General features: G+C 37.9%; 89 protein-coding genes, 1 other RNA gene and 10 pseudogenes (1 of these 100 running past the window's edge). 84 read left to right on the forward strand and 16 right to left on the reverse strand.

Annotation, left to right across the window (positions count from 1 at the left end; translation table 11 throughout):
• The 18 genes and pseudogenes from V3595_RS05185 to V3595_RS05270 form a co-directional block, all read left to right on the forward strand.
• Positions 1-1085 (forward strand): annotated as a pseudogene (locus V3595_RS05185) (IS3 family transposase); the annotation flags it as partial.
• Positions 1086-2689: 1604 nt separating this feature from the next.
• On the forward strand, positions 2690-3595 hold the full coding sequence (galU, locus tag V3595_RS05190) for a UTP--glucose-1-phosphate uridylyltransferase GalU (RefSeq protein ID WP_061463341.1): 906 nt from the start codon (positions 2690-2692) through the stop codon (positions 3593-3595).
• A gap of 1 nt (position 3596) precedes the next feature.
• Positions 3597-4916 carry a UDP-glucose dehydrogenase family protein gene (locus V3595_RS05195; RefSeq protein WP_485905764.1) on the forward strand — a complete coding sequence of 440 codons (1320 nt, stop codon included), beginning with the start codon at positions 3597-3599 and terminating at the stop codon, positions 4914-4916.
• Between the two features lie 378 nt (positions 4917-5294).
• On the forward strand, positions 5295-6767 hold the full coding sequence (locus V3595_RS05200) for a glycosyltransferase (protein WP_485905766.1): 1473 nt from the start codon (positions 5295-5297) through the stop codon (positions 6765-6767).
• 9 nt (positions 6768-6776) lie between these two features.
• The gene (locus tag V3595_RS05205) at positions 6777-7958 is read left to right on the forward strand and encodes a hypothetical protein (RefSeq protein WP_485905768.1); all 1182 of its coding nucleotides are present in this window, start codon (positions 6777-6779) and stop codon (positions 7956-7958) included.
• Positions 7959-8052: 94 nt separating this feature from the next.
• The gene (locus V3595_RS05210) at positions 8053-8235 is read left to right on the forward strand and encodes a hypothetical protein (protein ID WP_485905770.1); all 183 of its coding nucleotides are present in this window, start codon (positions 8053-8055) and stop codon (positions 8233-8235) included.
• Between the two features lie 248 nt (positions 8236-8483).
• Positions 8484-9488, forward strand: coding sequence for an NAD-dependent epimerase (locus V3595_RS05215; RefSeq protein ID WP_485905771.1), 1005 nt, complete (start codon positions 8484-8486; stop codon positions 9486-9488).
• A gap of 483 nt (positions 9489-9971) precedes the next feature.
• Positions 9972-10301: a hypothetical protein gene (locus V3595_RS05220; protein WP_485905773.1), complete on the forward strand. Its 330-nt coding sequence runs from the start codon at positions 9972-9974 to the stop codon at positions 10299-10301.
• A complete protein-coding gene (locus V3595_RS05225; RefSeq protein WP_485905775.1) occupies positions 10301-11482 on the forward strand; it encodes a glycosyltransferase in 1182 nt (393 codons plus the stop codon). Before V3595_RS05220 ends, V3595_RS05225 begins: the two co-directional genes overlap by 1 nt.
• Positions 11483-11575: 93 nt before the next feature.
• The gene (locus tag V3595_RS05230) at positions 11576-12031 is read left to right on the forward strand and encodes an NUDIX hydrolase (RefSeq protein ID WP_485905777.1); all 456 of its coding nucleotides are present in this window, start codon (positions 11576-11578) and stop codon (positions 12029-12031) included.
• A gap of 319 nt (positions 12032-12350) precedes the next feature.
• The gene (locus V3595_RS05235) at positions 12351-14081 is read left to right on the forward strand and encodes a phospho-sugar mutase (RefSeq protein ID WP_485905779.1); all 1731 of its coding nucleotides are present in this window, start codon (positions 12351-12353) and stop codon (positions 14079-14081) included.
• A gap of 797 nt (positions 14082-14878) precedes the next feature.
• A pseudogene (locus V3595_RS05240) lies at positions 14879-15137 on the forward strand (transposase); the annotation flags it as partial.
• 505 nt (positions 15138-15642) lie between these two features.
• Positions 15643-16818 (forward strand): acyl-CoA dehydrogenase family protein, encoded by a 1176-nt coding sequence (locus tag V3595_RS05245; protein WP_485905781.1) that lies wholly within the window; start codon positions 15643-15645, stop codon positions 16816-16818.
• A gap of 101 nt (positions 16819-16919) precedes the next feature.
• A pseudogene (locus V3595_RS05250) lies at positions 16920-17556 on the forward strand (ABC transporter permease).
• 52 nt (positions 17557-17608) lie between these two features.
• Positions 17609-18453 (forward strand): annotated as a pseudogene (locus V3595_RS05255) (glycine betaine ABC transporter substrate-binding protein).
• Positions 18454-18541: 88 nt separating this feature from the next.
• Entirely contained in the window at positions 18542-19030 is a 489-nt protein-coding gene (locus V3595_RS05260; RefSeq protein ID WP_485905783.1) for an ABC transporter permease, read from the forward strand.
• Between the two features lie 138 nt (positions 19031-19168).
• Positions 19169-20005 (forward strand): adenosylmethionine decarboxylase, encoded by an 837-nt coding sequence (gene speD / locus V3595_RS05265; RefSeq protein WP_485905784.1) that lies wholly within the window; start codon positions 19169-19171, stop codon positions 20003-20005.
• 112 nt (positions 20006-20117) lie between these two features.
• Positions 20118-20756 (forward strand): spore coat protein, encoded by a 639-nt coding sequence (locus V3595_RS05270; protein ID WP_485906745.1) that lies wholly within the window; start codon positions 20118-20120, stop codon positions 20754-20756.
• A 121-nt stretch (positions 20757-20877) separates the two neighbouring features.
• Here the strand turns inward: V3595_RS05270 and V3595_RS05275 are convergent, their stop codons facing one another.
• Complete coding sequence (locus V3595_RS05275; protein WP_485905786.1) at positions 20878-21522, reverse strand: hypothetical protein; 645 nt, start codon at positions 21520-21522, stop codon at positions 20878-20880.
• Positions 21523-22093: 571 nt separating this feature from the next.
• Here V3595_RS05275 and V3595_RS05280 point away from each other — a divergent pair.
• From V3595_RS05280 to V3595_RS05300, 5 genes and pseudogenes are all read left to right on the forward strand, one after another.
• On the forward strand, positions 22094-23359 hold the full coding sequence (locus tag V3595_RS05280) for a hypothetical protein (protein WP_485905787.1): 1266 nt from the start codon (positions 22094-22096) through the stop codon (positions 23357-23359).
• Positions 23360-23782: 423 nt separating this feature from the next.
• Positions 23783-25471 (forward strand): polysaccharide biosynthesis protein, encoded by a 1689-nt coding sequence (locus V3595_RS05285; protein ID WP_485905789.1) that lies wholly within the window; start codon positions 23783-23785, stop codon positions 25469-25471.
• A 253-nt stretch (positions 25472-25724) separates the two neighbouring features.
• Positions 25725-26960 (forward strand): glycosyltransferase, encoded by a 1236-nt coding sequence (locus tag V3595_RS05290; RefSeq protein WP_485905791.1) that lies wholly within the window; start codon positions 25725-25727, stop codon positions 26958-26960.
• 73 nt (positions 26961-27033) lie between these two features.
• Entirely contained in the window at positions 27034-28044 is a 1011-nt protein-coding gene (gene galE / locus V3595_RS05295; protein WP_485905793.1) for a UDP-glucose 4-epimerase GalE, read from the forward strand.
• Between the two features lie 15 nt (positions 28045-28059).
• Positions 28060-28275: pseudogene (locus tag V3595_RS05300) on the forward strand (hypothetical protein); the annotation flags it as partial.
• A gap of 23 nt (positions 28276-28298) precedes the next feature.
• Here the strand turns inward: V3595_RS05300 and V3595_RS05305 are convergent.
• The gene (locus V3595_RS05305; RefSeq protein WP_485906747.1) at positions 28299-29321 is read right to left on the reverse strand and encodes a YeiH family protein; all 1023 of its coding nucleotides are present in this window, start codon (positions 29319-29321) and stop codon (positions 28299-28301) included.
• A 133-nt stretch (positions 29322-29454) separates the two neighbouring features.
• On the opposite strand from V3595_RS05305, the gene V3595_RS05310 reads away from it, so the two are divergent.
• The 8 genes and pseudogenes from V3595_RS05310 to V3595_RS05345 form a co-directional block, all read left to right on the forward strand.
• On the forward strand, positions 29455-30348 hold the full coding sequence (locus V3595_RS05310) for a selenium metabolism-associated LysR family transcriptional regulator (protein ID WP_485905795.1): 894 nt from the start codon (positions 29455-29457) through the stop codon (positions 30346-30348).
• A 238-nt stretch (positions 30349-30586) separates the two neighbouring features.
• Positions 30587-31492: a hypothetical protein gene (locus V3595_RS05315; protein WP_402905475.1), complete on the forward strand. Its 906-nt coding sequence runs from the start codon at positions 30587-30589 to the stop codon at positions 31490-31492.
• A 499-nt stretch (positions 31493-31991) separates the two neighbouring features.
• On the forward strand, positions 31992-32618 hold the full coding sequence (locus tag V3595_RS05320) for a metal-dependent hydrolase (protein ID WP_485905797.1): 627 nt from the start codon (positions 31992-31994) through the stop codon (positions 32616-32618).
• A 218-nt stretch (positions 32619-32836) separates the two neighbouring features.
• Positions 32837-33280 carry a C40 family peptidase gene (locus V3595_RS05325; protein ID WP_485905798.1) on the forward strand — a complete coding sequence of 148 codons (444 nt, stop codon included), beginning with the start codon at positions 32837-32839 and terminating at the stop codon, positions 33278-33280.
• 760 nt (positions 33281-34040) lie between these two features.
• On the forward strand, positions 34041-36170 hold the full coding sequence (locus V3595_RS05330; RefSeq protein ID WP_485905800.1) for an ATP-dependent Clp protease ATP-binding subunit: 2130 nt from the start codon (positions 34041-34043) through the stop codon (positions 36168-36170).
• Between the two features lie 391 nt (positions 36171-36561).
• Positions 36562-38448 (forward strand): annotated as a pseudogene (pulA, locus tag V3595_RS05335) (type I pullulanase); the annotation flags it as partial.
• A 173-nt stretch (positions 38449-38621) separates the two neighbouring features.
• Entirely contained in the window at positions 38622-41585 is a 2964-nt protein-coding gene (gene fdhF / locus V3595_RS05340) for a formate dehydrogenase subunit alpha (protein WP_485905802.1), read from the forward strand.
• Positions 41578-42099: pseudogene (locus V3595_RS05345) on the forward strand (helical membrane plugin domain-containing protein); the annotation flags it as partial. The gene fdhF and the pseudogene V3595_RS05345, both read left to right, overlap by 8 nt.
• Positions 42100-42441: 342 nt before the next feature.
• Here V3595_RS05345 and V3595_RS05350 read toward each other — a convergent pair.
• Positions 42442-42606 (reverse strand): YczF family membrane protein, encoded by a 165-nt coding sequence (locus tag V3595_RS05350; RefSeq protein ID WP_485905804.1) that lies wholly within the window; start codon positions 42604-42606, stop codon positions 42442-42444.
• Between the two features lie 187 nt (positions 42607-42793).
• On the opposite strand from V3595_RS05350, the gene V3595_RS05355 reads away from it, so the two are divergent.
• The 3 genes from V3595_RS05355 (at position 42794) to V3595_RS05365 (ending at position 45796) form a co-directional block, all read left to right on the forward strand.
• Complete coding sequence (locus tag V3595_RS05355) at positions 42794-43297, forward strand: PCYCGC motif-containing (lipo)protein (RefSeq protein ID WP_485905806.1); 504 nt, start codon at positions 42794-42796, stop codon at positions 43295-43297.
• 186 nt (positions 43298-43483) lie between these two features.
• Positions 43484-44455 (forward strand): UV DNA damage repair endonuclease UvsE, encoded by a 972-nt coding sequence (uvsE, locus tag V3595_RS05360; protein WP_485905808.1) that lies wholly within the window; start codon positions 43484-43486, stop codon positions 44453-44455.
• Positions 44456-45223: 768 nt separating this feature from the next.
• The gene (locus tag V3595_RS05365; RefSeq protein ID WP_194719377.1) at positions 45224-45796 is read left to right on the forward strand and encodes a site-specific integrase; all 573 of its coding nucleotides are present in this window, start codon (positions 45224-45226) and stop codon (positions 45794-45796) included.
• A gap of 579 nt (positions 45797-46375) precedes the next feature.
• Here V3595_RS05365 and V3595_RS05370 read toward each other — a convergent pair.
• Complete coding sequence (locus V3595_RS05370) at positions 46376-47086, reverse strand: Dph6-related ATP pyrophosphatase (protein WP_485905810.1); 711 nt, start codon at positions 47084-47086, stop codon at positions 46376-46378.
• Between the two features lie 332 nt (positions 47087-47418).
• Positions 47419-47814, reverse strand: coding sequence for a GyrI-like domain-containing protein (locus V3595_RS05375; RefSeq protein WP_485905812.1), 396 nt, complete (start codon positions 47812-47814; stop codon positions 47419-47421).
• Between the two features lie 310 nt (positions 47815-48124).
• Here V3595_RS05375 and V3595_RS05380 point away from each other — a divergent pair, with 310 nt between their 5' ends.
• The 5 genes from V3595_RS05380 to V3595_RS05400 all read left to right on the forward strand — a co-directional run bounded on the left by V3595_RS05380 (position 48125) and on the right by V3595_RS05400 (position 52660).
• A complete protein-coding gene (locus tag V3595_RS05380; protein ID WP_485905814.1) occupies positions 48125-48799 on the forward strand; it encodes a GntR family transcriptional regulator in 675 nt (224 codons plus the stop codon).
• Between the two features lie 14 nt (positions 48800-48813).
• Complete coding sequence (gene lhgO, locus V3595_RS05385; protein WP_402905491.1) at positions 48814-50031, forward strand: L-2-hydroxyglutarate oxidase; 1218 nt, start codon at positions 48814-48816, stop codon at positions 50029-50031.
• 27 nt (positions 50032-50058) lie between these two features.
• A complete protein-coding gene (locus V3595_RS05390) occupies positions 50059-50400 on the forward strand; it encodes a DUF3870 domain-containing protein (RefSeq protein WP_251438000.1) in 342 nt (113 codons plus the stop codon).
• A 334-nt stretch (positions 50401-50734) separates the two neighbouring features.
• Positions 50735-51673 carry a glutarate dioxygenase GlaH gene (gene glaH, locus V3595_RS05395; protein WP_485905816.1) on the forward strand — a complete coding sequence of 313 codons (939 nt, stop codon included), beginning with the start codon at positions 50735-50737 and terminating at the stop codon, positions 51671-51673.
• Between the two features lie 225 nt (positions 51674-51898).
• The gene (locus V3595_RS05400) at positions 51899-52660 is read left to right on the forward strand and encodes a uracil-DNA glycosylase family protein (protein WP_485905817.1); all 762 of its coding nucleotides are present in this window, start codon (positions 51899-51901) and stop codon (positions 52658-52660) included.
• An 862-nt stretch (positions 52661-53522) separates the two neighbouring features.
• Here V3595_RS05400 and V3595_RS05405 read toward each other — a convergent pair.
• Positions 53523-54641 (reverse strand): NAD(P)/FAD-dependent oxidoreductase, encoded by a 1119-nt coding sequence (locus V3595_RS05405; RefSeq protein ID WP_485905819.1) that lies wholly within the window; start codon positions 54639-54641, stop codon positions 53523-53525.
• Positions 54642-54814: 173 nt separating this feature from the next.
• Here V3595_RS05405 and V3595_RS05410 point away from each other — a divergent pair, with 173 nt between their 5' ends.
• Both V3595_RS05410 and V3595_RS05415 read left to right on the forward strand, forming a co-directional pair.
• Positions 54815-55408, forward strand: a complete 594-nt coding sequence (locus V3595_RS05410) for a branched-chain amino acid aminotransferase (RefSeq protein WP_485905820.1) — start codon at positions 54815-54817, stop codon at positions 55406-55408.
• A 239-nt stretch (positions 55409-55647) separates the two neighbouring features.
• Positions 55648-56586 carry an MBL fold metallo-hydrolase gene (locus tag V3595_RS05415; RefSeq protein ID WP_485905821.1) on the forward strand — a complete coding sequence of 313 codons (939 nt, stop codon included), beginning with the start codon at positions 55648-55650 and terminating at the stop codon, positions 56584-56586.
• A 225-nt stretch (positions 56587-56811) separates the two neighbouring features.
• Here V3595_RS05415 and V3595_RS05420 read toward each other — a convergent pair whose 3' ends face one another.
• Entirely contained in the window at positions 56812-58419 is a 1608-nt protein-coding gene (locus V3595_RS05420) for an FMN-binding glutamate synthase family protein (RefSeq protein ID WP_485905823.1), read from the reverse strand.
• A gap of 130 nt (positions 58420-58549) precedes the next feature.
• Positions 58550-59644, reverse strand: a complete 1095-nt coding sequence (locus V3595_RS05425) for a CdaR family transcriptional regulator (RefSeq protein WP_485905825.1) — start codon at positions 59642-59644, stop codon at positions 58550-58552.
• Positions 59645-59945: 301 nt separating this feature from the next.
• Between V3595_RS05425 and V3595_RS05430 the strand changes: the two genes are divergently transcribed.
• The 4 genes from V3595_RS05430 (at position 59946) to V3595_RS05445 (ending at position 63929) form a co-directional block, all read left to right on the forward strand.
• Positions 59946-61091 carry a glycerate kinase gene (locus V3595_RS05430; RefSeq protein ID WP_485905827.1) on the forward strand — a complete coding sequence of 382 codons (1146 nt, stop codon included), beginning with the start codon at positions 59946-59948 and terminating at the stop codon, positions 61089-61091.
• A 4-nt stretch (positions 61092-61095) separates the two neighbouring features.
• Positions 61096-62442 (forward strand): GntP family permease, encoded by a 1347-nt coding sequence (locus V3595_RS05435; RefSeq protein ID WP_485905829.1) that lies wholly within the window; start codon positions 61096-61098, stop codon positions 62440-62442.
• Between the two features lie 160 nt (positions 62443-62602).
• On the forward strand, positions 62603-62950 hold the full coding sequence (locus V3595_RS05440; RefSeq protein WP_034306796.1) for a PadR family transcriptional regulator: 348 nt from the start codon (positions 62603-62605) through the stop codon (positions 62948-62950).
• Positions 62937-63929: an HAAS signaling domain-containing protein gene (locus V3595_RS05445; protein ID WP_485905831.1), complete on the forward strand. Its 993-nt coding sequence runs from the start codon at positions 62937-62939 to the stop codon at positions 63927-63929. The genes V3595_RS05440 and V3595_RS05445 overlap by 14 nt, the downstream gene beginning before the upstream one ends.
• A 152-nt stretch (positions 63930-64081) precedes the next feature.
• On the opposite strand, the gene V3595_RS05450 is transcribed toward V3595_RS05445, so the two are convergent.
• Positions 64082-64615, reverse strand: a complete 534-nt coding sequence (locus V3595_RS05450) for an IseA DL-endopeptidase inhibitor family protein (protein ID WP_485905833.1) — start codon at positions 64613-64615, stop codon at positions 64082-64084.
• Between the two features lie 664 nt (positions 64616-65279).
• Here V3595_RS05450 and V3595_RS05455 point away from each other — a divergent pair.
• The 5 genes from V3595_RS05455 to ssrS all read left to right on the forward strand — a co-directional run bounded on the left by V3595_RS05455 (position 65280) and on the right by ssrS (position 70454).
• Positions 65280-65672: a sporulation protein gene (locus V3595_RS05455; RefSeq protein WP_485889867.1), complete on the forward strand. Its 393-nt coding sequence runs from the start codon at positions 65280-65282 to the stop codon at positions 65670-65672.
• A 22-nt stretch (positions 65673-65694) separates the two neighbouring features.
• A complete protein-coding gene (locus V3595_RS05460) occupies positions 65695-66576 on the forward strand; it encodes a mechanosensitive ion channel family protein (RefSeq protein ID WP_485905835.1) in 882 nt (293 codons plus the stop codon).
• A 620-nt stretch (positions 66577-67196) separates the two neighbouring features.
• Complete coding sequence (locus V3595_RS05465) at positions 67197-68450, forward strand: MFS transporter (RefSeq protein WP_485905837.1); 1254 nt, start codon at positions 67197-67199, stop codon at positions 68448-68450.
• Between the two features lie 211 nt (positions 68451-68661).
• Positions 68662-70143, forward strand: a complete 1482-nt coding sequence (locus tag V3595_RS05470; protein WP_485905838.1) for a UDP-N-acetylmuramoyl-L-alanyl-D-glutamate--2,6-diaminopimelate ligase — start codon at positions 68662-68664, stop codon at positions 70141-70143.
• Between the two features lie 124 nt (positions 70144-70267).
• Positions 70268-70454, forward strand: a non-coding RNA gene (gene ssrS / locus V3595_RS05475) — 6S RNA.
• A gap of 151 nt (positions 70455-70605) precedes the next feature.
• Here ssrS and V3595_RS05480 read toward each other — a convergent pair.
• The gene (locus V3595_RS05480) at positions 70606-71148 is read right to left on the reverse strand and encodes a ribonuclease H-like YkuK family protein (protein WP_485905840.1); all 543 of its coding nucleotides are present in this window, start codon (positions 71146-71148) and stop codon (positions 70606-70608) included.
• A 695-nt stretch (positions 71149-71843) separates the two neighbouring features.
• On the opposite strand from V3595_RS05480, the gene V3595_RS05485 reads away from it, so the two are divergent.
• The 4 genes and pseudogenes from V3595_RS05485 (at position 71844) to cobA (ending at position 78546) form a co-directional block, all read left to right on the forward strand.
• Positions 71844-73049, forward strand: a complete 1206-nt coding sequence (locus V3595_RS05485; protein WP_402905527.1) for a nitrate/nitrite transporter — start codon at positions 71844-71846, stop codon at positions 73047-73049.
• Positions 73050-73103: 54 nt separating this feature from the next.
• A complete protein-coding gene (nirB, locus tag V3595_RS05490; RefSeq protein WP_485905843.1) occupies positions 73104-75425 on the forward strand; it encodes a nitrite reductase large subunit NirB in 2322 nt (773 codons plus the stop codon).
• 89 nt (positions 75426-75514) lie between these two features.
• Complete coding sequence (gene nasC / locus V3595_RS05495; RefSeq protein ID WP_485905845.1) at positions 75515-77665, forward strand: assimilatory nitrate reductase catalytic subunit NasC; 2151 nt, start codon at positions 75515-75517, stop codon at positions 77663-77665.
• A 110-nt stretch (positions 77666-77775) separates the two neighbouring features.
• Positions 77776-78546: pseudogene (cobA, locus tag V3595_RS05500) on the forward strand (uroporphyrinogen-III C-methyltransferase).
• Positions 78547-78746: 200 nt separating this feature from the next.
• Here the strand turns inward: cobA and V3595_RS05505 are convergent.
• The gene (locus V3595_RS05505) at positions 78747-79073 is read right to left on the reverse strand and encodes a MerR family transcriptional regulator (RefSeq protein ID WP_137015855.1); all 327 of its coding nucleotides are present in this window, start codon (positions 79071-79073) and stop codon (positions 78747-78749) included.
• Positions 79074-79277: 204 nt separating this feature from the next.
• Here V3595_RS05505 and nirB (V3595_RS05510) point away from each other — a divergent pair, with 204 nt between their 5' ends.
• The 9 genes and pseudogenes from nirB (V3595_RS05510) (at position 79278) to V3595_RS05550 (ending at position 88247) form a co-directional block, all read left to right on the forward strand.
• On the forward strand, positions 79278-81692 hold the full coding sequence (nirB, locus tag V3595_RS05510; protein ID WP_485905846.1) for a nitrite reductase large subunit NirB: 2415 nt from the start codon (positions 79278-79280) through the stop codon (positions 81690-81692).
• A gap of 17 nt (positions 81693-81709) precedes the next feature.
• Positions 81710-82027, forward strand: coding sequence for a nitrite reductase small subunit NirD (gene nirD, locus V3595_RS05515; RefSeq protein ID WP_485905848.1), 318 nt, complete (start codon positions 81710-81712; stop codon positions 82025-82027).
• A 395-nt stretch (positions 82028-82422) separates the two neighbouring features.
• Entirely contained in the window at positions 82423-84042 is a 1620-nt protein-coding gene (locus V3595_RS05520) for a family 14 glycosylhydrolase (RefSeq protein ID WP_485905850.1), read from the forward strand.
• A gap of 248 nt (positions 84043-84290) precedes the next feature.
• A complete protein-coding gene (locus V3595_RS05525; RefSeq protein ID WP_485905851.1) occupies positions 84291-84716 on the forward strand; it encodes an OsmC family protein in 426 nt (141 codons plus the stop codon).
• A gap of 356 nt (positions 84717-85072) precedes the next feature.
• Positions 85073-85393: a hypothetical protein gene (locus V3595_RS05530; protein WP_485905853.1), complete on the forward strand. Its 321-nt coding sequence runs from the start codon at positions 85073-85075 to the stop codon at positions 85391-85393.
• Positions 85394-85704: 311 nt separating this feature from the next.
• On the forward strand, positions 85705-86166 hold the full coding sequence (locus V3595_RS05535) for a hypothetical protein (RefSeq protein ID WP_485905855.1): 462 nt from the start codon (positions 85705-85707) through the stop codon (positions 86164-86166).
• A gap of 680 nt (positions 86167-86846) precedes the next feature.
• Positions 86847-87086 (forward strand): annotated as a pseudogene (locus V3595_RS05540) (ArsR/SmtB family transcription factor); the annotation flags it as partial.
• A gap of 93 nt (positions 87087-87179) precedes the next feature.
• The gene (locus V3595_RS05545; protein WP_485906749.1) at positions 87180-87572 is read left to right on the forward strand and encodes an SRPBCC family protein; all 393 of its coding nucleotides are present in this window, start codon (positions 87180-87182) and stop codon (positions 87570-87572) included.
• Positions 87573-87653: 81 nt separating this feature from the next.
• Entirely contained in the window at positions 87654-88247 is a 594-nt protein-coding gene (locus tag V3595_RS05550; RefSeq protein WP_485905857.1) for a YdeI/OmpD-associated family protein, read from the forward strand.
• A gap of 256 nt (positions 88248-88503) precedes the next feature.
• Here the strand turns inward: V3595_RS05550 and V3595_RS05555 are convergent, their stop codons facing one another.
• Positions 88504-88755 carry a hypothetical protein gene (locus V3595_RS05555; protein ID WP_485905859.1) on the reverse strand — a complete coding sequence of 84 codons (252 nt, stop codon included), beginning with the start codon at positions 88753-88755 and terminating at the stop codon, positions 88504-88506.
• 338 nt (positions 88756-89093) lie between these two features.
• Here V3595_RS05555 and V3595_RS05560 point away from each other — a divergent pair, with 338 nt between their 5' ends.
• The 7 genes from V3595_RS05560 to V3595_RS05590 all read left to right on the forward strand — a co-directional run bounded on the left by V3595_RS05560 (position 89094) and on the right by V3595_RS05590 (position 97621).
• Positions 89094-91037, forward strand: a complete 1944-nt coding sequence (locus tag V3595_RS05560) for a transporter substrate-binding domain-containing protein (RefSeq protein WP_485905861.1) — start codon at positions 89094-89096, stop codon at positions 91035-91037.
• A 24-nt stretch (positions 91038-91061) separates the two neighbouring features.
• Complete coding sequence (locus V3595_RS05565; RefSeq protein ID WP_485905863.1) at positions 91062-92438, forward strand: sigma-54-dependent transcriptional regulator; 1377 nt, start codon at positions 91062-91064, stop codon at positions 92436-92438.
• A 162-nt stretch (positions 92439-92600) separates the two neighbouring features.
• Positions 92601-93608 (forward strand): TAXI family TRAP transporter solute-binding subunit, encoded by a 1008-nt coding sequence (locus tag V3595_RS05570; RefSeq protein ID WP_485905865.1) that lies wholly within the window; start codon positions 92601-92603, stop codon positions 93606-93608.
• A 19-nt stretch (positions 93609-93627) separates the two neighbouring features.
• Positions 93628-94728, forward strand: a complete 1101-nt coding sequence (locus tag V3595_RS05575; protein ID WP_485905867.1) for an ABC transporter substrate-binding protein — start codon at positions 93628-93630, stop codon at positions 94726-94728.
• An 18-nt stretch (positions 94729-94746) separates the two neighbouring features.
• On the forward strand, positions 94747-95907 hold the full coding sequence (locus tag V3595_RS05580; RefSeq protein ID WP_485905869.1) for an ABC transporter ATP-binding protein: 1161 nt from the start codon (positions 94747-94749) through the stop codon (positions 95905-95907).
• A complete protein-coding gene (locus V3595_RS05585; RefSeq protein ID WP_485905870.1) occupies positions 95871-96815 on the forward strand; it encodes an ABC transporter permease in 945 nt (314 codons plus the stop codon). Before V3595_RS05580 ends, V3595_RS05585 begins: the two co-directional genes overlap by 37 nt.
• Positions 96815-97621, forward strand: coding sequence for an ABC transporter permease (locus tag V3595_RS05590; RefSeq protein WP_402905648.1), 807 nt, complete (start codon positions 96815-96817; stop codon positions 97619-97621). The genes V3595_RS05585 and V3595_RS05590 overlap by 1 nt, the downstream gene beginning before the upstream one ends.
• Before the next feature lie 64 nt (positions 97622-97685).
• Here V3595_RS05590 and V3595_RS05595 read toward each other — a convergent pair whose 3' ends face one another.
• Positions 97686-98327: a hypothetical protein gene (locus V3595_RS05595; RefSeq protein ID WP_485905872.1), complete on the reverse strand. Its 642-nt coding sequence runs from the start codon at positions 98325-98327 to the stop codon at positions 97686-97688.
• Positions 98328-98439: 112 nt separating this feature from the next.
• Between V3595_RS05595 and V3595_RS05600 the strand changes: the two genes are divergently transcribed.
• Positions 98440-99846: an FAD-binding oxidoreductase gene (locus V3595_RS05600; RefSeq protein WP_485905874.1), complete on the forward strand. Its 1407-nt coding sequence runs from the start codon at positions 98440-98442 to the stop codon at positions 99844-99846.
• On the forward strand, positions 99843-101174 hold the full coding sequence (locus V3595_RS05605) for a (Fe-S)-binding protein (RefSeq protein WP_485905875.1): 1332 nt from the start codon (positions 99843-99845) through the stop codon (positions 101172-101174). Before V3595_RS05600 ends, V3595_RS05605 begins: the two co-directional genes overlap by 4 nt.
• A 305-nt stretch (positions 101175-101479) precedes the next feature.
• Here the strand turns inward: V3595_RS05605 and V3595_RS05610 are convergent, their stop codons facing one another.
• Entirely contained in the window at positions 101480-102109 is a 630-nt protein-coding gene (locus V3595_RS05610; RefSeq protein WP_214747739.1) for a homoserine/threonine efflux transporter, read from the reverse strand.
• A gap of 140 nt (positions 102110-102249) precedes the next feature.
• Between V3595_RS05610 and V3595_RS05615 the strand changes: the two genes are divergently transcribed.
• The 4 genes from V3595_RS05615 to V3595_RS05630 all read left to right on the forward strand — a co-directional run bounded on the left by V3595_RS05615 (position 102250) and on the right by V3595_RS05630 (position 105641).
• Entirely contained in the window at positions 102250-103077 is an 828-nt protein-coding gene (locus V3595_RS05615) for a TrmB family transcriptional regulator (RefSeq protein WP_137023266.1), read from the forward strand.
• 303 nt (positions 103078-103380) lie between these two features.
• Positions 103381-103836 carry a HEAT repeat domain-containing protein gene (locus V3595_RS05620; RefSeq protein WP_137016812.1) on the forward strand — a complete coding sequence of 152 codons (456 nt, stop codon included), beginning with the start codon at positions 103381-103383 and terminating at the stop codon, positions 103834-103836.
• 458 nt (positions 103837-104294) lie between these two features.
• Positions 104295-104987, forward strand: a complete 693-nt coding sequence (locus tag V3595_RS05625; RefSeq protein ID WP_485905877.1) for a glycosyltransferase family 2 protein — start codon at positions 104295-104297, stop codon at positions 104985-104987.
• A gap of 489 nt (positions 104988-105476) precedes the next feature.
• Positions 105477-105641, forward strand: coding sequence for a YjcZ family sporulation protein (locus V3595_RS05630; protein ID WP_485905878.1), 165 nt, complete (start codon positions 105477-105479; stop codon positions 105639-105641).
• A 218-nt stretch (positions 105642-105859) separates the two neighbouring features.
• On the opposite strand, the gene V3595_RS05635 is transcribed toward V3595_RS05630, so the two are convergent.
• Complete coding sequence (locus V3595_RS05635) at positions 105860-106225, reverse strand: Rossmann-fold NAD(P)-binding domain-containing protein (protein WP_485905879.1); 366 nt, start codon at positions 106223-106225, stop codon at positions 105860-105862.
• Positions 106226-107051: 826 nt separating this feature from the next.
• Between V3595_RS05635 and V3595_RS05640 the strand changes: the two genes are divergently transcribed.
• From V3595_RS05640 to V3595_RS05660, 5 genes are all read left to right on the forward strand, one after another.
• Positions 107052-108254 (forward strand): glycosyltransferase, encoded by a 1203-nt coding sequence (locus tag V3595_RS05640; protein WP_485905880.1) that lies wholly within the window; start codon positions 107052-107054, stop codon positions 108252-108254.
• Positions 108255-108379: 125 nt separating this feature from the next.
• Entirely contained in the window at positions 108380-109168 is a 789-nt protein-coding gene (rfbF, locus tag V3595_RS05645; protein WP_485906751.1) for a glucose-1-phosphate cytidylyltransferase, read from the forward strand.
• A gap of 43 nt (positions 109169-109211) precedes the next feature.
• Positions 109212-110114, forward strand: coding sequence for an NAD-dependent epimerase/dehydratase family protein (locus V3595_RS05650; RefSeq protein ID WP_485905881.1), 903 nt, complete (start codon positions 109212-109214; stop codon positions 110112-110114).
• Between the two features lie 59 nt (positions 110115-110173).
• On the forward strand, positions 110174-111274 hold the full coding sequence (locus V3595_RS05655; protein WP_485905882.1) for an NAD-dependent epimerase/dehydratase family protein: 1101 nt from the start codon (positions 110174-110176) through the stop codon (positions 111272-111274).
• 5 nt (positions 111275-111279) lie between these two features.
• Positions 111280-112524, forward strand: coding sequence for a UDP-glucose dehydrogenase family protein (locus V3595_RS05660; protein ID WP_485906753.1), 1245 nt, complete (start codon positions 111280-111282; stop codon positions 112522-112524).
• A gap of 539 nt (positions 112525-113063) precedes the next feature.
• Here the strand turns inward: V3595_RS05660 and V3595_RS05665 are convergent.
• Positions 113064-113368, reverse strand: a pseudogene (locus tag V3595_RS05665) (collagen-like repeat preface domain-containing protein); the annotation flags it as partial.
• A 12-nt stretch (positions 113369-113380) separates the two neighbouring features.
• Between V3595_RS05665 and V3595_RS05670 the strand changes: the two are divergent.
• From V3595_RS05670 to V3595_RS05680, 3 genes are all read left to right on the forward strand, one after another.
• Positions 113381-113944, forward strand: a complete 564-nt coding sequence (locus V3595_RS05670) for a DUF2326 domain-containing protein (RefSeq protein ID WP_485905883.1) — start codon at positions 113381-113383, stop codon at positions 113942-113944.
• Between the two features lie 86 nt (positions 113945-114030).
• Positions 114031-114576: an XdhC family protein gene (locus V3595_RS05675; RefSeq protein WP_485905884.1), complete on the forward strand. Its 546-nt coding sequence runs from the start codon at positions 114031-114033 to the stop codon at positions 114574-114576.
• Positions 114573-115343, forward strand: partial view of a nucleotidyltransferase family protein gene (locus V3595_RS05680; RefSeq protein WP_485905885.1) — the 5' portion only. 135 nt of this gene lie beyond the right edge of the window; 771 of the gene's 906 nt are visible here — the first part of the coding sequence; the start codon lies at positions 114573-114575; its stop codon lies beyond the right edge, outside the window. Before V3595_RS05675 ends, V3595_RS05680 begins: the two co-directional genes overlap by 4 nt.

The raw sequence follows: 115343 nt of genomic DNA on the forward strand, positions 1-115343 counted from the left end.
CAGCGGCGATTTTTAATATTCCATCTTATGAAACACTTCGAAAATGGAAAATTGCTTATGAAACAGGAGGATTTGATGCCCTACAATCAAAGAAAAGGGGGCGTCCATCCAAGAAAAATAAGACATCAAGTACTCAAGTACCCGATGAGATCAATAGAGGCTTTACAGGCGGAGAATGAACGTTTACGTATGGAGAATGCCTATTTAAAAAAGTCGAATGCCTTAGTTCAAAACAAGGAAAAATCACCAAACAAGACAAAGCACAAGTAGTCTATGAATTAAGGAATGCATTCCCGGTGAAAGCACTTATACAGCTCGCAAACATTTCTCGTAGCATGTATTACTATTGGGTAAAGAACTTCGGTCGTCCTGACCCAGATGCATAACTGAAAGTATTGATTAAATCTGTTTTCGATGAACATGAGGGTCGGTTTGGTTACCGTCGTATTCGTGATGAACTTAAAAATCGCGGACACAAAGTAAACCACAAAAAAAGGTACAGCGTATCATGAAAGAACTAGGGCTAAAATGTCTTGTCCGTATGAAAAAAATATCGCTCTTACAAAGGGACTGTGGGCAAGATTGCACTAAATATTTTAGATCGCAATTTCAAAGCTGAAAAACCAAATGAGAAATGGGTTACGGATATTACAGAGTTTAAATTATTTGGAGAAAAGCTATATTTATCGCCGATATTGGACTTATTTAATGGAGAAATCATTACGAATACAATCGGTTTAAGACCAACACCTACTCACTCATCAAGCTTTTGAACGGTTAACAGACGAGGATACTCTCCTTATTCATTCAAATCAAGGCTGGCATTATCAAATGAAACAATACCGTAATGACCTTAGGGAGCGTGGCATTACGCAAAGTATGTCTCACAAAGGGAATTGTTACGATAACGCTGTTATGGAAAATTTCTTTGGTATCATGAAATCGGAACTTCTTTATCTAAAAGAATTTGAAAGTGTGGAACACTTTAAACAAGAACTAGCAAAATATATAGAATACTATAATCAAAACGAATCAAGGCAAAATTAAAAGACATGAGCCCGGTACAAAACCGAGCTCATGCCTAACAAGCTGTCTAACGAGATAACCTGTTTAACTTTATGGGGTCAGTTCACGTAAAGGAGTTCGACTTTTTAGGTTGGAATTCTCTTAGACTATATAAATTTGCGAAATTTACTCCCGTTCGTAAAAGTACACGTTCGCGAACGGTGGCGTTTTTTCCTGAGACAGCCATTTTTAACGTTCGTAAAACTACGAACTAGTTTCAAGAACTTACATTGTACAAACGTTTTGAATGCGTCATTTTTATTTTTTAATAATGAAAACGCTAAATGTTTTTAGTACATTGTTTGTTTTTTCTTCGGTAATACCCATGTAGCGTAGGGTGACAGAAGGATAGGAATGATGCAGGATATGTTGCAGCATGGTAATATCCTTCGTGGCTTTGTAAAACTAATAGCCAAATGTCTTTCGTAAGGTATGATTTCTGACATACTCCACGCCAGCAAACTCTGCAGCCTAATTTAACTGCCTGTAGGCCTGAGTTAGGTCTCCCTTTCTGGACGGGAATAAATAGAGGGACTCTGGACGTTTTTGGCATAGCAACAGACCTCCTGAAAGCAATTCGCGAAATACATAACGCGGATTTTTTTTGTTTTGCCTTCCTTAACCCGGAGATCTTGTTTTGTTTGCCTTTGAGTTCCAGGATCTGTTGCGTGGTTAGTCGGAGCAGGTCCCCGACACGGAGGCCGATTTCACAGTATTCCCCACTCCTGTCCGACAAATGTGCATCCTTAATTATTTGAGACTCTTCAAAAGGGTATAGAAACCAACTTCAAAGATATCGAATAGTTGGTGTATGGCGTGTTCCTGCAGAAATAGCCCATGGGACCCAGCCGATGGCGGCAAATTGAGTGGAATGATTCATTAGAAATGTATCCAATATGCCAAGTTTTGCTCTTCATGTACGGAGAAAGTAGTAGTGTTGCCTTAACCTCTACAAGGATGATAAGAGTTGCTGCTCTAGGAGCTAGTTAATAATATGCCTAAACAATAACCATTTCAACATAGATCGTACTCTTAATAATCACGCCTGATAACAATTTAATTAAAAATGGAGAGGGTTAATAAACCTCCCCTTTTTATTGTCTTCTCAAATATTAGAATTAAGAATTTATCAGTAAAAATTTCCCCCTCAAAATCATGAATACAGTCCATCATATATTTTGATATAAAGGGGAATGGAAAGGTATTTATGAAAAAACCCCTTATAAATTATTCGTCACTAAAAACGGGACCTGCGATACCCATTATTTTAATCAAAGAAATTGTTGCTCTCATTTCTGACAGCTGGAGTTTTTCAAAGAAAGAAAAAAAGGAAATCGTTTAGGCTACTGAACCGCCAAAAAGCTCACACAGTAGTTTATCCAAACCGTTTATCGACCATTACACCAAAACCATGGTAACTCCATTGCATAAAAAGTGTAATGGAGTTTTTAAATTGGCACGTAACCGACAGGTTGCGAGGCTCGGCCACAGCCAGATTGGGATTCTTACATGTATAGCCTACTAGTCCCTGTTAAATAAAAATGGACTAATTGGGCTACTAACTAGACCGAAAGTTGTCCTATTGCATATAAAGGATTAATGAATGACAAAAGGGAGGCAGCTTATGAAAATCCGAAAGGCTATTATTCCGGCCGCAGGCCTCGGGACCCGATTTTTGCCTGCAACAAAAGCTCAGGCTAAGGAAATGCTGCCGATTGTTGATAAACCAACGATTCAATATATTGTTGAAGAAGCAGTAGCTTCAGGTATAGAGGAAATTATTATCATAATCGGTAGAGGAAAAAGATCAATAGAGGATCATTTTGATAAATCCTATGAGTTGGAAGATGCACTTTTAAGAAAAAATCAGCTCGATATTTTAGAGGAAGTTCAGAAAATATCTAGTTTGGCAAATATCTATTATGTCCGCCAAAAGGAACCGATGGGGCTAGGACATGCAATTCTCTGTGCTAAAAGCTTCATTGGAAATGAACCTTTTGCTGTTTTGTTAGGGGATGACATCGTTATGTCTGAAACACCCTGTCTGAAACAAATCATCAGTGTTTTTGAGTATTGTAACAGTTCCGTCGTAGCTGTTCAGAATGTACCGGAAAAGGATGTCAGTAAATATGGAATTATTAAGCCAAAAGGGACAATGATTGAGCCTAACCTTTTTCATATTGATTCTTTGGTGGAAAAACCGAAAAGGGAAGAGGCTCCTTCCAGATATGCGATAATGGGGCGTTATGTTTTTAGACCTGAGATTTTTGAAACAATGTCAATGCTTCCGGTTGGACATGGTAATGAATTACAACTTACTGATGCCATAAATGAGCTAAATAAGCAGCAGGCCGTATTAGCATATAACTTTGAGGGAAACCGATATGATATTGGTGATAAAGTTGGATTCATTAAGGCAACAATAGACTTTGCTTTACGCAGGGATGATATAAGAGACGAGGTACTTTCCTATTTAAGGGATGTAAATAAGAAAGAAAACCTTCAAATTATAAAGAGAGAGCTTGAATAATATGAAAATAGCTGTTTTGGGTACAGGTTATGTCGGGCTGTCCACGGGTGTTTGTTTGTCAGAAATAGGGCATAGTGTCATTTGTATCGATACAGATGAACAGAAAATTAAAAGTCTACGTCAAGGGATTTCTCCAATATATGAACCGGGTCTGGAGAATTTGCTTGCTCAAAATGCTGCAGCGGGTAGACTGCTATTTACAACATCTCATCGAGAAGCGCTAAATGGTGCTGAGATTATCATCATTGCCGTAGGAACACCGCAAATGGAGGATGGGGGAGCAGATTTATCATATATTGTGCAAGCCGCGAAGGATATTGCTGCGAACCTGGTACAGAGTTCAGTAGTCGTTATAAAGAGTACTGTGCCAGTTGGTACGAATGATTTTATTAAAAGAATTATTGAAGAACTTTGTAACGAAAGTGTCACCTTTAATATGGTTTCAAATCCTGAATTTTTAAGACAAGGGTCAGCCGTTATGGATACGATGCAAGCAGATCGAATCATCATCGGTTCTGAAAATGATGAGGCTGCTAAGAAAGTACAAGAAATGTATCGTCCGTTAAATGTACCATTTATACTAACAAGTATTCGAAGTGCGGAAATGATTAAGTATGCATCTAATGCCTTTTTGGCGACTAAGATTAGCTTTATCAATGAAGTTGCCAATTTATGCGGAGTAGTAGGTGCAGATGTTAAAGATGTAGCAAAGGGAATGGGAAAAGATAAAAGGATTGGAGAAGCTTTTTTACAGCCCGGTATTGGTTATGGAGGATCTTGTTTTCCAAAGGATGTTAAAGCGTTGCTTCATACTGCCAAGTTAAATGGAGTACATTTTTCCCTGTTAAAAGAAACAGTAGCGATTAATGATTTTCAGCAGGAACTCCTTGTAACGAAAGCGATAAATCGCTTGGGGGATTTAAAAGGGAAAAAGGTTGCAATGCTTGGTCTTGCTTTCAAGCCAGAGACAGACGATATGAGGGAAGCACCATCAATAAAAATTGCGCGTTCATTAACCAAACTTGGAGCAGAAGTGGTAGCTTATGATCCGGTTGCAATAGATAATGCGAAGAACATATTAGGGGATACAATTAGATTTGCCAGCTCAGTCCGCGAAGCGACAGTGGATGCGGATGCTGTATTTATTGTTACCGAATGGAATGAGTTTAGACATTTAGATCTGGAGACATTGATGAACACAATGAGACAACCGATTGTTTTTGATGGTAGAAATTGTCTTGAAGAAAATCGAATCAGAGCTTGCAAGAAAATTGAATATTATCCAATAGGAAGACCAGCAATTGTTATTGGTATGACATAAAGCGAAAACATTTTCTAACACTTCATTAACTCGAACATGATTTTATAAAGAATATATTAAGTTCAAACTGGCAATGCAGCACCTTTAATAGTTCTTGGGTGCTTTTTTATATTTCTTAAATAGAAGAAATATCTTCATCGACCATTAGAACCATAGATCAACGTCAACTTTTAACATGTTATATTTATTATCATTTGTTTGCAAATAATCTTGTGTCATGGTACTTACTTCAATCCCCTTTGTATTAGGCAAACGCATACTCTCTGCAATTTAGCTTTACTGTATGTTATTAGTCCATGCGTACCTATAGAGTCCTGCATAATATACTTGAAAAGGTCCAGGAAATTTGCTTACTATGCATGAAAGGAGATCATTTATTTGCACACAGTTATGCATTTGAATTTAAGAGTTGACCCGACCCAATATATCTCACAGATTCGAGAAGTTCCTGATTATGATTATATTCATATGGTACGACAACCTAAGTATATGATAGATCTTTCCCTCTTGAATGAGAAGGTTCATTACCTCAATGAAATTTTTTCACCAAAAGAATATGTGAAAAGAAATAATATCTCCCTCTTACATGCTCACCATGGTCAATTAGGGATGTTATTACTACCTTTTAAAGAGGAAACAAACCTTCCGTTGGTTACAAGTATAAGAGGCAGGGATGCAACCCTAGCTAATCAGCCCATTGGCTATCTAGATAACATGAAAATGCTATTTGATCGAGGTGAGCGTTTTTTTCCAGTTTGTCAGTATTTAGCAGATAGGTTAATAGCTTGGGGTTGTCCTTCAGAAAAAATTAGAGTGCTATATGGGGGCGTTGACCTTAACGAATTCAATTACCGGACTCCACAAAAAGGGGGCGCTCAAAACATTTTATCCATCGGTAGGTTGGTGGAAAAAAAAGGACATCACATCTTAATGCAAGCATTTCAAAAAATCAGAGGTAAATTTCCAAATGCAACCCTGACGATTATCGGAAGAGGGGAGCTTGAAGAATATCTCATTTCATTGGCAAATCAACTTAATTTAGGAGACTCTTTTCGTTTATTAAATCATCTCCCGAAAGATCAAGTACGAGAACAAATGACCAATGCAGATATATTTTGCGCCGCGAGCTTAGAAGCTGCCAATGGAGATGTAGAAGGTATACCTAATACATTAAAAGAAGCCATGGCGATTGGAGTACCAGTGATTTCGACCAATCATGCCGGCATCCCTGAATTAATAACAAATAACAAAGAGGGGGTTTTAGTACAAGAAAACAATGTAGATGAACTGGCAGATGCTCTTGAATTTATGCTAACTAACAGAGAGATTTGGGAAACATATACAGTAGCTGCTCGTCAAAAAGTCGAACAAAACTTTAACCTCGTCAAACAGCTTCAACAACAAGCTGAATTTTATGATGAACTTGTAGCCCTTTATAAAGTAGGTAAACAAAATTCAGTAACACCTCGCCAAATAGATGAAAAAACCCTTAAGGAGACTAAACAGCCTCAACAGCAAGGTAAGTATGATGGCGAAACAATAGGGCCTAGAAAAAAAGCCGATTTAGCCAGAAAAGTCCTTATTTATATGCAACAGCTACAACAGCTACAACAGCTTCCAGAGCGTAAAGAGCTTCCACAGCTACAACAGCTTCAACAGCAGACTAAAGATAAGGTCAAAGATGAACTTGTAGCATCTAATAAAAAAGACAAAAAAGATAAAATTCAACAGAAGGCTAAAGGTAATGATGAAACAATAGCATCTCGTAAAAAAGAAAAAAAGGCTCAAAAAGCCGAAAAAGTCAAAAAAGCCCTTAATAAAATTCAACAGTTTCAAAAGATGAGCACTTAGGAGGAAATCATGGAGAATTTTAAAACCATTACTGTAACCAAAGGTGAAAAATCTTTGGAAATTCACAATCCCACTACCTATTCTCTGATTGGAATGGGTGCTCAAGGTGCAGTTTTTAAACTTTCAGAAGATAAATGTGTAAAAATCTATTCAGACCCAGTACAAGCAAAAATGGAGGAAGAAGCTCTTAAAGCTGGAAAAGATCTACCCTTTATGCCTTTGGTATATGAAACAGGACCAAACTATATAGTCATGGAATATTTTAATGCTCCAACCTTAAAAGAATACCTGAGAAATTGTACGTATATCCCTGATTCTATAGTAAAGAAACTTCTCTATATATTAAGGGAATTAAAACAAGCAAAATTCACCATGATAGATGCCCCCCTACGCCATATTTTTGTCGTTGGTAATGAGGAACTTAAGGTGATTGACCATGTAAATTCCTTTAAAAGAATGCATCCTGTACCATTAAAATTATTAAGGGATTTAAAAATAATCCTTTTAAAGGACTCGTTCTTAGCCCAAGTGAAAAAACTCGAACCGGACACCTTCAATGAGTGGGAGGATTATTTCAATCAAAATAGTTTGGACTTTAGAAACATTCCCGTCCTCTCAGGAGGGTCAGGGAGTGGAGTGAAAGTGGATAGCGCTATTACACAAACACTCATTGGAAAAGGGCATCAAGGTGCTGTTTATCGAGTGTCTGAAGACACATGCGTCAAACTTTACGGAAAAACTGAACATGCAAATCAGGAAAAAATGGTTCTTTTATCAAGTCAAGACTTGCCTTTTATCCCGAAAGTCTTTGAAACAGGACCAAATTATATTTTAATGGAATATCTATTAGGACCAGATTTAAATACGTTTCTTAAAAAACAATCTGTACTTTCTGAGGATATAACAAAACGATTACTCTATATATTAAAAACAATGGAAAAATCAGGTTTCAAACAAATTGATGCCCCATTACGGCATATTATTATAACTAGGAATGGTTTTAAATTAGTCGACCATGTGTACTCGTTTTCACGTGACCAAAAAAGACCTCTCGAGTTATTTAAAGACCTGCGAGAAAGAAATTTTTTAGATTCTTTTCTAGAACAAGTGAAGGCGATAGATCCTGGTACGTATGCTGAATGGACAAAAACACCAATCCCATTAAATGAAAATGATAATACGCTTGTATAATCATAGTTATGTAATTGGAACCTTACGAAAAAATGTAAAAAGATGTTACGCCTATTTGTTGAAGTTTTAGTTATCACAAAAAAGGAGCATTAGTTTGAAGAAATTTGCGACACTCCTGCCGGAAAACTGGCTAGCCGAGACCCCACAGACGTTTGCGGCGAGGAGGCTTGGCAGACAATCGGCGGAAAGGGAGCGATTTCTGAAAACAACCTATGGTGATTTCGCATTCAACGGTTTTCAAGATCGTTTTAGCTTAAACTTCATCCGTAAGTGCTAGTTCACAGCGGGTATAAGAGTGAAAAACTCAAAGGCTTAAAGCGAAAAAGGATAATTGGTGGATTACGAATAAAACGTAAGTCTCTCCCCAATGAAGATTTTGAGTTTGCCTCCTCTTTATATCCGCCATAATGAAATTTGTTCTGTTGTTGTAAAGGATCGGAAGTATCAATGTATTACGAATGCTTACTCAATGTTCCGGAAAGGTGTCAAAACTCTATTGTAATAGAAAGGATTGGAATTAATGCTATGAACATTTTAGTAACGGGGGCTGCAGGATTCATTGGTTTCCATTTAACAAAACGTTTGTTAGCCCTAGATATCAATGTTATAGGAGTAGACAATGTTAATGATTATTATGATGTTTTTTTAAAAAACAATCGACTCAAGATATTAAAAGAAAACCCTGATTTTGAATTCCACAAAATGGATTTGTCAAATAAAGAAAAATTAAATCAATTATTTAAAGACAGAACCATTGATATAGTCATCAACTTAGCAGCTCAGGCTGGAGTACGTTATAGCATAGACAATCCGGATTCTTATGTTAATTCCAACCTAGTTGGGTTTGTAAATATCTTAGAGGTCTGTCGACAAAATAATGTAAAGCACTTAATTTATGCATCCTCCAGTTCTGTATATGGAGCAAATACTAATATCCCCTTCTCAACCAAAGACCCAGTGGATCATCCAGTAAGTTTATATGCTGCCACTAAAAAGTCTAATGAATTAATGGCTCATACTTATAGTCATTTATATAATATTCCAACCACAGGACTCCGTTTCTTTACGGTGTATGGTCCATGGGGGAGACCTGATATGGCTTATTACTCTTTTACTAAAAATATTATTGAAGAGAATACAATAAAGGTTTTTAATAATGGAGATATGAGAAGAGACTTTACTTATATTGATGATATTGTTGAAGGAATAATCCGATTACTTGATAAACCACCGCTTTATAATATTGGATGGGATAGAGCTAATCCTGATTCAAGTTCAAGCTATGCCCCATACAAAATTTATAATATCGGTAACAATAAGCCCATAAAATTAATGGATTTCATTAACACATTAGAGAAACTAATTGGCAAAAAGGCAAAAATAGAATTTTTACCAATGCAACCGGGAGATGTTAAGGAGACCTATGCAGATATTGCCGATTTGCATGCTGATGTGGGGTTCTATCCTTCAACAACAATAGAAGAAGGTTTAACTCATTTTGTAAATTGGTACAAAAAGTACAATAAATAAGGAAAAAAGAAGTAGTGAATTTATATTAGTGGAGAAAAAATAATGATGGAATCTCTGCTTCAGTCAGTAAGATTAAAAAATTTCAATCACCTCAACTTGATAATGATAACAAAAGATGAGGTAATGGCGTCAGGCCTTGAGGAAATATAATTCGGCATAGGTGAAGTTTCAATAACGTTTAAAACCATCAAATGATCCACCGTCAAATTTAGCTGTCATGGACACTTTAGAAAAAATAAATCCTGGAGTTGGTGATGAAAGGTCAAATAACAGATGCCATTAATGAAATGCTGAAAATTATAAAATGTCTATGGGGAAAACGATTGATGGAGACAGATTCGATATTAGTAGATTTGAAGTGTACATGGCAGCAGATCAATATAATTAAAAATAAAATGAGTAAAAGCCTAAAATCAAATAAAAAGAGATAGGTAAATTACATGCAAGCAAAAAATATGTAAGTTAATAAAAGGAGAAAGTAATTTGAACCCTGAAAATATGAAAACTCCATTGGAAGTTCTTAAGGAATATAATTTGTCAGATTTTCTCATGACGTCCCTTACACGTAATTCTGCAAAAGATCTTCTATTCAAATTAAATCCTCTGTTTGAAAACTACCTTAAAGTTTGTTCTGAAGACCTACCATACAAAGACATTTTTTATAAAGCTGATTCTATGTTCCCTCATGAATTTCACAAGCAAGTCAAACAAATTGTAGTACAAGGAAAAATAGGCAATTATCAAGAACTATTAGTTTTAGCAGAACGCGAGAAAAGCAAAAATGAATTTCTTGTTAAAGGGACTGAGGTGTGATGAAAACCATTGCTTATTTTGTAAGTGAAAACATTAAAACACATCAACGTTTTATATATAATCAAATCGTAAATATAAGTAACTATCGCTCAATCGTAATCGGCCCATTCGACAATACCAACCGTACAGAATTTCCCTTTGAAAACTACTATAATTTAAACAAGATTAAAGATCTAGAAAATTTCTTCAAAGAACAAGATATCATAGCCATTCATGCTCATCACGGATCACACGGACAAGAGATTTTGCCTGTATGTGAAAAATATAATATCCCTTTGATTGTTAGCATTAGAGGACGTGATGGTTCTGACAGACCAGAAATTTTCGGAAAAAATGCTAAGCGATATTCATCATTAATTAAACATGGTGCACACTTTTTTCCTGTTTGCCAACATCTTGCAGAAGGATTAAGAAGTTTAGGAATTCCGGATGAAAAAATTCATGTGTTATATGGTGGTATCGAATTAGATCTTTTCCCCTATTCTACCCCCACTCTTCCTACAGAAGGCGAAATAAGAGTTTTATCTGTAGGTAGACTTGTAGACAAAAAAGGGTTTGTTACTCTGATAAAAGCATTTAAACGGATTTATACACAATATCCAAATGCTAGACTGCATATTATTGGAGCAGGTGAAGATGAGAAAAAAATTAAATCGGTTATTGCAGAATATCACCTTAAAGATGTTGTGATTCTTAGAGGAGCTATGGGTTCAAAACAAGTTTCGAACGAATTAAAAAAAGCTCATATCTTTTGTCTTGCAAGTCAGACAGCTAAAAATGGTGATATCGAAGGCATTCCTAATGCCTTAAAAGAAGCAATGGCTAGCGGTTTACCTGTCGTTTCCACTCAACACGCGGGAATTCCTGAATTAATTGAACACCAGAGAACAGGATACCTAGCTCCAGAAAAAAATGATATTGAGTTAGCGAAAGGCATACAATTCTTTTTAGAACATCCAGAGATTTGGAACGACTATACGGAAAAAGCACGGAAAGTCATTGAAGAAAAATTTGATGTTAATAAACAAATTATTGAGCAACAAAGATTATACTTTCTCGTTAATACAATGGAAACGGAAACGGAAAAGAAAAAGAAAAAGAAAACGGAAAAGAAAACGGAAAAGAAAACGAAAACGAAAACGGAAAAGAAAACGAAAAAGAAAAAGAAAAAGAAAAAATAAATCAGGTAAGGAAAATTAAAAAACAAAATTTATCATTACGAAAAAACAAGCAGGATACCCAATAGTTATCATCTAAGTAGAAAGGGGAATGACATGGGCTATATTGAAGATTTACGCAAGCTTGTGGGAAAAAGACCAGTCATTTTAACAGGGGCAAAAGTATTAGTATTTAATCCACTTGGGCAGATTTTATTACAATTTCGAACAGATACAAAAGTATGGGGATTACCAGGGGGACTTATGGAGTTAGGAGAATCATTAGAGGAAACAGCATTGCGTGAAGTAAAAGAAGAAACAGGTTTAACGATTGGTCGATTACAATTTCTAAAAGTTTTATCAGGCATAAACTATTTTATTCACTTACCAAATGGAGATCAATTCTATTCTGTTAACGCTTTTTATACAACAAATGAAATTATCGAAGGAACCTTGAAACCTGATGGTAAAGAAGGAAGTGCTGTACAATTCTTTCCAATCAATCAGCTGCCAAAAGATATGGATCCCGATATCAAAAAAGAAATTTGTAATTATTCAAGATTTCGCAATTGAATTTTTTCGAAACCAGCCGTATTTTCGCTCTTCTTCCAAAGAAGTAATGAAGAATAAATGACGCTCTTTCCAAAGTACTGGTTGGGAATATGAATGAATCAACCTACTTTGGAAGGTACGATATTTGGCGATTCTACAACTCCATTGCATGATTGAGAACTACACAAGGAAGCTAAAAATGATTTCGTATTGGATACTTTAGGAACGATGGCTTTTAGATCGACCCCATACTCAATTGATCGCCACAATGTCTACAAGGTTAAAGAGTAAGACGTGCCAAACAAAGCAAAACATACAGGCTGGAAGGAGCTGTTTTTTCATGGACTGGAAGTCTATATATACTATTTGGACAAGTTACAGAAATTTAGATAATGAAGTGCGTTTAATGCTTGAAGAAATGAAGGATGATGAGATAGCACTTGAAGACGCCTTTTATAAAAATTTGGAATTCGGGACGGGTGGTATGCGAGGGGAAATTGGTCCAGGTACGAATAGGATGAACATATATACCGTGCGAAAAGCGACTGTAGGACTTGCTGAGTATATTCAATCGTTTGGAAACGAGGCAAAATCCAGAGGAGTCGTAATTGCTTACGATTCAAGACATAAGTCTCCAGAATTTGCATTGGAGGCAGCCAAGACTTTGGCAACAATGGGAATTAAAGCTTATGTATTTGATGAATTACGGCCTACCCCACAGCTCTCTTTTTCCGTACGTAAACTGAATGCATTTGCCGGTATCGTCATTACAGCAAGCCATAATCCGCCTGAATATAATGGGTATAAAGTGTACGGATCAGACGGGGCACAGCTACCTCCTGAAGCGGCGGATCAAGTCATTGATTACGTGAACGCGATTGAAAATGAGCTTTCCATTGTAGTGGAGGAAGAAGAAATCCTAAAGGACAGAGGGCTCATTCAAATCATTGGGGAAGAACTGGATACTGCTTATAATGAGCATTTGCTCACTATTCCGGAAGATCCAAAGTTAGCAGATGAACTCGATGTAAAGCTCGTGTTTACACCGCTTCATGGTACAGCCAATAAATCAGTAAAACGTGCTTTGCATGATCTAGGATATCGAAATGTCCATATTGTTAAAGAACAGGAAATGCCCGATGCTAACTTTCCTACTGTTAAATCGCCTAATCCAGAGGAACATGCTGCTTTTGAATTGGCCATCGCGCTTGGAAACCGAGTCGACGCTGATTTATTGATTGCCACCGATCCGGATGCGGATAGGCTCGGAATTAGCGTGAAAAATAATGCTGGAGATTATGTCGTATTAACAGGCAACCAAACAGGTGCTCTCTTTTTGGATTATTTAATTTCACAAAAACAAAAGAAAGGGACCCTTCCAGAAAATGGAGTCGTATTAAAGACCATCGTGACTTCAGAAATAGGACGGGCGATTTCTGAGCAAAATGGTTTAAAAACGGTAGATGTTTTAACTGGATTTAAATTCATTGCTGAAAAAATCAATGAATACCACACAAGTGGAGAACATTCTTTCCTGTTTGGCTATGAAGAAAGCTATGGATATCTAATCAAAGATTTTGCTCGAGATAAGGATGCCATACAGGCGACTATTCTGGCAGTGGAAGTCTGTGCCTATTACAAAAAGCAAGGCAAAACGATGTACGAGGGTTTACTGGATGTTTTTGAGAAATATGGCTATTACTTGGAAGGGTTGCGATCGTTGACTTTAAAAGGAATTGAAGGTTCCAGACAAATTCAAGCGATTCTCAATGAATTCCGTGAAAATCCACCAGATCAAATCTCTGGTCATAAAGTAGTGGTTCAAGAGGATTATCTCAGCAGGAAAAAATACACGTTTGGGACAAATAGGGAAGAGGCCATCAAGCTCCCAAAATCGAACGTATTAAAATACTTTCTTGATGATGGAACATGGGTATGTTTACGACCTTCCGGAACTGAACCTAAAATTAAATTTTATTTCGGTGTTCAAGGAAGCTCGATGAAGGAAGCTAAGGGGAAATTATCCACCATTATGGAAGACTTTATGAGAAGAATCAATAAAATGCTTTAAAGAAGGACTCTCATTTAGAGGATCTTCGTAAAAAAAGGGTCAGCATTTATTATGTGAAGGGATGCTGACCCTTTTTTGTCTATCAATAGATTAGTACTACTTTCTAAATCAAGCACCCAGCCTTTCGGGGCTGAACAGGGTACTTATCCCAACATGGGTTGGGTATGAGGGTGTTTGTGGTAGGGTATCGGGGGCTGATGCTGATATGTATTACTATTCGACACTAATTGGAGTATTGAGCATATAATATAATATACTATTCTAATTCAATTCTCCAAATCCCCCCTATGATAGTAGCCTTGCTGATACCGTATGACGTTACGTAGTACAGTTGTACAGGCCCTAGGATGGGCCTTATGAAAGGTGCTAAATAGGGAGATTTTTTTATAAAGGGTCCGCATTGGCGCTCATGTTGGTCCCTAATGAAAAAAGCCCTATAAGAAAAGTGCCTTAATTTTATTTAATAATATGATTTCGGTATTTTGTGAAAAGGCATTTGGTCAATTGCCGGAAAGAATAGAGATATTCTCGCTTATGGAAGGTAAAGTAGAAACATATATTCCAACCATGAGGGATGTTTCGGATGGATTGGAATACCTCAACATAATCAAGAATCTTTTACAAGAACCCAAAAAGTATTTGAAAACCGATTCCTTAACAGTTTGCAAAAGCTGCTCTTATCAAAAAAGATGTTATGAAGGAATTAATATAAATCAGGAAAGATTTAATAGTCAATAATCGTGTTTAGAAACCTAGAATTATTGCGGTTGCGGACAAAGTTGACAGTGAACAATTTTGTTGCCTTCACTGGAGTAGATCCATGTGTTCACTGATCGGGTAAGTTTACAGCAACTAATAATCGTATAAGGTTCGAGGAGACTACGTCATTCTCTGTATCTTGCTGTACTATGCGGCATAAGAAGTTCAAGGTACAGAATGCTTATAGAATTCGATGGAAAACCTGCCAAAGTGTCAATCGTTGCATGTATTAATAAGTTGCTTCATTGGATTTACGCCTTATTAAATAGAAAAGAAACGTTCCTAGATTTAGCCTAATTAACTGAAACAGAGAAAAATCCTTCCAAAATGGTTTTGGAGGGTTATTGGGCATGGCCAAAATAGTAGATCATAAGGGAAATGGAAATTTTAGAGAAAGATAATGACATACTATTAGCTGGTTTATTTCTTTAACTGAGGCTGTTAAATCAACAATTTTTTTAAGCAAAAAAGGCAATGAGATTTGAGTGTAAAAAAGTCTTGTTTAATTATTACCATTTATATTCCAAGAATAACCTCGACAGAATATAAGATAAAACCATATTCAAAGCAGTTAAGTAATAATCAAATAATTTAAAATGGTAAAAAATAGATTTTTAAAAGGGAATTCAATACTTTTGTTGAACATGAATATTGTGGAACATTTTAATTGTTTGATGATTGATTTTTGTAACCGTTTACATCGAGGCGTTCAACATATTTAACTTGAGTATCCGTAGTGGATTATAATTTATTTTCACATGGAAGTATCTTTACAAAACCATTAGTGAATGGAGGTTAACCCATGGTTAGCACGATGGCAATCAATAAGGATGATTCCCGCTCCTTCCTGAGGGAAGAACATTTATTATTTAAACAATCAATACGTGAATTTCTCGCCAAGGAGGCTGTCCCCTTTTATGATCAATGGGAGAAAGAGGGGGGAATACCTCGCTCGTTTTGGAAAAAGATGGGATATAATGGGTTTTTATGTCCATGGCTTGATGTAGAATTCGGTGGGATAGGAGCAGATTTTGGATATTCAGTTGTGCTGGCAGAAGAATTGGAAATGGTTGGATCAACGTTAGGAGGAATATCAATTCATTCTGATGTTGTAGCCCCTTATATTGCCTCATTCGGAACAATAGATCAAAAACAAAGGTATTTACCAAAGTTCATTACAGGAGAAATGATTTCTGCCTTTGCATTGACAGAGCCTGGAATGGGTTCGGAATTAGCGGATATACAAACCACAGCCATAAAGAAAGATGGGCATTATATTGTGAATGGAGCCAAAACATTTGTCACAAATGGCTTTAAAGCTGACTTCATGATAGTAGCATGCAAAACTGATCTTAATGCTGTTCCTTCCCAGGACGGAATCAGTTTGCTGCTCATTGATAAAGATACGCCAGGGTTTTCACGGGGAAGAAAGCTTGGTAAAACAGGAAAGGGAAGTTCAGACACAGCCGAACTATTTTTCGATGATGCTTCAGTTCCAGTTGGCAACCTCCTTGGGGAGGAAGGGAAAGGCCTTTCATATATCATGCAAAAACTGCAGCAGGAAAGACTAATGTGTGCGATAGGGTCTTTAATGGCAGCGAAAGACATGCTTCACTTAACGATGAATTTTATAAAAGGACAAAAAGCATTTGATAAGAAAATAAGTAAATTTAAAAATACACAGTTTACCATAGCTGAAATAGCGACAGATATTCATCTGGGAAGAACTTTTATTGATGGGTTGATATGTAAACATATGACTGGGGAGAGTATCATAACTGAAGTATCGATGGCTAAACTTTGGATAACGGAGATTTCTAAGCGAATATCTGATAAGTGCATGCAGTTACATGATGGTTACGGAAGTATGGGTGACGATAAAATTGCCCGGCGTCATCGGGACATTCCGTTGACAACATTCTTTACAGGGACAGATGAAACCATAAAAACCCTGATTGCTAAAAATATCGGGTTTTAATTCATCTTTAATACTATAAATCTATCAACTCCCTCAATTAAAATGAGGGATTTTTTTTATACCATTTTTTCAATATAATTACAATGAACTAGTTTTTTAAAATAAAAAGGTTTATACAGTTTACCTTATGGGTACAAGGCGTGGGAGCATTTATATATATATCCATGATTGCTGTATTCCTTGGAATACTAGTTGCTGTACCGCTTGCATTTTGTTGACCCGTATGAAAAAAAGTGCATCTATTATTATTGGAATTGCAAACATCATGCAGACGTTGCCAAGCTTGGCAGTATTAGCATTTTTCATTCCATTCTTCGGTGTTGGGAAGACACCCACTATTATTGCGTTATTTTTCTATTCTTTTTACCTATTCTCAGGAATACGTATACAGGCATTAAAGGTGTAAATAAAAATTTACATGAATCTGGTAGAGGCATCGGGATGACGAGTTGGGAGAGAATTCGTCTAGTTGAATTTCCACTTGCACTTTCCGTCATTATGGCTGGGATTCGTACTGCTTCCGTTTATTTAATTGGCTGGGCAATATTGGCTTCCTTTATTGGAGGCGGAGGACTTGGAGATTACATATTTATTGGTTTGAATTTATACCAAACAGAATATATCATCGCAGGTGCTGTACCGGTAATCATCATGGCTATCCTGGTGGATTATGTTTTCTCGATCATTGAACGAAAAGTCGTACCAAAAGGATTAAAAGGTATGAAGGAAGTTGCTTGAGGAGGAATACCATGTATAAAAAAATAAGAAAAACAAGTTTTACTACCCTTTTATTGTTTTCATTATTCATCAGCGCTGCTCGTTGCCTGGGGTGGGGTCATCTTCTGAAAAAACGGCAGAGTATGACTGAATCCGAAATCTTGGCTAACATGATCGCACAACTTCTTGAACGAAATACAGACCTTGATACGAAGATTATTAAAAATCTAGGTTCGAATTTCGATCAGCAAAAAGCAATGGAAAGTGGGGATATCGATGTAGCGGCAACTCGTTATACGGGGACGGATTTAACGAGTGTTTTAGCTCAGGATATTGAAAAAGATCCAGTAAAGGCAATGGAAATTGTTCAAAAGGAATTTAAAAACCAATATGGATTCAAATTTTACGATTCGTATGGATTTGATAATACCTATGCATTTACGATATCAAATGAATTGGCAGAAGAAAAAGGCTATAAAAAAATATCGGATATGGAAAAAGATGCAGGGAATTTGAGATTAGGTGTCGATAGTGCTTGGCTGAAAAGAAAAGGGGACGGCTATGAGGGATTCGTGGAAACCTATGGATTAAAATTCGGAGAAACCTATCCGATGCAAATTGGACCAGTATACGACGCAGTCAAAAATGGTCAGATGGATATTGTCCTCGCATACTCTTCAGATGACCGGATTAAGGTGAATAACTTGCAAAGAATATTTCCCTCCTTATGACTGTTCATCTGTTGTCACGGAAGAAGCATTAGAACGATACCCGGAAATAGAGACTCAACTAACTAATTTAATTGGAGAAATTATAACCGAAACGATGCAGGAACTGAACTATGAAGTAGATGGAAACTTAAAAGAACCATCGATTGAAGCAACGGAGTTCCTTGAAGTACATAATTATTTTGAATAAATAGGAGGTGCAATCTAATGGAAACCTTGGAACGTATTATTCCCAGAATGGGATGTACGTACTTACTGAATTTTATCGCCACTTTTTAATGTCTGCTTACGGAGTTCTTTTTGCAGCAATCATTGCCATTCCGCTAGGTATATTCATCGCAAAGCATAAAAAGTTGTGTAATTGGGTGTTTTCGATAACTAATGTCATACAAACCACACCAGCCCTTAGCAATGCTTGCTGTCCCTATGCTAGTAATGGGACTGGGACAAACACAGTTATTTTGTCATTGTTTTTATATTCTTTACTACCAATCCTAAGAAATACGTATGTTGGAATTACAAACATTGATCATGCCTATTTAGAATCGGGAAAGGCTATGGGAATGACGAAGTTCCAATTACTGAGAATGGTCGAAATGCCATTATCCCTGTCTGTCATTATGGCTGGTCTACGAAGGGCACTTGTCGTTGCGATTGGTGTAACTGCAGCATTAATGGCTATTCTGTCTGACATTTTATTAGGCTGGTTAGAACGAGCACTTTCACCGATTAAAAGAAAGAAATTAATAGAATCCGAAGTAAATTAAGAAAAAGAGCAGTTGCATATGTAATGTAACTGCTCTTTTTTATTAAGGGTATAAGCCTTAAATTCTTCCTCTGAGTTTTTTATTTCTAATAAAGGGTAACTATAAGAACAGTTGTAAAAAAAATAAGGGGAATCGATCATGAAACTTACACCAGAACAACGAATTGAACTACATGGTTTTAATAATCTTACGAAATCATTAAGTTTTAATATGTATGATATTTGTTATACAAAAACGAAGAAAGAACGCGAAGCCTACCTAGAATATATCGATGAACAGTATAATGCAGATAGGCTTTCGAAGATTTTGCAAAACGTTTCGGATTTGATTGGAGCACACGTTTTGAATACGTCGAAACAGGACTATATTCCACAGGGTGCAAGTGTAACGATGCTTGTTTCCGAAGGACCTGTGGTCGAAGTGCCGACTGGTACCTATGAGGAATCCCCCGGCCCTTTACCCAATAATGTTGTCATGCAACTGGATAAAAGCCACATTACTGTCCATACATACCCTGAATATCATCCGAATGAAGGTATTAGTACATTCAGGGCTGATATCGATGTCTCTACTTGTGGAGAAATCTCTCCTCTAAAAGCACTTAACTATCTTATACATTCCTTTGACACTGACATAATTACAATTGATTACCGTGTCCGAGGATTTACACGAGATAAATTTGGACGGAAATTGTTCATTGATCACGATATCAATTCCATTCAAAACTATATTCCTGATGAAGTGAAGGGTTTATATGACATGATTGATGTGAATGTATACCAGGAAAATATATTCCATACAAAATGTAAGCTGAAAAGATTCGATATTAATAATTACCTATTCGGCTATACAGAGGAAAAGCTGAATACAGAAGAAAGGCAAGAAATTATAGAAAGGCTTCGAACGGAGATGGATGAAATTTTTTATGGTGCCAATGTTCCACATCCAATAGAAAAAAACAAGCATTCCAATTAAGGAATATTAGTATTCATTTGTAGAAGAAAAGATTGGGTCATGAATAACTGTTATTTCATGTTACATAATAAGTATGTTCGTTTTTAATGACAAAGAGGAGGAATATACAATGATGCAAAATCAACAAGGTCAAATGCACCAAAATATGCACACAGGCTCTGTACCTCAACAAATGAATCACGGTGGTCATGAAGTATTTGATGTACATGAGGTATTATCAGGCACAATTGGCACACTGAATCAATATATGTTGATGCGCCAATATGTAAAAGATCAAGAATTAATGAGCATTCTTGATCGTCAATATCAATTCATTCAAGATGAATACAATCTACTAGTAGAATGTTTTAAAACAGGTCAAGATCCTTCTAAGCGAACAGAAAGTTATAATATGACACAGGATAATGACTTTATCTTTGGGTTAACACCTACTCAACCGAAGAAACCGCTTCAGTCTGTATCAGAAATTACAGATGAGTGTGTTTCTGGATTATTGCTAGGGGCTGTGAAGTCGTCTGCTGGGATGAAAGCAATGGCAGCTTGTGAAATTACAAATCCGGTAGTCCGTCGAGTGCTTGCTGCCACTATTCCAAATTGTATTGAAATGGCTTATGAACTTTCAATTTATCAAAATAAGCATCATTACTATCAAGTACCACAACTTGCACAGCAAGATATGCAGCAGCTTCTAAATGCATTTGCACCTGCTCAAGACATGCCACAAATGCCGAATAATCAGAGGCTTCAATAATAGGATATTTAGATTTTTTGTGAATCCCAATAGATGACATGCTATTGGGTTTTTTTGAGTGATTACATAATAAAAAAGTGAGCTGTCATATGACCGCTCTCTCGATATTTATTTTATCATTTTAGGCGAGTCTTTGAATCACAATAGAGGCACTTACAACAGCAGGACCAGAACCAGACGGCTGATTATTTAAAGCAGTTCCGCCATCAATGTTAATTAAAGTGAGTATTTCTCCTGCCACTAAAGTTGTAATGACTTGTCCTGTATATGATTGGTTGCCTGAACCGGAGCCATAATTCGAACCTGCAATTTGACCAGTTAGATTGGAGGATAATGCGAATGCGGAAGTTCCTTGTTGAGGGAATGCCTCCCAGGTAATGAGATAGGTTCCAGCTTGGTTAATCGTAATAGGGGCTGTTCCTGGTACATGTGTAACAAATCCAGGTGTATTGCCAGGGAAGTTTGTATTAAATGTAACTGCTTGGGCTGCCGCTAAAGTTTGTGCAGTCGTATCATAAATGAAGGCAAACCCAGAAACTGCTGCACCAGTAGCACCGGTAGCACCAGTAGCACCGGTAGCACCAGTAGCACCAGTAGCACCGGTAGCACCGGTAGCACCGGTAGATCCAGTAGCACCGGTAGCACCGGTAGCACCGGTAGCACCGGTAGCACCGGTAGCACCGGTAGCACCGGTAGCACCAGTAGCACCAGTAGCACCAGTAGCACCAGTAGGTCCAGTAGCACCAGTGGCAGCATTTACATTCACTTCGATTCTTTGATCAACAGTTTGATTTTGGTTAGATTTGCATTGGCATTTATCATGTCCATAATCTTTACATTTTTTATGTTTACATTTACATTTGCATTTATCATGATCGCATTTTTTACACTTTTTATGCTTATCCTTGTCTTTACCCAATTTATTTTCACCTCTTTCCTTTAACTAATATTAGGATATGAATTGAAATTAATTTAGATTGGACAAGTATCCTAGAATATAAATAATTTCATTTTTTAACCAATTATACTATTTACAGATAATAATAGACTTTTTCTCGAAAATTACTCTTATCTATATAATACTTGATGGCTTTAATTATAGGAATGTAGCTCTAGTTGGGGTTGTGTAGTAATTTAATCTAACCAAATTAATCTACGAAATTATGAGTAAGGGGCTGATTTCGTTCAGGATAACTTTATTTACATAAGGTATGATCTTATTTGGAAATAAGAAAAAAAGATAATAAAAATAGGCTGATGGCTATCGGTTTTTGTCCAAACATTTATCATTTCAAACTCATAGACTATCTAAGTACATGAAAGGATGTGGAATATCTTTGGGAAAGGATAAAAAATGTTCAAAATGCGAACATAGTAAATGTGAATGTAAAGCTAAGCAAATACAAAAGGTAGATCAAAAAGTAAAAATAAATGTATCTAAAGTTCAAGAAACAGGCCCAACGGGTAACACAGGAAATACGGGTCCAACGGGCAATACAGGAAACACAGGTAACACAGGTAACACAGGAAACACAGGTCCAACGGGTAACACAGGTAACACAGGAAACACAGGTAACACAGGTAACACAGGTAACACAGGTAACACAGGTAACACAGGAAACACAGGTCCAACAGGTAACACAGGTAACACAGGAAACACAGGTCCAACAGGTAACACAGGAAACACAGGTCCAACAGGTAACACAGGTAACACAGGAAACACAGGAAATACAGGAAATACAGGAAATACAGGTAACACAGGAAATACAGGAAACACAGGTCCAACGGGTAACACAGGTAACACAGGTCCAACGGGTAACACAGGAAATACGGGCCCAACGGGTAACACAGGGAACACAGGTCCAACGGGTAACACAGGTAACACAGGTAACACAGGTAACACAGGTAACACAGGAAATACAGGAAACACAGGTCCAACAGGTAACACAGGAAACACAGGTCCAACAGGTAACACAGGAAACACAGGTCCAACGGGCAACACAGGAAGTACAGGCCCAACAGGAGCAACGGGAGCAACGGGAGCAACGGGAGCAACGGGAGCAACGGGAGCAACGGGAGCAACAGGAGCAACGGGAGCAACGGGAGCAACGGGAGCAACGGGAGCAACGGGAGCAACGGGAGCAACAGGAGCAACAGGAGCAACAGGAGCAACAGGAGCAACAGGTCCTTCATCCAATTCCCCATTTGCGTATGTTCGTCGTAATTCAGATCAAACTTTGAATGTTGAAGATGGAGAATATGTTGTGTGGGAGACTATTACAACTCCGGGGGGCGTAGCTATAAATGCTGGAGATCCAACGATTATTGACATTACGCCTTCAGGATTCTATTTAATTCATGCTTTTACAAATTATAATGGATCGAATGCGTTTGTATTAGAACTTAATGGTAATGAAGTTACACCGACCACTCTCTATTCACAAAATGATGGTACAACTATGACGCTCATTCTCAGTGTCCCAGCGAACTCTACTTTGAGATTGGAAGGAAAAACTTTACCAGTAACGATTGTTTCAGATCCGATTGATGGAAACAATTCAATTTCAGCAGCAATTACAATATTCAGGATGGCAGATATTTAACTTTATGTAATAGTTTTGTGGGGTAATACAAAGTTTCAAAGTGTTATCGAAGTTTTTAGTGCAGGTGTTACAATCGTTAATTCTTAGAAGTTAACATTCTTTGCTTTTGACGAGATTTAGAGGGTAATCCAAAAGGTCGTGGAACGGCCTTTGGATTACTTTTTTTATTGCCTATCCTTTAATAGAATTCTTACTTATACTACTCCTTATTTTCAAAAGTACGTGAAAAGTCCATACGGAAAATTTCAATTTGACATAGTATGGTACATCTAACAGACATACAGGTGGGTTTGGATAATTATGAACTATCATCATTTACGGATTTTATTATTATCTTTCATTGACATAATCTTACTAAGCGTAACCTGTTTTTTATCATTATTGGTCATACAAGGGGAGGAAATAAGATTTAGCCTTCTAATAATGAGTTCGCTGTTTATATATATATTTACTTGTTATTTCTTTCTATTGATATTAAAGACTTATAGAACATTATGGCGTTATGCAGGGGTTCGGGAAATACTTACTGTGGTGAATTCTCTAATTATTGCTAACTTGCTGTACTCGGTTTATTTTTTGTTTTTCTTAAATACACAATGGCCATTTACTTTGATGCTCTTCTTATTTCTTTGCTCCATTCTGGTCATCAGCGGCTTTCGTGTGTTTTTAATTACAAAACATCAATGGCGATCTGTCCGAAACCATTCTCATAAAAGAGCATTAATCATCGGTGCGGGTGTTACAGGAACAAGGGTGGCTGATCAAATTATATTAACAAAAGAATTAGATTATACGCCTATTGGTTTCATTGATGACGACCCTAAAAAACGAAACCTTCAAATACTAGGAATACCGGTGTTAGGAGAAAGAGCCGATATCAAAAATGTTGTAAGTCAAAATAAAATAACGGATATAATCATTGCCATGCCTTCTGTTCATCAATCTGAAATTCGAGAAATTGTGAATGTTTGTAAAAAAACAAAGGCAAATGTAAAAATATTACCTCCGATAGAGAAGGTGATAAAAGGGCAAATATCCTTTCATGAAATTCGTGATATTAATATAAAGGATCTAATTGGAAGAGAATTTTTCCAGCCGACAGAACGATTAAAAGAACACCTCTTCAATAAGTGTGTACTAATCACGGGAGCTGGAGGCTCTATTGGTAGTGAACTGGCCATGCAAGTTGCGCAATGTGAACCGAAGTCGCTTACTTTGCTAGGTCATGGGGAAAACAGTATCTTTAACATCGGGTTAAGGATAAAAGAAAAATTTCCTCATGTAAAAACGAATTTGGTTATTACGGATATTCAAGATCAACACCTTATTGAACAAGCATTTAGGCAATATCGTCCACATATTGTATTTCATGCAGCAGCCCATAAACATGTTCCATTAATGGAATTAAACGAAAGAGCAGCTGTTCAAAACAATATTTTTGGAACAAAAATTGTGGCGCAAGCATCTGACAAATTTGGTGTTGAACGTTTTGTATTAATTTCCACAGATAAAGCCGTTCACCCTGTAAATATAATGGGAATGACGAAAAGAATAGGAGAAATGATTATTCTATATTATTCAAAAGAAAGTTCAACTAAATTTTCAATTGTACGATTTGGGAATGTTTTGGAAAGTCGTGGCAGTGTCATTCCCATTTTCAAACATCAAATAGAATCTGGTGGGCCAGTTACGGTTACACATCCTGATATGGTCCGTTATTTTATGACGATTCCGGAAGCCGTTCAACTAGTATTGGAAGCAGGGGCTTTGTCAGAAGGTGGAGAAGTATTTGTGTTAGATATGGGTGAACCGGTAAAGATTGAAGATTTAGCAAAGAAATTAATCCGTTTATACGGTTATAAACCAGGTGTAGATATTCCTATTCAATATACAGGCATTCGACCAGGTGAAAAATTAAACGAAACCTTATTTTATGAGAATGAAAAGGTAAAGCCTACCCCTCATCCTAATATTGTCATTGCTATTCCTCCCAATAACCAAGTGTCCTATTTATTGATGAATATCGAGCAATTAGAACGAACTTTACTACAGTCCTCTGGCAGTATACGTCCAATCCTAATGGAAATCATTCAGAATCAACTAGAATTTTAATAAAGCATTTGTTGAAAAATTCCTCATTACTTTTCCCTTTTGAATCATTTGTCCAATATTGCTTGGCTTTATTATGTTCCAGTGATGACTTTTTAGAAATGATACGTGAGCTCCTATAACTTAAACATAAATTACAAAGACCTCCGCGAATGCTTTAGTCAATATAGGGAATGAAGGCATAGGATAAATGAATGAACCTATGGGACATAAGTATTTGCAAACTTATTTAAAATCGAGGAGGATCAAATCATAAATGAAAAAAAGTAAGTCAAAAACGACACCGACAGAGCCAGAAAGAAAATTATGCCTATGCATGATTGTCAAAAATGAATCGAAAATTATCGAAAGATGTTTAGATGCAGCTAAACCGATTATTGATTATGTTTCGATTTGTGATACAGGCTCCACTGACCATACACCTGAAATCATTGAAGAATGGTGTGAGAAGAATCATATACCTGGTACTGTGCATCATGAGATGTTTAAAAATTTTGGCTACAATCGAAGTTTAGCGGCTTCGCTTGCGCAAAAGACTTATCCGGAAGCAGATTATTTACTATTGCTTGATGCCGATATGCTTTTAACGATAGAACCTCATTTTAATAAGCGTGGTTTAAATGACGATCAATATCTTACGCCACAATCTGACGGTCACATAAAATTTTGGTTAACTCGTCTTTTGAAAACATCTCTACCCTGGAGATCAGTTGGGGTGACACACGAATATTGGGAATTGGATCGGGAGAAGTTAGCTCTTGAGCGACCTATGCATGTAGGTACTGTAGGGAAGTTGGATGGTTTGATGATTTATGATCAAGCAGATGGAGGGAGTAGGGCTGATAAATTCGAACGAGATAAGCGATTATTATTAGAAGGAGTTACGGATCCAACAACTCCTCAAGATTTAAAACCTCGGTATATGTTTTATTTAGCCCAAACTTATCATTGCCTTGATGAACCTGAAGAAGCGATTATATGGTATAGGAAAAGAGTCGAAGCTGGCGGGTGGCAGGAAGAAGTGTTTTATGCTCTATTACAAATAGGTATGTGTTATGAGCGTCTCGCTAATAACTCTGCCTATAAACAGATGGAAAAAAGTGATTCGTCCGCAGTGGATGATTTAAAACGTCAAGAAGAACAATTCTTTGCTTTGGCTACTGTTTCTTTTCAAAATGCTTGGGCATACAGACCGAGCCGAGCGGAACCTTTATGTGCTCTTGCTAGAATGTATCGAAGTAAATCAAAGCATAGTGTAGGACTAATGTATGCTTTACAAGGAAAAGAAATTCCTTTCCCGAAAGACGATATTCTTTTTGTGGATTATCATGTGTATGATTATCTCTTTGATTATGAAATTTCTATATGTGCTTATTATGACGAAAGTAAACGCCACTTGGGCCGTGCTGCCCAAAAACGTCTTCAGTCTAAAATCAAAAAATTACCTCCTCATATTGTTACAGCTGTCGAAAATAACGCAAAATTCTATTAATCCCATACAATCGAATAAAACTAATTTAGGTATGTACAACTTTAAGTGAAAATTCATAATTTGGGTGATCTAAATGGCTATTTTAGTTACAGGTGGTGCAGGGTATATTGGTAGCCATATATGTGTTGAACTTCTTCAACAGGGCTATGAAGTCGTCGTCGTCGATAATCTTTCTAATAGTAGCTTTGAATCTATAAAAAGAGTTACAGCTATGACAGGAAAGAATATAAAATTTTACCAAATTGATATTCTCGAGCAAGAAAAATTAGATGTAGTTTTTTCTGAAAATATAATTGAAGCAGTCATTCATCTTGCTGGTCTGAAAGTGGTAGGTGAATCTGTTCAAAATCCTCTTCAATATTATAAAAATAATCTTATAGGGACTCTTATACTTTTTGAGGTTATGCACAAATATAATGTGAAGAAAATAGTATTCAGCTCATCTGCGACTGTTTATGATGTTCCTAAAACCGTTCCAATTTCGGAGGATTTTTCACTAGGAGCAACTAATCCTTACGGAAGAACAAAACTAATGATTGAAGAAGTGTTGAGGGATTTCTATATTTCTGATCATAATTGGAGTATCGTTATATTGCGTTATTTTAATCCTATTGGAGCACATCCAAGCGGGAATATTGGTGAAGACCCAAGTGGTATACCGAACAATCTAATGCCTTATGTTACTCAGGTAGCAGTAGGGAAGTTAAAGGAATTAACGGTCTTTGGAAATGACTATCCCACAGCAGATGGTACTGGTGTAAGAGATTATATTCATATTGTTGATTTAGTTGAGGGGCATATGAAAGCATTGGAGAAGACTATGACTTCTAAAGGAATAGAAGCCTATAATTTAGGTACTGGCATTGGGTATAGTGTATTAGAGATAATAAAAGCTTTTGAAAAAGTATCTGGACGTAAAATTCCGTATAAATTTGCTAAGCGTAGAGCTGGTGATATAGCAATCTGTTATGCGGACCCTCTAAAGGCAAAAATCGACTTAGGATGGATAGCTAAAAAGGGACTTGAGGAAATGTGTGCTGATTCATGGAGGTGGCAATCGAAAAATATGAATGGGTATAGCTGATATTCATGAGTATAAATGATTGATGTGAATGTATACCAGGAAAATATATTCCATACAAAATGTAAGCTGAAAAGGTTCGATATTAATAATTACTTATTCGGTTATACAGAGGAAAATCTTAATAAAGAGGAAATGCAAGAAATTATAGAAAGGCTTCAAACGGAGATGGATGAAATTTTTTATGGTGCCAATGTTCCGCATCCAATAGAAAAAAACAAGCATGCCGATTAAGGGATGCTTGTTTTTTTGAAAAGTTAATTTAAATGGAATGCCTGCACCAATACATACCCGAGGCATGTCAATAAGATAGAGCCGATCAGTCCAGCTAAAAAAGGTTTACCGCCATATTTTCTAAAAGTTACAAGGTCAATATTCAATCCTAGTCCTGCCATGGCCATAGCCATGAGGATATAGGAAAGCATAACAAGTTTATCAGCTAAAGGTTCAGGAACTGCACCAGTAGAGTAAATGGCACTCATTAATAAAAATCCAAAAATGAACCACGGTATCTGAATGGACTTCCAGGAAAATTTCTTTCTAACTGTTGATCGGTCTTTCCAATTCATGATGAACCCAATTAAAATGGCAACGGGAATGAGCAGGGCCACCCTTGTCAATTTGACCACCACTGCCAAGTCGACTGCCTCATTTCCCCCTGGTGCTGCTGCTGCGATGACATGAGCAATTTCATGGAGTGTCGCACCCGAAAAAATACCATATCCTTGATCGGATAACTCCAATAATGGATATAGGAACGTATATCCGAAAGTGAAGGTTGTGCCTAAAACAGCAACCGTCGCTACAGCTATTGCTGTATCTTTTTCCTTTGCTTTTATTTGGGAGGAAATTGCCAGGATGGCAGCAGCTCCGCAAATACCCGTTCCGCAAGCTGTCAATATGCCTAGCTTTTTCTCGACTTTAAATATGCGGGTCATTCCATAAACTACTAATATAGCAAATGCAAGACTAATGGCACCAACTGCAAATGTTTTCGGACCGGCATTAAAAATATCCTTTAGGTTCAAGCGCATGCCCAATAAGATAATGCCCACTCTCAAAAGGACTTTACTTGAATAATTTGTCCCTGCAACGGCGTAGGCTGGAACGCCAATTAGCGATTTCCAAACAACACCAATCAGTATCGCAATGACTAACTGTCCCATTATATGAAGGAATGGAAGCTCTGCTAAGTATTTTGCTGCAATGGCAATTAGCAAAGTCAATGCTATTCCTTTTGTAAATCCAAGTTTTTTAGTTTCAACGTTTGTTTGTTCCAGTGTGATCACTCCATCTATGTTGATGCCTTAACTTTAAAGCTTAATTAAAAATAAGTGAAATATATTTTTGCTATTTCAATGATTACTTCTACTTATGATAAAATGAAACGCATAGGTAAATAGGGAGGTAACCATGGATCCATTAAAAGTATTCGTAACCGTAATCGAACAGAAAAACTTTTCAAGAGCAGGGGACATTCTAAACCTGTCGCAGCCAGGAGTCAGTCTTCACATAAGGAATCTGGAAAATGAGTTAGGAACGAAATTAATTTATCGTTCTCCCAAACAAGTTCAAATAACAGAGCCGGGAAAAATTTTGTATAGACATGCAAAGCAAATGCTTAATCATTATGAGACAGCAAAAAGAGAAATAAATGAATTTAATAACGTGGTTAGCGGAACGATGAAAATAGGTGCAAGCTTCACGATAGGGGAATATTACCTTCCAAAAGTATTAGCAGAATTTGCGGCTCAATATCCAATGGTGGACATACAAATCATCATCTCGAATTCAAATGATGTCATTCAAGGAATACGTTCGAATAAGCTTGATATCGGCTTGATTGAAGGTGAAACGGAATATAAAGATATAGATGTCAGACCATTCATGAATGACGAGATGATAGTTGTCGTCCCCCCGGATCATCCACTTTCACAGATGGATCTCATCGAGGGCGCCTTGCTCCAAAACCAAACATGGGTACTAAGGGAGCAAGGATCGGGAACCCGTACATATTCCGATAAACTTCTCAGCAGTCTGGAGTTAAACATAAAGAAAACCTTTATTTTCACCAGTATCCAAGGAGTGAAAGAAGCGGTGATGGCTGGGCTTGGCATTGCCCTTTTATCCCGATTGACTGTACAAAAAGAATTGAAGTCCAATGAATTGAAAACCTTTCATTTGAAAAATGAGCCCATTATAAGACCTTTTTCGATCGTGAAAAAGTTGGACTTCGAAGCATCAAAAGCCATGGAGTTGTTTTTAAGGAAGGTCGAAGAATTTGCGATAAAGGGCCGTCCTAAATAAAACCCTTAACATTTGCTCATCCTTTCATTTTCAATGAAGAGGTTGGGCATTTTTAACGACGAAATATTATTAATTTTATTGAAAACGTCGAAAGTAATTTGGAATATGTCAATGATTAAACGAATTTTACGTATTTTAACATAATGGCAAACATATAAATTTAATAGGCAGTCTCCAGGAAGTTCTAAGTCCCTGTAGACTTTTCCTGATATTAATAATCTTAAAAGGAGCAACCACATTGGCTATAGAGGAGCAGAAAGATAAACGGATTTCTGTTTTCGACAGGATTATTGGATTCATGCCAAAATTTTATGTGATTGGAACAATTTTAATTTTTGTTTATACGCTAGTTGCGATGGCTCATTTAGGTATCCAAACTTTGAAAAAGCCAGAGGAAACCGTTGTACCTGCACCCCCTGTTTCTCAGGGCTTTGAACATACATTGATATCGTTAATCATCGAACCGATCGTAACGTCTGAATTTTATCAAATCATCTTTAACACGTTATTTCTTTACCTAGTTTGGATATTGCTTTTCCTATTAGCACCGATTGCTTTTTACCGTTTAAAACACTTTAAATTTTTTAATATCGAAATTGAAATTGAAAAACAAGATGCAGCCGTTTATGAAGTATTCAGCATGAGCAGTTCAAAAATGAAATTTGCTGCGTATTTAACATCCGAGGAATTTCAATTGGAGATATCAGAGGAAATTGCCAACAGCAAGGACTTTAAAACACCATTAATCTATACATTGGACTGTGCCGTGGATTTTTATTCCGATCAATTAGGACTTTCCTTTACCTATGATATCTATACCCTGAACCAGTTCAAAAAAGCAAAGCTTCCTAAATCCATCAAAGCGATGCTTGATAAGTCCATTCAAACCGGTGATCCGTGCATTACGAATAAAAGTAACAGCGATAGTGAATATTACAAGAATTTCCTTCTCTTTTATTTCGAAAACATGGACGGGAAATTCGTCACTGTCTTAAATAGTTATCAAACTGAATTCGATACATTTGATAAATCACTGCTTAAAATCCTGCAAAACGTCCTTTACGATTACTATTTACAATATAACTATATTTACGAAGCGAGCGAGAAGTTGGAAAAGAATGAAACCATTTCCCATAATAATTAAAAAAACCACTCTACAAGTGGTTATTTTTTTTGGATAGGTGATTGTTAATTATATTTTGGACAATTTCATTGTTCCCAATGAGCTCAGACGATTTATTTACATGCTGTTCCCGAAAATCCATGTTCTTTATTTTCTTAGACTTTTTCCCTTTTTTAAAATTATTGAAGGCATTTAAAAAAGCTATCTGAATCACTCCCCTTATAGATTAGTATATTCATATGATGGATAAAATTTCATGAAAAACCTCAATTTAGAGAAAAATATTTTGCGGATTTAGAGTGATGGAAATTACCTAAACAAAGCAATTATAGACATTTAGAAGAATTGTTTTTAATGTATAACCAAGGGTATTTTTTTGCTCTAATTATTGGTTATCCTGGCTTTTTTACAAGAATTAAAGAAATTTCCCCCAAAATATTGTATAGTTAGAATGTAGAGATTCGAACAAACATTCGTTTCTTAGGAACAAATTACTTCTTAGAGGGACAGGAGAGAGACAGTGAACGGTACAGCACACATGGCTTTAGGGGCTACAGTTGGATTCTTGACGGCAAACACACTTCAAACAGATCCGACCACCACTTTATTTTTGGTGGGCATTGGGGGCGTTTCAGGCCTTATGCCCGATATGGATATTGATGGAAAGTTAAGTAATAGGATTACCTTTTCACATAAGTTTATCCGAACGATAGCACAAACGATCGGGATTTTAATGATCATTTATAGTCTTTTGGAAGGCTCAGATACGGAAAAGTGGATCGGTGTAGGGGCAGGAATCGGAATCATCATTATTTCATCATTCATTAGGCAAAGGCATATGCTGACCCTGACTGGATTAGCGGTTTTAGGAGGCGGTTTATCTTTGCAGGAAAGCTGGTTGTGGCTGTTAGGCGTCTATATTATCCTAGCATCCTTTACACCACATAGAAGTTATACCCATTCGATTGCCGGTATCGCTTTCTTTGGTATCATTGCCTTTCAATTCGAAGCCTTTATGGGGATTGACGGAATTTTCGCCACTTGTTCATTAGGATACATAAGTCATTTAATTGCAGATTTGAAATGTTTACCTTTTAATAAACGTGGGGTGAAATTATTTCTTCCATTTTTCTCAAAAGAATTTTAACAGTGTTTTTCTTACCGCTGTTTTTCTATGTGGAAAAGTTAGTTTTAATAAAGGTGCTTTTCAATAAGTTAAATGGACACTGATTCGACTTTTTTTTATGTTTTATATGGTCATTCTTCCTATACTAAATGTAACATATTTGTAAGTTCCTGTGATGCGAGTGATATACCCATTCTAGTATATTAGGTTTAGCAAATCACATCAGGGGGTAAAATAATTTGTTTAAGAAAATTGTCGTCGGATTGTCATTGGCTATCATGCTTGTAACCGCATCCTTTGCTGGGGACCAAGTGGAAGCTGCTTCATATCATACAAAAGCGATTAAAGTGGCTAAAAGTGAATTAGGTACAAAATATAAAACGGGTGGCATTTCTTCTTCAGGTTTTGATTGCTCCGGTTTAGTGAAGTATTCATATCAAAAGGCTGGTAAGAATTTACCTAGAACTGCTGCTGACACATATAAAAAAGGAAAGAAAGTTAAAAGCCTGCAAAAAGGTGACTTAATGTTTTTTGCACTAAATAAAGCGAAAAAACCTACACATGTGGCTATATACATAGGAAACAATGAATTCATACACTCATCATCATCTAAAGGAGTTTCATACGCTAAAACCAATAATACCTATTGGAAGCCAAAGTATATTGGTGCGAAACGTATATAATAGAAGAAAATCAATGTTAATATAAAAAAGCTAAGAGACTTAATGAAGTCTCTTTCAATTTGTAGACAAAAAGGTTTCGGAAGGTTTCATTCTGAAACCTTTTTGATTTTTTATTGGAATTGAAGCAGCTATAGCGGAAAGGAAAGCATGGCATGGGTTGGACAACGAGGGGACTTTTAAGAAAGTATCGATATCACCTCAAGTATTAATACTACTTAAAAACAAAAAAGACTGTAGGCAAAAGTGTTCTATCTTAAAGTTAAAACAAAGTTGATTGGAACGGAAGGTGCGAGACTCCTGCGGGAAAAGCGCGTCAAGGGGAGACCCCACAGGCGCGAAGACGCCGAGGAGGCTCCCCGACCGCCCGCGGAAAGCGAGTACCTGGAGTGGAAATCCAACGTTTAAAAATTGTACAAACCTTAAAGAGACTTAATAAAGTCTTTTTTTGTTTTAAAAAATAAGAGTGGATGAGGCATATGGATAAGAGAATTGGCGTTTTGTTAATAGTTTAAGGTTATGGTGAGTCCTGAAGTGGGTAATCAATACTAACTGAATATACTAAGAGGCATACATAGAATCTTTTTATTTGACTGGAAATGGATAGTTTAATATGCTTAGCAAACCAATCCCAGGTAATTTCTATTTTTAAAATTCCCAGACAAAATTATTGAAAGTCAAAGAAGGTCAATGTATAATAAAGTCAGAAAGTCAAAGAAGGTCAAAGATTTTTAATTAAATAATTTTAAAGGAGGAGTACTACATGCTTTGTGAAAAATGCCATGTAAACCAAGCTAATGTTCAAGTTCACCTAAATATGAATGGTCAGGAGCATGATGTGAAACTGTGCTCCACTTGTTATAAAGAAGAGCGAAACAAACTTGGAGCAGCAATGGGCGGAATGGATATAGGTAAATTCCAATATAACGGATCTCCAAATTCATTCAATCCATTTAATTATAATGATGTACCAAAACTGGATTCAGCCGAACATGCCGGGGACGGAGGATTACTTGAGGAGTATGGCCGCAATTTGACCGATGCTGCTAAAGCAGGACTTATTGATCCGGTTATCGGAAGAAATGAAGAAATCAAACGCGTCATTGAAATATTAAATAGACGCAATAAAAATAATCCAGTTTTAATCGGTGAACCTGGTGTCGGTAAAACAGCCATTGCTGAAGGTCTTGCACTAGCGATAGTTGAAGGTTCAGTGCCTGTTAAATTACGTAATAAGCTTGTATATATGCTTGATATAGCGTCCCTTGTTTCGAATACTGGAATTAGAGGGCAATTCGAAGAACGAATGAAGCAATTGATCAGCGAATTACAGGAAAGAAAAAATGTCATTTTATTCATCGATGAAATTCATCAACTTGTGGGAGCGGGTTCAGCCGAAGGATCAATGGATGCAGGAAATATCCTGAAGCCTGCACTTGCACGCGGCGAACTTCAGCTTGTCGGTGCAACCACTTTATCCGAATATAGGAAAATTGAAAAAGATGGTGCCCTTGAAAGACGCTTCCAACCAGTACACGTTAATGAGCCGACAACTGCTGAGGCATTGGTCATCTTACGTGGTTTAAAAGATAGTTATGAATCTTATCATGGTGTAACATATAGTGAGGAAGCCCTAAAAGCGGCTGTTGAACTCTCGAACCGCTATATTCAAGACCGATTCCTGCCTGACAAGGCAATAGACTTAATGGATGAAGCTGGTTCCAAATTGAACTTGACCATCGAAGACGGCCAGGTAGAAAACATGAAAGAGCGACTGGCGCAAATTTATAAAGAAAAAGAAATGGCCTTAAAAGAAGAAGCATATGAAAAAGCTGCCGTTCTTCGTGATGAAGAAGAAAAACTGGAAAAGTCATTGCAAGCAGGGGAAGATGCAATTAAGCCAACCGTTACCGTTGAAGTCATTCAAAATATCATCGAACAAAAGACTGGTATTCCTGTAGGTAAGCTCCAAGAAGATGAGCAAGAAAGAATGGTTCATCTCCAAGCGGAGCTTATGAAAAAAGTAATCGGGCAGGAAGAGGCCGTCAAAAAGGTTTCGAAGGCCGTTCGAAGAAGTCGTGCCGGGTTAAAATCCAAAAATCGTCCTACCGGTTCTTTCCTTTTTGTTGGTCCGACAGGAGTCGGTAAAACCGAATTGGCGAAAACTCTTGCTGAGGAATTGTTTGGGGACAAGGAAGCGATGATTCGTCTTGACATGAGTGAATTCATGGAGAAACACAGTGTTTCTAAATTAATCGGTTCTCCTCCTGGATATGTAGGACATGAGGAAGCTGGACAATTGACAGAAAAAGTTCGCCGCAAGCCTTACAGTATCATCTTATTGGATGAAATCGAAAAGGCACATCCGGATGTAATGCATATGTTCCTGCAAATCATGGAAGATGGCCGCTTAACTGACAGTCAAGGCCGGACCGTAACTTTTAAAGATACCGTGATCATCATGACAAGTAATGCTGGAGTCGGTGAGAAACAAAAAGTAATGGGATTCGGTACAAGTTCAGCTGTGGAAGAGGCTTCAATCCTACAATCTTTAGGCAGCTTCTTCAAACCGGAATTCTTGAACCGATTCGATAGCATCATTGAATTCTCGGCATTGAAGAAAGAAGATCTTCTGCAAATCGTTGATATCATGATTCACGAGCTAGACGAAACACTTGCTGCAAATGGTTTATCTTTAGATGTAACTAATGAAGCGAAACAAAGGCTAATTGAACTCGGATATCACCCAACTTTCGGAGCGAGACCGCTCCGGCGAGTTCTTCAAGAACAGCTCGAAGACGGCATCACTGACTTTATCTTTGAGCAGCCTGAAGTTAAGAACTTCACTGCAATTGTTGAGGATACCTCTGTGAAAATTATTAAAACACCATAAAGAGTACTAGAAATGCCTCCAAGACCGTAAAACTGTTATGGAGGCATTTTTTTTATCTTTTTTTGGATTCACTTTTCATAAAACGATAGGTAAGGTCCGGCTAAATGACCTGCAGCTTTCGATTATTAAATATAGATTTCTTTATTTTCGACATATATTGCAGATCGAATGTTTTGATGGGGAATGCTTGTTGAATCATAACATAAGGGAAGATTCGCTCATGATTATAAAAATTAATAATTCCTGTTCTAAAATGGGAATTTCAATGGAGGAATGACCTATTAAAGATTCACTTTCTTATTTTGAAGAGGAAAATAAAAATAATCGAAAACCTAAGGATAATGAAACGGAAAATCAGTTGGAATCCCTGCCGATTGCAAATATTAATCCGGTAAACCCGTCAGAATTGGATGAACTATATTTCTATGAAGGCAAAGATTTAGGAAATTCCTATTTTAAAGATAAAACGGCATTCCGATTATGGGCACCACTTGCATCTGATGCTAAGCTAGTTACTTATAAACATTGGGATGATACAGATGGAATGGAGATTCAAATGGTTCGTTCGGAAAAGGGGACCTGGACCATTGAGCTGAACGGAAATCAGGATGGATTGATTTACACATATAAAGTGAGAGTGGGAGAAACCTGGAGTGAAGCCGTCGATCCATATGTTCGTGCAGTTACTGTTAATGGTATTAAAGGAGTAGTGATAGATTTAACAGATACCAACCCTGAAAGGTGGACACGGGATAAACCACCTCTCGAAAAGGCTGAGGACATAGTCATTTATGAATTGCATACTCGGGATTTGTCGATTCATCCTGAAAGCGGAATCCATCATAAAGGTAAATTCTTAGGGGTAATTGAAGCCGGAACCAAAGGTCCAGAAGGAGCGAAAACGGGACTTGATCATATTAAAGATCTAGGTGTTACTCATGTTCAGTTTATCCCGATATTCGATTTTGCTACAGTCAATGAAATGAAATTGAATGAACCACAATATAACTGGGGATATGATCCGCAGAATTATAATGCTCCCGAGGGCTCTTATTCAACTGATCCGTATCAACCAAAAGTCAGGATCCGGGAGTTAAAGGAAATGATTCAAGGTTTACATGATCACGGGTTACGAGTAATCATGGATGTTGTATATAATCACGTTTATTCAGTGGAGGACTCAAACTTCCATAAACTCGTTCCCACTTACTTTTTTCGCTATAACGCCGACGGCACCTTATCTAATGGAACTGGTGTAGGAAATGATACCGCGTCTGAACGTAAAATGATGAGAAAATTCATCGTTGAATCCGTGACCTATTGGGCGAAGGAATTTAACCTTGATGGTTTCCGTTTCGATTTAATGGGGATTCATGATGTGGAAACGATGAATGAAGTGAAAAAGGCACTGGCGGAAATTGATCCGACCCTCATTGTTTTGGGCGAAGGTTGGGATATGGATACCCCCTTGGCGCAAGAGCTGAAAGCAAATCAAAAGAATGCTTTTAAAATGCCTGGAATCGCTCACTTTAATGATGCGATCCGTGATGGCTTAAAAGGGTTTGTTATGAATGAACATGATAAAGGATTCGTGAATGGCAAACCGGGAATGGAAGATATTATAAAAAAAGGCATCGCTGGTGGTTTAAAATATGATGAAGATATCGCAACATATCAAAGACCAGATCAAGTGATCAATTATGTTGAAGCACATGATAATTATACTTTATGGGATAAGCTACTTATCACTAATCCAGATGCGACAGAAGAAAAACGGAAACAGATGCATAAATTAGCTTCGGCAATTGTCTTACTGTCACAGGGAATTCCAATGATACATGCTGGACAAGAGTTCATGCGTACGAAGGATGGAGATGAAAATAGCTATCAATCTTCTGATTGGATTAACCGGTTGGATTGGAAAAGGAGAGCGGAGTTAGATCGGGAAGTGGAGTATATGAAAGGGCTAATTTCAATCAGGAAAAATCATTCTGTTTTTAGGTTAAGCACACCCGAAGAAATCGAGGAGCATTTACAATTCATTGATGCACCGCCAAATGTGGTTGCATTCACTTTAAAACAAAAGGATTCAACAATTGCAGTGATTCATAATGCAAATTGGGACGCGATTACCAATTCCCTTCCCCACGAAGGTAATTGGTCCGTTATAGTGGATGGTCAGCAGGCGGGCCTGGAAGAAATAGAAAGAATTAAAGGAAGTCAGATAACCGTTGCGCCTTTAAGTTCGTTTGTATTGAAAGCAAACTCTAACCAATAATAATAAAGTCGAAGTGAATACTATGTCTCACTTCGACTTTAGTTCATTTCTGATATGAAATTGGTCAAATGAAGTCTTCCATTATTCACTTTCGCTGGTTTGAGAAAAAATGTGCGGGGGTAGAAAACACTTAATGATGAATTTTATCGTTTTTTAAGAGGGGAGCGATTATTTTGCCAGAGAAAGTGCATATAAAAATCAATGGAGCTGAGACCAGTCTGGAAGGTAATCAAACAATATTACAAATGCTGACGGATAGCTCCATTGAAGTCCCGAATGTTTGTTACCATCCTAGCCTAGGTCCTATCGAAACATGTGATACATGTTTAGTGAGTGTTAATGGAGAACTTGTAAGGTCTTGTTCCACCAAGATCAAGGATGGTGATGTAATTGATACAGTTGCACCTGATGTAAAAGAAGCACAGGTCATGGCGATGGACAAGATATTGTATAACCATGAGCTTTATTGTACGGTTTGCGATTATAATAATGGCGGTTGTGAAATACACAATACGGTTAAGGAAATGAAGGTAAATCATCAAAGTGTTCCTTTTGATCAAAAACCATATGAAGTGGATCGGTCGAATCCATTCTATCGATATGATCCGGATCAATGCATCCTTTGCGGCCGTTGTGTTGAAGCGTGTCAAGATGTACAGGTCACCGAAACATTGACCATTGATTGGGAAGCAAAACGCCCGCGTGTCATTTGGGATGATAATGTTCCAATCAATGAATCTTCATGTGTGTCATGTGGACACTGTTCAACTGTATGTCCGTGTAATGCAATGATGGAAAAAGGAATGGAAGGGGAAGCCGGATTTTTAACCGGCATTGCCAAACAAACACTTCGACCAATGATAGAAATTACGAAAAATGTTGAAACGGGTTATGGCTCGATTTTAGCGATTTCAGATATGGAATCCGCCATGAGGGATGCAAGGATCAAGAAGACAAAAACGGTTTGTACATACTGTGGGGTAGGATGCAGCTTTGACGTTTGGACCAAAGATCGTAAAATCCTTAAGATCGAACCGCAAGTGGAGGCACCTGCAAATGGGATTTCGACTTGTGTAAAAGGGAAATTCGGATGGGATTTCGTGAATAGTGAAGAAAGACTCACAAAACCTTTAATTAGGGAAGGGGATGCGTTCAGGGAAGCTGAATGGGAAGAAGCCCTTGAATTGATTTCCCGTAAATTCACTGAAATCAAAGATTCTAACGGTCCGGATTCGATGGCTTTCATAACATCTTCCAAATGCACCAATGAAGAGTCCTATTTAATGCAAAAGCTGGCTAGGGGAATCATTGGCACCAATAATGTGGATAACTGTTCCCGGTATTGTCAGACACCGGCTACTTTAGGACTATTCAGAACGGTTGGATATGGCGGAGATACAGGGGGCATAAAGGATATCGAAAAGTCCGAACTTGTATTGATCATAGGCTCCAATACATCCGAATCACACCCCGTGTTGGCTACAAGAATCAAACGTTCCCATAAACTAGGTAAACAGAAGCTGATAGTGGCGGACATCAGAATGCATGAAATGGCTGAACGTTCCGACCTCTTCATCCAGCCTGCTCCAGGATCGGATATCATATGGCTGTCGGCCGTGACTAAATATATCGTCGACAAAGGATGGACAGATACAGACTTTATCAAAAATCGTGTAAATGGAATGGAAGAATACATCAAGACTTTGGAACCTTACACAATGGAATATGCAGAAAAAGTAACTGGTGTAGCTAAGGAAGATTTAATTACGTTGGCAGAATCCATTCATGAAGCGGGAAGCGTTGCAACGCTTTGGGCCATGGGCGTTACCCAGCATGGAGGAGGAAGCGATACAAGTACTGCAATTTCCAATTTATTGCTTATAACAGGCAACTACGGTAAACCTGGAACAGGTACCTACCCTTTACGCGGCCATAATAATGTTCAAGGAGCCAGCGATTTTGGCAGTATGCCGGATCGCCTGCCAGGTTATGAAAAAGTAACAGATGAAAAGGTCCGCTTGAAATATGAAAACATCTGGGGTGCAAAAATACCAGAAAATCCTGGCCTGAATAATCATGAAATGGTCGAAGGGATACATGCAGGTACCATCAAAGCAATGTACTTAAAAGGTGAAGATATGGGTCTGGTCGATTCGAATATCAATCATGTCCATAAAGCATTTGAAAAACTGGACTTCTTTGTGGTACAAGATATCTTCTTATCAAGAACGGCTGAATTCGCGGATGTCGTCCTTCCCGCAAGCCCAAGCTTTGAAAAAGAAGGTACCTTCACGAATACGGAACGCCGTATTCAACGTCTTTATCAAGTCTTTGAACCGCTTGGCGACTCAAAGCCTGATTGGCAAATCATAATGAATGTCGCTAATTCGTTAGGAGCCGGCTGGAATTATGAGCATCCAAGTGAAATTATGGAAGAAGCCGCTAAACTATCACCATTATATGCAGGAGTAAGTTATGAACGCTTGGAGGGTTATAACAGTCTTCAATGGCCAGTGACGCCAGATGGTAAAGATACGCCACTGTTATTCACGGAAGCTTTTCCTTTCCCTGATGGAAAAGCAAGGTTATTTCCAGTCGAATGGACCAAACCGATTGACTTTGGGGATGAGTTCGATATCCATGTGAATAATGGCCGTTTATTGGAACATTTCCATGAAGGAAACATGACTTATAAATCAAAAGGCATTACTTCCAAAACGCCAAAAGTCTTCCTTGAGGTATCCCGGGAATTGGCAAAAGATAGAGGGCTTGAAGATGGCACTCTTGTTCGGCTTACTTCACCATATGGAAATGCAAAAGTGCAATGCCTGATTACGGATCGTGTAAAAGGTAAAGAAGTTTATCTGCCAATGAACGATTCAGGTGACGGGGCAATCAACCAATTGACAAGCAGCCATTCAGATAAAGATACTGATACTCCTGCCTATAAGGAAGTTCAAGCAAAAATGGAAGTGCTCAGGGTCAAAGGAGACAATCCATTGCCGAGTATCAACCATCGTAATGGTAATCCACAGCCGCAGATAGGTGTACAAGTACAAAAAAAATGGGCCCGCGAAGATTATATATTCCCTGGTGACCTCTTGAAGATGAAAAAGGAGGAGAGGAACCGTGGCTAAAGCGACAAAAGTGATCAATCGAATCTCCATTAGCGATGAAGAAAGAAGAAGAATTGAACTCGAGGATATCGAGCGTACCCTTTTGGAAAATAAAGAAGTGATTAAAGAAACGTTTGAAGTCATGAAGGGCATGCAGGATCGTGGGATTTTATCAATGGTTAACAGCTTGTTGAAGGAAGGGGACAAAGTGCTGAACATTCTTGTCAAGACAGCAGACACCCCTGAAACGGCAAATACGCTAAAAAATCTGCTTCTCATACTTGGCACGTTAGGAACACTTAATGTTCAGCAGCTTGAACCGCTTATCCTCAAGGTCAATTCAGGGATTGCCCGTGTGGCAGAGTCTGATAAAATGCCGGAAAAGCCAAGCTACCTAGCATTGCTGCGTTCCTTGAATGACCAAGAAGTCAAACAAGCTATGACTTTTCTGATGACCTTTCTTAAAGGAATGGGAGAAGATACAAGCGATTTAGAAAGAACAACTCAATTACCAGAGAATCAGCATTTGCATAAAGCGAATGAAACAGCGGACATAGAACGGCCGACCTCCAGAAAATCATACGGATCGAGTATACCCAGTAAAAGCGGAAGCGAAAAAAAACGAAACACCAGCTTGTTTTGGATCGCAGCAGGAGTTTCACTCGTAACCATTCCGCTAACTTTATCCAAATGTAAGAAGTAAAGTACCCTGGTCGTTCATATTCGGAAAATTGAAACGAAGTAAAATCGTGAACGAGTGATGATGACGATTACCCACCAAAATAAAAAGCCGATGGAAGGTGAGGTAATAAAATTAATACTCCAGGTAAAAATATCATTAGCACAACTAAAAGTGAGCAAAGCGACTATGGAACCACTAATGAAGTGTTATTATATGAAACCATTCTTCTCCACGAGCTACTGTGAAATATTGTTTGATGCTATAGAAAGAGTGAAATATGTTTAAGCCCTGCAGGTTGTCAAGGAGTATAATAAGTAAATAAGTGCCTAACAAAATTAACAATGATGGCAGCGTTCTCACGACAATATCACCTCATTCTTTTTTCTTAAAGTGCGGTTAATACTTTAAAATTATGTACGAAGTCTTACCAGAAAGTCATTTTAGTAAACTTGTCATTTTAATTCCTTATAATTAAGGAAGCTTATGCTTGTAGAAATACCTTGCGTGCCATAAAATGGGAGTATAAAAAAGATCAAGGAGTGTATAAATGAAGCTAAAATTAATGACCGTCACTTTGGGAATCTGTTCTTCATTAATACTTTCAGGCTGTTCAAGTGAAGAGGAAAGCGTTGTAAAAAAAGAAAGCAGTCATGAAGGACATTCTGAGCATACGGTATCCGGAGATCTTCAGGAGGAGACCAGCAGTAAGGAAATAGCACCGGATTTCTTATCTGAAAAACCAGAAGATATGAAGACAATCTATTTAGCTGTTGCACAAAATAAAGATTTACTAGAAAAAATACCTTGTTACTGCGGTTGCGGGGAATCAGCTAACCATAAAAATAATTATGATTGTTTTATCCATGAGAATAAAAAAAATGGTGAAGTGGTTTGGGATGATCACGGGACAAGATGCGGAGTTTGCTTAGAAATTGCTGCGCAATCCATATTGGACTTGAATGACGGTATGAGCGTCAAAGAGATCCGGGACAAAGTCGATGAAAAATATAAAAGCGGATATGCTAAACCAACTCCTACTCCTGAAGTGTAAGTACAAAAAAAGTATGAAAAATTCAAGTGAAAATGATAGTTTGGAAAATACGGCTTTTGCCCGATATTCATTCGGAAAAAGGCCGTTTTTTTAATTTCTCGGCGTCATGGATTCTTTCACATTTATAATATTGGTCTCATAGGGGAATACTTCCATTAAACATTCAACGTGAAAGGAGCTATCACTTTGACATTAATCCGCCTTGGTTATGTAGCCATGAGTAATCATGTGCCAAACTGTTCACCATCCCAAACGATGACTTTTGCTCAGTTTTCGAAAATGAAGGACAGAGATGCAGCGATAAGGAAGCTCGAACGCATTTCGATATCCAATCTTCATAATTGCTGGCGTTTACTGATTCATAACGAAGCTAATAATATTCAGTTTTTTAGGCTTTCTTCAAAACTTATCCCTTTAGCCAATCATCCAGAAATTCCAGAATGGGATTACATAGATCCTATTTCAGAAGAACTGGCTAAATTAAAAACATTCATAAAGAATCACCCAAAAATTAGGATAGATTTTCACCCAGATCATTTTGTCATCTTGAATAGCTCAAATATCGATATACTGAAGACATCCTTAAAAACATTAAGGATGCACTTTACTTTATTGAAAAAAATGGGAGTGGATCCCGAGCACCGCTGTGTTTTGCATGTTGGCGGCGGTTATGGCGAGCATGTACAGGCATTAGAGCAGTTTATCCATAATTGGGGTTTGATTCCGGAATCGATTCAAAGAATGGTCATTCTTGAGAATGATGATACCACCTATACGTTGTCGGAAACCCTTTATTTATGTGAAAAATTAGGCATACCAATGGTTTTTGATTATCACCATTACCTCGCACATCAGTTACCAAGTGAAGATTGGAAAGATCATTGGGACCGAATATTGAATACCTGGAGTAATTCCAAGCTACCCCCTAAAATGCATATTTCAAGTCCAAGGTCCGATAAAGAATTTCGAGCACATGCTGATTTTGTGGATACTGGAATGTTCATGGAATTTTTGCAACAAATAAAGGGAAGCCTACCACAGCTGGATTGCATGATTGAAGCAAAACAGAAGGATGGAGCACTTTTCCAGTTGATGGATGAGCTGAAAAGTCACAAAGACATAGAAATCATTGATGATGCCAGTTTTTATATTCATTAATTGATTGGGGTAATATTTGACAAAGGGAAGTAAATAAGATTCTCTTTATCAAATATATAGTGTTTACATAACATGATTATTGTTAATTGTTTGGTCTCTAATCCAGCATTCGAATTCCGTTCTCATTGAAAAATTGTTTAGAAAGAAAGCGGGGGTAAAAAGTCATAAAAAGTTATTGCAAAACTTCTTCATTAACAATCTGGTTAACAGGGGAGCAGTGGCACTTTTTTTATAATTGGGAATACGATAGTTGTTCTGTTGTCTGTTTGAGCAGCTTTCATTTTCCTTCGGAAGAGATCGCTGCCTATCTCCAAGGTTCATTTATTTTTACAGGAAATATTGTAATCAAAACCGAATATTCCATAGCATGGTGAAATCGGCATTTTTTAATATAGAAAGCAGACTATGTTAAAAATTAGAAAAATAGTTATTTTTAATATTGCATGTACAAAAATATAATAAAAGTCATAAAAAACGAGCTCCATATTTAGCTTTTAAAGCTGTTGTTTTATTTTATTGGAGTCATAAATCAAGAATAAGTTAAAAAGGCTCTATGAATCTATATAGCCAGTTAATGACGGTTGGTAGATTTTAGGGGCTTTCCAGTTTGTTTTTATTAGAATATTCTGAATGTAACAAAGGACCTCTATTGATACATTCGAAAACGCATTAAACCAAGGTTTATAAGGGGATCAAAATTTATAAAACTTGCCTTTTTTTCAACTGTTCACGTACAATGAAAGAAGGGGAAAGGGGAATGAGCCATTCATGCAAGCAACCTCTCAACGAATTAAAAATGTCCAGCCGATACGCCGGTTGGATCACATAGAAAAGATGAAAAAGTCACTATTAAAATATTGCAGCTACAGGGATTATATGATGTTTTCAATCGGGATAAACATCGGGTTACGTATAGGGGATCTTTTACAATTGCGAGTGAAAGACATTCTTGAGGGTACGCATATTGTCATTGTGGAGCAAAAAACAGATAAAATTAAACGGTTCCTTGTCAATCCTCAACTTCGTAAGGAAGTTAGGAAGTATGTCCGGAAATCGAACCTGAAAAATGAACAGTATTTATTTCCAAGTCGAAAAGGTAATGGTCCAATCACTAGGGTACAGGCCTATCGGGTTCTAAACAAAGCGGCTGAAATGGCAGACATTCCGGATGTCGGTACACATACCCTTCGAAAAACCTTCGGCTATTTACATTATCAAAAATTCAAAGATATCGCTTTACTGCAGCAAATCCTTAATCATTCCAATCCCAAAGATACGATGATTTACATAGGACTCACACAGGATTTAATGGACGAAACATTAATGGATTTCTATTATTAACTGAAAAGGACGAAGTACAACTCCTGTATTACTCAGTATTTTTATATGGATATCACAATCCTTCAATTGGGAGTTATTTCAGAGTAAACATTTTTTCGATATATCTGAATGGGTAGATAAAACTAGTATCATTGGTGTGGAGAGGTGGAATGGGATACGCGCCTTTTGTTAGGAATATCGACTTCATTGAGGATTTTGAAAATTATAAGAGTTTTGGCCGGGTAATGGACAGAGTTTTAAATCAACCGAATGACTTCTCAAAAAAGACTAGAATATATAGTCTTTTTTTCTTCACCGTACTGATTTTTATAAAGAATCACTGGATTTAGTATATTAGAAACATTTATTTTTCTGAAATTCTGTTGTTTTCCTGTTTAACAAATAATGAAACAGAAAGTTATCAGTAATGAATGGTTGTTGCAAAACACAGTTACTATAATAATGTTATGTTAACTAATGCTCGATATTATCCTACTGTCAAAGGACTCATCAGATGAACTGCACCTCAATCGTTAGAGAAACTCTCATAATTGGGGTGCAGTATGGAGTGGTTGCCAGGAATATTGGTAATTAGTTCGGTTATAAGGTACTCATATTCGTCATCTTATCTAGCTCCAAAGGCAAAAAAGCATATTCTCCGTCCTTAATAATCTCACATTTACGAACGGGAATTGGCTGTTTAAAAATGGGACCATCTATTACTGTCGTATGAAACTCTCCGCCTTCTCCGCAGGGGTCAATGCCGCGAGCTTCAAGTTCCTTTACGTATTCATGAGTTAACGTTCGCCCTAAATCATCCTCTCGCATTCCCAATGATAAATTAACGGTTACGATGATCGTTACAAATCCTAGATTCATGAACTCTTCGACAGCTTCACGATGATTCATTTCCCATAAAGGCATTCCAAGCTTCAACCCGGCATTCTTCGTAACCTTATCATGCCAACAGCCATGGGCAGGCATATCCAAGTCTCCTGTTACTAAAACTTCTGCTCCTTGATTTTTAGCATTTTCTAAAAGGCGCATAAATACTTTTTCATAATCGGTCCAACTGGCAGCTGCAGTATATACAGCCAATCCTATTGATTCAGCTTGGGCATGTATGAGTTCCGGAGGCATTCCATGGGATCTGGAACGTTTTCCTTCTTCCTCCAGCATGACGATCAGTCCAACCGCTTCTCCAATATTCATTGCTTTATAAAGGGCTAAGACACTATCCTTTCCTCCGCTAAAAGAAGCTATGAACTTATGACCGCGAGCACTATTTTTCCAATCGATTAATTCTGCCATTCATATTTTCCCCTTATTCTAATGACTTTTTGCCAATTTCCTATTTTATAGATGCATTTTCTTAACTATATTTGTTTGATTTTATCACGGTTGAAGCTTTCAGATAAGATATTAATGCATTCTGATACAAAAAACTTGTATTTAAAGAGAAGTTCTTCCCAAAAAAACTACTCTATAATGAACTGAACAATATAAGATGATTATTTTAAATCCCTAGTGTACAAAGGTGAAATAATAAGGCATGAGTCACGGTGGGGGACCAGTTCATGCCCTTAAGGCTAGCTAAATAAAGTTTCTACCTTTTTAGGGTTCTTTCATATAGTAGATTCTTTTTATAAAATCGCAATATGTATTTCCACTTTTCCATCAGGATAATACTTTTCAAAATCCAGACTATATTTCCTGTTCAATTTTTTCTCTTCCTCCAGCTGCCATATCTTTTTCCAGGTTTCACCTATGGAATGTTCATCTTGTAAACATTCAAACACCGCGTATTCTTGATCTGGAATGACAAAATTTTCATTCGATACGGGAGTTTCGGTGGCTATAGCTAATGTATAATCTCCACGATAGTTACTTTCGTACTGATGGTATATCCCATATTTCATATCATTTTCAATATTATGATCATTTGTTTTGCTCCAAAGGGATCCGATTTTCTCGAAAAGATTTTTATCGGTAAAATTATTAGTCCTTATTTCGCCAATCAAGTAGACTTCTTTACTCATTAACTAGCAACCCCTTATTTAAATAAATTTGGATACCACAATAATGATATCATAATGATGAAATTTTTTGGAAATTTTTGGCGTTAGTTCTTGGCTTGGAATTTGTGAATTGAACAATACAAAGGTGTTTAAACAGTTAAATAATATGGGGGAACCAATTTATCTTCAGATGTGAATTAGTTGTTTACCCTATGTATTGTATCCAGTGTTTTTTAAATTGGATACAATATATTTAATTTTCAGTATTGTAATCGCTTTATATAGTTGATATAGTTTAAATTGTATCCAATATCGAAAGGTGGACGCTGAATTGGATAATGCTGATTCTAAAAGAGATAAATCAACTATCGTTAAGAATGTAACGAAAAGTCTTAGGAAGGCGATTTTGAATGGGACGTTGAAAAAGGGGGAGCGACTCATCCAAGAGGAGTGGGCCGATCGCCTGGAAGTAAGCAGGATGCCGATTCGTGAAGCCCTTACACAGCTTCAAATGGAAGGGTTGGTGGAAATGGTTCCTCATAAAGGAGCAATCGTCACACCGATTACCCGGGATGATATTGAAGAAATTTATCATACCAGGTCTCTGCTTGAAGGCCTTGCAGTGGAAAAGTCGCTTCCTTATTTAACAAGGGAGGATAAAGAAAAATTAAAGGGAATTTTGATTAAAATGGAAGGGATTCAGTTATCTGATGAAACCAATGAGCATTATATCCTTTTGAATGCGGCTTTTCATGAAACCCTCCGAAAAGGGTGCCCATGGCCAAGGGTTCAAAAAATGGTAGAAACGTTGGGTATCTCACCCATTGCGCCGAATTTGCTGATTGATTATTACCCAGAAACGCAACGGGAACACCGGATGATATATGAAGCGGCACTAAGAGGGGATCCTGCAGAACTAAGGGCAGCAGTAGAATTTCACATCTTACGGACTAAGAACAATTTAATTACGTATATGGAGTTGCTGAATACTAAAAATCATCAATAAAAGGAGTGTTAATTGTGTATGATTTCGCAATTGTTGGCGGGGGAATTGTAGGTTTATCGACGGGAATGGCACTTTATCAGCGTTTTCCTAATGCTAAAGTGGTAGTCATTGAAAAAGAGGCTGTTGTTGCAGATCATCAAACGGGGCATAACAGCGGCGTCATCCATTCAGGAATTTATTATAAACCAGGCAGCTTCAAAGCACGGTTTGCCCGTCAAGGAAGCAAATCAATGACGGAATTCTGCCAGATGCATGGAATTGAACATGATATTTGCGGAAAGGTCATTGTTGCAACAAAACCAGAAGAGTTGCCCCTTCTAGATGATTTATATTCACGCGGTTTGCAAAATGAACTAGCTATACAAAGAATCGGTGTGGATGAATTAAAGGAAATTGAACCACATGTTAATGGACTTGGTGCGATTCGTGTCCCGCAAGCCGGCATCGTCAATTATCGTCAGGTAAGTGAAAAGATGGCGGATATCATCCGAGGCAACGGCGGTGAAATCAAGCTGAATACAAAGGTGGAGAAGATTGACGAGGATTTAGATGAAGTCATCATCGACACGAACAACGGTACAATAAAGGCAAGGGTGGTCATTAATTGCGCTGGATTGCACAGTGACCGTATCGCAGCAGCTGCGGGGTATAAAACTGATATGAAAATTGTCCCGTTTCGCGGTGAGTATTTTAAATTGAAGCCCGAAAAGCGCTTCCTTGTCAATCATTTGATTTATCCGGTACCTAACCCGAAATTTCCATTTCTAGGGGTTCATTTTACGCGGATGATTAGTGGGGAAGTAGATGCCGGTCCAAATGCTGTACTAAGTTTCAAACGGGAAGGTTATAAAAAAACTGACTTCAATGCGAAGGATTTAACTGAAGTTTTAAGCTATAAAGGTTTTTGGAAACTGGCCAGTAAATTCATGAAGGAAGGGATGGATGAATATGTCCGTTCTTTTAGTAAAAAGCAATTTACGAAAAGCCTGCAGGAATTGATTCCGGAAATTCAAGAAGATGATTTAATCCCTGCACCTGCTGGAGTCAGGGCTCAGGCGTTACAGGATGATGGTAATATGGTGGATGATTTTCATATTATAATGGGGAAACGGACCATTCATGTTTGTAATGCACCGTCACCTGCAGCAACAGCCTCCATTGAAATTGGAAAAGAGGTTGTTAACCGCATCCCGGAACAATCGCACTTATTGGAAGCTGTATTGACAAAATAATATTTGTTAAAGAGAGGAAGAAGCCACATGTTCAATGGTAAAACTATTTTCATTGCAGGTCATGCACGTTTGCCTCAAGGGATGGCAGCGAAAAGTGTCTTTGAAACATTGACCATCACTGCAGAAGTCGATGCTAAATATGGGGTTGTCCTGGAGGCTTCTTGTACACTGGCAACAGAGCATGGCCGGGAATTCATTGGGCGTTTATTAAAAGGAATCAGTTTAAATGATGGTGTTGATGACGCGATAGAATCTATTCAATCTTATTATCGGGGGAAAGCTGCAAATGCATTGATTGCTGCCTTGAAGGACCTGGATCTCCATTTTCAGCAAATTAAAGCAGGAGAAAAAACGAAACTACCAAGTTAGTAATGTGATTTTATCAGAATAATATGTTAAAAGTGTTGACAATTTTACGAAAAAACGTTTTAATGGAATTAAGCCAATATTATGACATTAATACCTTTTGGAAAACACCTTTTCAGAATCGTGTAAAGATCATAATGTTTGGAAACAGGAAAAATAAATCTTACATAAACTGCATATTCGCTGTGACTCTATTTGCATAGAGCAGTGAAGTGAATATAAGCCAGTTGTACAGTTGGATCCCTATTTTATTTTATTTGGGGATCATGTGCGACTGGCTTTTTATATTTCCCGTTAACTTTGTCACCTATATTACAAATAACAGGAGGAATTATTCATGAGCATTGCAGAAAAAAAGAGAGCTAAGTTTGAAAGGAAAACAGAAAAATACGAGGTGAAAGTCCACCCTCAATCCAGCCGTTTATATCATATTGAAATTTCAAAAGAGGCAATTGCCGCTTTTTTAGAAACCGTATCGAAGGATAATCAGTCTGTTCAGCATCTGGAATACACACCATATGCAAGACTCATCATTGCTTCATATCTTCTGGATCAAGTGGGGGAAGAATTTGGTGAAGTGCTTCGGAACATCGTTCATGATCGGGAATCCGGCGGCTTCACCCTTGGCTTGGAGGGTGTCACGGAGAATACAGATGAATATGTCATTTTTGCAACGGCCATTTCATACTTGCTCGGAACTCCGAACCATGATGCCATGTCAGGAAAATATTATGCCCGCTTTAGTGTTCAAGACACGGATAGCAGTGATTCATATTTGCGTCAAGCCTATCGTTTATTTACACTTCATACGGACGGCACCTTTGTTGATGAACCAACGGACTGGTTACTGATGATGAAGATGATCGAACAAAATGCCCGCGGTGGCGAATCACGCTTATTACACTTAGACGATTGGAAAGAGCTTGATAAGTATGTAAATCATTCATTATCAAGCCACAAATTCACGTATAAGGCACCGAAAAGCAAGAACATTGATCAGGAAATTGAAAGATTGACTTTCTTTAATCATAATAACCAACCTGGTATATGTTTTATCGATCAATTTGTTTATCCTGAATCAATTGAACAAGCCAAATACTTACGCGATTTATCCAATTCATTAGAAAACGATGAAAGTGTACTAGAACTGGAACTGCCAGTTGGAGATTTAGTTGTCGTCAACAATATATTTTGGCTTCACGGCCGCGCTGCATTTGAAAAAGATCCGAACCTGAATCGTGAATTACTTCGCCAGCGCGGAAGATTCAATCAATAGTTTCATTTTGTAAACCCAAATATTTTTTTCATCCCCAAATACCATTTTTAAGATAAATTCTTTTCAACCCAAAGGTTGGAAAGCAATTTATCTTTTTTTTGAGAGGGTTCAGTTTTACTAATGGATTCAACAAGATTCATAATGCCCCTATGATCGGTGGCAAATCTAAATTTCTGATATACTGATATGGCCAAAATAAATAGAAGAAAGAGGGGATAGTATTTTATGGGGATTGCTAATTTTTCTAATTTTACACGATTTAAGAATTTAATTAATGCTTTACCTGCTGCCTATACAGATGAAATGATACTGAGCGAGCAATTTTTGCTTGAAAGAGATGAAAAGAAAAAGCTCGAAATCTATTACGCACCTTTTGAATATGTAAATGAACGGGCCAAAGTGGTGATTGTCGGAATCACTCCTGGATTACATCAAATGAAAAAATCTTATTCTACAGTAATTAATGCAAAAGGGCACATACATAGTGATGAAGAGGTCCTGCACGAAGTAAAAAAGAGTTCCAGTTTTGAAGGAACGATGAGAAAAAATTTGATTCAAATGTTAGATGAGCTTGGATTACACACATACTTAAACATATCGTCCGCACTGGATCTTTTTAACGAAGCAAGTCACCTCGTTCATACTACCTCTGTTTTAACCTATCCAGTTTTTTATAACGGTAAAAACTACAGCGGAACAACTCCGAACATATTAAAGACCGAGTTGCTTAAAAAAAATATAATGGAAGGCTTTGCTGCCGAAATAGGTACGATCGAAAGCCCGCTTATTATTCCTTTAGGAGTTAATGTTTCCAAGGTCTTAAACTATTTAGCAGGTCAGAATTATTTGGATGCTAACAACATGCTTCTAGGATTTCCTCATCCATCTGGAGGAAATGGTCATCGTCATAAGCAATTTGCAGCAAATAAAGAGCAAATGAAAATGATGTTACAGCACTATTTTTCAAAGGAAATGACGGTTGGTTAAAGAGGTGGCTGTTTGCTCAATTAGGTATTAAAGGACAGGAAACATTTGATTAAGAATTCATATTCATCTATTAGTGTTAAAAGTAAAATTAACTATTTACTAGTGCTATTTTGGAGATTATAATAAGAACAAATGTTCTTTGTTATAGGAGGCATTAACATGGATGAACTAGAGGAATTTTTAAAATCACTTACGATTGAAGAGTTAAAAGTTATTTATGAAGAAGTAAGTGAACCTGATATTAATAAATAAATGAAAAAAATTTGAAATAGAAGAATCTTATTTTTTCATTTCAAGAACAGAATAGTAAATGGATACATTACTTTATTGAATATGATTTAAGTAACTTAACCATCAAGTATGGGACAAAAAGGTATGTATTGTTAATGATGGTTATTTGTGGCTTCAACAATTTCCTTTAGAGAAAAACTGATGCGTATGTAAATATTGTTCAATGGTACATAGATATTTCAATTTGTCATATTTCAACCAAAATGTCCTGTTCGAAAAATTAAAGAATTAAAAAATCAAGGACCCATTACTTGGGCGTCCTAGCTCTGAATACATATCTTTCACCAAGTCATAAATGAAAGTGAAGTCATTGGAAGCCTCATTTTACGAACCAAATGGTTCGCCGGCACCAGTTGATCTCGCTGAATAGAATTATGTTTGGAAGGCATCCCCATCACCTCAAGTTTTAATAGATCTATTTTAAAACAAAAAAAACTGTAGACAAACTCGATTTTCATCGAGTTTGTCTACAGTCTGAATCAAGGACCCATTAAAGGTCCTTGATTTTTTATGAAAAGGACCATTTAAAAAAACTGGTGGTAATTTTCAGATCAGACGAATGATTTGGAGGTTATGTGAAAAGTGCACCTCTTACATCATAATTTTCTATATCGATTTCGATTTTTCTATCAAGTGCGAGGTTTGCCAAAAGGGAACCTATATAGGGGCCCATTGTTAAACCTGAAGCTCCAAGACCATTGGCTACGATTATTCCTTCCCAGTCAGGCAAAGGACCCATGACCGGAAGGAATCCCGGCGTGAATGGACGAAATCCGACCCTTGCTTCAACAAACGTACTATCTGTCAAACCGGGAGCGGTTTGCAAGGCTTTATCGAAAACCTCCTGGAGTCCTCCTGCGGTCATTCGAGTATCGAAAACTTCCGTATTTTCGTGAGTCGCCCCAGCAACGATTTTATTATTATCGAAAGCCAAAAGATATTGATCACTCGGAGGCATGACTACAGGCCAGTCATTCGTATTGTCATTTGGCGTTTCCAGATGAATGATTTGAGCCTTTTGGAAGGTGACTTGAAAATTCACGCCGAGTGGCTTCAGTAATTGCGGTGCCCAAGCGCCAGCACAAACAATCACTTTATCGGCAGATATGAATTCATCTCCAAGTGTTATACCTGTCACTTGTGCACCGTTATAAGTAAGTATGGCCTCACCATACATAAGTTTTGCACCGTTTTTTTGTGATGCCCGCAATAAGGAATCACGTAGTGCGCGTCCATCCACCCGGGCGGCACCACTCACATGAACGGCTGCATATTCACTGGAAAGAGGCGGGAATAAGGCATGTGTTTCCTCTGCGGAAAGTATTTTGATCGTCCCGATCTCCGGTGCATCTTCTTTCCGTTTTGCAGCCCGGTTCTTCATGGCAATGAGTTTATCTTCATCGGTATGTAAACTTATAGCCCCGACCTGGGCATATCCAGTCTCGGTTTCCCCGTCCCGTTCAAGTTCTTCAATTAAACCCGGATAAAAAGCCGCACCATTTTTGGCAAGGAGATACCAAGCTTGGTTGCGTCTTTGCGAAATCCAAGGGCAAACGATTCCTGCAGCTGCAGATGTTGCCTGACCGATATCTTGTCGGTCAATAATGATCACTTCAACCCCATTTTTAGCCAACTGATAGGCAGTGGAAGCTCCCAAAATTCCTGCACCAACTACAATGATTTTTTGCATTATTCAACATCTCATTTCTCTCATATGTATATACGCTTACCACTACTATATCGAAGACACGAAATGATTGCCACAACTGATATTGTAATTTCTTTCACAAAGTTATTTTATCTATAGTGAATATGCTATGATTGATATTGCGAAAGCTTGAAAAGATACTAGGAGGACATATCATGCTAAAAAAACAAATGGAATCATACATATCAAAATTCGTAAAAGAAAACAAGGTTGAGTTGTTTAAAGAAGAAAAGGATTATGTAGAAAAGCATAAATTAATCGCCGAAGATATCATTTTAGTGGAAAAAGAAAATGCATCCCGTTTTACAGATGCTTATATGGAGCGCAGTAATAAAGAGAGCGAAGAATTAATCTCTGAAGAGAACTCTGAATTTTTATCACAACCGATCGAGTATTTGAAAAATAACAAAGATGAGTTCCTTTACTTTGAATCACAATGGTTCGAATTAATCGGCGTTGAGGCACTTTCTTTAGAAGTCGATGATGTTTTTGGTACGTATAACGCGATGTTCGGACTAAAATTCCAGAAAAAAATGGGAGAAGTTTTAAAAACGTATTTAACTAAGGAACTTCAAGCAGAAATTGGTTCGTTCAGTTTAATGTTTAACCAGGGCGACGGGCTATGGGATGTGAATTTAGCCTTGGATAACGTAAAAGGATTCCGAGAAGACATGACATTAGAGGAAGCTTTTAATTTAATCTATCATTTTCTTTTTATCCTTGTTCAAACAATCGAGGAAGATATGTAAAACGAGGTGCCGCCATAAATTTTAATGGCGGTTTTTTTATTTCTTGATTTAACCAATGCCCCTAGGCTTTGCTTCTGGATTTTAATCGCTGGCTCTGGATATTGATAAAAGGAACTTGAAAGAATTCGTCGAATTGATTAATGATATACATTTATTTAATAAACTTAAATGTTTTGTTTTTAGCAATTTCGATTTTTTGTTTTATGTAAATGAAGTTACATCGGAAGGGGAAGTTATACTTGCTGAATGAACTGAAAGTTACTCAAGTTACCATTCCATTGCCTTTTAGGTTGGACCATGTCCATTGTTTCCTAGCGGAAGGTGAAAAAGGGTGGAAAATCATTGATGCGGGATTAAATAACAAAACGACAAGGGATTTATGGAACCCAATTATCGAAAAACACGATATTTCCGATATTATCATCACCCATTATCACCCAGATCATTTCGGTTATGCAGGGACATTACAACAATTAACCGGTGCGGATGTTTGGATGACACAAGTGGATGAACATGCGGGAACTACGTATTGGGAAGCGGATTCGCTGAATCTGCTTAAAGAAAATTATAAAGCATGTGGCATGGAAGACGATTTATCCGTGGCCTTATCCAGTGACGAAAGCGGATTCATGCCACAAGTAAAACCCTATCCTACCGTAAATCATCATCTTGAAGAAAGAATGAAACTGCATTTTGGCAAATATGAGTATGAAGTGATTTTCACGCCGGGACATTCTGATGGCTTGATTTCCTTATACAATAAGGAAAAAAGTGTCCTTTTTTCGACAGATCATATATTGCCAAGGATATCTCCAAATATTTCTTATTGGTTTAAAGGTTTCAGCAACCCATTGGAAGAGTTTTTTAATTCTTTGAAAAAAATACAAAAGCTGGACGTTGAATATGTCATCCCTTCACATGGGAAACCGTTTCAAAATGCCAATAAAAGAATTGTTGAATTGTTGGATCACCATCAGGACCGTTTGCATGTTATTCATGAAAACATGAAAGAGCCGATTTCAGTAAATAGTGCTTGCCAGATCTTATTTAGAAATCTGTCCATTCACGAGACCAGGTTTGCTGTTGGTGAAACATTGGCACACCTAGAATACCTTCTTTTAAATGACCAGTGCAGAAAGTTTAAACGTGATGGCAAATGGTATTATCAATCCATCTGATATTTTGAATTTATAACGTATCGAAACTGATTTTAGCTCATGTCGTCTAAAACGGCTTATATTGCTGCAGCTTATGTTTATTATCGATATGGGGAGCCAATGGGGAAGGAAAAACTAGAAGCAGGGGGATATTCGATTACATGCCTGATACATTTTTGCATCCTATAATGGCTTCATTGATTGTTAAAAAAACCACCGCCCATTTAAACTTGGGCGGTGGTTTTTTCATTGCCTAGATCCTATTTGTCCATTAACTTCTTTCATAATATCTTCAAGGGATGTGACAATTCCTTTATCGTCCTTATAGCTAATGTGCTTAGGTTGAAAATGGATAGGCGAATCTAAACCAGCAGCGGCTGAGATTCGAAATAATCCTTTTCTAAGGGTTACAAGAAAGTTAACCACGCGGTATTTCTTTTCATCGATGACAAGCGCTTTTTGCAATTCCGGATCAGTGGTGGCTACCCCGACAGGACAAGCATTGGAATGGCATTTCATCGTCTGTATACATCCTATCGCAATCATGAAACCTCGAGCTATGTTTACAAGGTCTGCTCCCATGGCTAGGGCTATCGCAATTCTATCAGGCGTGAACAATTTACCGGAGGCGATGATTTTAACCCGATTGCGTACACCGTATTTTTCCAATGTCGATACTAAAATCGGCAAAGCGGATTTTATCGGCAATCCTACGCTATCGATCAATTCCTGATAAGATGCACCCGTGCCGCCTTCACCGCCATCCAATGAAATGAAATCCGGACCTTTCCCGGTTTCTTTCATGTAGCTAGCAAGCTCTTCAACACTGTCAGTGCCGCCGATGACCATTTTGATGCCGACCGGGATTCCTGTATGTTCCCTGATTTTTTCGATAAAATCGCACATGGATTTTACGTCATTGTATTGATGAAACCGATTCGGACTATCAATTGCTTTGTACGGAATGACCTTACGGATTTCAGCGATTTCGGGATTCACTTTTTCAGCATCGATATGCCCTCCGCGAGTTTTGGCGCCTTGAGCCAATTTGATTTCAAATGCTTTGATTTCGGGTATTTCACTTTTTCTTTTTAACTCATCCCAATCCATTTCACCGGTACTATCACGAACTCCAAACATGGCTGGACCGATTTGCATGATTATATCGACACCGCCGATTAGATGATAAGGAGATAGTCCGCCTTCACCTGTATTCATCCATGTGCCTTTTGCTGCAGCCAATCCCTCAGAAAGCGCAGTGATTGCGTTCTTACCCAAAGAGCCATAACTCATGGCAGACATGCCGATAAGACCTTTTAGTCGAAAGGGATTCTTAGTGTTTGGGCCGATGATTACGGCATCCTCATCATCCAATAAGAATGCAGAGGATACTTCATCTTCCCATTTTTCTTCTCGTTGTGAGAAAAGCGGGTCTTTCAATAGAATGTATCTTTTAGTCGTCACTTTAGTTTCACGATCATATTTTTCTTCTTCGGCCAATTTTGGAAACATGCTATTTTTAACAAAGAAGCCTTCTTCATCAAAATCCCGTTTTGAACCAAAACCAATGACATCCCGTAAATATTTTGAACTTTTTACCATATGTTCATAGTCATCGCGGGAAAAGGGTTTTCCTTCGTTATCACTGTTAAACCAATATTGCCGCATCTCAGGTCCGATTTTTTCCAGAAAGTATCGTATTCTCCCAAGCACGGGGTAATTCCTTAAAATTGCATGATGCTTCTGCATGCGATCAAAGAAAATCATATAAAGTAATAGTAAGACCAAAACGATGATAATGATGGAAATTACGGTAAATCCAAGGATAATTAAAAGATTTGCGATAGCACCCATTCAATCCCTCCTGATATGCAAAAAAATCATGTATTTTTAATCTACTCGGTAATTCGATCAATTATACAGAATTCCAATGCAAGATCTTAATAGGAATAAAACGTAGGCAGACTTGTTCTCACAACATCTTTCAAATTCTCCTTTTCGATTGGCTTACCCAAATGGCTAACTGTAAAGTTATGGCATCATGCAGCACCTGTGGATTATATCCGGTAATGTCCTTGATTTTTTTTAATCGGTATATAAGGGAATTACGATGGATATACATTCTTTTTGCACATTCCCCAATATTTAAGTTACTAAGAAAAAATTGTTGCAGAGTCTCAATCAACTTTTCGGATAAGCTGCCTAAAATTCTTTCCTGAAATTGCTGTTTCGTCCGCTCATCTATCCTTTCCAACAGTGCTTTTGTTTCCACATCAGTATATCTAGTTAAAGCTTGATTGGCTTCACCTAGTAAAAGTGCCGCTTCAGCTTCGCGGAAAGAGTGGACGATGTATGATTCCTTATCCACCATAGAGCCCAAACCGATTCGTATAACGAAGCCTTTTGCTTTTAATTGTTTGATGGCTGAATCCAGTCTTTTGTCAATGTTATTTCCGCTAAGCGCCGTAGTGAGAATGAAAACCCGATTCACATTCAGGAACCCAACAAGGGCTTGCTGGGAACCAAAAACAGTTTCAGTCATTTGAATCAGCTCATTCTTATTTAACGGATTTAATTTCATTTCCATTACCCCCACTTGATAGGGAGGTTCTAATTTCATTCCAATCAGTTCAAGTCTCTGATCAATCGAATGCTGATTGATATCTTCCTTTAATAAGTCTTCAAATACCAATTCTTTTAAGTGTTGTTTCCATTCGAGTTGTTCCGCCATAAAAGCTTGATGAAGCATCATTTCCGTTATCATTTTCACCAATTCACCGAATTCCAAAAGTTCAGTCGGATCTCCGGTGATCCCGATGACACCTATAATTACATTTTGAAAATTAATAGGCAAATTAATTCCAGGAAAGACACCTACCCATTGATGACGATCATTTTCGTGAATGATTAAAGGCTTTCCCGTTTTCAGCACTTCCATTGCTCCTAAATGCAATTGGTCGATGCGTTTATGATTTCCGGAAGCGATGATGATTCCTTTATCATCCATAATATTAATATTTCTGTTAAGTCTATTGGTGGTTTGTTTGACAATTTCCATTGCAATTTCTTGGGTCAGCATTCAAGTCATCCTTCTAGAGTTTTTTTATTTGCTAACAGAATGGTGATCATATTTCATGCAAACAAGCTATGATTTTTCATGTAAAGGGGGATTGTCGATAGTTTAAGCCTTTAGCTATCTTATACTTTAGGAAAATGGGAAAATAACAGAAAACTTTCCAGAAAGATCATTTTTTCTATATAGTATAGCCAAAAAAGTCCAATATGTCATACTAATTTTCGTTTAGAATGAACGATGATTAAAATATTTCTGAAGATTATAATTAAATTGATATAAAAATATATTCAAAGGGGAACTGAGCATGAAAATTGTTATTGCACCAGATTCCTATAAAGGAAGTTTATCAGCAACAGAAGCTTCAAAAGCTATTGAGCGAGGAGTCAGGAAGGCACTGCCGGATGCGGAGACAGTATTGGTTCCTGCGGCGGATGGCGGGGAAGGCACGATGGATAGTCTTGTAGCAGCTACAAATGGTCGAAAAGTTGAAGTGACCGTTAAAGGACCTTTACTTAAAGATGTTCAGGCAGCATATGCAATCTTGGGCGATCAAAAAACTTGTGTGATTGAAATGGCTAGTGCATCTGGTCTTTGCCTTGTCGATCCAGCTGAGTTGAATCCATTGATCACTACTTCATACGGGACAGGGGAGCTTATTCAAAAAGCATTGAATGATGGCTGTCGAAAGTTCATTTTAGCGATTGGTGGAAGCGCTACCAACGATGGCGGTGTCGGTATGCTCCAGGCTTTAGGAATGAAGGTGTTTGATGAAGAAGGTAAAACTCTGGGATACGGAGGTGCCGAATTATCACGGATATCAAACATTAATACGGAGGATTTTGATTCCAGAATAGCGGATTCCGAATTTTTGATTGCCTCGGATGTCCAAAATCCGTTAGTCGGTCCTGTTGGGGCATCAAGGGTATTCGGACCTCAAAAAGGGGCGACTCCTGACATGGTTGAAATGCTTGATAAAGCTTTATCATCATGGGCTGATTTGGTGGAAATCAAAACAGGCATACACTTGCATGATAAAGCAGGTGCTGGTGCTGCAGGAGGAATTGGAGGTGCATTTCAAGCCTTTTTCCGTGCAGAAACAAAAAGGGGCATCGATATTGTCATGGAGTATACGAAACTGGGTGAAAAATTGTCCGGTGCCGATTGTGTCTTTACCGGTGAGGGCCAAATCGATTACCAGACTGCTTCAGGCAAAACACCCATGGGAGTTGCACAAGAAGCCAAAAAGCATGGTATTCCGGTATTTGTTTTGGCTGGATCGATCGGAACAGGTATTGAAGTTTTATATGACCACGGAATAACGAGTGTTCATAGTTTGGTGAACGCTCCCATGAATTTAAAGGAAGCTATGGAAAGAGGAGCTGAATTGTTGGAAGTTTCAGCCGAACAAGTAATGCGGGCTTTTTTGGCAACGATCAAAAATAGGGGGTAATTTTATGTTATTTATTGTTTTGGCCATCGGCGTGTTCTTAATTGTTTTTGCGACAACTAAATTCAAGCTGCATCCGTTCTTATCGCTTCTAATGGGCACTTTATTTGTGGGCTTTGCTTCCGGAATGCCTCTGGATCAGATTGTTGAGAATATTAACGGCGGTTTTGGCGGATTGATGACGAGCATTGGACTTGTAATCGTTTTCGGTACAATAATCGGAACCATTTTGGAAAAGGCCGGGGCCGCATTGCGAATGGCCGAAGTCGTATTGAGGATTGTCGGTCCTAAAAGACCGCAGCTTGCCATGAGTATGATTGGCTTTATCGTATCAATACCCGTTTTTTGCGATTCAGGTTTCGTTATTTTATCGAGCTTAAGAAAAGCATTGGCAAGACGCGCAAAAGTAGCGGTTGCTTCCATGTCAGTTGCACTTGCAACTGGTTTGTATGCAACACATACACTTGTTCCTCCAACTCCAGGGCCAATTGCGGCAGCCGGGAATATCGGAGCGGACGGATACTTGGGGACTGTCATTTTGATAGGTCTTATTACGGCCATTCCAGCTGCACTTGCTGGTTATATATGGTCAATGAAAGTAGCGACCAAGATTGAAGTTGAAGATGACCGAAGTGACCTGGATTACGATTATGATGAAATTGTCCGTTCATTCGGCAAGATGCCTTCTGCCTTACAATCATTTTTACCGATCGTTTTACCGATTGTCCTGATTGGAGCCAGTTCTGTATTAACGCTCTTTGGGACGGAAGGGGGGATTGCCGCATTTTTCGTATTCTTGGGCCAGCCGGTCATCGCATTGCTCGTCGGAGTAATTTCCGCTTTGACATTGCTGCCTAAGTATGATGAAGAAACATTAACAAACTGGATAGGAGCCGCCTTATTGGATGCTGCGCCAATTTTATTGATTACCGGGGCGGGCGGAGCATTTGGTACCGTCATTAAAAATACGGGGATTGCAGACATCATCCAAAGTTGGGATATGGGCAGCATCTTTAGCGGTTCCTTGTTCCTGTTGGTCCCGTTCCTAATTGCTGCTGGGTTGAAAACGGCCCAGGGTTCTTCAACAGCATCACTGGTCATCACTTCATCTTTGATTGCCCCCATGCTTCCAACGTTGGGTATTGAAGGGGCTGTTCCTCTTGCATTGGTAGTCATGGCTGTTGGAGCAGGTGCGATGACAGTAAGCCATGTAAATGATAGCTTCTTCTGGGTGGTCACCCAATTTAGCGGGATGAAAGTGACGGATGCCTATAAAGCTCAAACAATGGCAACCTTAATACAAGGAGTGGTCACGATTATCACGACGATGATATTGTGGGTCATTCTTGTGTAATATTAATATTGGCAAAACGGAGAGGCGTGAACCGCTTCTCTTTTTTATGCTTTAAATAGAATATATTTTCATTTTTATGGTGTTGTAAGAACTAAAATAGTGTATGATGCATAGTATAAGGTATGGTGTACGTCACATAGTATAGGGAAGAGGTGATTGGATGAGCACTTTACTGAATTCATTAACCACTGAGCTGCGCAGAGGCACTTTGACGTTAGCTGTTCTGAGTCAGCTCAAAACCCCTCAGTATGGGTACTCGCTTGTCCAGCGTTTAGAGAAGTCGGGAATTACCATTGATCAAAGTACTTTATATCCTTTACTTCGCCGCCTGGAAAAACAAGAATTGGTGACCAGCAGCTGGGATACTTCTGAAAGTAGACCGCGCAAGTACTATTCTTTAAGTGATTATGGGGGGGAAATCTTCACTCAGTTAAAGGAGGAATGGGAAAAAACTTCTCAAGAGCTTTATATATTATTAAAAGGAGAGGGAGAAGATGGAGCTGATTGAACTTTATATTCAGGAAGTGACCCGCAGGCTTCCTGAAAAAAACCGTGAGGATATTGGGCTTGAGCTTCAATCTACAATCGCAGATATGCTTCCGGAGTATCATACGGAGCAAGACGTGAAAGCGGTTCTTTTAAAATTAGGAGATCCGGTTACACTGGCAAGTGGTTATCGCGATCGGCCGATGCATCTGATTGGACCGCGTTATTATGATTTTTATATCAATCTGTTGAAAATGATTTTACCAATTGCTGCAGTCATTTCACTGATTGGATTAGTAGGGGATAATCCGTTTCGGGAAATGGGGGATAATACGGTTATGGATGCGATTTTCACCATAATCGGGAAAGCGATAGCAGGTATCATCAGTACAGGTATCCAAGTGTTTTTCTGGCTGACGCTCTCATTTGCCATTTTAGAACGCATGGATACTTCAAAAGATCAGTCGCCTTTAACCAAAGACTTGAAACCATGGACACCGGAAAACCTAAAAGATATTCCGAACATTTCAAAGCAAAAAGCGATACCCATGATCGAGATATTTGCAAGTTTGTTAGGTCTTTCTGTATTTGCGGCCCTTTATTTCAATGCAGCAAACCTGTTAGGCGTCTATGAAAAAAGAAATGACAGTCTCATTTTCGTGACACCTTCTTTTAATCAAGAGGTATTGAATACCTATTGGCTGCCGGTATCTTGCGTCGTTATCATTGGGGTTCTCTTGGCTATTTATAAATTATTTTTAAGGCAATGGACCCTGAAATTAGCTATATTCCATGCTATATACCAGCTGTTGTCCACTCTGACCTTCATCATCATCATCAGTAATCCTAATTTATTCAACCCCGAATTCATTGCATACCAAAAAACTCTATTTTCAATCGTTGAATGGAAAACCTCGATTTACTGGGGTCTCATACTCATCACAATCTTTTTTGCCGCCTATGATTCATATCAAGGCTTCCGAAAGGCAAAAATCCGTTAAGGCACAGCAACCTAGCTGTGTTTTTTTATTTTAAAGTTCCATGATGTGAAAAGATTTCTTAAGATAAAAGGGAAAACAGAAAAACACCTCATATGGAATATAGTTTTTAACCAACTATATGGCATATGAGGCGTTACATTTAAACCAATTTTTTATTGAACTGCATCGAACTGATTGACTTTCCAAGTGGATCCGGATTTATAAAAGGTAACCGTTCTTTTTACTGACTCACCGTCGACTGTAGGTACAGTTAAGTTGTAGGATCTAACGTTCAGTTTTTGATAAACCAATTTAATTTTTGCTTTTCTCCACTCTAACATGCTGAAGCCGTCTCCGATTGGACGGGCTAATTTCCCTTTATGGGTAATGTAATTATATTTGGTCAGCCCTTTTTCAACTGCATTATTAGTAAATGTCTCTGCTAAGTAGGTAGTCAATTTATTTTTTGTATTAAACTCTTGGCAAAGGTATGAATACTCTGTCCCTTTATAATTGAAAGTTTTTTGTGAACATGAACGGGTTTTATATCCATGTAAAGCATTCCAAAAATGTTTGCTGGCATTATCGGCTATCTTTAATGCATTTGCATCTGACAAATTCTGTGATGTCGTTTTTGCGGTAACCTGACCACTTAGAGTGAAAAATAAAATGATAATGGATAATAGCATACCTAAAAATTTTTTCATAATTAATCTCCCCAATCCCTAATAGGATACTTATGTAACGAAAGTTTAATAAATATTACAATTGTTACATTTATATTACAACATGATTGGCGTAAGTAAAAGAGAAATCTTGTTAATTTTTAAATATAATTTTAGTTTTCCATTAAATATACATAGTTTGTTCATTTTATTCTTTTTGAAAGCATCGTTGTAAATAGAAGGTCACTACTGTTACATACTTCATATTCCACAAGCTGGCCTATTTAAAACCCAGCAGTTAATTCTTTTTCAATAACGGGACAAGTTAATTCATTATATTTTCATTAATATCAAGATATGTACAAAGAACTCGAATTTCCCTGGCAGCGCCTAAAAATAATAAATATAAAGGTTTGACAAACTTTCTAATCCTACCGTATTATAAATTATATACTTGAATACATTCTCCAAAGGGGAGTAGCTTTTACAACAATGTCGTCATTACGGAGCTTTTTGCTCTCGGTGTTGTTGGCAGCATATTGTTGTTAGCCAGACCTTACCTATTGGTAAAGGTCTATTTTCTTTTAGTAAACCTTTACCAAAATGGTAAAGGTTTTTTTGTAGTCCAGATCATGCAGCCCTTACGGAAATGTATAAACATGTGGGTTTAGTAGAAAAACAAATAAATATAAATGGAGTGTATTAGTTGATACTTAGAAAATCTTTGTTACTTTTAGGGATAGGTTCTGCCCAAATAGATTTAATCCTTCCGAAAAATACGTATAAATCTGGTGAATGCATAAATGGATATTTCTTGATTAAGGGTGGTACCCTTGCGCAAAGAATAAGGAGGATTGAATGTGATTTGATCATGGATACTCATTCTACGGGAATGGAAGAGGTCCTTAAAACGAGCACCATTTTGTCTACAAGGGAGATAAATTCAGGGGAAAGCAACGAAATTCCTTTCAACTTTTGTCTGCCTATATTGAAGGAGCCTTATAAGCGAGGGGTATCCTATCGCCTTAAAACGAGACTTATCCTTGATAAAGGGATAATAGGAAAGGATGATGACTGGATTTTAATCGATTCTGAATAAACGTGAAAATGGAGGTGAAAACATGAATATCTTGAAATTTTCTGAGCTCGCTATGGATTACTGGGAAGAATTTTTATTATTGAGGCTTTTCATATTGGCTTTACTGTTATTGGCGGTTTATTATATTTTGAATAAACTGGTTGAATGGTTCTTTAGAAGATCCAATTTTTTCGACGAAGAAGTCGAAAAAACAATACAGGGGGTTACTCGTTCTTCTCTTAGGTACGGTATTTCCGGGCTTTTCCTTATATATTTGGTTGGACAGTTTATAGACCTAAAAGGAATTTTAGCTGGAGCTGGTATTTTAGGGGTCGTGATCGGATTTGCCGCTCAGCAAATGCTTAAGGATATCTTATTGGGATTTGTAAGGCTTTCAGATAATGAATTCCGGGTGGGGAATTTCGTTACATTCAATGGGACAAGTTCTGGGACAATTGAAGAAATAGGTATCCGGTTCATGCAGATCAGGGAATGGTCAGGAAAATTGCTGACAATCCCTCACAGTGAAATCAGGACGATTCAAAATTTTAATAAAGGGAGAATGCGAATCATTGAACGCATTACAGTAAGTTACCAAGAAAATCCTGAAAAGGTAAAACGGCTGTTGGAGGATATATGCCTTATCTGTAATGAGAAGTATGGTGAAACCCTTCTAAGGCTAGAGGATGGTACACCTGAAGAGGATTTTAGATACATCGGCATTACGGATTTAAATCCGAATCTTAAATATGTTGGATATGAACTATGCATAGTGGGACTTGTGAAACCTGATGATTACTTTGAAACATCGAGGAGTGTGAGGTTTGAAATGATGACTGCTCTACATGAGCATAAAATTCTAATGCCATCTTCCCATTTGCTTGTACAGGGCAATCCTAATCAAGAACGTATATTGGAGAACTGAAAAGAAGAAACACATTTGCCTGAGGTATTCCGGGAATTATCATGGAACAAATGATGGTGAGTGTAAGAAAGGACCGAAATTAGTGACAGTGCTCGGGAACTTGAGGATATTAAACGGCTTCTTTTAAAGAAAGTATTCGAACGTTGATTGGATAGTATAGCATTCGCTTTCCGCGGGCGGTCCGTCCTTTGCGCCTTTGAGGTCTCCTTTGGACGCGCTTTGAACTCCCGATCCATAAAAAATCTGGAGGCAAACTCGCTTTTTTTCGAGCTTTCTCCAGTCTTTGGCTTTCTTTTAAAGGAAGCCTATTTTTTATGCAGGAAATTGAACAAACTTTTCTGGAAAATGGTTTTATTTTTAAATTTTACCTTGATTTATCAGATTGAATAGATTATTATCAAATTAGCATAAAATGGAAGGGTGACCTTTAAACAATGATCATTTAATCCTATTCTTTAAGAGAAAAAATGCGTGCTAAATACGAACTTTTTTTCTGGATAGGATTAGTCTGTACTAAAATACAAACAAAGATCATTGTGTTCCGTCCATTAGGGATCTTTTGGTTTGTGAATTTTGTATTGTACTGCCTCCTGTCCAGAAATCTCACAGGAGGTTTTTATATGGAAAAAAACACGTCCGTAACATTAAGTAATAAGGAACCTAACATTTTTAAAAATCGTGTATTCCGGGCCATTATCTTTTCAGGCCTGTTTTTACAAATAGGGATATGGGTACGGAATTTTGCAGTTTTGTTATTCGTCATGGAAAAGACAAACGGGGATGCCTTTGCCATTTCCATGATATCAGTAGCGGAATTCGCTCCCATCTTTATTTTTTCATTCATTGGAGGGACGTTTGCGGACCGCTGGAGTCCGAAAAAAACGATGGTTTGGTGTGATATATTAAGTGCAATATCTGTATTTGCTGTGCTAATCTCGCTTATATTTGGCAGTTGGAAAATGGTATTCTTCGCAACTTTGATTTCTGCGATACTTTCTCAATTTTCTCAGCCATCAGGCATGAAGCTATTTAAGATGCATTTGCCTGAAAGTCAAATTCAGACAGGGATGTCCGTTTATCAGACCGTCTTCGCAGTATTTATGGTTTTAGGTCCGATTCTCGGTACATTTGCCTTCCAATCATTCGGGATAAACATCTCGATTGCGATTACTGGCCTGGCGTTTTTACTTTCAGCTGGAGCACTCGCCTTTCTTCCAAAAGATCGTAAACTGAATGAAGAGACAGCAAAAACAACGATATGGCAGGAAATGAAAAGCGGAGTGAGCTATGTGTTGCGAAAAAAAGAACTAAGTTTGCTTGGTTTATGTTTTCTGGCAGCCGGGCTTGGACTGGGCTTCATTCAGCCGCTTTCTATATTCCTTGTTACCGAACAACTGGAACTTCCTAAGGAAAATCTGCAATGGTTATTTATGGTGAATGGGATTGGTATGATTTTAGGTGGAGCTGGGGTGATGATTTTTGCCAAAAAAGTGGCACCTCAGAGATTATTAGCTTTCGGAATGCTTGTGAATGCCATTGGATTAGCGGTAATGGGGCTTTCAACAAATCTTTGGATTACACTTACTGCCGAGTTCTTTAATGGACTAATGCTGCCTTGTATCCAAATCGGGATCAATACATTGATATTACAGAGGACCGAAGGCGAGTTCATCGGAAGGGTCAATGGAATCTTAAGCCCATTATTCACTGGATCGATGGTTTTGACCATGAGTGCGGCAGGTGTGCTGAAAGAGCAATTTTCACTCGTCGCCATATTTGAAACCGCCGCTTTCTTTTTTATTCTAGGGATGTTTTTCATTTTGCCATTGTACAATCAAAAGGCCGAAGCAAAACCACTGGAAATACAATCGTAAGTATACTGCGGTGTGCCTACACCTCTATACAGCAATAGCCAAGAAAAGCAGCCTTATTGGCTGCTTTTCTTTTTACTGTTCAACTAACAAATTCTGGATTAACAATTATTTTTAGAGTGCTGGTAAATACTAAAAATGGCTTGTTGGAACTTATGCATTTCATTTTCAAAAAAGTTAGGTGAATAGCTTAAATGAAAAAGGAGAAAAGTTAATGATCCTTAAAGACATATTGAAAGAAGCGATAAATTGGGATTTGCCGAAGGACGTTGAACATATATCCATCGCAGGTGTAACCGATAACTCTAAAGAAATAAAAAAGGGATACCTTTTTGTTGCCGTAACCGGATATAAGTCAGATGGCCATAATTACATTAAAGATGCAATTCGTTTAGGGGCATCAGCTGTGATTGGCGATCGCGATATTAAGGGATTGGAAGTTCCTTATTTACGAGTGGAGAACAGCCGTAAAGCATTAGGACTAATCGCCAAAAGGTTTTATGGAGAGCCAAGCAAGCAAAAAATAATGATAGGAATTACGGGTACAAATGGAAAAACCACAACGAGTTATATGCTTCAGCAAATATTGAAAGAAAATGGGGTAACCTGTTCCGTCATTGGTACGATACAGCATATTATCAATGGAAACAAAGTCGATTCCCATAATACGACTCCAGGTAGCATGGAGTTGAATTCCTTACTGGCTGCAAGCAGGGACATGGTTGTCATAATGGAAGTGTCTTCACATGGATTAGCTCAATACCGTTTAGAAGGAATTGAATTTGATTTCTGTGTCTTCACGAATTTGTATCATGACCATCTCGACTTCCACGGTACGATGGAGGATTATTTCCTGGCAAAATTACTTCTTTTTGAAAAATTGAAACCTAATGGTCTTGCGATTATCAATGGGGATGATTTCTGGGGAGAAAAACTGCAAGAATACTTACGAGAAAAAAATGTCAACGCCTTTGTATTTGGAAAATCCAATCGCTGCGATTTAACCATCACCAATTATAATACTGCAACAAACCCCTTTATTTTATTGAATGAGAATCATGACTTTGTGAAAATTGAGTTACCTTTACCTGGACTTCATAATTTATATAACGCAACTGCTGCCTATTCCGTAGCGAAGATGTTTCCAATTTCAAAAGAGGAAATTCTCACTTCATTGAAACAATTTTCCGGTGTGCCTGGAAGGTTTGAAATGTATAAGAAAGAATGTGGACCGACAATCGTCATCGATTATGCACATACTGCAGATGCCATACATCACATGCTTCAAACTGCCAAAGAATGCGGGGCCAAAAAGATTTATCATATCTTTGGTTTCCGTGGTGGACGAGATACAACCAAAAGGGCTGAAATGGTTAAAGTATCATCGGAACATAGTGATGTTTCGATTTTGACGATGGATGATCTGAATTCGGAGGGAATGGAGGGGATGGAATCGTCACTAAATAAACTGCAAAGCGATTACTCTGCTGGAAATGGGAAGGTTATTCCAGATAGGACACTTGCTATTCAGGAGGCGATACAAGCTGGAAAGGAAGGGGATTGGATTATCATTACAGGAAAAGGAATTGAGAGGTATGAACAAAATTTCGGACTGCCTACTATTTCTGACAAAGAAACGGTATTATATCTGCAAAATAAAGACGAAGGGGATTTTATCGGTTATTTTGACCAATAGTTTGGTTTTAACGAATGCTATTATAAAAGGGCTAATACGACGTCCATTCCCTTAGTCAGCAATAGGTTATTAATATGGTGAATATTAACATTGTAACATATGAGGAATTCAGGTATTATAACAATACAAGCTGCACTGTTCGTAATGATAATAAAGTTTTAACCTTTAAGCTGTAATAGGGAGTTTTATATCGAAACAGGAATGTTATGCCTCGTCACTGACTTGGACAACAGGATTATTTCTGCAAACACCCACTTTGAGGAGTGGTGGTTTAAAACTTTCTTACTGAATACGGCAATGGCGGCTTATATCTTTAAATGTTGAAGCCGGTCTCGGTCTGAGGCCGGTTTTTTGCTGTTTTTCAAATACCGTACGTACAATAAGAATTGTTTTGATTTATTTTCACAGCCCTTTACAAATCCAGTGTAGGTTTATTTGGCTTATTACATTTTCTAAAGACATTTACTCTTGTTTTGTATACCGGTTGGCATAACTTGAAGCGACGAAAGCATTGGGTTTGATTTTCGGTTCCACGCCCATTGATTCCATCCTGGCTACCATTTCTTTTACAAACTCACTGGTTTTGTTCCGCTTTCCAATCCCGATATCAATATGCCCTTCCATTGTGAACGTTGCCCCTTGGTATACAGCAGGCAGGACAATATCGATTAATTGATTTTTTCTTTCTTCCGTAAACAGTGACACGATCTCCTCTGTTAACGACAATTCTTGGGAAATACGTTCATGTAAATGCAGCATCCTTCTAGGAATCATCACTTTTCTTATACAACCCCATCCACCTTTTCCGACCTGCCGTATCACGATGCCTGTAATGAAAACAGTATGTTTTTTATGTACTTGCGAATCTGTACCGACCATTAATCGAAAGTTACCGGAAGGGTTTAATTTCATGAACTCAACAATATGAACGAATACCTCTTCAAATGACATGTCTTTTTTCTGAAGATTTTGAAATGGGATGTTATGAAATGGATATTGCTTCATATTATTGCACCCAACCTTTCCCCGGATATAATCAGATTATTAAATCTCATGCCGCTCATAACACATCATATGAAAAAGGTCCTTGTTTCGTGCTGTGGGAAGAACCCGCCCTCTAATGAAGATGCAATCTTCATTTAAAGTTAATCTTGCTGAATAGAAATCACCTCAAGTTTTATTTCTTCTATTTTAAACAAAAAAGACTGTAGGCAAAAGGAGTTCTATCTTAATGTTATAACAAAGTTGATTGGAGCAGGTGTTCGAGACTCCTACGGGAAAAGTTCGTGCCTGTAGTGGAAATTAACGGACAATTATTAAAATTGTAAACAAACTCAATTATTATAGTCGTTTTTATCTACAGTCTGGAAGAGAAGCTTAAGTTTTAGGCTTCTCTTTTTTTGTATGGAGATATTTCGAAAAGTTATTGGAGGTATCTTTGGTATATCTCCTGCCATAACTGAAAAGTTAAACAAGCTTGGGACTATACCTCACCTAAGTAAACCACATTATCATTCGATTTATATAAGAAAAACGAAATGAAATTATTAAATTTTAACCAATAACGACTTCAAAGTATTCACATTTTATAACTTACAAAAAAAGTGTGTAATGTTTTCTGACATAAACAAAGAAATCTTGCTTTTATAAGAGTAAAATAAACGAATATTCAATTAATAAAAGTATTGGAGAGATGAAAAGTGAAAATATCTGAATTGAAAAAAAGCGGTCATGCTCCGTCATTATTAGCTTCATTCCTTTATTTTGATATCAGTTTTATGATTTGGGTATTATTGGGTGCACTTGGTGTCTATATTACAAGGGATTTCGGGCTTTCCCCAGCTGAAAAAGGCTTGATTGTAGCTATTCCGATTTTGGGAGGCTCGTTTTTTCGAATCGTCCTTGGGTTTTTGACTGATCGCATCGGTCCGCGGAAAACAGCGATCGGCGGGATGCTTGTTACGATGATTCCGCTTTTTTGGGGTTGGTTATTCGGAGAAAGTTTAGCCGAGCTTTATTTAATTGGGATTTTGCTCGGAGTGGCAGGTGCAAGTTTTGCTGCAGCACTTCCTATGGCTAGCCGCTGGTACCCCCCGCATTTGCAGGGTCTAGCGATGGGCATTGCGGGAGCCGGTAACAGCGGAACTCTTTTTGCGACATTGTTTGGACCGCGTATTGCAGAGTCTCTTGGCTGGCATAATGTTATGGGATTAGCTTTGATCCCTTTAACCATTGTGTTTGTCATTTATATTTTAATCGCAAAAGACGCACCATCTCAACCGCCTGCAAAACCACTCAAGGAATATTTCAATGTATTTAAAATAAGGGATACGTGGTATTTCTGTATTCTTTACAGTGTGACTTTTGGGGGCTTTGTCGGGTTTACCAGCTTTTTAAGCATCTTTTTTGTTGATGAGTATGGGTTAACACGAATAAGGGCTGGGGAATTTGTTACATTATGTGTCATCGCCGGAAGCTTCTTTCGTCCCGTTGGAGGATATATTGCCGATAAAATAGGTGGAGTTAAGCTGCTTATGTTTCTATTTATTGGACTCACATTATGTATGTTTGGGATTAGTTTTCTTTATTCCCTTACTGTCGTTACGATCCTGTTGTTCATCGGAATGCTATTTCTCGGTATGGGCAACGGGGCTGTCTTTCAGTTAGTTCCACAGCGATTTTCTAAAGAAATTGGTTTTATCACAGGAATTGTAGGAGCTGCCGGAGGTGTTGGCGGATTCTTGGTTCCAAACATACTAGGAACGTTAAAACAGATTACTGGCACATATTCTACAGGATTTTTAGTATTTTCCGCAGTTGGAATCGTGGCGTTGCTTATCCTGGGTCTAGCTCAGCTTTCATGGAGAAAAACGTGGGTAATCGGAAAGAATTCAGTTAAGATTTAGAACTTTGTTTACCAATTATATCGGCTTGTTTCAGTACTTGTTTGGGGGGATAAAATGTTTAAACAAAAACTGGTCCTTATAGGGAACGGAATGGCGGGATTACGCTGTGTTGAGTCAATTATCAGGAATGATCCGGCTGCTTTTGAGATTACCGTTTTCGGCAGTGAACCACACGTCAACTATAACCGAATCTTATTGTCGACTGTCCTTCAAGGCAACACTTCTTTTGAAGATATTACGATAAATGATCGAAACTGGTATACGAAGAACAATATCCAATTGTTCACAGGGGAAACGGTTATAAAAATTGATAAAAAGACTCGGAAGATAAAAACGGACAAAGAACGGGAAGTTTACTACGATAAGCTGATAATTGCCACAGGTTCTGTCCCGTTTATTCTTCCTGTTGCCGGTGTTGATAAAGAAGGCGTCATTGCATTTCGGACGATTGAAGATTGCCAAAAGATGATTGAAACTTCACGCAAACATAAAAAAGCAGTCGTCATCGGAGGCGGTTTATTAGGTTTAGAAGCAGCGAGAGGGCTGTTAAACCTTGGTATGAAAGTGCATGTCGTTCATATTGCTGACCATTTAATGGAAAGGCAGCTTGATTCAAAGGCATCACTTTTGCTGCAAAAAGAGTTGGAAAACCAGGGAATGAACTTTCTTTTAAAAAAGGAAACGCAGGAGTTAATCGGCAACGAACGTGTAGAGCGCGTCCGTTTTAAAGAGGGAACGGAGCTGGAAGCAGATTTGGTCGTTATGGCTGTGGGAGTCAGACCGAATATTCAGTTGGCCAAAGAAAGCGGAATTGATACAAATCGTGCCATTATTGTAAACGACTATTTAGAAACCAGCATCCCAAATATTTATGCGGTTGGTGAATGCGCTGAACATCAAGGCATTGTTTATGGACTGGTGAAACCTCTATATGAACAAGGTGAAGTGCTGGCAAAGCATATTTGTGAGATGAAATGCAACGGATACCAAGGCTCGGTCCTTTCGACCCAGTTGAAAATATCAGGAGTTGAATTATTCTCTGTTGGAGAATTCATTGGTGATGAAACAACGAAATCAATCACAACTATTGATGAATTAGATGGTGTTTATAAAAAGGTGGTTTTTCAAGGAAGAAAAATAATAGGTGCTGTGCTGTATGGAGATACAAACATCAGCACACGATTACTCGATATGATTTTAAAGGGGCAAGAAGTATCATCAGAGGAAAAGCGTGCACTGTTCCAATCACCAAGTACGGGTGAGGGAATAATCGCTTCGATGGCAAACCATGAAATCATGTGCAATTGTAATGCTGTTTCAAAAGGGGCAATCATTGAAGCGGTTCAAAAAAAGGGATTAACAACAGTGGAACAAGTTAAACAATGCACAAAGGCTTCCGGTTCTTGCGGTGGATGTAAGCCGGCAGTGACCGAGCTTTTGACCTATATTCAAAGTAATCTTTCTACTCAGGATGAGAAACAAACTGCGTTTTGCTCATGTACGACATTAACGGAAGATGAAGTCGTGTATAAAATGCAGCTCCAAGACTTAACATCTGTCCAAGAAGCGATGGATGTTCTTGAATGGGGAAATAACGGAGGTTGTTCAACTTGCCGGCCGGCCCTTAGCTATTATTTAGGGATGATTCATCCAGAATACGAGATCAGACAGCAAACCCTATTCATAAATGAAAAAAAGAATGCAACAGTTCAAAGTGATAATCGATACTCTGTTATCCCGCAAATGTACGGCGGGATGACGAATGCGAAGGACTTGCGAAAAATTGCAAATGTTGCAGATAAATATGATATATCTCAGGTGGCGGTAACAAGTGAACAAAGGATTCATTTAATGGGTGTGAAAAAAGAAGACCTTCCAGGTGTGTGGGCTGATTTAGACATGCCGTTAAGTTCGAAATATGGTAACACCGTTCAAAACGTCAAAACATGTATCGGCGAGAATGTTTGCTCTTGTGAAAAACAGCAATCCCTTTTACTTGCTGTAGATTTGGAAAAAAGATTGGAGCATGTATCAACACCTTATCGTATTAAGATGGGCATATCTGCTTGTATGCATAACGGTGCAGGATCAACAACGAAAGATATAGGTGTTATGGGCGTTGACAGAGGCTGGGAGATATATGTGGGGGGAAGCAGCGGGCGTAATGTTCGTGCCGGTGAACTGTTATGTGTGGCAGGGACAAATGATGAAGCAATTGAAATCATCATCGGCTTTATTCAATATTATCGTGAAACAGCCAATTACTTAGAACGGACTTGGCAATGGATTGAACGAGTGGGTTTAATTCATGTTAGAGAAGTTTTGTTTGATCATGAACTTAGTCAGCAACTATCTCAACGAATGGAAATGGCGTAGATCAGAGAATGAACTAAGTGGAAATACCTTTAGATAAACGGATAAATGTTTGTACCAGAAGAAATCAATGAGTAAAGGGTGAGGAGCCATTGACCGAATTATTATTAAAGTATTTCCGCACGAAGCAACAAGAGGTCCAATCAGAAAAACGATATGAAACACAATGTCCATTTTGCAGTATGCAATGTAAGATGCAGCTGTTGGAACAAACAATAGTAACAAGAAAAAAGTATATGACGATTGGAAAAGATAATCCAACCTCAGAGGGGCGCTTATGCATTAAAGGAATGAATGCACACCAACATGCATTGCATAACGACCGAATTAAATACCCATTACTTAAAAAAAATGGTGAATTTATTCGAATATCTTGGGAGGAGGCATTAAATCACATTAAGGAGAATTTCACAAGAATTCAAGCGGAAGATGGTGTAAATGCATTATCTGTATATGGGAGTGCATCCATTTCAAATGAAGAAGCATATTTGCTTGGGAAATTTGCAAGAGTAGCTTTAAAAACAAAGTATATAGATTATAATGGCCGTTTGTGCATGTCCGCAGCTGCTTCGGCAGCAAGCCAAACGTTTGGTATGGACAGGGGCCTTACCAACAGCTTATCAGAGATTCCGTTCACAAAGTGCATTATCTTGGCGGGCACGAATATTGCGGAATGCCAGCCGACAATCATGTCTTACTTTGAGAAAGCGAAACAAAATGGGGCATATATTATTGCTGTAGATCCAAGAGAAACAGCAACAACGAAAATGGCCGACTTACATCTAAAAGTAAAACCAGGGATGGATGCCGCCTTGGCAAACGGATTATTGAAAGTGATCATTGAAGAGGATTTTACTGATGAAGCATTTATCCGGGACCGTGCAAATGGCTACAACGAAGTTAAAGAGTATGTTACATCTTTAAAGTTGGAGGAAATTGCAGAAATGACAGGGGTGCCTAGCGACCAAATTCAAAAAGCGGCTGCAATGTTCGGGAAAGAAGAATCAGGAATGATTTTTACAGCAAGGGGAGTTGAGCAGCAAACAGATGGTTCGGCCGCCGTTCGTAATTTTCTTAATATTCTTATTGTTACAGGGAAAATTGGAAAAGTGAATTCGGGTTATGGAGCTATCACTGGACAGGGAAATGGGCAGGGAGCAAGAGAACATGGCCAAAAGGCAGACCAACTGCCGGGGTATCGTATGATTGAAAATGAGGAACATAGATTACATATTGCAAGAATATGGGGAATTGATGAGGCTGATTTGCCGCGTAAAGGTGTATCGGCATACGAAATGATAGAGAAGATAAATGAAGGTGAAATTACCGGCATGTTTTTAATGTGTTCCAATCCAATTGTTTCAAATCCCAATGCTAACTTTGTCAAAAAGGCTTTGAAAAAATTAAAGTTTCTTGTCGCAGTAGATATGTTCGTTTCTGAAACTGCTAGATTGGCTGATTTAATTTTACCTACTTCGTCTTATTTAGAGGATGAAGGAACGATGACAAATTTAGAAGGACGGGTGACGCTTCGGGAAGCCAGTTTTTCATCTCCTGGGGAAGTGAAGCATGATTGGCAAATCATTTGTGATATAGCAAAAGCTCTTGGAAAAGAGGAGCATTTTCCCTTTCAATCTGCGAAAGAGATTTTCGAAGAATTGAGAGTGGCAAGCCGCGGGGGGACCGCTGATTATTATGGTATAACGTATGATCGATTAAGAAAAGAAGGAGGCATATTGTGGCCATGCCCAACCATTGACCATAAAGGGACAAAAAGGTTATTCGAAACGTCTTTTGCCCACCCGGATGGAAAGGCAGCCATGGTTGTGGTTAATAATGTGCCTCTTGTTCCAAAAGAACAGCCATGTACGGATTTTCCCCTTTATTTAACAACAGGAAGAATCATGTCACATTATTTAACAGGAGTACAAACGAGAAAAAGCTCATCATTAGCCGCAAGAAATTTTGAATCATATATGGAAATCCATCCGGAAACAGCAAAGAAATATCATATTCCAGACAATACTTTGGTGAAAATCGAATCAAGGCGGGGAAGTATTGTTGTAAGAAGCAAATGGTCAGCAACCATTCGCCATGATACTATATTCGTTCCTTTTCATTGGGCAGACTCACAAAATGTCAATCGCCTCGTTTCACAGGATTTAGACCCGACATGCAAAATGCCTGGCTTTAAAGTCAGTGCTGTAAAAGTACATCCTATAGTTGAGTTAACGTCTCATTAAGGGAGGTTTTCTTTCCGTTCATCATAATTTTTATTAGGTTCAATCATAATTGAACAGCAGAGCCTAATTACACAGAGCTTTCATGACTAAACAACAAAAGGGGATCAAGGATGGAAAAAGGTAAGGTCTATATTGTTGGTGCCGGACCTGGTGCTCCGGACTTAGTTACTGTCAAGGCAACCAAATGCATCGCGGAAGCGGATGTCATCTTGTATGATCGATTGGTAAATCGTGAATTGCTTTTATACGGTAAACCTGAAGCTGAATACATTTATTGCGGTAAAGCGCCTGGTAAACATTGTGTCCCTCAAGAGGACATTCACCAATTGCTAATTAGTAAATCAATGGAGGGAAAAACGATTGTTCGTCTAAAAGGGGGAGATCCTTTCATCTTTGGACGAGGCGGGGAGGAAGCAGAAGTGCTAGTAAAGCACGGAATTCAATTTGAAATAGTTCCTGGAATCACATCTGGAATCGCTGCGCCAGCTTATGCTTGAATTCCCGTGACTCACAGGGAATGGGGGAGTTCCTTCGCAATTGTCACAGGACACTGCGTGACCGGCAAACCTAATAACATCAACTGGCATCATTTGGCACATGGTGTTGACACCATTGCTATTTATATGGGTATTAAAAACCTTCCATATATCTGTAAACAATTACGATCCTGCGGAAAGAAGCCTGAAACTGCCATTGCTGTCATTGAACAAGGAACGACAGGTTTTCAACGAACTTTTTCAGGAACAATCGATTCAATAGTGGGGATTGTTACAAGAGAGCAGGTTGCCAATCCCGCCATTATTGTAATAGGAGAAGTGGTGAATTTATCCGAGAAGTTATCATGGTTTTCAGAGAAGACAAAAGATAAGGAGTTCGCTTAGAAGAGGAATGATTATCCGGAAAAATTTTACTGTAATGAAAATGGAAAACTGGACATGAAAGTCATCATGTCCAGTTTAACAATGTTAACAGCTATTTTATAGATGTAAGGTGAATTTGTTAACTGGCTAATCGAAGTTTGAAATATGGACAGTTATGGTATGTAGTGAATCGGCTAATAATTGCTGTTACTTAGCGAAAATCAATTGCGTAGGCCAAAGTGTGCATTTAATTGGCCCTGCAGCATTTTTTTTCGCATTTTTTCCTGTTCAATTTTTCTGTTCTCTTTTAATTTTTCCTGCCTAATTTCATTGGTTTGCACTCCATCCTCTATTTTATCGGCAATTTCCACTAATGCCTTGACGTCGGAAAAAGAGTATTTACGGTTACCCCCCTTAGATCTTTCGGGGAAAACGAGTTTTCTTTCTTCATAGTAACGGATTTGTCTATCGGATAGTCCGGTTAATTCTCTGACAACCCCTATGGAAATTACTTTTCTGTCTAAATAAGATTCTTTTTGCTGGACGATGAAAATCACCTCATTTTGGATTTATGCTAGATCAATAAGGATATTATATCCTAATTTTCTGAATATTTGTAATAAAAACTAACATTAATTATAAATTTTTAAAAACTATGTAAGATTTTATAACACACTTGTAGCGATAAAAAGTGACGTCACCTATAATCAATCATATCATCCTTTCAAAATAATCTTATTGGAGGACAAAACATGGCTAAGCAGAAATTGGCACTCATTGGGAATGGTATGGCTGGAGTAAGATGTATAGAAGAAATTTTGAAAATTCAACCAGAAAGGTTTGAGGTGACTGTCTTCGGAAGTGAGCCGCATCCAAATTATGATCGAATCCAACTATCGAATGTATTGCAAGGGGCTACGACGATAGATGATATTACAATAAATGATTGGAACTGGTACAAAGAGAACAATATTACACTTTTTTCAGGTGAAACAGTCAAGAACATCGACACCACTAAGCAAATCATATATTCAGATGCAAATCGTGAAGTCGCATATGATCGATTAATTTTAGCTACCGGATCAATCCCATTTATTCTACCGATAAAGGGGGCTGATAAAAAAGGAGTGACAGCCTTTCGAAATATTGAAGACTGCGAAAAAATGATCGAATATTCCAAAAACAACAAAAAGGCTGCTGTCATTGGTGGAGGATTACTGGGTCTTGAAGCAGCCAGGGGTCTACTGAATCTAGGTATGCAGGTAGATGTTATTCACCTTTCGGAATATTTGATGGATAGGCAGTTAGATCCAGCAGCAGGAAAAATGCTGCAAAGGGAACTTGAAAGCCAGGGAATGAATTTTTATCTTGGGAAACAGACTCAGGAGGTTTTAGGTGAAATTGATGTCAAAGGATTGCGCTTTAGTGATGGCGAGGAAATCAGCGCCGATTTAGTGGTCATGGCAGTTGGGATTAAGCCAAATGTTGCTATGGCTCAAAATTGCGGCATCCCTGTCAATCGAGGAATTATCGTGAATGATTATTTGGAGACAAGAATCCCGAATATTTTTGCGGTTGGTGAATGTGCGGAACACCGTGAAATGGTATATGGTTTGGTCGCTCCCCTATATGAACAGGGCAAAGTATTAGCCAAAAGGATTTGCGGGCTGGAAGACAAAGCTTACGAGGGTTCAGTGCTGTCTACTAAGTTAAAAATATCTGGTGTTGATGTATTTTCGGCTGGAGAAATTTTCGAGGATGAACAAGCTAAATCAATCAAGGAATTTAATGAATGGAATGGCACTTACAAAAAAGTAATGATTCGGAATGGAAAAATTTCTGGTGCGGTATTATTCGGGGATACAAAGGAAAGCAATAACCTATTAAGCATGATCAATAAAAATGCCGAGGTTTCCGAATATTTAAACGCTGGAACGAGTGAACCTAGTGTTAGTCTCGTCACTGCGATGTCAAATGAGGAAATCATCTGTGGTTGTAATGGAGTAACCAAGGGCGATATTGTATCGGCTATCGAATCTAAGGGGTTAACAAGTATTGAGGAAGTAAAAGGCTGCACAAGTGCTTCGAGATCATGCGGAGGGTGTAAGCCATTAGTCGGTGATATTCTCGAGCTGACATTAGGCGCTGAATTCAGTAAGTCAAACCAGAAGGAATCCATATGCACGTGCACCACATTATCCAGAGATGAGGTTGTTGCTGAAATACGCGAAAAAAATCTGACCCATACTCGAGAAGTCATGAATGTTCTCGGCTGGAATACAAGTGATGGCTGCTCGAAGTGTAAACCGGCACTGAACTATTACTTAGGCATGATCCATCCTGTTGAATATGAAGATGAAAAAGAATCCCGCTATGTCAATGAAAGGCTACATGCAAATATTCAAAAGGATGGTACATTTTCCGTTGTGCCAAGAATGTATGGCGGCGTCACTAATCCCGATCAATTACGGAAAATAGCAAATGTTGCCGATAAGTATAATGTTAAGTTACTTAAGGTTACAGGCGGGCAAAGAATAGATTTGTTCGGCGTTGAAAAAGAAGACCTTCCAAAAGTATGGGCTGACCTGGATATGCCTTCTGGATATGCTTATGGAAAAACCCTTCGAACTGTGAAAACATGCGTCGGTGAAAACTTTTGCCGCTTTGGCACCCAAGATTCAATTGGGCTGGGCATTGCCCTGGAGAAGAAATTTGAACGTGTAGGCACACCGCATAAGGTTAAGATGGCTGTGTCGGCATGTCCTCGTAATTGTGCTGAATCCGGTATCAAAGATCTTGGTGTTGTCGGAGTGGACGGTGCATGGGAAATTTATATTGGCGGCAACGGCGGAACCCATTTAAGAGCTGCTGAATTATTATGCAAAGTGAAAACAAGTGATGAGGTAATTGAAATTACGGGTGCATACATTCAACATTATCGAGAGACTGCCAATTATTTAGAAAGAACGTCTGTCTGGGTTGAACGTGTAGGGTTCGATAACATTAAGGCGATTATTGGTGATAAGCAAAAAAGGATTGAGCTTAATCAACGCTTGGATGAGGCCTTATCCGTATTGCAAGAACCGTGGAAAGAAATCATTGAGAGCAATGCGATCCAAACAGGTTTATTTCAAAAAGTGAAAATTCCAGCTATATCAAATAAATGAATATGGGGGAAGCCTAAATGGGGAAAACGCTTCAAAAGATAAAGGTTTCAACAGTAAATGAGATGCCAAAAAACCTGGGGAAAACAGTAACCATAGGCTCTCAGGAAATTGCACTTTTTCATTTGGCAAATGGTGAATTCCGGGCCATTGAAAATCGTTGCCCACATAAAGGTGGGGTTTTGGTGGAAGGCATTGTGAGTGGTGATCACGTATTCTGCCCGATGCATGACTGGAAAATCAGTGTCAAGAATGGAGAAGTCCAAAAACCTGATAATGGTTGCGTTAAGACATTCAATGTTGAAATAGAAGATGGTAATGTTTTTATAGTTTTATAACCAAATGCTCTGGATAGTCTCTTAGACTATCCATCTTGTAGACAAAAGGGTTCTATCTAAAAGTTAAAACAAGTTGATTGGAACGAAAGGTACGAGACTCCCGCGGAAAGCGAGTCCTTGGAGAGGAAATCAACGTTCATTGTACAAACCATAAAAAAACTGTACACAAACTCGATTTTCATTGAGTTTGTCTATAGTCTGCTGGATAGTCTCTTGGACTATCCATTTTTTCTTTGCGGTGCTTTGAACTAAATTTCCTTGGCGGAATAATTGATAAATATTTCCAAAACAAATATACTTTCTAGTAAAGGAATGACTTTATTAAACGAAGTGAATGTAAACGATTTCAATGATGAACAAATGAATAAAGTTATAGGGGAAAGGTTGGCGTTTTTATGAACAAATTATCTGTTGGTGTTTTTACCTTTATGCTGTATTTTGTTCCTTTATCAAGTACTTCACCTGGAATAGCAGAAGTAAAACCAGATTACAAGCTTTATGTAATGGCCCCATTGGGTGAAATAACAGATTGGGAGGCATTTGAAGCTCAGTTAACCCAGTTGAAGGAAAATGGAGTATATGCAATAACGACAGATATTTGGTGGGGATTAGTCGAGAGTAAAAAAGATAATCAGTTTGATTGGTCCTATTATAAAAAATATGCGGAAACAGTGAAAGCTTCCGGTTTAAAATGGGTGCCCATTTTGTCTACACATCAATGCGGCGGTAATGTGGGGGATGATTGCAACTATCCCATCCCGAGTTGGCTCTGGAATAAAGACACTCTAGATAACATGGCATTCAAGAGTGAAAGTGGTTTCTGGAATAAGGAAGTACTTGCTCCTTGGTGGGAAGGTACAGCCGATCAATATAACGAATTGTATAAATCCTTTGCAAAGAACTTTGCTGATAAGAAGGATTTAATAGCTAAAATATATTTAAGTGCTGGACCAGCTGGGGAACTAAGATATCCCTCCTATCAAAATGCTGATGGCTGGGATTATCCTGAAAGGGGACAGCTCCAAGCTTATACAGAAGGTGCGAAACGTGATTTCAGGCTTACCATGAGAGAAAAATATTCAACGATAAAAAAATTAAATGCTGCCTGGGGCAAAACGTTTAAAAACTGGAATGAGATTCAGCCGCCAGGAAATGGGGATGAATTTTTCACCAGGGGCGGAGCGATCGACACTCAATTTGGATACGACTTTATGCAGTGGTATCAAGGTGCACTCGAAAAGCATCTTGCAAAAATCTCTAAATTTGCCCATAAACATTTTGATGAAGTCTTTGGCGTGCCAATTGGGGCTAAAATCTCAGGAGTCCACTGGAAAATGAATGATCCAGTACTGCCGCATTCAGCAGAGTATAGTGCAGGGTATTATAACTACTCCCAATTACTGAATCAATTTAAGAAATCGAAGATGGCCCTCACGTTCACCTGTTTGGAAATGGGAGATCAAGACGCATATACTGCCCCATACTATAGCGCTCCTAAAACGTTGGTGACCCATATTGCCTCTTTGGCTAATGAAAAAGGAATTTCATTAAACGGGGAAAATGCACTCCCGCTGATCAACAATGAAGCGGGCTTTGACAATATAGCAGAAATGGTTTTTAACCATGATTTTGAGGGATTTACCTTGCTAAGGATGTCCTATTTATTTGACGATGAAGGAAATCCAACAAATGCGTTCAGGATGATGGCTGATAAATTGGAAGGCAAGTCGATTCCAGTTAGATTCACAGTTGAAAATGTACCTGCCACACAGGGAGTTTACTTAATTGGGGATAGAGGGGAAATCGGAAGGTGGAATCCTGAGGATTATGAATATAAACTTACTCAAAGCACAGAAGGCAGCTGGAGTGGAACATTTCGTTTAGCTGCTGATCGATTCTATGAATTCAAGTTCGTCCTGAAAGATGAAAATGGCAATATCACTTGGCAAGATGGGGAAAATAATAGTTATAAAACTCCTTTGAATGGAGAAGGAAATTATAAAACTTCATGGTAAAGATATATAATGCCATGAACCAAAAACAGTATGACTAACTAAGTAAGGCTTTTGGGAAGAATATAAGAGTATTGAAGGCCATCACGAATTAGGTATAAACAATCCAGAAGCCAAGTACACTTTTACATGTACGTACTGACCCTATTGGGGAAATATTATTTTAAGACTTAAGTGAACTGTACTTACATTAAATAAACATATGGACTATTTTTGGAACAAAACAAAAAGAAAGGGAGGAATTGATTCAAATGAAAACAATGATTACATGGACAGGGGAAATGGCCTTTTCTGGCACAACTCCGTCGGGACATGAAATAAAGATGGATGCTGCCGAAGAAGTAGGAGGAAAAAATAGCGGAGCCAGACCCACGGAGTTACTTTTACATTCTCTTGCCGGGTGCACAGGTATTGATATTGTAATGATATTAAAAAAAATGCGATTTGAAACAAAGGCCTTTCAAATAGAAATAGAAGGGGCACGATCGGAAAATCACCCTAAACGGTTTACCGATTTTCATATTCACTATTTATTGGAGGGTGATCTGCCTGAAGATAAAGTGGTCCGTGCGATTCAATTATCCAAAAATACGTACTGTTCAGTATATCACTCATTAAATGCCAACATTAAAATCAGCTATTCGATAAATGGTGTTAAAGGAAAACAAGAATTATAATGTAATGGTTTTAACTGAAAGTTGTTTATACATTTTTCATATAAGAAAAACAGCCTTCATTTCATAAGCAAATGGAGGCTGTTTTCGACTGAAATGAACATCCTTGATTCACGGATAATCATCTATACCAAAACGTGCAAATCTCAGAAAATAATCCCTCTACATGTTGATCCTAGGCGTAAACTAAAAAAAAATCATTCTCCAGTTTATTTTCAAGGTAACATAACTCCATTTTTCGGAAGGGAAGGGTTTATTTAGTCAGCAAGTAATCAAAATGTAATGGTTTGTCATTGGAATGCCCTTGATGTTAGGAGTATATCGATATAAACTTTAGATACTATTGAGGAGTGGTTAAGTTGAAAGAGATAACAATTGACAAATTAATTTTTAAAGATCATTTATCGATGATTGAACAATATTCATTGAAAGATTTCATGTTTAAGTGGCTCGGCAGCCCCGAAGAAGGTTTAGATGATCTTCTTCCGCTTACATACACAAATCAAGTTTTTGCAAAAATGGAAACGACATTAGAGACAAAAATAAAGATCCACGGAGAAGAAATCTTCAGATATGTCACCATTACGGAAGATAATCAAATTGTAATAGGGGGCTTAGACTCGAATCAAGAGTTAAAGTTTAGAATTGTGTCCCTGGAGGAGCGATTGAAAAGCTACTAAAACTTAGTATTAGCATTCTATACTTATCAAACTGAATCATATTTTTTAGATAAATAATTAAGGCCGTTCCTGTTTTTTTAAGGAACGGTCTTTTTAAGGTATTTTTATTTTATTCACCATGTTAAGAGCAGCGTCAATACCATATAAGGTTGTTAACTGTTAAAGGAAGCCTTTACCTTATGCCAGTTCAGCGAGTAATTCTATAAACTCGCGATATTTCTGGATTAATTTAACAAAATAAAACGATTAATTGTTTCTCTTAGTGTATTATAAAGTAATGAAGTCGATTAAATTAATTGGGGGGATTTGAGATGAGCGAGACGTTGGAAAGTTCGATAAAAACGCTTTTGAAAGAAACGTTTGAAGGACCGGGAAATGATGGGAGCTATTATACTGATTCAAGACCGAATACAGGGATTTTTGGGACACTTGATGGTTTAACCGCAGAAGACGCTTCACGTTCCATAAATGGATCAACTATTGCTGCTCACTCAGACCACATACGGTATTATTTATGGGTTATCCGAACAATGATTAGTGGCACAGACTTTGAAAAAGACTGGGACGCAAGCTGGACCATTGCTACTGTTGATGAGGTGAAATGGGCGGAAATAAGGGAGGGATTACATAAGGAATATGTAACTCTTTTCGAAGAAATCGATACAATCGATTTAGGAAAATGGCTGACAAATGTAAATGCGACCATTGCCCACTCGGCTTATCATCTTGGAGCGTTACGTCAAATGTTAAAAAGCCTTGAAATAGACAAATAATTTATCATATCGAGGGTTTGTAATTGTTTTCCTCTTCAGGCACTCGCTTTCCGCGGGCGGTCCGGGAGCCTCCTCGGCGCACTTGCGCCTGCGGGGTCTCCTGGACGCGCTTTTCCCGCAGGAGTCTCGAACAACCGATCCAATCAATATGAAAGCAGAATTTAAAATTTGTCCACCATTAATTCCCCCGTATCACCCCCACCCTCTGGATTTCCTCCTATCAAATGTGTCTCATTTTCTAGTACCACAATATCTGCGTTCGGATCTCGGGGGATTTACATCCTTTCTCGAATGATACCATCATAATCTCTACCCAATTGTCTAGTGAATCAAGGAATAATAAATCTCGGCCCTCGCGAATGATTAAGAGCATCCCCAGATATGGAGGCCGGTAAAAATCTTTCCACTTTGCTTATCAATGAAGATATATAGTTCTTCAATTCCAAGATCACTCTAAGCTGCCGTTCTGGATTTTGATCTTTTGCTAGCCAATTTTCAAAAATAGCAACTAATAATATGGGTTATTTATGTAAATGCGATAGTTTGTGAAGAAATGTACTTTAACTAACGGAGCAGTTTAGGAGAATAAAACAAATACCGTGTGTCAATAATAAAATTGACAGGACACCAATTAGTGTCATATAATAAAAGACACCAAATGGTGTCCAATTAAAGGGTGGGTGATTTTGAACGAGAAAAATCAAGAGCGTGATATTTATGTAGCCATCGCTGACCCAACAAGACGTAAATTGCTACGTTTGTTGGCGGACGTGGAAGAATTGCCACTCAATGAGTTGACCGTACATTTTGAAATGGGCCGTACTGCGGTTTCAAAGCATTTGTCAATCCTTAAAGAGGCTGGTGTCGTAATCAGCAGAAAGGTAGGCAGGGAAACGCGTTATCGGCTGAATGCTGCCCCGTTAAGAGAAATTGAGGATTGGGTATCGTTTTACCGGAGATTCTGGAGTGAAAGAATGCTACTTTTAAACCAAATATTAGAGGAGGAACAAAAAATGAGTTTAACAGTATCACAAGAGTTTAATTTTAAGAGCCCGATCGAGAAGGTATGGCTCGCCTTAACGGATGCAAATACTCTTGCGAAATGGGTAATGGCTAATGATATTAAACCTGTCGTCGGACATAAATTTCAGTTTCGGAATGAACAATGGAATTTAATTATTGATTCCGAAGTTCTTGAGGTGGAGGAGCCTTATAAGTTATCTTACACTTGGGTAGGTGGTGGGATAAACACTACAGTCACATGGACATTAAAGCACGAGGATGGAACAACCTTCTTACATCTTGAACAAACAGGATTCGAAAAAGAAGATCAAGCGTTCAATGGTGCGAAATACGGTTGGGCTAAAATGGGCGAAGATCTTAAAAAATTGTTAGTGGAAATGTAAGACCAAACTTCTGAAGCTGTTTTTTAGTATTTAGCTAACGTATAGGTAAAGCAAACTGCTCGGAAAGAGGAGTGTTTCGTTATGACAAATAGTAGAATGAATCCTAAGGTTGATGAATTTTTAAGTAAAGCTAAAAAGTGGAAGGACGAATATGAGACGTTGAGAAATATCGTTCTTGACTGTGACCTGACCGAAGAATTTAAGTGGATGCATCCTTGTTACACGTTTGAGAAAAAAAACATAGTTTTAATACATGGATTTAAAGAATATTGTGCACTTCTGTTTCACAAAGGTTCCTTGTTACAGGATCCCCATGGGATTCTAATCCAACAAACGGAGAATGTACAGGGGGCGCGCCAGATTCGGTTCACCAATGTTCAAGAAATAGTAGCAACGGAAACCATTCTGAAAGCCTATATTCATGAAGCCATTGAAGTTGAAAAAGCCGGTTTGGAAGTAAATTTTAAAAAGAACGAAGAATTCATAATTCCTGAAGAACTTCAAAATAAATTCGATGAAATCCCTGCCTTGAAAACTGCTTTTGAAGGATTGACCCCGGGACGGCAAAGAGCATACATTCTTCATTTTTCTCAACCCAAACAATCCAAAACTCGAGAGTCAAGAGTTGAAAAATGCATGCAGAAAATTCTCAATGGAAAGGGATTAAAAGATTAGTACATCGACGAGAAAATAAATGTATCAAGTTTAAGATATTACCTCACTTTGCGTACATTCGACCTCCTTTTTGGATCGAAGTAACCACTCAATCAAATCATCTAAAATGGAAAACACCAAAAGTGTACCCTTTGGCTTTTTATGAAAGTACGCTTTTCTTGAATTAAAAGTTGCTTTACTTGAATTTAGGTTTAAGTAATGTACTTCATCAAAACCACCTTATAAAAAATAAAGTGTTATTTCATTATAGGTAGCTTTAATGGAGTAACAAAAAAGCCCGATTCCCCAATTTTAATACAGAGAAATTGGGCTTTTTATTCTGTAATTTCGATTTAGGAAGCCCATTCGGCTTATCATATTGGAGCGTTGCGGCAAATGATAAAAGCCTTGAAACGGAAAAATTATTTAACATATTGATGGTTTGTAAAATGATTGGAACATAGGGAACTTGCTTTCCGCGGGCGGTCCGCTCTCTGCGCTTTGCGACTGTGGGGTCTCCCTTCGACACCCTTTTCCCACAGGATTATCGAACACCCGCTCCAATCAACTGGATCTGCTTTAGGTAAACTGGCACTTCTTCTTAGTTAAAATAAGAAGTCTATTCCTAACCTAAACCCCAGCAAAGGTTGCTGGGGTTATATGTATTTGGTAAGACAGAATTACACACCTTTTTGTAGGAAATTGTTAGATTGTGTCAAGAATTCTTTGCATTTTAAAGGGTTCAAGCCCTGATTGGAGAAGTATATTATCATGGTGTTTTAGCCGAGAAACACTGACTGCAAGGATTTTGACACAGAAGGAGGGCTCTTAATTAAAAAGCAGCTTTTTAAACTAAGTATATTTTGCTTGATAGTCTTTGTTCAAACACTTTGGTCTCCCGCTGTTTTTGCTGAACAAAAGACTTTTATAATTGCTGGAGAAAGTGCTCTTCCTCCATTTTCATTTGAAAATGAAGCTGGTGAGCTGACAGGCATCAATATTGATTTAATGGAGGAAATAGCAAAATATAATGGCGTAGATTTCAAATATATTCCGATGAGGATGGAAGAAGCCGAAAAAGCCTTAAGTAACGGAACAATTGATGCAATTGTTGGAAGTACCTATAATACCGAAAAAGATAACCAACTAGATTTCACTCAATCCTATTTTACAATGTCCCAATCAATAATCATTCCTAGTAAAAGGAAACAGGAAATTCATACGTTAACGGATCTACGTGATTCACATGTTGTCCTTGACCATAACACTCCAGTTATCAGTACTTTTCTCAATATGAGGAATACAAATTTAACGACCGTTTCGAATCAATACTCGGGTATTTTAACATTATTGAACAACCGTGCAGATGTATTCATCGGAAACAAATGGACTGCTGATTTCTATTTGAAAAAGTTCCGCCAAGAAAAGAATTACATCATTCTCGATGAAGTCATTGAACCGGCGGATTATACGATTGCAGTAAAAAAAGGGAATCAATCACTTCTTTTCATGATGGATAATACACTCACAGAACTTAAAGCAAACCGAAATATCAATGGGATAATTGATAAATGGGTCATGCCACAATCCAATCAAAAAATTGCCAGGCTGGAGCAATTCATATTCTGGTTGATTATCAGCTTAACTGCAGTAGCCCTTATCCTTCTAATCATTTACATATGGAATCAAAAGCTAAAAAAATCCGTTCATAACCAGACGTTAAAATTACATTTATTAAATAAGGATTTAGAGAAACAAAGGCAAAACATCGCTAACGCTGAAGCATTCAAAGATCAAATCTTAAACAATATCAATAATGGCATCATTACATTCGATCTCGATTTCATGATTACCAGCTGCAATGCAAAGGCATCGGACATTCTCAACATTTCCAAGGAAATGATTCTGAATCTTATGAATCATTCGCAATTAATGAAGAATTTCGAAGCTTTACATCAAGAACAAAGTGAGAATAATCGTACGGGTTCTTTTCGGATCTTGGTACTTAATGAGGAAAATGAACAGAAGGTGATATCATATTCGATGCATAAGATGTTCAATTCTGAAGATAAACAAACCGGATACTTGCTTTCCATGAGTGATGAGACGGAAAAGAAAACATTGGAGAAAAAATTGGTCACACAAGAAAAGCTGCACGCTCTTGGTCAACTAGTTGCAGGTGTCGCACATGAAATAAGGAATCCTTTGACATCGATAAAAACATTCATTGATTTACTTCCGAGTAAATATGATAATCCTCAATTCCGACAAGTTTTAATGGAACACTTGCCTACTGAAGTTAACCGTTTGAATGCGATTGTTACCGATTTAATTGAATATGCACGTCCGCGTCCACCAAATATTACCAACTGCCACGCTCATGAACTTATATCATTACTTGCTTTTCATAAGGTGACAATGGAAAAAAACCAAATAAATTTCGAGCAGACGATTGAGGAGGACCTTATTTTTTATATAGATTTACAACAAATTCAACAAGTACTTCTTAACTTGGTGTTGAATTCGATTCATGCCGTTGAAGAAACAAAGGAAAAGACCATTAATATCACCATTGATAAAGAGAACGAAAAGACAGGGCGGATTACCATATCCGATACAGGAAAAGGGATGAAACAGGAGGAACTGAACCATATTTTCGAACCTTTTTTCACAAATAAAGAAAAGGGAGTCGGTTTGGGACTTACGTTATCGTATAGGCTAATTAAAGAGAATAACGGAGATATCCATGTGAAAAGTTATCCTAATTCAGGAACGAAATTCACCATTTTACTACCTTTATATATCGAATAGAAGCCTGGAAAGAGGAGGAGTAATATGAAAATGCATGTATTGGTGATTGATGATGAACCTGCTATTTGCACCGCTCTTAGCTTTGCATTGGAAGATTCCTATCAAGTCGTGACAACTACTGACCCCGATGAGGGTCTTCGAAAGATCGAGAATCAGCACTTTGATATTGTGTTACTTGATTTGAGAATAGGGAATAAAAGTGGACTTGATGTCCTACAGAAAATTAAACAAATAGCACCTAACGTGACAGTCATCATGATGACTGCCTATTCATCCATTGAAACTTCCATAGAGGCTATAAAAAAAGGCGCCTACTACTATATTGAAAAGCCAATTAATATAGAAGAGCTTTCTTTGCTCTTGATGAGGGCAGCCGAATTCAAACAGATGTCCAATCAATTGGAGACATTGCATGAAGAATTAGAGATTCAAAAGGGATTTGGTAACTTCCTTGGTAACAGCAAGGCGATGCAGCGTATTTTCTCAATGATAGAAAGAGTGAAAGATATTGATTCCAGTGTTCTTATCACGGGTGAGAGTGGTACTGGAAAGGAGCTTGTAGCCCGAAACATCCATACGCTGGGAAGAAGGAAAAACAATCCCATGCAGATTGTCAATTGTGCAGCAATTCCTGAGATGCTGCTGGAATCTGAATTGTTCGGTTACGAGAAGGGAGCATTTTCCGGTGCAACTCAGAGGAAGGAAGGGAAATTCGTTGCTGCTAATGGAGGCATCCTTTTTCTGGATGAGATTAGTGAAATGCCCCTTCCACTTCAAGCTAAATTATTAAGGGTATTGCAGGAACGGGAAGTGACGCCTCTGGGATCCAATACAAAAATCTCATTGGATGTCCGTATTATAAGTGCAGCCAATAAAAACCTGGAGCAAATGGTGATGGAAGGTGAATTTAGGGAGGATTTGTATTTCAGGCTAAATGTTATTCCCATTTCGATGCCGCCTTTAAGAGATAGAAAAGAAGATTTACCGATCCTTATGGATTATTTTTTAAAAAAGCACGCTAAGGATATGAATCGTGAAGAAAAAACATTCTCGGCAACCGCACGTCGAATTTTACTGGATTATCATTACCCTGGGAATGTCCGTGAGCTTGGTAACATTATAGAATATGCTGTTGCCCTATCAAACTCGAAAAGAATGGAAGAAACCGATTTGCCGCAATATGTACAAGAACAGAAGTTCATTCTCCAGCCGGATGGCAATGACGACGATTTTAACAGTTTCAGGATTCCCATCGGCATTTCCATGAAAGAGATAGAAGAAAAGGTCATAACGGCCACTCTTCAATACTGTAAAAACCATCGGCAAAAAACAGCTCAAATCTTAAAAATTTCTGAAAGAAGCCTTCGTGATAAAATCAAGCTCATTTCAAAAGGAGAATAACAGGATTATCGTGTTAATCGGCAATTTTTTCTGGGTAACCGGAAAAAATTGCCGGTTTATACTTGGATAACATCCAAGCATTCGGCAGGATTTGCGTATTAAAGCAGAAAATCGACTTGGCATGATATTTGCATCTAAATTCATTAAGAAAGGAGGGCCACTATGAAGAGTGGAGCACTCTTTATAAAAGTCGCTTTGTTATTTTGTTTCATGACAGGATGTTCTTTTATGAATGAGCAGCAGGAAATATCTAAACCTGCTTCTACCTTGATTCAGAGTCAACTAACTTCTGAAGGACAGGATTTAAATAATAGGATGCTAATCATTGGAACCGGAGATATGACAGGTGTTTATTTTTCATTAGGACAAAAACTATCAAATATGTATGAAAAATACAATGGAGCTGTGTCAGGAACCCAGGTAACCGATGCTTCCATTGAAAATACTGAATTGGTTAGCCGCAATCGGGCAGAAATTGGTTTTACCACAGTGGATGTACTGGATTTGCCTGAGACGGATAAATCCAAGTTAAGAGCTTTAACGGCCCTATATTCCAATTATGTTCAAATTGTTACTACTAAACAAAATGATTTGGATTCCTTAGAAGATTTAGTTGGTAAACGCATTAGTGTGGGAACGGCAGGAAGCGGTACAAGGCTTATTGCAGAGCGGATACTGTTAGAATCTGATTTACCGACTGATCAATTGAATTTATCCTATCTTTCTTTTTCTCAATCTGCAGAAGCATTACGAAATGGTACCATTGATGCAGCTTTCTTTTCTTCGGGAATTCCGAATAATGAAATCGCTTTCATATCCAAGCAGTTGGAACTATCTTTCATTCCAATACCGGGAGACATCATTGAACGTCTTCAGAAACAATATGGAGTTTATACTCATGATGAAATTCCCAGAGATACATACAGGGGAATGACAAAAAATGTCCAAACTATTTCAATTAAAAATGTCTTGGTAACCTACAAGGAAATGTCTGACCCTCATGCATACAATCTTGTGAAAACATTATATGAACATCTGCCTGAACTGCAGCGTACACATCCGGCTGCTTCTGATATTTCAATAGAGGAAGCAACCAAACAAGTTCCAATCGATTTTCATCCAGGAGCCATGAATTATATTACCGAACAAGGAATTATTGAAAATCAATGAAAAACGGGAGGCAATGACTATGAAAAAACTGATGAGTCTATTATCGATAATAGTATTGATCGCTCTTGCGGGTTGTGGTAATCCCACTCCGCAAAAACCGGGGGAATCCGTACAAACGAGTGCAGGGGAAAAAGGAGAGAAGAAAATAACGATAGCCGGTAATGGCGGTGTCATTGAAAGTGCCATCCGAGATGTGATTGCACCAAAGTTCAAAGAAGAAACGGGAATCACTGTTAATTATATTTCCGGTTTATCAGGTGAAATCCTATCCAAAGTGGAATTACAGAAAAACGCTCCACAAATAGATGTTGCCCTTTTTGTACCGGTTGATGTAATTCGCGCTAAGGAGAAGGAACTGATCGTACCAATTGATGAATCCAATGTTCCCAATATGAAATCGGTGGATCCACGTTTCATTCCGGTTGAAAAGGCGGCCGCTCCAGCATTCGGTTTAGTCATTGCACCAGCTTATAATACGGAAACCTTTAAAAAGAAAGGGTTAAAATCAATTGAATCCTGGAATGATCTTGTCTCTCCTGAGTACGAGGGTAAAACGGCATTTTCAGATATTACGAATGATTGGGGCTTCAATACCCTTAATGGTCTGGCGATTTCAAACGGCGGCAGTACAGAAAACATGGAGCCAGGTCTAGAAAAGGCAAAAGATCTTGCAGCGTATTCCAATACATTTTATAAAAACTCAACGCAAATGATGCCAGCGATCCAACAAGGAGCTGCTGACGTAACGGTCATGGGAAGTTATTCCATAGGTGAACTAGCTGTTTCAGGTATTCCGATTAAGATGGCCGTACCTAAAGAAGGCGTGCCGCTTCAAGCTTTCAGCGCAGGTCTAGTGAAAAATACGCCTAATAGTAAAGAAGCCCTTGAATTCATCAACTATGTAATCAGTGAAGAAGCTCAAGCATTAATTTCCGAAAAAGGATTTTATCCGACAGTAGAAGGCATGAAAATCCCAGAGAAATATGAAGAGTCAATCGGCCTTAAAGCAAGTGATAAAACATTCAAACCTGATTTCGCCAAGTTTGCCGAGATCCGTGCCGAGGTGTCAGACAGATGGGCGAAAGAGATTACTCCTGAATTAGGGAAAAAACTCAAATAAAAGGAGCGTGTTGATCACATGGAAGTATTAAAAAATGATGTGGAAATTAATAGGCAGCACCTGGAGGCAGTTCAGGGGTCTAGATCAAATAAAAATGATGTAGAGATAAAAGGCGCGTTTAAACAATTTGGAGCGAATGTTGTCCTGAATGGCATTGACCTGGAGGTGAAACAAGGAGAGTTACTCACTCTTCTTGGGCCTTCCGGGTGCGGAAAGTCAACAACCTTGAACCTCATTGCAGGTTTCCTCGATGCAGATCGGGGCGAGGTTCATATTAAGGGCAATAATGTTACGAAGGTTCCGCCTTATAAGCGAGATTTAGGAATGGTTTTTCAAACTTATTCCCTTTTTCCTCATATGACAGTCTATGAAAATCTAAGTTTTGGCTTGAAACTGCGCAAGGTCGGTAAAGCTGAGCAAAAAAAGAAAATAAGTAAAGCGCTTGAATTAGTGAAAATGTCAGGATTGGAAAATCGTTATCCAAGGGAATTATCTGGAGGTCAGCGTCAGCGTGTTGCCATTTCCAGGGCACTTGTAGTGGAACCGGAGCTCCTTTTGCTTGACGAACCGCTTTCAAACCTTGATGCAAAGCTGCGCCATGAACTCAGGGCTGAGATAAAGCGCTTACAAAAGGAAATTGGCGTAACGACCATTTTTGTGACTCATGATCAAGAAGAAGCTCTTTCCATGTCTGATCGGGTCGTGGTCATGAATGCAGGGAAAATTGAACAAATCAGTACACCGACTGAGATTTACAATCATCCTAAGACAGAATTCGTCTTTCAATTCATCGGGAAATCGAATTGTTTTGAAGGGAATGTGTCTGCTGTGGATAAGCGGAAAGTTTCAGTCAAGATAGGGCCTGATATCACTCATGTCGATGCAAATAACATCATGGGAAATGATAGTGATTTGAAAACCGGTGATGAAGTGAAGCTTTATATTAGACCAGAAAAACTGCAAATTGTTTCTCTTGATGAAAAATCTACAGCTCCTTTGGATTTCCATCGTGCTAAGATCAGCCAAATTAACTATCTTGGTACCTCATGGGAAATCAATGTTCTATTACAGGGGAAAAGTATTCAAGTATTGACTTCCGCTTATGATTCATCATGGCAAAATGGAAGTGAGGTGTTGATTGGATGGAGCCCATCAGAAGTTATGCTAGTCAAGAAATAGAACAGGAAACGAATCCTATTGAGCCGCAAAAGCAACCTAAAATCAAGAAAAGGAAAGTCTGGATGCCAGGATTACTCCTTTTAACGCCGATTCTGCTTTTCATATTTGGTTTCTTTGTCATACCGATGTTATACATTTTATATTTAAGCTTCATATCCACAGATAATCTGGGAGGAGCGGAGGCAGTTTATAGCCTAAAAAACTATACACAATTATTTTCCGATAGCTATTACTTATCTTCTTTATGGCTGACAGTGAAGATCAGTTTATATTCGGTCTTGGTTGCTTTATTTCTTGGATATCCGGTAGCCTTGACGATGGCCAAAAGTTCAGCGCGGATCAGAGGGTATATCACTCTCTTGATCGTGTCACCGCTTTTGGTGAGTATAGTTGTCCGTAATTTTGGCTGGTACCTCCTGCTATTGCCTAACGGAACGATTAATCAAACCTTGATGGCCCTTGGCATAATAGATGCCCCATTGAAACTATTGTTTTCGGAAATCGGAGTTGTGATCGGGCTTTCCAATGCATATCTTCCTTTCATGATCTTATCCATCGTTGCGAGTCTTTATAATATCGATCCTTCTCTCGATAAGGCAGGAGCCATACTTGGGGCAAGCCCATTCAGAAGGTTCTTTTCGATTACATTGCCGCTAAGTATCCCGGGTATCGTCTCTGGCTGCATTCTCGTATTCAGTTTGTCAATGAGTGCTTATGTAACCCCTGCACTGATGGGGGGAGCCAATGTGCCCGTGATGCCTGTTGTCATCTATGATCAAATAAATAACCTGCTGCACTGGACTTTCGGATCTGCACTTTCTTATATTCTATTAGCAACCACTGTCATATCAGTAGCCGTCTTTACCAGAGCGTTTGAAAAAGGGAAATTCAAGGAGGTATTCCGATGATGAAAACGTTTGGCGGCCTGCGGATTGCCGTTGCCGTGTTGGCCATTATCTATATCTTGATACCGCTCATTGTCGTTATTCCCGCTTCTTTTACAAGTGCCAATTATCCAAGTTTTCCGGCTGAAGGCTTCTCACTTCAATGGTATGCCAAGATCTTGGAGCGTCCTGAATTTTTGGAAGCATTTTTGAACAGCGCTAGGTTCGCAGCATTAGCTGCTCTTTTCTCCGTCATATTCGGAACTTTGGGTGCCCTTGGCATCGCAAAGTATGATATACCGGGAAAATCGTATATTACGGCCCTTTTAACTTCACCATTAAGTGTGCCGCAATTAGTCTTAGGGATTGCCCTTTTAATGTACTTTACACCAATGATGCTTGCCGGTACGTCTACAGGATTTTTAATTGCCCATATCGTCATTTGCATACCATATGTTATGCGGCTCGTCTTAACCGGTTTAAGTGGATTTGATTATAATCTCGAACGGGCCGCTGCCATTCTAGGAGCGAATCCACTAACAGTATTCATGAAAGTGACTCTGCCGTTAATTGGATCCGCGGCCATCTCAGGGGGATTATTCGCATTCTTGACATCATTTGATAATGTAACGGTCTCTCTCTTTATGGTATCACCGGAAATGAGAACGCTGCCGATCGAGATTTTCTCGCAAATGCAGGATGCCTACAATCCAATCGTTGCATCCGTGTCAAGCGTGGTTATTTTCATATCAGTCCTTCTAATCGTAATACTTGAAAAAATCCAAGGTGTCGGGAAAGTTTTTGGAGGTTCCCATCATACAAACGGTTAAAAACGATATATAAGATGTAACAAACGATCATGCTTGCTAGGCTCTGATTTTTTTCGAAGAAAACTCAACTGTACGTTCCATTCAAATGTTCCAAACACCTTTTGGCAGCCAATAGCGGCGCCGTTAGGACAGGGACAGAAGGATTAACCTGCTTTGCAATATGTTCCATACTATATTGTGAAAGCAAAATCACTTCTGTCTTTCCATCCAATTGTTCCACCATCTTTTTAACCCGATCGTCATGTTCCTTACTTTTTCCTTGTGATAATAAATGGATGATTCCGGGATCCACCAATGACTCGATCATACAGTCCGGATTCTTATTTAATAAGTAATTTTGAAGGGCGATCGGCGTTTCTTTTACGGTTGAAACCAGGCCGATGCTAGTGTAGCGAAGTGCTTCATCAAGCATGGCCTCATCTGAACGAAATAACTTTACAGGATATAAAGGTTGTAAAATTGCAGTGATGTCATTAAAAGCAGAGCAAGTAAGTAGGACGCATGAAACGTCAGAACCATAGGCTATATTCACTAATGAACAAAAGCGGCGGATGATTTCCGGAGTTAACTTGCCGCTCTTTTCCATCAAGGGGAGAAGACCCGTGTCCATGAAATGAAGGAGTTCAATGTTCGGAGCAACTGTCCGAAAGGCCACTTCAATTGGTTTTAGTGCAGTTGTGGTTGCGTGAATCAATGCGATTTTCAAAAAAAAACCTCCTTTTTTCTTCATCATTATATCTAGCGGAATCATAAAATTCCATTATATTACATACAAATAGTTCTTTTCCAATTTACTATTAAGAAAGGAAGTGAGAAGCATGGAGAAAGAAGCCTTGGACGATCTTAGTCAGGTAATTCCAGGTGACAGAATGTTCCTTGATTTGGCAGAAAGGTATTGTTATAGCTATGACGCTTCTTTTGGGGAATATTTACCTGAAATCATTATACAGCCAAAAAATGCGGAGGAAATCAGTGAAGTGATTAAATTGGCTAATACTCACAAAATACCTGTTTACCCTAGAGGATCTGGAACTTCGCTAAGTGGCGGTCCTTTACCTGTTAAAGGGGGGATGGTTCTTGATATGACCCTTTTACGGGATAAATTGATCATTGATAGGGAAAATATGCTTGCCATTGTCTCTCCGGGTGTGATTACGGCAAATATCCATAAAAAGGCTGAAGAAGCCGGCTTGTTCTATCCGCCGGATCCAAGCAGCTCCAATGTTGCCACTATAGGCGGGAATCTTTTGGAAAACTCCAGCGGGCCAAAGGGATTGAAATACGGAACGACAAAAGAATATGTGATAGGCCTGGAGGTGGTCACCCCGACGGGAGAAATCATTCGTACTGGCGGAAAGACCGTGAAAAATGTAACAGGGTATGATTTGACCCGATTGATCGTGGGATCTGAAGGTACTCTGGGTATCGTTACAGAAGCAATCATCCGCTTAATACCAAAACCTCAATCTAAACAAACATTTGTCGCCCACTTCAGTAATTTGATAGACTCTGGCCATGCCATTACCAGCATTTTATCGTCAGGAATTCTACCATCTGCCCTGGAATTGATGGATAATGCTTGCATCCGTGCTGTAGAAAGCTATCGGCCATCAGGGTTGCCTCTTCAGGCAGAAGCCATTTTGATCATAGAAATAGATGGTCACCCATTGGCAATTGAGGAAGAAATCAATAAATGCGCCGATATATGCAGGGCGAAGGGGGCTTCCTACGTCAAGATAGCGGAGACAGAAGAAGAACGACAAACGATTTGGAGTGCGCGAAAATTGGTCTCCCCGGCCATTACACAAATGGGTCCTACAAAAATTTCTGAAGACGCGACCGTTCCACGCAGTCAAATACCGGCGATGATGGAGAGATTAAACAATATCCGGGAGAAATACGGGTTAAACTTGGTTGTATTCGGCCATGCAGGAGATGGCAATTTACATCCTAACATCATTACTGATAAACGAAATATTACGGAAATGAAAAAAGTGGAACTTGCCGTCAGTGAAATTTTTGAAGCAGCAATTGAACTAGGCGGAACGCTTTCCGGGGAACATGGAATCGGTACTTTAAAGGCACCATATATGAAAATGGAATTAGGAATAGCAGGGGTGAATATGATGAAAAAAATAAAAGAAGCATGGGATCCCAATAATATCCTGAATCCAGGTAAGATTTTTCCTGATAAAGGCCAGACAAGGGTCGTGTTGGTTACATGAATCTACCTGTCAAAGCGAACGAGACAAATGCAGCGCTCCAAAATTTATATTCTGATGCCTATGATTGGACAAACCAATGCGTAAAATGCGGTTACTGTTTACCAGCATGTCCTACATATGAATCAATGGGTGTAGAATCCGCCTCTCCACGCGGTCGAATCAATCTAGTGAAAATGGCAGCCGAAGGGAAAATAGATTTCCAAAAAGATTTAGCTGAACCGATCGACCTATGCTTAGGCTGTCGTGCTTGTGAAACAGCATGTCCTGTCGGTGTGCCATACGGACATATACTGGAAGCGGCAAAAGAAGCCGTTGAAAACTCCCCATCAGCAAACCAAAAAAATAAAGTGACCAAGATCAAAAAAATGGCATTGGTTCATCTTTTTCCATACCCAAAACGAATGAACAGGATTGGAAGTGCAGTACATCTCTATCAAAAAACAGGCTTATCCAAGCTTATCCGTTCAACAAATGTACTGCAAAAGGTTTCCCCTGCCCTTGCACATTTAGAACAAGCACTTCCAGCCATCGAGCCATCCTCCAAACGAATCCGGACAGGTACGATAATGCCGGCAAAAGGGGAAACGAAATTAAAGGTGGCATTTTTTACTGGGTGTATCATGGATTCCATGATGTCACGAATAAACCGTCTTACCATTGAGTTGCTCACCTTAGTAGGATGTGAGGTCATTCTCCCTGAAAATCAGAATTGCTGCGGTGCCCTGCATTCCCATCAAGGTGAAACAAAACAAGCGAAAGCATTGGCAAAGAGGAATATCCAGGCTTTCATGCAAACAGATGCTGATGTCATTGTAAATAACGCAGGAGGCTGCGGCGCCTCGCTTCTTGAATATGGACATCTATTGGCAGATGATCACGAATGGGCCGGGGTGGCAAGGGCTTTCTCGGAAAAATCAAAAGATATCAGTCAAATTCTTCATCAATTGGGGCCGCTTCCCTTTACTGAAGAATGGCAAGGCATCGTATCTTATCAAGATTCATGTCATTTACGCAATGTTCAAAAGGTCCAAAAGGAACCTCGTTTATTATTGCAATCCATACCAGGGGTTTCCTATGTGGAAATGGAAGGGTTTGACCGCTGCTGTGCATCTGGGGGAATTTACAATCTTCTCCACTTTGATGAATCCATGAAGATTCTTGATGAGAAAATGAAGAACCTAAAAGAAACGAAAGCAACAACCGTAGTGACGGTTAACCCTGGCTGCCAAATGCAAATGAGCATTGGCATCCGGAGGGAGGGAGCGGCGAACCAAATGAAAAGTATGCACCTTGTTGAAATACTTGCCAAGGCTTGCGGCTTGGATTGAAAGGATACTTAAACTTCATAGTAGGGACATTACTCGTCAGTATTTTCTTCTCTTATGAGAAAATACTGACGTTTTTATGTTAGAAACTTGATTATTCTCCATTGATGATGTAAGGCGGAAAAAGTCTTTGCAGATCAATAATGCAGCTCCATATATACGGATGGAAGATTTTAAGGCAGCTTTTCCCTTTAAAACTATCGGTGCAGGTTAGTATATAGTATGTTAGCTGGACGTTACATACATATAAAAAAACCGTTCAATTTTCTGAACGGATAAAATCAAATAAGATGCGTTAGTAAATGAAATTAAATTCCTGTTTTTATGCCAAAACCTATTAAAATTAAGCCTGTTGATTTTTGGAATGCTTTCTGGAATTTGGAGTTGTTCATCCATTTTTTTGCATAATCAATTAGATAAACAAGAAATAGAAACCACAATACAGCGAGTAAGGTTAAGATGAAGGCTAATATAATCAATTGCTGGTTTACATTTCCATTCAAATTGATAAATTGCGGCATGATTGTAATATAAACTAAAACGGTCTTTGGATTAAGAATATTATTAAGTAATGCTTGCATAAAGGAATCTTTATTATGCCGATTTGAATGCTTTGCTGGTGTATTTGCTTGTGCTTGAATTTCTTTTAAAGAAAAAGCGCTTTTAGCAAAAAAACTTTTTATCCCTAAATAAATTAAGTAGGCGGCTCCCAAATATTTGATTGCACTGAAAAGAATCACAGACTTTGCAATCACAACAGATAGTCCAAGAATTGCAATAAGCGTCCAAAAAGAAAGTCCCGTTGCCATTCCGAGAACCGTATACCGTCCCGCTTTTGTGCCATGGCTAAGCGTGTTTTTCACTAAGAGCATAGTATCTGCTCCTGGTATAATAACCATCATTGCAACAATTGATATGTATGTAAGTAAGCTATCCATACTATTTCTCCTTTACTCTTTATTAGTTGCTACTCAAGTAACTACTTATGTAAGTATATTAGATGAAAATGGAAAACGTCAACAGATTTTGTTAAAATATTAGTTACAAAGGTAGCGACTAAGGTTGTGTTGGAGGGATTATGAAAGAAAACATTTTAGAAACATTAAAAAATCTAAATTTTACCGAATATGAAGCGAAAGCATATCTTACCTTATTGGAAGAATCGCCATTAACAGGCTATGCAGTAGCAAAAAACTCTGGTGTACCACGTTCAAGAATATATGAAATTCTGGACAGTCTCGCAATACGAGGAGATATTCTGGTTAGTCCTGGAAACACACCACAATATACGCCTGTACCTGCAAAGGAGCTAATAAAAAACCGTCGGATAAAAGCAGAAGAGAATTTTGAACGGGCAGAAAAATCATTAGCGGAGTTTGAACGTTCTGCAAATGACCGTGAAAATATATGGAATATCATGGGACGCAATGAAATACTCGATAAGGTAAAAGCTTGTATATTATCTGCTAAAAAAAGAATACTCTTAGAGATTTGGGAAGACGAATTCGAAGAATTAGAGTATGAATTAAGACAGGCAGCAAATAAAGGGGTCAATGTAACAATAATTGCTTATGGGGAAATCGTCTGTGATTTTGCTAATGTTTACCTCCATTATATGGGTTATGCAATTACGGAAGAGTATGGCGGACGATGGCTTGTTATCAGTGGAGATGATTCAGAAGTAGTAGCAGGCATTGTCTCGCTTGGTAAAGATAGCCGTGCAGCATGGACCATGCATGTAGGTTTAGTGATGCCCATTACAGAAGTCATGATCCATGATTTGTATCTGATGGAAATCATGGAGAAGCATAGAGGACTATTAGAAGAAAGTTTTGGTGAAAACCTCGCCAATTTACGAAAAAAATTTTCTATCCATCCAGATTATAAAAAACATTACGTGGACTAGATTTGTGCTGTTATTGTCTGCATACTTCATAGTCAACTATAGTGGCATGAATCCAGACAGGATTTATGCCTTTTACTGTTGAAGCTACTTATTTAGCTATAGGTACAGGTAAGTTGTAGAAGCAAAGCATCGCACCCCCGGCACCCGACTGATTGAGGATACAACAGATGATTAAGAAATTTAACTATATTAAAATATGGAAAAGGGTATAATAAGAAATGTAATAAACCATTCCTGGTAATGGGATTATCGTAATAACGGATTAACATTTTTGATATCCGGATTACTAAGACAGAAGGAGAAATGATTCATTTGAATAACAATGAAACAAAGGGTATCGAGTTACCTGCCAACTATGAGGAATTAAAAAAATCTGCCAATCGCAAATCTAATTGGAGAGAACGTTTAGATGCGATCGAAGAATTAGGTCAGTCAAAAAATAAACAAGTAATCGACATTCTCACACATATCATGAGTAATGATTCTGTATATAAAGTTCAAGAGGCCGCCTACCGTCAATTGAAAAGTTTAGGTGAAAATGTTCAATTGCCAGCAAGGAAAAAAGGCGAGTTGGTTAAAGGTTTGACCAAAATCTTAGTCAGGATCAAGAAGAGTTTACCAGAAAATCACACATATACTGAATTCAAAGAGAAACTGCAGAAGATGAGAATGGATATATATGATACCTATGAGGGTGAAAAAGGAGCAGACTTTGATAAATGGCTTGAAAATACATGGTCTGCTTTATCGAAAAGATAAAATTTATTCAAAAGGAAAACAAATAAGATTGGATGCAGGAGCAAAATTTTTGCTCCTTTTTGTTTACCAATTAAATAGGAATACATTTATATCCCTCCCCTTAATATTTGTTATTTAAAAATTGTACAAGACGCAGTCGATGTCTAATCCTGCTAAATTTTCTTTTGGTTTTAAAAAGGATAACTCTTTTTCAAATCTTCTTATGTAAAGAAATCACGTATTTCCCACCGTTATCTTCAATACTCCACCATACTTTCCATCATGTCTTTTACCTTCTGTTCTCATTAACTTGAATTTTATAGTTTGATTAAGAATCGTTATTAAATTTGTATCTTGTTAAGTGCGAGAAAATGGGGGAACAAGGTGAAAATCTAATGAATATCTTATTAATAAATGAGAAAGGGATGTTAGGGTTGGGAATCTTCAACTAGTGTAAATAAACAACGGGAGGAATAATATTGAAGGTTTCAATTATTACCTGTACGATGAGAGAAGAATTTATGAATAATGTATTTGAGAATTATGAAAGACAATTATATGATGACAAAGAATTAATAATTGTTTTAACAAAGAGTAGTATGGATATAAAAAAGTGGCTGGAAAAGGCGAATAACTATGATAATGTAAGAGTTTTTCAATTGAATGGAGGATGCAAATTAGGTGATTGTTTAAATTTTGCAGTTGAAAAATCAGTACATGACTACTTTGCAAAATTTGATGATGATGATTTTTATGGACCATTATATTTAAAAAACTCAATGGATGGTTTTAGGCATCCAAACGTATCTATTGTAGGCAAGAATTCCTTTTATATGTACATCAAAAGTCAAAATGCCTTAATTTTAATAAATGATGTACAACAAGCATATACAAATTGGGTGGCTGGTGCTACACTTGTTGTAAAAAAGGAAGTATTTAATAAGGTAAGATTTAGGTCTTTAAATTTATCGGAAGATGCTTATTTCATACAAGACTGTAATGACAATGGATTAATATTTTACGCAATAGATAGTTCTGATTTTGTTGCTATAAGGAGACATCCTAGTGAACACACATGGGATATTAGTGATGAAAGGCTAATGAATTGGGGTAAATTAGTAGAATTTACAGATGATTATGTACCTATTGTTTCTTCCCATCCAAAGGACTGATCACTTTCTTAACTTTCGTAATATCAGAAGTAAAAAAAAAGAAATATTTAACACATGGAATCAGTTGTATGAAGGAAAATTGTAAAAATTCATGAAGACCAAGCTTTCTTGCTTTGTTTTTTGTTTTTTATATTGGAATGAGTTTAGTTATTCATTTAAAAACTTTAAAGTTCAATACAGTACTTGTCTTTGGTACAAACAAATTTAACTATAGTCTACAAACCTTTATATTACAAGGTTTATGGTATTTGTAAAATTGGTGGCAAAACCAATCATATTTCCACCAATTACATCTGTTTAATCATACTAAAAAAATAATAATTTATATCAATGATTTCAAACTATATCTGTTACAATCTAATTGACTTTCCTTTCTTGACAGGGAAGGGGTCGTGGGTAAGACTATTGTGTCATTTTCCTAATTAGAACATAAGGTGATATTACCCATTTAAGTATTTCCTCCTTAAAATAAAAGGAGATGTTTCTTGTATGTCTTGTTGTGAATCAAGTTCTGATGACCATATTGGATTTGGTGGAGGTTTCGCCTTTATAGTCGTTTTGTTTATACTCTTAATCATTGTTGGAGCTAGCTGTTTCGGTGGCGGTTACGATTGCTGTCCTGCCCCCGTTCAAGGATATGGCGGTTTCTGCTAGAAATAGTATGAAAAAAGCTGACCTTTATTGGTCGGCTTCTTTAAATTTGTAATCAACTACAAGCGACCAAATTGGCGCGATGCTTGTTGAACTAACGCACCCGTACCTTAAGTACATTACTTCACAAATTGGTATCCAGAGGTATCCCTTTAATACGCTCCAGCATGCAAAAAACAAAGTCTCAGACCTGGAAAAAAAAGACTTTGTTTTAGTTAATATTATTTATTTATTGAATCAATTAATATATTCAATGCCTCGTTAATTGGAGTTACAGGACGTTGGAGTAAAGTCTCTAAATGATTACTTTCTACTTCTAAAACCCCATCCCGAACACCGGCCTTTGTTGCTGTTAACATAGGGATCATTACTTCTGGTATTCCAACATTCTTTAAGAAAGTTGCATAACCCGAATAATCAACCTGCTTTACTAATACTTCTTTCCCGATTGCTTTACCAATTTCAGCAGCTAAGTCATCATAAGTTATCGGTTTACCTGACAATTCGTATACCATGTTCTTATGACCTGCTCCTTTTAATACTGCTGCAGCCGCATCAGCATAGTCGTTACGAAGAGCAAAACCCATTTTCCCTTCGCCTGCGTTCGTTACGATTGGTGCGCCTGCTAGACACGCTTTAATTGTATTTAATTCGGTCTCCAAGTCTAAGTTAATCAGTCAAAGTAATTAGTCAAAGTAATTAGTCAAAGTAATTAGTCAAAGTAATTAGTCAAAGTAATTAGTCAAGTGGTTAGAGAAACGGATAGAAAATCACTTGGCAAGTTTAATTTAACAAAGAATAATTTTTGAGATAAAAGAGTTATTTTAAACTTTACCTAATAAAACATGCCCTTTTCCACCCATCGGGTGACCCATTAAACAGAGTATCCTAAAGTCACTTAAAAAAATAAAGCTAAAACCAATAAAAAATTCATTGTTATTTTAATAAATTGTGAGCCCCTTCGATGGCCTTTATTTAAAGGACTTAAATGCAGTTACTCTAATAAATTATTAGCTTTCAAAACATTAAGGTTGATATTTATTCACAAAAGAGCCGTTTTTTGTCTATATAACGAATATAAGATTCCTAATTAGTTATGATTCCCTCACCTTTTTGACCTTATGAATTTCCTTCTTCTCTTGGTAAATCTAATGATGGACTGAAAGTGCATGTCCTGGCGTTCTTAATTATCAAAAATATCTTTAAATTCGATTACATTTTCAGTGGAATAGAATCGTCATATTTAAATTCATTTCGCCGTACCTGTTGCTTCTCTAGATTCACTTTTCATTATTTGTACAATCAATAGTTGAGCCAAGATTTAGTTGTTTATGCGAAAAATTCGCACCAAAAACATGACTCCAAACTATACTGTTATGAATAAAAAAGTTTATTTTTAGGGGTGCATTTTAGATGGTTCAATTTAGCTTCGTCTTACTATGTTATAACAATTGGAGTATGACGAAACAAGCAATTACTTCCTTAATAGAATCCCTTGATTCTGTTCATCGATCAAAAGGTATTGAGCTTATTATTGTCGATAATGGGTCAACAGATGAAACACCAAAAGGCATTGAAGAAATAAAAGAAGAGTATGAAAATAACAATTTAATCAAGATTGAAAATGTAAGATTAGAGAAAAATATGGGGTATACACCTGGAATCAATGCAGGGCTCTCGAAATGTCAGGGAAAAATCATAGCTGTTTTAAACAATGATCTCGCTTTTCCACCAAACTGGCTAAATGGATTAGTTGAAGCACTAGAGAGCGATGAAAAAATTGGATTGGTTGCACCATATCTATCCTTAAGTTCTGGAATTCAAAATGTCAATAAAACCTTTACTTCCTTCGATGAAATGAAAATTTTTGCAGCTCATTTTATGGATCAAGAAACAAACATTACTTTTACTCATCGAGTCATTGGGGCTTGTATGGTTTTTAAACAAGAGGTCATTGAGTTAACTGGTGGTAATGATATTTGGTTTGGATTAGGCCAATTCGATGATGATGACTGGTGCATTCGGACACTTCTTGCAGGATATAAAATCGCTGTTGTAGGGAAATCGTTTGTCCATCATATTTGTACGGTCACTTATAGACAACAGTATGGCATTATGCAAGAGTCATATTATGTTAACGAGGCTAAAATGCGAAATAAATGGGGACTGCAACCCATACAGACAATTTTAGATTATGTTCCATATTCAAAAGAAAAACATTATTTCCCTTCAAAAATAGAAGAATTTAATCAGTTACCCTCCCCGTCTATTCATAAAAGAAGCGGATGTCGCCAGTTTTTATTGGTAGCAGATTGGACACATGGATTCTCAAAATGGAAAGATAAGCTATTCCATTCTCTTCAAAATTTGAGTGGGGAGGATGAAATTCACCTTTGGATACCCAATCTATACTATAGAGGATTTGATGCTTTAAAGGAAATCAAAGATCTAGATGCTATTTCCTTATCTAAAGTAAAGATTAACCACGATACCATCTCTCCTAGTGACACTTTAATTTTTCTGAAGTCATTTGATGCCATTTATTCAGTAGATGAAGATTATATAAATAAGTACTTTGTATCGATAGCTGAACGCCTCTCGATCCCCGCATATTGAAGTCAACCGTGTTAGGGCTCCCGGCCTTGGTAAACTCAGAATAGGACCTTATCTTTGTCATGCAGATAAGGCATGCGTTAGTGAGGAAATTGTAAACAGCTCAGTAATGGAACAGGAGGGGTATTATTAAAATCGTCATTTTAGCCGGAGGGTTTGGCACCAGAATAAGTGAAGAGACACACTTAAAACCAAAACCGATGATAGAAATTGGTGATAAACCCATTTTATGGCATATTATGCAACTGTACTTCAGTCATGGCTTTAACGACTTTATTATCTGTTTAGGATATAAAAGTAATGTGATTAAAGAATATTTTTCTAACTACTTCCTATATAATTCCGATGTAACCTTTGATTTCAATAAAGAGAATACATGTTTATTTCACCGTAGCGCCGCTGAAAATTGGAAGGTCACCTTAGTTGATACAGGTTTAAATACCTTGACGGGTGGTCGAATCAAGAGAGTACAGAAGTATGTTGGGGATGAGCCTTTTATGTTGACGTATGGAGATGGAGTTAGCGATGTTAATATAAAAGAATTAGTCGAATTTCACCGCTCCCACGGAAAGCTTGCTACTGTAACATCAACACAGCCGCAGGGGAGGTTTGGAGTTTTGTCCTTATCCCCTGATCAAAGAGTAGAGAAGTTTCAGGAGAAGATACAAGGGGATGGCGGCTGGATAAATGCTGGATTTTTTGTATTTCAACCAGAAGTATTTAACTACCTGAATAACGGTGACCAAACGGTATTTGAGAAGGATCCATTAGAGAACCTTGCAAAGGATAGGCAATTAATGGCGTTTAAGCATACTGGTTTTTGGCATCCAATGGATACTATACGGGATCAGAGATATTTACAGGAAATATGGGATTCGGATAAAGTTCCATGGAAAACCTGGGATAAAAAAGAATAATGAAAGTATGTTCTTATTAAATTCCTATAGAGGTGGAGGAATTATGAAGATATTAATTACGGGTTCTACAGGCTTTTTAGGAAGTCACTTAACTAAAGCCCTCGTACAAGAAGGGCATGAAGTAATCATTTTAAAAAGAACCTTTTCGAATACTTGGAGGATTTCAGAGGTCTTATCGCAAGTTAATACTTTCAATATCGATCAATGCTCCTTAGATCTGCCTTTTTTAGAATATGGACCAATCGATGTGGTCATACACACTGCAACTAAGTATGACCGTAAAGGGGAAAAAGCCTCAGAACTACTCGCTTCAAATGTTTCCTTCCCTTTGGAATTACTGGAAACAGCCATTTCCTTTCAAACAAAAACGTTTATAAACACAGATTCATTTATTAATAAGAACAACATAGGATATAAGCATTTAGCAGGTTATGCACTAACAAAAAAACAGTTTCTAGAATGGGGAAAGGGATATAGTACAGCAGAGAAAATTCGCTTTATTAATATAAGGTTAGAACATATATATGGATCATTTGACGACGAGAGTAAGTTCTCTTCATATATTATGAAAAGTTGTTTAAATAATATTCCCGAATTACTTCTTACTCCAGGAAACCAAAAGAGGGACTTTATACATGTTAATGATGTGGTTTCCGCTTATTCTCTATTAGTGAATCTACCCACGGTGGATTGTCCATGGTTTAAGGAATACCAATTAGGGACTGGCGAAACTGTAACTGTTCGAGATTTTGTGGAACTTATTCATCGAAAAACTCAATCCAAAACTACACTGAGATTTGATTCGCTACCACACAGAGAAAATGAAATAATGGAATCGAAAGCTAACATTGAAGAAATCAGGAAATTAGGGTGGGAAAGTAAGGTGGACTTAGGAACAGGGATTGAATTAATGCACGCGGATGAAAGAAATATAACTAATTCATAATCTTTTAAATTATGAATATAATCCTTGTGATATAAAAATCTAGATTAAGGTGGATATAAATGGAGAAAGCTAAAAAACATACAATTTATCATACGGATCTTCAATGTATATTCGATCATCTTGAACAGCCCGAAAAAGATAAACTTAAAGATTCAACCATTTTGATAACCGGCTGTGCTGGTTTTTTGGGCTATTATTTCATGTCCTTTTTATCTGAATACTCAGACCGGTTAGGTATAAAAAAAATCATTGGAATTGACAATTTTAAACTAGGAAAACCAGAATGGATAACGGGATTAAGCAAATCAAATCATAAGATTGAACTTTACACTTTCGATATTACACAATTTTCTTTATTCGAGAACGAGAAAATTAAAGACATAGATTTTATTATCCACATGGCTTCCATTGCCTCTCCAACCTACTATAGAAAATACCCTCTTGAAACCATTGATGCAAATGTATTAGGACTAAGAGCTTTACTTGATTTTTATAAGAATAAAGACATTAAAGGATGTTTGTTCTTCTCCAGCAGCGAGGTTTATGGTGATCCATTTCCAGATTATATTCCAACTAATGAGGATTACAGAGGAAATGTGGCTATGATAGGACCTCGCGCTTGCTATGATGAGGCAAAAAGATTTGGAGAGACACTGTGTTATGTATATGCAGAAAATTTTCATATGCCGATTTCTATTGTAAGACCATTTAACAATTATGGACCTGGAATGAGGCTTAATGATAAACGGGTACCGGCTGATTTTGCGAAAGCAATTGTTGAAAATAAGAAGTTGATCATGTATTCCGATGGTAATCCAACTCGAACATTTTGTTATGTGACGGATGCAATCACTGGATATTTAAAGGCATTATTATATGAACCTTTTGACTATTTTAATATCGGAATTGACAAACCCGAAATTTCGATAAAAGAATTAGCTGAAATTTATAAAGATATAGGTTCAACTATGTATGATTTTAATCAGTCCATAGAATTTAGAGAATCGGATGAACAAAGCTATTTAACACATAATCCATCAAGAAGATGCCCTGATATATCAAAGGCCAGAAAACTTTTGAATTATTCTCCTTCTATTTCTATCGTTGAAGGTGTGCATCGCTTTCTAACCTTTTTGAAAGAAGGAGGAGAAATTCATTGATTACCGTGATCGGGCTTGGTTTTGTTGGATTGACAACAGCTCTAGGGTTAAGTGATAAAGGGTACCATGTTTATGGCTACGATATTGATCAAAAGAAAAAAGAGCAGTTAAGAAAAGGACATATTCCTTTTTATGAGCCTTATCTTGAAGAGAAACTAAATCAGCACTTAAACAAAATTTTTACAATTGTTGATGATTTACAGGAAGCTGTAAACAATAGTGAAATTATCTTTATTTGTGTAGGGACTCCGAGTAAAACAGATGGGAGTGCATATTTAGGTTATATTTTAGATGCCATTAAAGGTGTAGCTGCCTATATAAATAAGCCGGATTTTAAAGTATTAGTGCTAAAATCCACTATTCCCCCATCAACAACGAGCGATGAGATTAAACCGTTTATTGAAGAGTTGGGTTTTAAGGTTGGCCGTGATATTGGCTTAACCAATAATCCTGAATTTTTAAGAGAAGGGTATGCCTGGGAAGATTTTATGAATCCTGATCGAATCGTTATCGGTCAGGAAGAAGATAATAGCGGACACATAGTCGAAAAAATTTATCAATCGTTTAATGCTCCAATTTATCGGGTTACTCTAAATACTGCCGAGTATATTAAGTATTTATCTAACACCTTGCTGGCCACTCTCATTAGTTACGCAAATGAACAGTCATTAATTGCTAGGTCTATAGGAGATATAGATATCAAAAAATCTTTTCAAGTTTTGCATCTTGATAAAAGATGGTTTGGCACTCCAGCGAATATGACCTCCTATGTTTACCCAGGGTGTGGATTTGGGGGCTATTGTCTTCCTAAAGATACGATGGCCTTGATTAGTCAGTCGCAAAAAAATTCCTACTCGCCAGAAATTTTAAAAAGCACCTTAACAGTAAATGAAACCATTAAAGAATTTGTTGTGAGTGATGTAGTGGGAAAAGCAGGGAGGAATGAGAATATAGGAATTCTTGGTTTAGCATTCAAACCAAATTCAAATGACATAAGGGATACACCCGCAAAAACCATCATTGAAGGCTTGATACAAAAGGGATGGAACAATATTATCGCTTATGACCCGATGGCAATGGAAGAGTTTAAAGAGTCATATGGTCTTCCCATTGAATATTCTCCTAACCTAAACTCACTTCTTTCGAGAGTGAATCATGTTGTTATTTTAACTGCGTGGAATGAGTTTCTAAAATGCGAAGAGGCAATTAGAGAAAAAAATGTTTTTGACTACCGATATATATATAGTTAGTTAACTTCTATTGGGTTCAGAATCTCCTATTGTAAACAGTCTAGAGAAGGTGATGCACTGTTTATTTTGGTGGTTTTTTTTTATGGGGAAGAACATCAGAAATTTTTACTATTGCTTTTACACGAAGGCGGCAATTGAATTCATTTTACATAGTTGTATGGAAAAATTTAATAGGAAGAGAATTAAGAGTTATTATTCACGTGAATAGGTGGATTAATTACTATAATCCTGAGGTATTATAAAAAAAACGTGGCAAATCAAGACAAACACATGCAAGTTTATTACTTAAGTATTAGTATAGAGTATTTCCCCCCTGGTTTGGATATCGGCTTTGGGACAGCCCATCAAGGTCCGAAAATCCGAATAACAAAAGGGGGAAAAGGTGGCTATTTAATTATAAGATTTCAAAAAAATCTATCATGTTTTGTCATTTTTATGAGCCTCATCTTCCCCCTCTTTCACCTTCAATATGGATTCAAGATATTTCTTAAATTCAGCTACAACCGTTACAGGTGTAGTTGAAATTAATGCTCCTACTGTGTAGCACTAAAGAACCCAGATATGGATGTGACTGATCCGTCACGAGGAACCACAAACGCGAAGTCAAGAATGCCAACGACACCTAGAGTTATTGTTGCTCCTCCAATACCAACCTTCAAAAGGACTTCCGAAGCCAATAAGAGCTCCAGTATCAAGCACTCCACCTAAAACACTAGTAAGTTCAACAGGAGCGCCTGATGCGAATGGGATCATAGCACCTCCACCACCTGTTGCGCCAGTCGCGCCCGTGGCTCCAGTGCCGGCCAGTCGCGCCAATATCGCAAGTGGCTCCAGTGCCGCCAGACTAGAAGAAATTATGACAACATTTAGAGATCTTTCAAAAGCATTTTATGACAAAAAGCCAGGCGGAATAAAAATAAAAAGTAATGATGGGGATAATACAATTAGATTTGATATTCTTGCTAAGATACAAGATGATTCTTCAGATGGGGTAAATGAAGTTAAAATCTTTTGTGATATGACCATTTTACTAATGAAACAAAATCATAAATGTGATTTTTTATTTCATGATAGTCGATTGTTCAGTAACATGGATCCAAGGCAACGTTATACTTTATTTAAATTGGCCAACGACAAAGTTTCTAATAATGGTTTGCAGTATATTGCGTCTATCAATGAAGATACATTACTAACTTTTAAGGGTTTAATGACGCCGGAAGAATATTATGGAATAATAGAAAAGAATACAAGACTCACCCTTACTGATGAATCTGATAAAATTCTTGCTGAGTGTTTGAAAGGAAAAATACAGAGACCTTTGTTTATCACATGGAAAGTGATGAAGATCAAGAATGGGGAATTGGAACAGGTTGTAACGGAACTATATATATATTACTGGAGTTTGTGGACTATAAATTAAAAGAAAATCTTTCATATGTCTTGGCTTCCATTTAAGAAGCTAAGGTAATCGTCCATCAAATTGAGTTCGATAATGATTGGAACTTATTGGGGTATTCTTTCCGGCCAGATGATGAGAATAATAATGAACGCAAAGATAATGATGTTAGTTTTATTTATATGCAAAAGATTATACCTAAACCGCGTTTTATCATTTTTGAAGCTGGATGTGATGTATATCCAGTTGTCACTATGGCTACCTCAATAGGGTTTTTAGTTACTGTTTGCGATTGGAGGCCCGAGCTTTGTAACGAAAATAATATACCCGACGCAGTTAGCCATATTATAGGATTCCCAACTAAAATTATGGAACAATTATCTTTTAAAAAAGATGATTATGTTATCATCATGACTCATAACTTTCAGAGAGATAAAGAAATACTTTCACTTTCACTAATGATGAATCAGTCATTATCCTATATAGGCATTTTAGGTTCCCAAAAACGTACAGCCAGTTTATTTGACACGAAAACCCCTAATAATATACACTCACCTATCGGTTTATCAATTGGAGCTAAGGGCCCTTTCGAGATTGCAGTTAGCATTATAGCCGAATTAATTCAGCATAAAAGAATGAAGGGACACCCCGAATGAAAGTAACAGGGGTATACCTGGCCGATGGAAATAGTTATCGAATGGGTATAAATAAATTAGCATTGCCATTAGGAAATAAAGAAATGGGAAGATGGGGATTAGAAAAAGCGGTTCTATCTGAACTTAACGATATTATCATTATTTCAAATCATTTAAACCACCTAGATTTATCAGGTTTTTGTTCTGAAAAAATAATTACGGTCGAAATTAAAGAACCTGAAGCAGGTCAATCCCATTCACTCCAAACAGGTATACGATCAGCAAACAACATACATTCGGACGCCGTAGTAATTTTACTTGCTGATCAGCCCTTTATAACAACAAATATGATAAACAAACTCATCGAAATATACAAAAGAAACCCTAATTACTCCTTTGTTGCCTCTAGTTTTTATGGTTGTATACGACCTCCCATACTTATTGACAAAGATCTCTTTTCCGACATTCACCTTTTACGAGGAGACCGAGGCGCAAGACAGATTCTAATGGCGAAGAGAGAACATCGAAAAGATGCCTGGGAAAAGGTGACAGGGCAGGCGATTTACACAGGAGACCGCGAAGAAGTAAAAATTCTCCATGTTAAAAAGGTAATTAGTCCTTATGCACATGCCCTTATTAAAAATATTAATCTAACCATAGCTGAAAAAGTTCCAGGCGTTCGTGCAATCATAACAGGTGGCAATTTACCACTAACAGGAGAAGAAGTCAGGGATCGGTACCCCATAGCTCTAGATAAAGTCCGCTATCATGGAGAAGTAGTAGCACTT

It is taken from the genome of Bacillus sp. CFBP9009 (assembly GCF_036541465.1).
Classification (GTDB): domain Bacteria; phylum Bacillota; class Bacilli; order Bacillales; family DSM-1321; genus Peribacillus.

Bases quoted from the DNA above. Each gene is read 5' to 3' on its own strand.
- galU (WP_061463341.1), top strand. From the start codon at position 2,690: ATGAAAATCCGAAAGGCTATTATTCCGGCCGCAGGCCTCGGGACCCGA.
- V3595_RS05195 (WP_485905764.1), top strand. From the start codon at position 3,597: ATGAAAATAGCTGTTTTGGGTACAGGTTATGTCGGGCTGTCCACGGGT.
- V3595_RS05205 (WP_485905768.1), top strand. From the start codon at position 6,777: ATGGAGAATTTTAAAACCATTACTGTAACCAAAGGTGAAAAATCTTTG.
- V3595_RS05215 (WP_485905771.1), top strand. From the start codon at position 8,484: ATGAACATTTTAGTAACGGGGGCTGCAGGATTCATTGGTTTCCATTTA.
- V3595_RS05225 (WP_485905775.1), top strand. From the start codon at position 10,301: ATGAAAACCATTGCTTATTTTGTAAGTGAAAACATTAAAACACATCAA.
- V3595_RS05230 (WP_485905777.1), top strand. From the start codon at position 11,576: ATGGGCTATATTGAAGATTTACGCAAGCTTGTGGGAAAAAGACCAGTC.
- V3595_RS05235 (WP_485905779.1), top strand. From the start codon at position 12,351: ATGGACTGGAAGTCTATATATACTATTTGGACAAGTTACAGAAATTTA.
- V3595_RS05245 (WP_485905781.1), top strand. From the start codon at position 15,643: ATGGTTAGCACGATGGCAATCAATAAGGATGATTCCCGCTCCTTCCTG.
- V3595_RS05260 (WP_485905783.1), top strand. From the start codon at position 18,542: ATGTCTGCTTACGGAGTTCTTTTTGCAGCAATCATTGCCATTCCGCTA.
- speD (WP_485905784.1), top strand. From the start codon at position 19,169: ATGAAACTTACACCAGAACAACGAATTGAACTACATGGTTTTAATAAT.
- V3595_RS05270 (WP_485906745.1), top strand. From the start codon at position 20,118: ATGCAAAATCAACAAGGTCAAATGCACCAAAATATGCACACAGGCTCT.
- V3595_RS05285 (WP_485905789.1), top strand. From the start codon at position 23,783: ATGAGTTCGCTGTTTATATATATATTTACTTGTTATTTCTTTCTATTG.
- V3595_RS05290 (WP_485905791.1), top strand. From the start codon at position 25,725: ATGAAAAAAAGTAAGTCAAAAACGACACCGACAGAGCCAGAAAGAAAA.
- galE (WP_485905793.1), top strand. From the start codon at position 27,034: ATGGCTATTTTAGTTACAGGTGGTGCAGGGTATATTGGTAGCCATATA.
- V3595_RS05310 (WP_485905795.1), top strand. From the start codon at position 29,455: ATGGATCCATTAAAAGTATTCGTAACCGTAATCGAACAGAAAAACTTT.
- V3595_RS05330 (WP_485905800.1), top strand. From the start codon at position 34,041: ATGCTTTGTGAAAAATGCCATGTAAACCAAGCTAATGTTCAAGTTCAC.
- V3595_RS05355 (WP_485905806.1), top strand. From the start codon at position 42,794: ATGAAGCTAAAATTAATGACCGTCACTTTGGGAATCTGTTCTTCATTA.
- V3595_RS05365 (WP_194719377.1), top strand. From the start codon at position 45,224: ATGCAAGCAACCTCTCAACGAATTAAAAATGTCCAGCCGATACGCCGG.
- V3595_RS05370 (WP_485905810.1), bottom strand. From the start codon at position 47,086: ATGGCAGAATTAATCGATTGGAAAAATAGTGCTCGCGGTCATAAGTTC.
- V3595_RS05375 (WP_485905812.1), bottom strand. From the start codon at position 47,814: ATGAGTAAAGAAGTCTACTTGATTGGCGAAATAAGGACTAATAATTTT.
- V3595_RS05390 (WP_251438000.1), top strand. From the start codon at position 50,059: ATGTTCAATGGTAAAACTATTTTCATTGCAGGTCATGCACGTTTGCCT.
- glaH (WP_485905816.1), top strand. From the start codon at position 50,735: ATGAGCATTGCAGAAAAAAAGAGAGCTAAGTTTGAAAGGAAAACAGAA.
- V3595_RS05400 (WP_485905817.1), top strand. From the start codon at position 51,899: ATGGGGATTGCTAATTTTTCTAATTTTACACGATTTAAGAATTTAATT.
- V3595_RS05405 (WP_485905819.1), bottom strand. From the start codon at position 54,641: ATGCAAAAAATCATTGTAGTTGGTGCAGGAATTTTGGGAGCTTCCACT.
- V3595_RS05410 (WP_485905820.1), top strand. From the start codon at position 54,815: ATGCTAAAAAAACAAATGGAATCATACATATCAAAATTCGTAAAAGAA.
- V3595_RS05420 (WP_485905823.1), bottom strand. From the start codon at position 58,419: ATGGGTGCTATCGCAAATCTTTTAATTATCCTTGGATTTACCGTAATT.
- V3595_RS05425 (WP_485905825.1), bottom strand. From the start codon at position 59,644: ATGCTGACCCAAGAAATTGCAATGGAAATTGTCAAACAAACCACCAAT.
- V3595_RS05430 (WP_485905827.1), top strand. From the start codon at position 59,946: ATGAAAATTGTTATTGCACCAGATTCCTATAAAGGAAGTTTATCAGCA.
- V3595_RS05435 (WP_485905829.1), top strand. From the start codon at position 61,096: ATGTTATTTATTGTTTTGGCCATCGGCGTGTTCTTAATTGTTTTTGCG.
- V3595_RS05440 (WP_034306796.1), top strand. From the start codon at position 62,603: ATGAGCACTTTACTGAATTCATTAACCACTGAGCTGCGCAGAGGCACT.
- V3595_RS05445 (WP_485905831.1), top strand. From the start codon at position 62,937: ATGGAGCTGATTGAACTTTATATTCAGGAAGTGACCCGCAGGCTTCCT.
- V3595_RS05450 (WP_485905833.1), bottom strand. From the start codon at position 64,615: ATGAAAAAATTTTTAGGTATGCTATTATCCATTATCATTTTATTTTTC.
- V3595_RS05460 (WP_485905835.1), top strand. From the start codon at position 65,695: ATGAATATCTTGAAATTTTCTGAGCTCGCTATGGATTACTGGGAAGAA.
- V3595_RS05465 (WP_485905837.1), top strand. From the start codon at position 67,197: ATGGAAAAAAACACGTCCGTAACATTAAGTAATAAGGAACCTAACATT.
- V3595_RS05470 (WP_485905838.1), top strand. From the start codon at position 68,662: ATGATCCTTAAAGACATATTGAAAGAAGCGATAAATTGGGATTTGCCG.
- V3595_RS05480 (WP_485905840.1), bottom strand. From the start codon at position 71,148: ATGAAGCAATATCCATTTCATAACATCCCATTTCAAAATCTTCAGAAA.
- nirB (WP_485905843.1), top strand. From the start codon at position 73,104: ATGTTTAAACAAAAACTGGTCCTTATAGGGAACGGAATGGCGGGATTA.
- nirB (WP_485905846.1), top strand. From the start codon at position 79,278: ATGGCTAAGCAGAAATTGGCACTCATTGGGAATGGTATGGCTGGAGTA.
- nirD (WP_485905848.1), top strand. From the start codon at position 81,710: ATGGGGAAAACGCTTCAAAAGATAAAGGTTTCAACAGTAAATGAGATG.
- V3595_RS05520 (WP_485905850.1), top strand. From the start codon at position 82,423: ATGAACAAATTATCTGTTGGTGTTTTTACCTTTATGCTGTATTTTGTT.
- V3595_RS05525 (WP_485905851.1), top strand. From the start codon at position 84,291: ATGAAAACAATGATTACATGGACAGGGGAAATGGCCTTTTCTGGCACA.
- V3595_RS05535 (WP_485905855.1), top strand. From the start codon at position 85,705: ATGAGCGAGACGTTGGAAAGTTCGATAAAAACGCTTTTGAAAGAAACG.
- V3595_RS05545 (WP_485906749.1), top strand. From the start codon at position 87,180: ATGAGTTTAACAGTATCACAAGAGTTTAATTTTAAGAGCCCGATCGAG.
- V3595_RS05550 (WP_485905857.1), top strand. From the start codon at position 87,654: ATGACAAATAGTAGAATGAATCCTAAGGTTGATGAATTTTTAAGTAAA.
- V3595_RS05565 (WP_485905863.1), top strand. From the start codon at position 91,062: ATGAAAATGCATGTATTGGTGATTGATGATGAACCTGCTATTTGCACC.
- V3595_RS05570 (WP_485905865.1), top strand. From the start codon at position 92,601: ATGAAGAGTGGAGCACTCTTTATAAAAGTCGCTTTGTTATTTTGTTTC.
- V3595_RS05575 (WP_485905867.1), top strand. From the start codon at position 93,628: ATGAAAAAACTGATGAGTCTATTATCGATAATAGTATTGATCGCTCTT.
- V3595_RS05580 (WP_485905869.1), top strand. From the start codon at position 94,747: ATGGAAGTATTAAAAAATGATGTGGAAATTAATAGGCAGCACCTGGAG.
- V3595_RS05585 (WP_485905870.1), top strand. From the start codon at position 95,871: ATGGAGCCCATCAGAAGTTATGCTAGTCAAGAAATAGAACAGGAAACG.
- V3595_RS05590 (WP_402905648.1), top strand. From the start codon at position 96,815: ATGAAAACGTTTGGCGGCCTGCGGATTGCCGTTGCCGTGTTGGCCATT.
- V3595_RS05600 (WP_485905874.1), top strand. From the start codon at position 98,440: ATGGAGAAAGAAGCCTTGGACGATCTTAGTCAGGTAATTCCAGGTGAC.
- V3595_RS05605 (WP_485905875.1), top strand. From the start codon at position 99,843: ATGAATCTACCTGTCAAAGCGAACGAGACAAATGCAGCGCTCCAAAAT.
- V3595_RS05610 (WP_214747739.1), bottom strand. From the start codon at position 102,109: ATGGATAGCTTACTTACATACATATCAATTGTTGCAATGATGGTTATT.
- V3595_RS05615 (WP_137023266.1), top strand. From the start codon at position 102,250: ATGAAAGAAAACATTTTAGAAACATTAAAAAATCTAAATTTTACCGAA.
- V3595_RS05620 (WP_137016812.1), top strand. From the start codon at position 103,381: ATGATTCATTTGAATAACAATGAAACAAAGGGTATCGAGTTACCTGCC.
- V3595_RS05630 (WP_485905878.1), top strand. From the start codon at position 105,477: ATGTCTTGTTGTGAATCAAGTTCTGATGACCATATTGGATTTGGTGGA.
- V3595_RS05635 (WP_485905879.1), bottom strand. From the start codon at position 106,225: ATGGGTTTTGCTCTTCGTAACGACTATGCTGATGCGGCTGCAGCAGTA.
- V3595_RS05640 (WP_485905880.1), top strand. From the start codon at position 107,052: ATGGTTCAATTTAGCTTCGTCTTACTATGTTATAACAATTGGAGTATG.
- V3595_RS05650 (WP_485905881.1), top strand. From the start codon at position 109,212: ATGAAGATATTAATTACGGGTTCTACAGGCTTTTTAGGAAGTCACTTA.
- V3595_RS05655 (WP_485905882.1), top strand. From the start codon at position 110,174: ATGGAGAAAGCTAAAAAACATACAATTTATCATACGGATCTTCAATGT.
- V3595_RS05670 (WP_485905883.1), top strand. From the start codon at position 113,381: ATGACAACATTTAGAGATCTTTCAAAAGCATTTTATGACAAAAAGCCA.